General features: G+C 41.1%; 103 protein-coding genes, 3 tRNA genes, 3 rRNA genes and 2 pseudogenes (2 of these 111 only partly in view). 57 read left to right on the top strand and 54 right to left on the bottom strand.

Translation table 11 applies throughout. The features are described 5' to 3' along the window. From ptsP to QI031_RS05480, 4 genes are all read right to left on the bottom strand, one after another. Positions 1-477, bottom strand: the 5' end (the start) of a protein-coding gene (gene ptsP, locus QI031_RS05465) for a phosphoenolpyruvate--protein phosphotransferase (protein WP_281484193.1). 2,019 nt of this gene lie to the left of the window's left edge; the window shows 477 of its 2,496 coding nt (coding positions 1-477); its start codon is at positions 475-477; the stop codon falls past the left edge of the window. Positions 478-912: 435 nt separating this feature from the next. Next, positions 913-1,236: a Grx4 family monothiol glutaredoxin gene (grxD, locus tag QI031_RS05470; RefSeq protein ID WP_281484194.1), complete on the bottom strand. Its 324-nt coding sequence runs from the start codon at positions 1,234-1,236 to the stop codon at positions 913-915. An 88-nt stretch (positions 1,237-1,324) separates the two neighbouring features. Then, a complete protein-coding gene (locus QI031_RS05475; RefSeq protein ID WP_281484195.1) occupies positions 1,325-1,582 on the bottom strand; it encodes a BolA family protein in 258 nt (85 codons plus the stop codon). Between the two features lie 353 nt (positions 1,583-1,935). Continuing rightward, complete coding sequence (locus QI031_RS05480) at positions 1,936-2,553, bottom strand: hypothetical protein (protein ID WP_281484196.1); 618 nt, start codon at positions 2,551-2,553, stop codon at positions 1,936-1,938. A 174-nt stretch (positions 2,554-2,727) separates the two neighbouring features. Here QI031_RS05480 and QI031_RS05485 point away from each other — a divergent pair, with 174 nt between their 5' ends. Further along, positions 2,728-4,851, top strand: coding sequence for a S8 family serine peptidase (locus QI031_RS05485; RefSeq protein ID WP_281484197.1), 2,124 nt, complete (start codon positions 2,728-2,730; stop codon positions 4,849-4,851). Positions 4,852-4,978: 127 nt separating this feature from the next. On the opposite strand, the gene QI031_RS05490 is transcribed toward QI031_RS05485, so the two are convergent. The 4 genes from QI031_RS05490 to grxC form a co-directional block, all read right to left on the bottom strand. Then, positions 4,979-6,292 (bottom strand): NF041680 family putative transposase, encoded by a 1,314-nt coding sequence (locus tag QI031_RS05490; protein WP_281481499.1) that lies wholly within the window; start codon positions 6,290-6,292, stop codon positions 4,979-4,981. A gap of 158 nt (positions 6,293-6,450) precedes the next feature. Next, on the bottom strand, positions 6,451-7,221 hold the full coding sequence (locus tag QI031_RS05495) for a lysophospholipid acyltransferase family protein (RefSeq protein ID WP_281484198.1): 771 nt from the start codon (positions 7,219-7,221) through the stop codon (positions 6,451-6,453). A 97-nt stretch (positions 7,222-7,318) separates the two neighbouring features. Next, the gene (gene tadA / locus QI031_RS05500) at positions 7,319-7,819 is read right to left on the bottom strand and encodes a tRNA adenosine(34) deaminase TadA (RefSeq protein ID WP_281484199.1); all 501 of its coding nucleotides are present in this window, start codon (positions 7,817-7,819) and stop codon (positions 7,319-7,321) included. Between the two features lie 141 nt (positions 7,820-7,960). Further along, the gene (gene grxC, locus QI031_RS05505; protein WP_281484200.1) at positions 7,961-8,275 is read right to left on the bottom strand and encodes a glutaredoxin 3; all 315 of its coding nucleotides are present in this window, start codon (positions 8,273-8,275) and stop codon (positions 7,961-7,963) included. Between the two features lie 358 nt (positions 8,276-8,633). Between grxC and QI031_RS05510 the strand changes: the two genes are divergently transcribed. The 3 genes from QI031_RS05510 to QI031_RS05520 all read left to right on the top strand — a co-directional run bounded on the left by QI031_RS05510 (position 8,634) and on the right by QI031_RS05520 (position 11,093). After that, positions 8,634-9,653 (top strand): ABC transporter ATP-binding protein, encoded by a 1,020-nt coding sequence (locus QI031_RS05510; protein ID WP_281484201.1) that lies wholly within the window; start codon positions 8,634-8,636, stop codon positions 9,651-9,653. Between the two features lie 144 nt (positions 9,654-9,797). Then, positions 9,798-10,685: an ABC transporter permease gene (locus QI031_RS05515; RefSeq protein WP_281484202.1), complete on the top strand. Its 888-nt coding sequence runs from the start codon at positions 9,798-9,800 to the stop codon at positions 10,683-10,685. Positions 10,686-10,715: 30 nt separating this feature from the next. Continuing rightward, the gene (locus tag QI031_RS05520; protein WP_281484203.1) at positions 10,716-11,093 is read left to right on the top strand and encodes a hypothetical protein; all 378 of its coding nucleotides are present in this window, start codon (positions 10,716-10,718) and stop codon (positions 11,091-11,093) included. A 120-nt stretch (positions 11,094-11,213) separates the two neighbouring features. Here QI031_RS05520 and QI031_RS05525 read toward each other — a convergent pair whose 3' ends face one another. After that, positions 11,214-11,651 (bottom strand): peroxiredoxin, encoded by a 438-nt coding sequence (locus QI031_RS05525; RefSeq protein ID WP_281484204.1) that lies wholly within the window; start codon positions 11,649-11,651, stop codon positions 11,214-11,216. 181 nt (positions 11,652-11,832) lie between these two features. Here QI031_RS05525 and QI031_RS05530 point away from each other — a divergent pair, with 181 nt between their 5' ends. The 5 genes and pseudogenes from QI031_RS05530 to QI031_RS05545 all read left to right on the top strand — a co-directional run bounded on the left by QI031_RS05530 (position 11,833) and on the right by QI031_RS05545 (position 14,670). After that, positions 11,833-12,237 (top strand): Npun_F0494 family protein, encoded by a 405-nt coding sequence (locus tag QI031_RS05530; RefSeq protein WP_281484205.1) that lies wholly within the window; start codon positions 11,833-11,835, stop codon positions 12,235-12,237. 215 nt (positions 12,238-12,452) lie between these two features. Further along, positions 12,453-13,928, top strand: coding sequence for a cobyric acid synthase CobQ (gene cobQ / locus QI031_RS05535; RefSeq protein ID WP_281484206.1), 1,476 nt, complete (start codon positions 12,453-12,455; stop codon positions 13,926-13,928). A gap of 124 nt (positions 13,929-14,052) precedes the next feature. Continuing rightward, positions 14,053-14,289, top strand: coding sequence for a 2Fe-2S iron-sulfur cluster-binding protein (locus tag QI031_RS05540; protein WP_281484207.1), 237 nt, complete (start codon positions 14,053-14,055; stop codon positions 14,287-14,289). Positions 14,290-14,342: 53 nt separating this feature from the next. Next, positions 14,343-14,426: pseudogene (locus QI031_RS31695) on the top strand (type II toxin-antitoxin system HicA family toxin); the annotation flags it as partial. A 25-nt stretch (positions 14,427-14,451) separates the two neighbouring features. Beyond that, on the top strand, positions 14,452-14,670 hold the full coding sequence (locus tag QI031_RS05545; protein ID WP_281485940.1) for a type II toxin-antitoxin system HicB family antitoxin: 219 nt from the start codon (positions 14,452-14,454) through the stop codon (positions 14,668-14,670). Positions 14,671-14,716: 46 nt separating this feature from the next. On the opposite strand, the gene QI031_RS05550 is transcribed toward QI031_RS05545, so the two are convergent. The 4 genes from QI031_RS05550 to QI031_RS05565 all read right to left on the bottom strand — a co-directional run bounded on the left by QI031_RS05550 (position 14,717) and on the right by QI031_RS05565 (position 20,132). After that, the gene (locus tag QI031_RS05550; RefSeq protein ID WP_281484208.1) at positions 14,717-15,163 is read right to left on the bottom strand and encodes an SRPBCC family protein; all 447 of its coding nucleotides are present in this window, start codon (positions 15,161-15,163) and stop codon (positions 14,717-14,719) included. A gap of 45 nt (positions 15,164-15,208) precedes the next feature. Next, entirely contained in the window at positions 15,209-16,648 is a 1,440-nt protein-coding gene (gene zds / locus QI031_RS05555; RefSeq protein ID WP_281484209.1) for a 9,9'-di-cis-zeta-carotene desaturase, read from the bottom strand. A 291-nt stretch (positions 16,649-16,939) separates the two neighbouring features. Then, on the bottom strand, positions 16,940-17,116 hold the full coding sequence (locus QI031_RS05560) for a ribbon-helix-helix domain-containing protein (RefSeq protein ID WP_281484210.1): 177 nt from the start codon (positions 17,114-17,116) through the stop codon (positions 16,940-16,942). A gap of 1,381 nt (positions 17,117-18,497) precedes the next feature. Further along, complete coding sequence (locus QI031_RS05565) at positions 18,498-20,132, bottom strand: DUF6930 domain-containing protein (RefSeq protein WP_281484211.1); 1,635 nt, start codon at positions 20,130-20,132, stop codon at positions 18,498-18,500. 324 nt (positions 20,133-20,456) lie between these two features. Between QI031_RS05565 and QI031_RS05570 the strand changes: the two genes are divergently transcribed. The 3 genes from QI031_RS05570 to QI031_RS05580 all read left to right on the top strand — a co-directional run bounded on the left by QI031_RS05570 (position 20,457) and on the right by QI031_RS05580 (position 22,039). After that, entirely contained in the window at positions 20,457-20,813 is a 357-nt protein-coding gene (locus QI031_RS05570) for a HesB/IscA family protein (RefSeq protein WP_281484212.1), read from the top strand. A gap of 134 nt (positions 20,814-20,947) precedes the next feature. Continuing rightward, on the top strand, positions 20,948-21,370 hold the full coding sequence (locus QI031_RS05575) for a tetratricopeptide repeat protein (RefSeq protein ID WP_281484213.1): 423 nt from the start codon (positions 20,948-20,950) through the stop codon (positions 21,368-21,370). A 426-nt stretch (positions 21,371-21,796) separates the two neighbouring features. Continuing rightward, on the top strand, positions 21,797-22,039 hold the full coding sequence (locus tag QI031_RS05580; protein WP_281484214.1) for a hypothetical protein: 243 nt from the start codon (positions 21,797-21,799) through the stop codon (positions 22,037-22,039). A 64-nt stretch (positions 22,040-22,103) separates the two neighbouring features. Here the strand turns inward: QI031_RS05580 and thyD are convergent, their stop codons facing one another. Then, entirely contained in the window at positions 22,104-23,024 is a 921-nt protein-coding gene (gene thyD / locus QI031_RS05585; RefSeq protein WP_281484215.1) for a thylakoid membrane protein ThyD, read from the bottom strand. 185 nt (positions 23,025-23,209) lie between these two features. On the opposite strand from thyD, the gene QI031_RS05590 reads away from it, so the two are divergent. Further along, on the top strand, positions 23,210-23,557 hold the full coding sequence (locus QI031_RS05590; RefSeq protein WP_281484216.1) for a hypothetical protein: 348 nt from the start codon (positions 23,210-23,212) through the stop codon (positions 23,555-23,557). A gap of 260 nt (positions 23,558-23,817) precedes the next feature. Here the strand turns inward: QI031_RS05590 and QI031_RS05595 are convergent, their stop codons facing one another. The 4 genes from QI031_RS05595 to QI031_RS05610 form a co-directional block, all read right to left on the bottom strand. Then, positions 23,818-24,324, bottom strand: a complete 507-nt coding sequence (locus QI031_RS05595) for an FHA domain-containing protein (protein WP_281484217.1) — start codon at positions 24,322-24,324, stop codon at positions 23,818-23,820. Between the two features lie 215 nt (positions 24,325-24,539). Next, complete coding sequence (locus QI031_RS05600; RefSeq protein WP_281484218.1) at positions 24,540-26,957, bottom strand: heavy metal translocating P-type ATPase; 2,418 nt, start codon at positions 26,955-26,957, stop codon at positions 24,540-24,542. 392 nt (positions 26,958-27,349) lie between these two features. Then, positions 27,350-27,625, bottom strand: a complete 276-nt coding sequence (locus QI031_RS05605) for a TM2 domain-containing protein (protein ID WP_281484219.1) — start codon at positions 27,623-27,625, stop codon at positions 27,350-27,352. Positions 27,626-28,376: 751 nt separating this feature from the next. Next, entirely contained in the window at positions 28,377-29,999 is a 1,623-nt protein-coding gene (locus QI031_RS05610; protein WP_281484220.1) for a CPBP family intramembrane glutamic endopeptidase, read from the bottom strand. A gap of 537 nt (positions 30,000-30,536) precedes the next feature. On the opposite strand from QI031_RS05610, the gene QI031_RS05615 reads away from it, so the two are divergent. The 7 genes from QI031_RS05615 (at position 30,537) to cobJ (ending at position 37,894) form a co-directional block, all read left to right on the top strand. Next, positions 30,537-32,025: ribosomal RNA gene (locus QI031_RS05615) — 16S ribosomal RNA — on the top strand. A 128-nt stretch (positions 32,026-32,153) separates the two neighbouring features. Next, positions 32,154-32,227: transfer RNA gene (locus tag QI031_RS05620), tRNA-Ile, on the top strand. Positions 32,228-32,315: 88 nt separating this feature from the next. Beyond that, positions 32,316-32,388 (top strand) — tRNA-Ala (locus QI031_RS05625). A gap of 220 nt (positions 32,389-32,608) precedes the next feature. Beyond that, positions 32,609-35,441, top strand: a 23S ribosomal RNA gene (locus QI031_RS05630). A 115-nt stretch (positions 35,442-35,556) separates the two neighbouring features. Next, a 5S ribosomal RNA gene (gene rrf, locus QI031_RS05635) occupies positions 35,557-35,674 on the top strand. Together the 16S, 23S and 5S rRNA genes with 2 tRNA genes alongside form the textbook arrangement of a ribosomal RNA operon. A gap of 89 nt (positions 35,675-35,763) precedes the next feature. Beyond that, a complete protein-coding gene (locus tag QI031_RS05640; RefSeq protein WP_281484221.1) occupies positions 35,764-36,066 on the top strand; it encodes a hypothetical protein in 303 nt (100 codons plus the stop codon). An 88-nt stretch (positions 36,067-36,154) separates the two neighbouring features. Continuing rightward, positions 36,155-37,894 (top strand): precorrin-3B C(17)-methyltransferase, encoded by a 1,740-nt coding sequence (gene cobJ / locus QI031_RS05645; RefSeq protein ID WP_281484222.1) that lies wholly within the window; start codon positions 36,155-36,157, stop codon positions 37,892-37,894. Here cobJ and QI031_RS05650 read toward each other — a convergent pair. Then, a complete protein-coding gene (locus QI031_RS05650) occupies positions 37,889-38,914 on the bottom strand; it encodes a GGDEF domain-containing protein (protein WP_281484223.1) in 1,026 nt (341 codons plus the stop codon). The two genes, cobJ and QI031_RS05650, sit on opposite strands and share 6 nt — an antisense overlap. 776 nt (positions 38,915-39,690) lie before the next feature. Then, positions 39,691-39,894, bottom strand: coding sequence for a heavy-metal-associated domain-containing protein (locus QI031_RS05655; protein ID WP_281484224.1), 204 nt, complete (start codon positions 39,892-39,894; stop codon positions 39,691-39,693). A gap of 265 nt (positions 39,895-40,159) precedes the next feature. On the opposite strand from QI031_RS05655, the gene alaS reads away from it, so the two are divergent. Both alaS and QI031_RS05665 read left to right on the top strand, forming a co-directional pair. Then, positions 40,160-42,802: an alanine--tRNA ligase gene (alaS, locus tag QI031_RS05660; protein ID WP_281484225.1), complete on the top strand. Its 2,643-nt coding sequence runs from the start codon at positions 40,160-40,162 to the stop codon at positions 42,800-42,802. A 152-nt stretch (positions 42,803-42,954) separates the two neighbouring features. After that, positions 42,955-44,403 carry a pentapeptide repeat-containing protein gene (locus QI031_RS05665; RefSeq protein ID WP_281484226.1) on the top strand — a complete coding sequence of 483 codons (1,449 nt, stop codon included), beginning with the start codon at positions 42,955-42,957 and terminating at the stop codon, positions 44,401-44,403. Between the two features lie 327 nt (positions 44,404-44,730). Here QI031_RS05665 and QI031_RS05670 read toward each other — a convergent pair. The 5 genes and pseudogenes from QI031_RS05670 to QI031_RS05690 form a co-directional block, all read right to left on the bottom strand. Next, positions 44,731-44,886 (bottom strand): annotated as a pseudogene (locus QI031_RS05670) (Uma2 family endonuclease); the annotation flags it as partial. An 85-nt stretch (positions 44,887-44,971) separates the two neighbouring features. Further along, complete coding sequence (locus QI031_RS31700; RefSeq protein ID WP_425526009.1) at positions 44,972-45,187, bottom strand: putative toxin-antitoxin system toxin component, PIN family; 216 nt, start codon at positions 45,185-45,187, stop codon at positions 44,972-44,974. Between the two features lie 606 nt (positions 45,188-45,793). Then, the gene (locus tag QI031_RS05680; protein ID WP_281484227.1) at positions 45,794-46,735 is read right to left on the bottom strand and encodes an N-acetylmuramoyl-L-alanine amidase; all 942 of its coding nucleotides are present in this window, start codon (positions 46,733-46,735) and stop codon (positions 45,794-45,796) included. An 805-nt stretch (positions 46,736-47,540) separates the two neighbouring features. Next, the gene (locus QI031_RS05685) at positions 47,541-48,245 is read right to left on the bottom strand and encodes a glutathione S-transferase family protein (RefSeq protein WP_281484228.1); all 705 of its coding nucleotides are present in this window, start codon (positions 48,243-48,245) and stop codon (positions 47,541-47,543) included. 115 nt (positions 48,246-48,360) lie between these two features. Then, entirely contained in the window at positions 48,361-48,543 is a 183-nt protein-coding gene (locus tag QI031_RS05690) for a hypothetical protein (protein ID WP_281484229.1), read from the bottom strand. 129 nt (positions 48,544-48,672) lie between these two features. On the opposite strand from QI031_RS05690, the gene QI031_RS05695 reads away from it, so the two are divergent. Continuing rightward, the gene (locus QI031_RS05695; RefSeq protein ID WP_281484230.1) at positions 48,673-49,053 is read left to right on the top strand and encodes a hypothetical protein; all 381 of its coding nucleotides are present in this window, start codon (positions 48,673-48,675) and stop codon (positions 49,051-49,053) included. Between the two features lie 11 nt (positions 49,054-49,064). Here the strand turns inward: QI031_RS05695 and QI031_RS05700 are convergent. The 4 genes from QI031_RS05700 to QI031_RS05715 form a co-directional block, all read right to left on the bottom strand. Beyond that, positions 49,065-49,149, bottom strand: a tRNA-Ser gene (locus tag QI031_RS05700). 124 nt (positions 49,150-49,273) lie between these two features. Continuing rightward, positions 49,274-49,864, bottom strand: coding sequence for a Crp/Fnr family transcriptional regulator (locus QI031_RS05705; protein WP_281484231.1), 591 nt, complete (start codon positions 49,862-49,864; stop codon positions 49,274-49,276). Positions 49,865-49,976: 112 nt separating this feature from the next. After that, positions 49,977-50,702, bottom strand: a complete 726-nt coding sequence (gene cysE, locus QI031_RS05710; protein ID WP_425526010.1) for a serine O-acetyltransferase — start codon at positions 50,700-50,702, stop codon at positions 49,977-49,979. Between the two features lie 231 nt (positions 50,703-50,933). Then, the gene (locus QI031_RS05715) at positions 50,934-51,146 is read right to left on the bottom strand and encodes a hypothetical protein (RefSeq protein WP_281484232.1); all 213 of its coding nucleotides are present in this window, start codon (positions 51,144-51,146) and stop codon (positions 50,934-50,936) included. Between the two features lie 299 nt (positions 51,147-51,445). Between QI031_RS05715 and trmFO the strand changes: the two genes are divergently transcribed. Continuing rightward, positions 51,446-52,774: an FADH(2)-oxidizing methylenetetrahydrofolate--tRNA-(uracil(54)-C(5))-methyltransferase TrmFO gene (gene trmFO / locus QI031_RS05720; protein ID WP_281484233.1), complete on the top strand. Its 1,329-nt coding sequence runs from the start codon at positions 51,446-51,448 to the stop codon at positions 52,772-52,774. A 169-nt stretch (positions 52,775-52,943) separates the two neighbouring features. Here trmFO and QI031_RS05725 read toward each other — a convergent pair whose 3' ends face one another. Beyond that, positions 52,944-53,678, bottom strand: a complete 735-nt coding sequence (locus QI031_RS05725; protein WP_281484234.1) for a 2-phosphosulfolactate phosphatase family protein — start codon at positions 53,676-53,678, stop codon at positions 52,944-52,946. 116 nt (positions 53,679-53,794) lie between these two features. Here QI031_RS05725 and QI031_RS05730 point away from each other — a divergent pair, with 116 nt between their 5' ends. From QI031_RS05730 to QI031_RS05740, 3 genes are read left to right on the top strand one after another with little or no spacing between them, the layout of a single operon-like run. Next, positions 53,795-53,998, top strand: a complete 204-nt coding sequence (locus QI031_RS05730; RefSeq protein ID WP_281484235.1) for a hypothetical protein — start codon at positions 53,795-53,797, stop codon at positions 53,996-53,998. Between the two features lie 48 nt (positions 53,999-54,046). After that, positions 54,047-54,466: a BlaI/MecI/CopY family transcriptional regulator gene (locus QI031_RS05735; protein WP_281484236.1), complete on the top strand. Its 420-nt coding sequence runs from the start codon at positions 54,047-54,049 to the stop codon at positions 54,464-54,466. Continuing rightward, positions 54,466-55,314, top strand: a complete 849-nt coding sequence (locus QI031_RS05740; RefSeq protein WP_281484237.1) for a M56 family metallopeptidase — start codon at positions 54,466-54,468, stop codon at positions 55,312-55,314. The genes QI031_RS05735 and QI031_RS05740 overlap by 1 nt, the downstream gene beginning before the upstream one ends. A gap of 184 nt (positions 55,315-55,498) precedes the next feature. On the opposite strand, the gene QI031_RS05745 is transcribed toward QI031_RS05740, so the two are convergent. After that, positions 55,499-56,374, bottom strand: a complete 876-nt coding sequence (locus QI031_RS05745) for a hypothetical protein (protein ID WP_281484238.1) — start codon at positions 56,372-56,374, stop codon at positions 55,499-55,501. Positions 56,375-56,543: 169 nt separating this feature from the next. Between QI031_RS05745 and QI031_RS05750 the strand changes: the two genes are divergently transcribed. Next, positions 56,544-57,110: a hypothetical protein gene (locus QI031_RS05750; protein WP_281484239.1), complete on the top strand. Its 567-nt coding sequence runs from the start codon at positions 56,544-56,546 to the stop codon at positions 57,108-57,110. A gap of 343 nt (positions 57,111-57,453) precedes the next feature. Beyond that, entirely contained in the window at positions 57,454-60,063 is a 2,610-nt protein-coding gene (locus QI031_RS05755) for a CHAT domain-containing protein (protein ID WP_281484240.1), read from the top strand. Positions 60,064-60,134: 71 nt separating this feature from the next. Here the strand turns inward: QI031_RS05755 and QI031_RS05760 are convergent, their stop codons facing one another. Further along, on the bottom strand, positions 60,135-60,413 hold the full coding sequence (locus tag QI031_RS05760; protein ID WP_281484241.1) for a hypothetical protein: 279 nt from the start codon (positions 60,411-60,413) through the stop codon (positions 60,135-60,137). 713 nt (positions 60,414-61,126) lie between these two features. Between QI031_RS05760 and QI031_RS05765 the strand changes: the two genes are divergently transcribed. The 12 genes from QI031_RS05765 (at position 61,127) to QI031_RS05820 (ending at position 70,570) form a co-directional block, all read left to right on the top strand. Next, complete coding sequence (locus tag QI031_RS05765) at positions 61,127-61,522, top strand: hypothetical protein (RefSeq protein WP_281484242.1); 396 nt, start codon at positions 61,127-61,129, stop codon at positions 61,520-61,522. A gap of 183 nt (positions 61,523-61,705) precedes the next feature. Beyond that, positions 61,706-62,902: an AAA family ATPase gene (locus QI031_RS05770; protein ID WP_281484243.1), complete on the top strand. Its 1,197-nt coding sequence runs from the start codon at positions 61,706-61,708 to the stop codon at positions 62,900-62,902. After that, positions 62,896-63,540, top strand: a complete 645-nt coding sequence (locus tag QI031_RS05775) for a DUF4276 family protein (RefSeq protein WP_281484244.1) — start codon at positions 62,896-62,898, stop codon at positions 63,538-63,540. The genes QI031_RS05770 and QI031_RS05775 overlap by 7 nt, the downstream gene beginning before the upstream one ends. Positions 63,541-63,608: 68 nt before the next feature. After that, positions 63,609-63,854: a type II toxin-antitoxin system HicB family antitoxin gene (locus QI031_RS05780; protein ID WP_281484245.1), complete on the top strand. Its 246-nt coding sequence runs from the start codon at positions 63,609-63,611 to the stop codon at positions 63,852-63,854. Between the two features lie 2 nt (positions 63,855-63,856). Beyond that, on the top strand, positions 63,857-64,075 hold the full coding sequence (locus QI031_RS05785; protein WP_281484246.1) for a type II toxin-antitoxin system HicA family toxin: 219 nt from the start codon (positions 63,857-63,859) through the stop codon (positions 64,073-64,075). Next, entirely contained in the window at positions 64,072-64,227 is a 156-nt protein-coding gene (locus QI031_RS05790; RefSeq protein WP_281484247.1) for a hypothetical protein, read from the top strand. The genes QI031_RS05785 and QI031_RS05790 overlap by 4 nt, the downstream gene beginning before the upstream one ends. Before the next feature lie 12 nt (positions 64,228-64,239). Continuing rightward, positions 64,240-66,852 (top strand): DNA mismatch repair protein MutS, encoded by a 2,613-nt coding sequence (gene mutS, locus QI031_RS05795; RefSeq protein WP_281484248.1) that lies wholly within the window; start codon positions 64,240-64,242, stop codon positions 66,850-66,852. 660 nt (positions 66,853-67,512) lie between these two features. Further along, the gene (locus QI031_RS05800; RefSeq protein WP_281484249.1) at positions 67,513-68,025 is read left to right on the top strand and encodes an inorganic diphosphatase; all 513 of its coding nucleotides are present in this window, start codon (positions 67,513-67,515) and stop codon (positions 68,023-68,025) included. 227 nt (positions 68,026-68,252) lie between these two features. Then, positions 68,253-68,636, top strand: coding sequence for an aspartate 1-decarboxylase (panD, locus tag QI031_RS05805; RefSeq protein WP_281484250.1), 384 nt, complete (start codon positions 68,253-68,255; stop codon positions 68,634-68,636). Positions 68,637-68,647: 11 nt separating this feature from the next. Continuing rightward, a complete protein-coding gene (locus QI031_RS05810) occupies positions 68,648-69,547 on the top strand; it encodes an MBL fold metallo-hydrolase (protein ID WP_281484251.1) in 900 nt (299 codons plus the stop codon). Between the two features lie 256 nt (positions 69,548-69,803). Then, on the top strand, positions 69,804-70,178 hold the full coding sequence (locus QI031_RS05815) for a DUF433 domain-containing protein (protein ID WP_281484252.1): 375 nt from the start codon (positions 69,804-69,806) through the stop codon (positions 70,176-70,178). After that, positions 70,175-70,570: an ACP S-malonyltransferase gene (locus tag QI031_RS05820; RefSeq protein WP_281484253.1), complete on the top strand. Its 396-nt coding sequence runs from the start codon at positions 70,175-70,177 to the stop codon at positions 70,568-70,570. Before QI031_RS05815 ends, QI031_RS05820 begins: the two co-directional genes overlap by 4 nt. Before the next feature lie 148 nt (positions 70,571-70,718). On the opposite strand, the gene QI031_RS05825 is transcribed toward QI031_RS05820, so the two are convergent. The 3 genes from QI031_RS05825 to QI031_RS05835 all read right to left on the bottom strand — a co-directional run bounded on the left by QI031_RS05825 (position 70,719) and on the right by QI031_RS05835 (position 74,516). Continuing rightward, positions 70,719-71,789 (bottom strand): anthranilate phosphoribosyltransferase family protein, encoded by a 1,071-nt coding sequence (locus QI031_RS05825; protein ID WP_281484254.1) that lies wholly within the window; start codon positions 71,787-71,789, stop codon positions 70,719-70,721. Between the two features lie 226 nt (positions 71,790-72,015). Then, positions 72,016-72,948 carry a LysR family transcriptional regulator gene (locus QI031_RS05830; protein ID WP_281484255.1) on the bottom strand — a complete coding sequence of 311 codons (933 nt, stop codon included), beginning with the start codon at positions 72,946-72,948 and terminating at the stop codon, positions 72,016-72,018. 317 nt (positions 72,949-73,265) lie between these two features. Continuing rightward, positions 73,266-74,516: a RuBisCO small subunit-like domain-containing protein gene (locus QI031_RS05835; protein WP_281484256.1), complete on the bottom strand. Its 1,251-nt coding sequence runs from the start codon at positions 74,514-74,516 to the stop codon at positions 73,266-73,268. Positions 74,517-74,962: 446 nt separating this feature from the next. Here QI031_RS05835 and QI031_RS05840 point away from each other — a divergent pair, with 446 nt between their 5' ends. Together QI031_RS05840 and QI031_RS05845 are read left to right on the top strand one after the other, a co-directional pair. Beyond that, positions 74,963-75,739: an OB-fold nucleic acid binding domain-containing protein gene (locus QI031_RS05840; RefSeq protein WP_281484257.1), complete on the top strand. Its 777-nt coding sequence runs from the start codon at positions 74,963-74,965 to the stop codon at positions 75,737-75,739. Beyond that, the gene (locus QI031_RS05845; protein WP_281484258.1) at positions 75,736-76,209 is read left to right on the top strand and encodes a type II toxin-antitoxin system VapC family toxin; all 474 of its coding nucleotides are present in this window, start codon (positions 75,736-75,738) and stop codon (positions 76,207-76,209) included. Before QI031_RS05840 ends, QI031_RS05845 begins: the two co-directional genes overlap by 4 nt. Positions 76,210-76,572: 363 nt before the next feature. On the opposite strand, the gene QI031_RS05850 is transcribed toward QI031_RS05845, so the two are convergent. From QI031_RS05850 to QI031_RS05865, 4 genes are all read right to left on the bottom strand, one after another. Beyond that, the gene (locus QI031_RS05850) at positions 76,573-77,451 is read right to left on the bottom strand and encodes an NAD(P)-dependent oxidoreductase (protein ID WP_281484259.1); all 879 of its coding nucleotides are present in this window, start codon (positions 77,449-77,451) and stop codon (positions 76,573-76,575) included. Between the two features lie 347 nt (positions 77,452-77,798). Further along, positions 77,799-78,983 (bottom strand): class I SAM-dependent methyltransferase, encoded by a 1,185-nt coding sequence (locus QI031_RS05855; protein WP_281484260.1) that lies wholly within the window; start codon positions 78,981-78,983, stop codon positions 77,799-77,801. 230 nt (positions 78,984-79,213) lie between these two features. Beyond that, positions 79,214-79,978, bottom strand: a complete 765-nt coding sequence (locus QI031_RS05860; protein ID WP_281484261.1) for a DsbA family protein — start codon at positions 79,976-79,978, stop codon at positions 79,214-79,216. 258 nt (positions 79,979-80,236) lie between these two features. Further along, positions 80,237-82,165, bottom strand: a complete 1,929-nt coding sequence (locus QI031_RS05865) for an alpha-amylase family glycosyl hydrolase (protein ID WP_281484262.1) — start codon at positions 82,163-82,165, stop codon at positions 80,237-80,239. 356 nt (positions 82,166-82,521) lie between these two features. On the opposite strand from QI031_RS05865, the gene QI031_RS05870 reads away from it, so the two are divergent. Continuing rightward, positions 82,522-83,412 (top strand): hypothetical protein, encoded by an 891-nt coding sequence (locus tag QI031_RS05870; protein WP_281484263.1) that lies wholly within the window; start codon positions 82,522-82,524, stop codon positions 83,410-83,412. Here QI031_RS05870 and QI031_RS05875 read toward each other — a convergent pair. Further along, on the bottom strand, positions 83,401-83,625 hold the full coding sequence (locus tag QI031_RS05875; RefSeq protein WP_281484264.1) for a PH domain-containing protein: 225 nt from the start codon (positions 83,623-83,625) through the stop codon (positions 83,401-83,403). The two genes, QI031_RS05870 and QI031_RS05875, sit on opposite strands and share 12 nt — an antisense overlap. A 105-nt stretch (positions 83,626-83,730) precedes the next feature. Here QI031_RS05875 and QI031_RS05880 point away from each other — a divergent pair, with 105 nt between their 5' ends. Further along, complete coding sequence (locus tag QI031_RS05880) at positions 83,731-86,007, top strand: cation:proton antiporter domain-containing protein (protein ID WP_281484265.1); 2,277 nt, start codon at positions 83,731-83,733, stop codon at positions 86,005-86,007. A gap of 288 nt (positions 86,008-86,295) precedes the next feature. Here QI031_RS05880 and fcmC read toward each other — a convergent pair whose 3' ends face one another. From fcmC to QI031_RS05900, 4 genes are all read right to left on the bottom strand, one after another. After that, on the bottom strand, positions 86,296-86,790 hold the full coding sequence (gene fcmC, locus QI031_RS05885) for a filament morphology membrane protein FcmC (RefSeq protein WP_281484266.1): 495 nt from the start codon (positions 86,788-86,790) through the stop codon (positions 86,296-86,298). Positions 86,791-86,795: 5 nt separating this feature from the next. Continuing rightward, positions 86,796-87,944, bottom strand: coding sequence for a filament morphology actin-like protein FcmB (gene fcmB / locus QI031_RS05890; protein WP_281484267.1), 1,149 nt, complete (start codon positions 87,942-87,944; stop codon positions 86,796-86,798). A 231-nt stretch (positions 87,945-88,175) separates the two neighbouring features. Further along, positions 88,176-88,790: a DedA family protein gene (locus QI031_RS05895; protein ID WP_281484268.1), complete on the bottom strand. Its 615-nt coding sequence runs from the start codon at positions 88,788-88,790 to the stop codon at positions 88,176-88,178. Between the two features lie 144 nt (positions 88,791-88,934). Beyond that, entirely contained in the window at positions 88,935-90,014 is a 1,080-nt protein-coding gene (locus QI031_RS05900) for a Gfo/Idh/MocA family oxidoreductase (protein ID WP_281484269.1), read from the bottom strand. 604 nt (positions 90,015-90,618) lie between these two features. On the opposite strand from QI031_RS05900, the gene queC reads away from it, so the two are divergent. The 4 genes from queC (at position 90,619) to QI031_RS05920 (ending at position 94,305) form a co-directional block, all read left to right on the top strand. After that, complete coding sequence (gene queC / locus QI031_RS05905) at positions 90,619-91,311, top strand: 7-cyano-7-deazaguanine synthase QueC (protein ID WP_281484270.1); 693 nt, start codon at positions 90,619-90,621, stop codon at positions 91,309-91,311. Between the two features lie 459 nt (positions 91,312-91,770). Then, positions 91,771-92,613 (top strand): D-alanyl-D-alanine carboxypeptidase family protein, encoded by an 843-nt coding sequence (locus QI031_RS05910; RefSeq protein WP_281484271.1) that lies wholly within the window; start codon positions 91,771-91,773, stop codon positions 92,611-92,613. A gap of 242 nt (positions 92,614-92,855) precedes the next feature. Beyond that, positions 92,856-93,434 (top strand): TIGR04376 family protein, encoded by a 579-nt coding sequence (locus QI031_RS05915; RefSeq protein WP_281484272.1) that lies wholly within the window; start codon positions 92,856-92,858, stop codon positions 93,432-93,434. A gap of 298 nt (positions 93,435-93,732) precedes the next feature. Next, a complete protein-coding gene (locus QI031_RS05920; protein ID WP_281484273.1) occupies positions 93,733-94,305 on the top strand; it encodes an ABC transporter permease in 573 nt (190 codons plus the stop codon). A 23-nt stretch (positions 94,306-94,328) separates the two neighbouring features. On the opposite strand, the gene QI031_RS05925 is transcribed toward QI031_RS05920, so the two are convergent. The 7 genes from QI031_RS05925 to QI031_RS05955 all read right to left on the bottom strand — a co-directional run bounded on the left by QI031_RS05925 (position 94,329) and on the right by QI031_RS05955 (position 103,336). Next, a complete protein-coding gene (locus QI031_RS05925) occupies positions 94,329-95,885 on the bottom strand; it encodes a cobyrinic acid a,c-diamide synthase CobB (protein WP_281484274.1) in 1,557 nt (518 codons plus the stop codon). 120 nt (positions 95,886-96,005) lie between these two features. Continuing rightward, entirely contained in the window at positions 96,006-96,620 is a 615-nt protein-coding gene (locus tag QI031_RS05930) for a hypothetical protein (protein ID WP_281484275.1), read from the bottom strand. 272 nt (positions 96,621-96,892) lie between these two features. Then, on the bottom strand, positions 96,893-98,251 hold the full coding sequence (opcA, locus tag QI031_RS05935; protein WP_281484276.1) for a glucose-6-phosphate dehydrogenase assembly protein OpcA: 1,359 nt from the start codon (positions 98,249-98,251) through the stop codon (positions 96,893-96,895). A 110-nt stretch (positions 98,252-98,361) separates the two neighbouring features. After that, positions 98,362-99,891, bottom strand: a complete 1,530-nt coding sequence (zwf, locus tag QI031_RS05940) for a glucose-6-phosphate dehydrogenase (RefSeq protein WP_281484277.1) — start codon at positions 99,889-99,891, stop codon at positions 98,362-98,364. Between the two features lie 155 nt (positions 99,892-100,046). Then, positions 100,047-101,192, bottom strand: a complete 1,146-nt coding sequence (gene tal / locus QI031_RS05945) for a transaldolase (RefSeq protein WP_281484278.1) — start codon at positions 101,190-101,192, stop codon at positions 100,047-100,049. A gap of 420 nt (positions 101,193-101,612) precedes the next feature. Next, on the bottom strand, positions 101,613-102,662 hold the full coding sequence (fbp, locus tag QI031_RS05950; RefSeq protein WP_281484279.1) for a class 1 fructose-bisphosphatase: 1,050 nt from the start codon (positions 102,660-102,662) through the stop codon (positions 101,613-101,615). 389 nt (positions 102,663-103,051) lie between these two features. Then, the gene (locus QI031_RS05955) at positions 103,052-103,336 is read right to left on the bottom strand and encodes an RNA-binding regulator (RefSeq protein WP_281484280.1); all 285 of its coding nucleotides are present in this window, start codon (positions 103,334-103,336) and stop codon (positions 103,052-103,054) included. Positions 103,337-103,656: 320 nt separating this feature from the next. On the opposite strand from QI031_RS05955, the gene QI031_RS05960 reads away from it, so the two are divergent. The 4 genes from QI031_RS05960 to QI031_RS05975 all read left to right on the top strand — a co-directional run bounded on the left by QI031_RS05960 (position 103,657) and on the right by QI031_RS05975 (position 109,050). After that, the gene (locus QI031_RS05960; RefSeq protein WP_281484281.1) at positions 103,657-104,556 is read left to right on the top strand and encodes an ROK family protein; all 900 of its coding nucleotides are present in this window, start codon (positions 103,657-103,659) and stop codon (positions 104,554-104,556) included. A 433-nt stretch (positions 104,557-104,989) separates the two neighbouring features. After that, on the top strand, positions 104,990-106,342 hold the full coding sequence (gene mgtE / locus QI031_RS05965) for a magnesium transporter (RefSeq protein WP_281484282.1): 1,353 nt from the start codon (positions 104,990-104,992) through the stop codon (positions 106,340-106,342). Positions 106,343-106,578: 236 nt separating this feature from the next. After that, a complete protein-coding gene (locus QI031_RS05970; RefSeq protein ID WP_281484283.1) occupies positions 106,579-107,601 on the top strand; it encodes an aspartate carbamoyltransferase catalytic subunit in 1,023 nt (340 codons plus the stop codon). A 240-nt stretch (positions 107,602-107,841) separates the two neighbouring features. After that, positions 107,842-109,050: a glycosyltransferase family 4 protein gene (locus QI031_RS05975; protein WP_281484284.1), complete on the top strand. Its 1,209-nt coding sequence runs from the start codon at positions 107,842-107,844 to the stop codon at positions 109,048-109,050. Between the two features lie 555 nt (positions 109,051-109,605). Here the strand turns inward: QI031_RS05975 and QI031_RS05980 are convergent. Continuing rightward, positions 109,606-110,847 (bottom strand): nucleotidyltransferase domain-containing protein, encoded by a 1,242-nt coding sequence (locus QI031_RS05980; protein WP_281484285.1) that lies wholly within the window; start codon positions 110,845-110,847, stop codon positions 109,606-109,608. 129 nt (positions 110,848-110,976) lie between these two features. After that, entirely contained in the window at positions 110,977-112,104 is a 1,128-nt protein-coding gene (locus QI031_RS05985) for an acyltransferase family protein (RefSeq protein WP_281484286.1), read from the bottom strand. Between the two features lie 282 nt (positions 112,105-112,386). On the opposite strand from QI031_RS05985, the gene QI031_RS05990 reads away from it, so the two are divergent. The 3 genes from QI031_RS05990 (at position 112,387) to QI031_RS06000 (ending at position 113,723) form a co-directional block, all read left to right on the top strand. Beyond that, entirely contained in the window at positions 112,387-112,698 is a 312-nt protein-coding gene (locus tag QI031_RS05990; RefSeq protein WP_281484287.1) for a hypothetical protein, read from the top strand. Between the two features lie 56 nt (positions 112,699-112,754). Then, a complete protein-coding gene (locus QI031_RS05995; protein WP_281484288.1) occupies positions 112,755-113,198 on the top strand; it encodes a hypothetical protein in 444 nt (147 codons plus the stop codon). 66 nt (positions 113,199-113,264) lie between these two features. Continuing rightward, positions 113,265-113,723 (top strand): peroxiredoxin, encoded by a 459-nt coding sequence (locus QI031_RS06000; protein ID WP_281484289.1) that lies wholly within the window; start codon positions 113,265-113,267, stop codon positions 113,721-113,723. Positions 113,724-113,779: 56 nt separating this feature from the next. Here QI031_RS06000 and hpf read toward each other — a convergent pair whose 3' ends face one another. Further along, a complete protein-coding gene (gene hpf, locus QI031_RS06005; protein ID WP_281484290.1) occupies positions 113,780-114,433 on the bottom strand; it encodes a ribosome hibernation-promoting factor, HPF/YfiA family in 654 nt (217 codons plus the stop codon). 771 nt (positions 114,434-115,204) lie between these two features. Here hpf and lipB point away from each other — a divergent pair. Then, positions 115,205-115,343, top strand: the start of a protein-coding gene (gene lipB, locus QI031_RS06010; RefSeq protein ID WP_281484291.1) for a lipoyl(octanoyl) transferase LipB. 536 nt of this gene lie beyond the right edge of the window; 139 of the gene's 675 nt are visible here — the first part of the coding sequence; it begins with the start codon at positions 115,205-115,207; its stop codon lies beyond the right edge, outside the window.

Below are 115,343 nucleotides of genomic sequence, written 5' to 3' on the forward strand. Positions count from 1 at the left end.
AATTTCTACAGTTGGGTATTCTGCATGAGTTGGGGATTCACTATTAACAACTGACAACTGAGGATTATCAACACCTAATTGAGTAGCTTTCGCTGTCAATGCACCTCGTGCTTCCGCGATCACTTGCTGAATATTTTTACCTGCTGCGGCTGCAACTACAGCAGCAACTGCACCTTCTACTAAGGGTGCTTCACACAAATATACTTGCTCTCGCTGTGCTTGGGGGAGAAACTCTAGAGCCATTTCTGCACTCATTAAAGCACTTCCCAGATCCATTAAAACTAAAACTCCATCATCGCTCAAAACAGATGCGATCGCCTCGTAAACCCGGATAGGATCTGTTCCCAGTGGGTTATCTGAATCTTCAATACCTGCTGCAACAGCGATGGGAAAATCACCCTGAACCATTTGAGTTGCAAGTTCTCGCACCCCAAGCGCTAGTTGTTTACTGTGAGAGACAATTACAATTGTGACCACTGCAACACCATTAACCTTGTTGAGAGTCTTGTACTTAGATAGTTACCCTTTTTAGCCTTTCATACCGCCAAAATAGCACCTAATCTTGATTACAATTGCAACTGTCCAACAATTTTTTAGTTTTTCTAGCTAGAGATTCATCATAAGTTAAGGTATTTGAGGTTTCTCGCCGACCAGTCATAGTACTGAATGCTAAAAAATGTTTATTTTGCTACTAATACTAATTTACGTTCTATTGTAGTAGTTCAAGGTTGATGAGATTGCTTCCTTCCACTTTGTTCCAGTCGCAATGACGGAAAGAATACCATATTTGACTGCAACTTGGTATAAGTTATAAAAAATATATTTATTTTCATGAAAAACCCTTGAAAATAGGGATGCTGTCAGCATCTTTCTACATTTCAAGGGCAGTAAAAATTAGAAAAACGGTAGATACTACGAAGCTAGGGCTACTTCCACCATTTCCTGCAATTCACCTTTTTGGTAAAGTTCAATTAAGATGTCAGAACCGCCAATGAATTGACCATCAATATAAACTTGAGGAATTGTCGGCCAACTGGAATATTCTTTGATTCCCTGGCGAATTTCAGGATCTGCTAAAACATCAACTGTCTCAAAAGGAACTCCCAATGTGTTGAGGATCTGTACAACATTGTTGGAAAAGCCACATTGAGGCATTAACTTGTTTCCTTTCATGAAAACCATAATCTTGTTTTGTTGTAACAAGTTATCAATTTTCTCTTTAGTTTCTGGTGTCATGTTTTTTTGTTTCCTATTCTGAATTAAAGAGCGAGTAGGGATGAGTGAAGAGTTAAAAATTCATAACTCTTAACCTTAATTCTTAACTTTAGGAAGCGGCTGTTGCTTTCCAAGCTTCGGGAGTATATGTTTTTACAGCCAAGGCATGAATTGCTTCAGTTGACACAGCTTGCTGCAATGTACCATAAACTAGCTGGTGTTGTTGCACCAGTCCTTTGCCTGCAAACTGCGATGAAACTACTGTCACCTGATAGTGGTCACCGCCACCAGTCAAGTCCTGCACCTGAACTTGTGCGTCTGGCAGTCCCGCCTTGATCATTTCCTCAACCTGCTGCGGACTAATCATCGCAATTCCTGAAAAAACTTACTTTTCTATTATTAACAGATATAGAGCAGATACCTTTGCCAATTTCAGGTTTTAGCCAATCTAAGGATAAACCGCCTTTGAGGCGTATTTTGGCGATCGCCTAGCAAATCTGTGACCAATCATCCCAATTTTAGCACTGGTAGGCTAGTAGTTTGCCAAGATAACTCTGCGTAGTGGCAAGCAAGGGAGTTGGGGAATAACAGAAGCAGGAGGGGAGAGAAAAAGTACTGAAATAATAACCCTTTTTCCTTCTTTGCATACCCTGCATCTCCTGCTTTCGCTACTTGACCTACACGGCAACTTTTATTTGCTAAACCACCACAGAGAGTTGACTATTTTGGTTTTGCGGTTGGGATTGGGGTTGAAGAAGCACTACCTTGTCTAGGATAAGGTGTATCCACAAAACCCAGTTCAAATAGTTGTTGATAAGCTTTCTTACCTAAATCTCTAGTTGGGTTTTGACTCTTAATAATTTGAATTAACAATGGTACAGCTAATTCTGGCTGATTTTGCGCTCGATGTACCAGTGCTAGCTGATAAGTAGCTTCGTCTCGCTTTTGGGCGGTTTCTAACGCCTTTTTACGTTGAGAATCAGAAACTCTATTGTCAATTCCCGAAAAGCTGGCATTTAATTCTTGATAAAAATTAGATAATTGATTAAAAACTTGACGTGATTCCTGGAGTTTCTTGGCAGCTAAAGGATAATTTTGAGTAGAAACGGCTTGACTCGCCTCTTGCATCAGACGTTCCCCACTTTCAAGGCTCAATAGGCTATTATTTTGGGCTGTAGGACGTAAATTATTGGGGTTGTTGGGGTCAATTGGTTGTGATTGATTAGTAGTGCTTGGTAACTGAATCGTCTGAGCATTCACAGGTGATAGCAGGCTAAAAACTGCTATGACTGATAAGGAAGTAAAGCGAATTAAAGGAGCAGCAGCAGCAATGTTCATGAGGTAAATTAGTTCGACAAATATTATAGAAAAGCAATCGAAACTTCGGGTATCTTACCTCTGTTTTTGTCTTTAACAAAGCGAAGCTACACACTAAAGTTTCTCTGATTTAGACTAAAAATTGGTTTCACTGAGTTCCCATTGCCTCTGCATACTCAATTAAAATTGGCTCCTATGAACGATACCTACGGTGGACTGCCTCAACGCATTAATTCCTCTGATTTGCCAACCAGAGGTGTACCAGCAAGCAGCTTGGGAGTAGTTTTACAACGCGGTGGTGAGGAATTAATTTTAGAAAAAGCTTTAGACCGCTTCACCATCCGCCCCACTACTGACTTCCCTCGTCAACAATTATCTCAGGTTAGTTGGGGCATTTGGCAGCGAAGTATTCCCCAAGCCCAACTAGAATTATTTACGGTTGCACCTACCCAATTAGACTTAGCGATGTCTCAAGCGCGTGCAGACGAAAACGTGGCTTTTGCTAGTCATGTTTACACCCTCAAAAATCATCTAGGAACGTTCATTTACCTGAATGACCAAATCACTATTCAATTTATTTCTGAGGTAAATACTGCCGAAATTAACGCTATATCCAGCACATTCAGCTTAGTTCCCCAAAAACCAGTCTTGGGTATTCCTAACACTTTTGTGTTTTTAGTCAGCAAACAAGCAACAGAAAATCCCATCAAAATCACTAACCAGTTACAAGGACTCAAAGAGGTATTAGCGGCTGAACCTAATATCTTGGTGCAAAGTGAGACACATTATCAACCTCGTGATCCTCTTTATCCCCAGCAATGGTATCTCAACCACAACGGCGGTAATCAGTTAACAGTTGGTTCGCATATTTCTGTAGAGAAAGCTTGGGATATGACTCGTGGTGTGCGTTCTGTGGTTATTGCAGTAGTAGATGATTCTTTTGATTTGAACCATCCAGATTTTCAAGGTGCTGGAAAAATTGTTGCCCCCAGAGATTTAAAAGAAAATGACTTTTTACCGTTGCCTAGTGAAAAAGATCACAGTCATGGTACGGCTTGTGCAGGCATAGCTCTAGCAGAAGAAAATGGTACAGGAATTGTCGGGGTAGCTCCTGGTTGTGCTTTGATGCCAATTCGTAGCACTGGGTTTTTGGATGATGTCTCCATTGAGGAAATATTTAACTGGGCAATCAATAAGGGAGCAAGTGTGATCTCTTGCAGTTGGGGAGCTTCTGCGGTTTATTTTCCTTTGTCTTTGCGCCAAAAAGCTGCTATCAACCTCGCGGCAACAAAAGGACGCAATGGTAAAGGCTGTGTAATTATATTTGCTGCGGGTAATGCCAATCGTCCAGTTAACGGTACTATCTATGAACGCAATTGGCCAGAAAATATTTTAAAAGGTAATACAGATTGGTTAAGTGGTTTTGCAGTACATCCAGATGTAATGGCGATCGCTGCTTCTACTAGTTTAAATAAAAAAGCTGCTTACAGCAATTGGGGCGTTAATATCTCATTATGTGCGCCTAGTAACAATGCTTCTCCGGGGATGTCCTTTCAAGAAAAAGGTTTTATCTTTACTCAACCTGCGATCGCAACTTCTCTAAATGGATTAGGAATGTTCACTACCGATCAAGTAGGAACCGCAGGTTACGATCCTAGCAATTTTACCAGTAATTTCGGCGGCACTTCCAGTGCTACTCCTGTGGTCGCAGGGGTAGCAGCGCTAGTTTTATCGGCAAATCCAGATTTAACAGCACAACAAGTCAAACGGATTTTACAAGAAACGGCAGATAAAATTGTGGATTCTGATCCTGATCCTCAATTGGGTTTGCGCCAAGGTGCTTACGATGGCAATGGACATTCTCAATGGTTTGGTTATGGCAAAGTCAACGCTGCAAAGGCAGTGCAAACAGCACAGCAATTAAGGGGAGTGGAATTAGCAGCCAACCAACAAGTACAGATAAAAAATAACAGCCCAGTAGCAATTCCCGATAATAACAAACAGGGTATCAAAAGTGCGATCGCTGTTTCTCAAGCCAGTACTGTTAAGGATATTCAAGTCACAGTTAATATCACTCACGATTTTTTAGGTGATTTAGAAATTTATTTAATAGCTCCCAACAATCAGCAGATATTATTACAAAATCGTACCTTGGGACGGCGTATTGATTTGCAAACAACATATACCATGCGATCGCATCCAGTCCTCAAGCAGTTGTTATCTTTTTCAACTCAAGGACGCTGGCAATTGTGGATAATTGACTATGCACCACAAGATCTAGGGAAATTAAATAGTTGGGAATTAGTCATTAGTTTTTAACATCACTGGCAAAGTGACTTGAGTTTGGACTAATCTGCATTTAGCAGGAATGAAGAGAAGGCAAAAGAAAGTTACCCAGCTTTGTTAGAGGCTGAGTTAAGTGGAATCGTTAAAAAAGAAGCAGAAACTAAGCAGCAGTTAGATTAGCGTTCTTAAGTGATTCTTCGGTTTTAGGTTTTTTAGATGCGTGTTTTTTGACAGTGAGATAACGGGGACGTTGAGGTGGCTGATGCCCTTGGGCACGCCCAGGTGATAACCCTTGAGTTTTCGGGGGTTGAGCAGGAGTGCCAATAGTGGCTAAAATTAGAGGAAAGGCTTGTGCTACACGTCCTGGAGACAGTTTATCCTGAGTCGATTGCCAGGGCAAGGGGGAATCAATACAGGCAACTCTTGCGAACCAGAGTTGCCAAGTTAGCAGGGGCATCAAGTCACTCCATCGCTCTGCGGCCCGAGTAGAACTCAATTGAGGCTGTGTCCAATATAACCTCTGCTTGGCAAATCGATACCAATGCTCTAAAGCAAAGCGGCATAGGTATTTTTGCCAGAGATTCTCTAATGGAGGCATTGTCTGACCCAACCAAGCTAGCCATAAAGGTTGAAACTTCCGATTACGTCCTACTGGTTGGAGTACCTCGACGCGAATGATTTCCATTGCCCGGTTTGGGGACTGAAGGAAATGAAATCCACTCCAACGCATTACTTTCACTCGACCAACTTTCGGGTCTTCAACTTCCAGAGTTTCAGTTGCCTCTGGCCAAGTTTGGGGGTCATTGAGCTTAAACTTGTGACCATGTTTACATGGTGCGCCTCGTCCTTTATAAGTACCGGGTGTACCCCATACACATCGGTTAGATGCTAAACGCAATAATAGGTCTGCGTTAATCTCCTCCGTGGCTTGGACAAATTTGGCGTTGCCGTAGCCTCGGTCATAAGCTGCAAGTGGTCTAGTGCCTAACTCACGGGTGACAAGTTTTAGTTGGAATGCGGCTTTACTCGTTGGCGTTTCAAAGGTGGTTATCCGTTCATGTTTCAACGGTAATGCCCAACTCCCATCCGCCTCTGGTATCCACGCTAACGTACTGTAACTTTGTCCGATGCCTATGCTCCCCCCTCTATCCCCATGAAAAGTTCTTTCTTTTAGTGTCTTCGCTTCTGGTCTTGCCCAAAAGCTATGATCTCCTGCTAGAAATGGCTGTTCATCCGTCTCTACCTCCTGTACCAGTAGCTTCATCAGCAACATTTTCGGTGGACGACTATCATGTAGTGCTGCATAAATGCTCGACCATTGCCGTCGAAATACTGGGCTTTGTGACAAGCTTACAAATGATGGGATACTCGGACTTGTCAATACTGCATCCATCAATTCAAATACTGCATCTTTGGCCTTCCCCAAACTATCGTAGATACCTTGGCGGAATTTTTCTAGTTGTGTCAGGATCATCACGTCAATGATTTATTGATTACTTTCATTGACTTTACGGCAGTCAGTGTTACTGCTGACTGCTTTTCTCTAGCTTTTTAGTCCAAACTCCAGAAAGTGATGAGGTATCAAATTAGATCAAAAACAACTGACTACTGACCCGCGTAACGTGAATAAAATTAAGAATTAGTAACTTCTGCAAAGGCATGATGACTAATTTCTGATTCTTGATAACTTAATTGTTGCAACACTTTTGCTAAATCTTCTGTCAAGCGTTTGGCATTTTGTTTGACTTTACCATTCGTATAATCTGCGACATTGATTGCAGAACCAACTTGAATGTTCACATCTGTACCACAGTGAGCATAAGGATGACTGTAATTAATGCCAATAGGAAGAATTTTAACCCCTAATCCCGGATGACTCAATTCAGCACTCAAAGATAGGCGAGCAATTCCTGACTTCAAAGGATGAATTTTACCATCACGGAAAATATTACCTTCAGGAAAAATTACCAAGGCTTTTCCTTGCTGAAGTAATTCTACTCCATGTCGAAGAGTCCGAATAGATGGATGTTTAGAATCTACAGGAAACCCTCCCAAACGCCTGACAAACCAGCCTTGTAGACCTTGACACTCATCAATCGTTACCATAAACCGCAGGTCTTTTCTTGCTATGTAATCAACAGTAGTGTAGGGTACAAGTAATCCATCCCAACGCGCTCGATGAGTGGGAGCAAGAATTATCGGACTACCTACAGGAATATTTTTTTGTCCGGTAATTTTAATTTGTCGAAAGAAGAATGGTAAAAGAAGGTGACGACCTAATAGATATGCTAGAGGACTTAACCAAGGAGAGACCCGCGAGGTAGTATCAGCAACTTGATAATTTGCTTGAGTATAAGCTGGTTTTTCTTGGGAATTAGGAACAGAAGAGTAAAACTCTATCATGACGGTAGCTGCTGATTGTCCGGTAGAATACAACGAAACTCTAATACTTACACCGTAGATTTTCTTTTATGAGTTGTGTCTGTGCTACTGGACAGTTTTATCTTTGTCCGTTAGTTTTCTGATGTCGCTTAGTAGCAAACCAAGTTTGTAACTGTTGACGACAAGCTGATTCTAGAACGCCTCCGACAACACGGAGGCGGTGATTAGAAGCAGAACTATCAGGAATGTTGATAACAGTACGAATGGCTCCAGTTTTTGTATCGTCTACTCCATAGACAAGCATACCTAAACGTGCTTGGACAATAGCACCTGCACACATTGGACACGGTTCTAGAGTTACGTATAACGTATATTCATGCAACCGCCAACTGTCTAAAGTTTTAGTAGCTGACCTAATGGCAATAATTTCTGCGTGAGCTGTGGGGTCTTTGTCGCGTTCTTTTCTGTTTTCACCTTCTGCGATCAAATTCCCTCTCGAATCAGCGATCGCAGCGCCTACAGGTACTTCTCCTGCATCACCTGCGGCTTTTGCTAACTCTAGAGCATGGCTCATCCACTGTCGATGTATAAGATATTCTGGGTATTCAATCAATACCATTTGGGATTTGAGACTGTGAAAAATTAGCGCTGATTTGTAAACTTTCTTTTTCTCTCAGCGCTCTTTGCGTCTCTGTGGTTAAATAAATTGCTTTTAAACCACAAAGGCACAAAGACACAGAGATAAAGAGTAATGTATTGACTAAACACTTGGCTGAGATAAAAGAGAATCGAGTTGAGCTTTGGTATCTAGTTGATAAAGGTCATCACAACCGCCAATGTGTTGATTATTAATAAAAATTTGAGGTACTGTGCGTCTTCCATTAGCACGTTCTGCCATTGCGGCTCTAGCAGCCGTATCACCATCGATTTTATACTCTGTGAAATTTACACCCTTCCACCACAGCAATAGTTTGGCTCGGATGCAGTAAGGGCAAATTTGCCATGTGTAGATTTCAACATTAGCGTTGACGCGTTCTGGATGGCGACCAAAAAGGGGGTTGAGAAAGTCAAACATATTTTATTATCAGTTTTTGTGGATTATCTCTAGCCTAGATCATGAATCGAAAACGATGTTAAGACTACCAAAAACTAATCTTGATTGCTTATAGGAGTCGGTAGTTAGAAACTTACATAAATTAAATTACTCAATTTTTACATTCATTACGACTATCGGTTTTCTTCTTCCCGTGCTTCCCCTGCTCACTAAAGCGATTGATTATTTTTTTATTTGCAAGTCCCTTAGGAGCCACCGCAAAATGGTATTAGAGGTAACTTTTGTCAATTAATTCAGTTTAAATTCATCACTCTTAGCTCTTAACTCTTACAATAAGAATAGAATTTGTTGAGATTTGTATAGTTAGGGATTAGCTGTGATGGCTCCCGCCGTTTTAATTCAAAATCTGCAAAAGCATTATGGCACGGTGGTCGCCGTGAAGGATGTTTCCTTTCAAGTTGAACCAGGAGAAATCTTTGGTTTACTCGGCCCTAACGGTGCGGGAAAAACTACTACTCTGCGTGCTTTATGTACTCTCACCACACCGGATGCTGGCAAAATTGAAGTGTCTGGCATTTCTGTATTGGATAATCCTAAACTAGCCAGACAACGCTTAGGCTATGTAGCTCAGGAAGTGGCGATAGATAAGGTACTAACAGGACGAGAACTACTGCAATTGCAAGCAGCACTTTATCATCTGCCAAAAGCGATCGCCAAACAACGTGTTGACACGGTACTAAATTTACTCGGTTTGCAAGAATACGCCAATAAAAAGACTGGTAATTACTCTGGCGGTTTACGCAAACGCCTAGATTTAGCTGCGGGTTTACTCCATGCCCCAGATGTGCTGGTATTGGATGAGCCAACTGTAGGACTTGATATAGAAAGCCGTTTTGTAGTCTGGGATTTCCTGCGAAAACTACGAGAGTCCGGCACAACGGTAGTAATTACCAGCCATTATTTAGAAGAGATTGATGCCTTAGCCAACCGCGTGGCAATTATTGATCGCGGCGTTGTGATTGCAGTTGGCACACCTTCGCAATTAAAAGATCAAGTAGGAGGCGATCGCATCACTTTGCGAATCCGCGAGTTTTCTCCTAGTGAAGAAGCCGAAAAAGCCAAAGATCTCTTGCAAGCTTTACCGTTTGTGCAAGAAGTAATCATCAACAACGCTCAAGGTAACTCCCTCAACTTGGTGGTGACACCTCAAAATGATGCCTTGAGTACCATCCAGCAAGCGTTGAACGCTGCCAACTTACCCATTTTTGGCATCGCTCAATCCCGCCCTAGCCTGGATGATGTTTACCTCGCCGCTACAGGACGCACCTTAATGGATGCCGAATTGGCAGCAGTCGCCACCCGCGATTCCAAAGCCGAAAAGAAGCAAAATATGAGATGAAAAAGGAGCTAGAGGCTAGGGGCTAGGGACTAGACAATAAATTAGGGATAGAGAATAAAGTTTAAAAATCAACTTAATCTCTAGCCCCTAGCCCCTAATCCCTAGCCCATAGCCCCTAATCCCTAGTTTCTAATCCCAATCATTATGAGCGTTACTCCTAAATCTGATTTAAATTGGCAGCAATTAGCATCACCCCAAGTAGATGCTAATGTTGCACCCAATTTTTTTGGTGAATTAGTCCAAGAGACACTGGCTTTAACTCGGCGTTTGTTTATTCAATTGCAACGCCGTCCCTCGACATTAGTTGCGGGAATTATTCAGCCTGTGATGTGGTTGGTATTATTTGGGGCTTTATTCCAAAATGCGCCCAAAGGTTTATTTGGTAGTACAACAAACTACGGTCAGTTTTTAGCTGCTGGTGTAATTGTGTTTACAGCTTTTGCTGGGGCGCTAAATGCTGGTTTGCCAGTGATGTTTGACCGCGAATTTGGCTTTTTAAATCGTTTGCTAGTAGCTCCTTTAGCATCGAGGTTTTCAATTGTCTTTGCCTCGGCAATCTTTATTATTAGTCAAAGTTTGTTGCAAGCAGCTGTGATTGTCGCCGCCGCCGCATTTTTAGGGGCTGGGCTGCCGGATGTAACCGGGTTAGGTGCGATCGCTTTAATTGTCTTTCTCTTAGCTTTGGGTGTAACTGCTATCTCTTTGGGCTTGGCTTTTGCCCTACCTGGACATATTGAGCTAATTGCAGTAATTTTTGTCACTAATTTGCCGCTATTGTTTGCTAGTACTGCTTTGGCTCCTTTATCCTTCATGCCCCAGTGGTTACAAGTTGTGGCTACTCTCAATCCCCTTAGCTATGCAATTGAACCAATTCGCTATCTTTATCTTCATAGCAATTGGGGATTAAATAGTGTGGTGATGCAGGCTTTTTGGGGTGATGTTACCTTTGGCGGAGCATTGCTGGTATTATTGGGCTTTGCTGTTGTCGCCTTGCTAAGTATTCAACCCCAATTGCGACGCACTCTTGCTTAAAATAAAACAGAATAATTGTAGGTATAAAAAATGAAAAAACCATTTTTCGCATTTTCTAGGCTTGTTGTTGCAGGAATTGGCTTTGGTTCACTACTTATTGCTCAACCTAGCTTGGCTCAACTCAACCAAGTGGACACTTTTCCCGGTAGTAGTACAACAGACCAAAATACTGATCCCTTCTACAGCCCTTCAGGTAATTTAAATATGTTCGATGTGATTCATCGGGCTAACTTTGGCAATTTTAACTGGAATCCTGAACAACAAAATCAACAACTTAATTCAGCCGCAGAACAGTTTAAAGCCGAGCAAAACAGACGACTTCAAAACCAACAGCAGCAAGAAGGTCAGGTAGTTCCGAGTTTACCAGCAGTTACGCTTCCACAAGCTACACCTCAACCACAAAACTAAGTGAATATTAAATTAGTGAACAGTGAACAGTGAAAACTGATAACTGTTCACTGTTAAAAGCCTCACTCCAAAATCAAGTGAAGTGAGGCGGATATGAAACAATTCCTGAAGTTATACCAACTACATACCCAGTGCGGCTAATATATCGCTGGCGTGGGTGGTTGTGTTGACATTGGCATCAACATGAGTGATTTTGCCATTAGGGTCAATTACGTAAGTGACACGCTTGGCATAACCACCGCCATCGACATCGTAAGCTTTAATCATGGTTTTATCTTGATCAGCCAGTAGAGGAAAATTCAGATTATATTTTTGGGTGAATGCTTGATGGGAAACTTCATCATCGGCGCTGACTCCCAACACCACAACATCTTTACCTTGATAATTAGATTGGGCATCCCGGAAGCTACAAGCTTGTTTGGTGCAGCCTGGAGTGTCATCTTTGGGGTAAAAATACAAAACAACTGTCTTCCCAGCAAAATCAGATAAAGAGACGGTATTGCCGTTAGTATCTTTGACGGTAAATGCAGGTGCATCCGTACCAACTGCTAGAGGCATAATGAACCTTTCCTGTTTCAGATTATTGATGACTTTGAAATCTTACAATAATTCATAATCATTAAATGATTTAGCAAAAAAAACAGCATAAATACATATTAGAAAATATACAAAAACTTAAGTAGCTAGTTCTAAAATATACTCTTTAAAAATAATCTTTATTAAAAAACGTCTCAAGTACATGCCTAATATCGATTCCCCAAACCAGAAAATATTTTTCTATTCCCCTAGCACAGTCAAAAGAGCCGAACGATCGCTGTTTTGTTCTCCCTTTAATTTAAGATTGTTTCAAGCAATGCGTCATCAGAGTGTGTCATTGGGTGCGATCGCCTCAGAAAATGGTGTCAAGCATGGCTATACTAACCGCCCCTTGTCAGAATTAGCAGCTGATAACGATTTAAACTGGTTAATTCAAGTAGGTGTTCTCCGCCGAGAAGTTGATGGCCAAGGAATTACAGATAGTTTTCGCCTCACTCCTTTAGGTCATCAGTTAGTGGAACAACACCAAGAAAAAAATTGGTCTACTCCCTCATGGAGCGATCGCCTATATAATGCGATGATTCGTTGGTTTAGACTACCTTTTTAGAATCAAGCACCAAAGAGTTAGGATTGGGGAACCAAAGGGAACAATATTACTACGGAAGCATCAAACTCCTTGATGAAATCTTTACCAGAGGCGGCAGTCAGCCCACTTCTTCGAGAGTGGCAGGAATAGCCGTCCGTTGTCAGTAATCAGTAGTAAAAACAACTGACCACTGGCTACTGACACAAAATCCCAATTTTGAAAACCTGATACTGACTATGAAATCAATTATGGTAGTGGGAACAACATCCCACGCAGGGAAATCACTGATAACTACAGCTATTTGTCGAATCTTGTCACGGCGTGGTTGGCGGGTGGCTCCCTTTAAAGGTCAAAATATGGCTTTAAATGCTTATGTTACTGCTAATGGGGGAGAAATGGGCTATGCTCAGGCAGTACAAGCTTGGGCCGCAGGAGTCGTTCCTTGGGTAGAAATGAATCCAATTTTACTCAAACCCCAAGGAGACATGACCTCTCAAGTAATTATCAAAGGTAGGCCTGTAGGCAAAGTTAATGCCGCAGATTACTACGAGCAATATTTTGAGATGGGTTGGCGGACAATTGAAGAATCGCTACAGCATTTAAGTACAGAATTTGACTTGCTGGTTTGTGAAGGCGCTGGTAGTCCAGCAGAGATTAACCTCAAGCACCGCGACTTGACAAACATGCGAGTGGCAAAGTATTTAAATGCACCAACTATATTAGTAGTTGATATTGACAGGGGTGGCGCTTTTGCCCATGTAGTTGGCACTTTGGAGTTACTAGAACCAGACGAACGTCAACTGATTAAAGGCATTGTAATTAATAAGTTTCGAGGACAGCGATCGCTCTTGGAACCAGGCATAAAATGGCTAGAAGACCGTATTGGTATTCCTGTTGTAGGTGTAATCCCTTATTTCCAAGAAACATTCTCCGCAGAAGACTCCCTTGATTTATTGGAACGTAACTCACTCAAAACTCAAGCTGACCTGAATATCGCCGTCATCCGCTTACCGAGAATTGCTAACTTTACCGACTTTGATCCACTAGAATCAGAACCTACAGTTTCTGTGAAATATCTAAGTCCCAAGCAAGATTTAGGACACCCCGATGCAGTAATTATTCCAGGTACAAAAACCACAGTTGCTGATTTGTTATTACTACAAAGAAGTGGTATGGCCGAAGCAATACAAAATTATGCCGCCTCTGGTGGCACGGTTTTAGGTATTTGTGGCGGCTACCAAATGCTGGGACAAATGATCGCTGATCCAGAGGGAGTCGAGGGACAAGCAGGTAGATTTCAAGGATTGAATCTTTTACCAATTAGAACTGTGATTACAGGACAAAAAATTGCTCGTCAGCGCCAAGTTACCTCAAATTATCCACAGATGGGTTTGCCAGTCAATGGTTTTGAAATTCATCAAGGGCGATCGCGCGTAGAACAGCAAGGTGATAGCAAAGCTTTTCAATCCTTATTTGATGATGTTAACTTAGGCTTGGTGGATAGCTGTCAATCAGTTTGGGGTAGTTATTTGCACGGACTGTTTGATAATGGCCCTTGGCGACGCGCTTGGTTAAATCGCTTGCGTCAACAGCGGGGTTTAAAATCTTTGCCGACTGGTGTTGCTAACTATCGGGAACAGCGAGAGCAAATTTTAGACTCCCTCGCCACCGAAGTTGAAAACTATTTAGATTTAACACCCTTTTTGCCTTAGTAAAACATTTCATTAACTTCTAGCAAATTAAAGTTTGCATAAATCTGTATGCCTTTGCGCTGACTATGCATTTAACAACGCTACAATTTTACGCAAAGCTGTACTTAGCTAGGCAAATTATTTCATGAATGTTCGCGTCCGCTTTTTGCCAGATGATGTCACCGTTGATGCCAAAGTGGGAGAAGCCCTGTTAGAAGTAGCAGATCGAGCTGGAGTGTTTATTCCTACAGGCTGTCTCATGGGATCTTGTCATGCTTGTACTGTGGAACTTGAAGACGGTGATGTCATCCGCGCTTGCATAACAGCAGTACCACCCCAAAAAGAATTGACAATAAATCTTTTTAGTGATCCAACTTGGTAATTTTTCAATAGACACACTTTTGAGAATGGCGATCGCACCTTTGAGAAAAATCAATGCCCAAGAAAATCCGGGAGTTGAAGCAAATGCTTCGCCAAAGTGGTTTTACAGAACTCCCAGGCAAAGGAAGTCATACTAACGAGGAAGTCGAAGGGAAAAAACAGGATAAGTAATCTTAAATACCAGATGGTTATTCAATGGTCAGAAGAAGACAATTGCTTCTTGGTAGGCTTCCCAGATTTTCCCGGACAACGCTGGCGAACTCATGGGGATACTTACGAATTGGCAGTAACTAACGGCATTGAAGCTTTAGAATCTTTAATTATTGCTTATGAAGCTGCGGGCGATGCACTTCCAGAGCCAACAGTGTGTAACGCCGCATAGTTTCAGTTTTTTTATGTCTAATAGCTAAGATAGTTAAACAACTGCCTTAGCTATTAGATTTAACATTCAAAGCGTATTCTTTAAACCTTTCCAAATCAGCCATCAAAGTCGATTCCACCACCCGTCCTAAAAACAAGTTATCCATGAGTTTGCCCAGAAACCCAGGGATAGCATAAGAAATAGTCATTTTGACAATACTACTACCGTGGCGATCATAAAAGCGAATCGCTCCTTGATTCGGCAACCCATCAATCGATTCCCATTGAATAATTTGATTAGGAATAACTTTGAGGATGCGAGATTTCCAAGTAAAATCCCAACCGCCAGTACTAAGTTTCCAAAGAGAAATTTCTGGATTATCTGGTGGAATCTTCACTGAATCAATCCACTTCATCCAGCGGGGCATTTGCTCCAAGTCAGACCAGAGGCTCCATACTAACTCTATAGGAGCTTCTACTTCTACCTGCACACTATGCTCTAACCAGTCTGCCATTTTATTTTAGATTTGAGATTGTATGGATCAAAGATCGCATAAATACTACTGTTTAACATTCTCTAAGATGACTTTTGCTGCACGCCGTCCTGAAATTGTTGCTCCTTCCATGCTATCAATGTAGTCTTGCTGAGTATAACTACCTGCTAGAAAGAAATTAGGCAGTGGCGTTTTTTGGTTAGGACGGTATATATCCATTCCCGGTGCTTCCCGGTAGAGAGACTGAGCTAATTTCACCACGTTGTACCAAGTCATATTCAGTTCCCGCGACGAGGGAAACAGTTCATGCACTTGCTTAAGGACATGCTGGGCGATCGCTTCATTGCTTTGTTTAATAAATGGATCTCCTGGTGTCAATACCAGTTGCAACAAAGATCCTTGTCCTTGGCGATAAAAATCACTAGGGCTAGTCAAAGCCAGATCGGCAAAACAAGAGAAGTCCGCATCAGCTGTATATAGCAAATTATCTATTCCTACAGCCTGATTTAATTGTTTGCGTTTCTCTGCATCTTGCAGTTCTGTCACCCAACCATCAAATCTCAGCTGTACTGTGGCCACTGGAACTGCATCCAGCTTGTAAATATTGTCAAATTCTGACCACTTGCGCCATTCTTGCGGTAAAATGCGCTGTATTCCTGGGACATCACAGGCACAGACGTAAGCATCAGCAGTGATAATTTCTGTTGCATCACCTTTGGCCACTGCTAAACCAGTCACGCGCGTTTGCTCATCTGAATCTGTAAACTGAATTTCTCGCACTTGCCGACGGGTGTAAATTTTAGTGTCCCGTGCTTCCAAATATTCCAAGATGGGCTGATGTAAATATTCATTGGGGGAGCCTTCCAGCATCCGCAGTATGGAAGCTTCAGTTCTAACTGCAAATAACTGGAAGATTGTTAGCATACAACGGGCAGACATATTGTTGCAATCAATAAACCCTAAGGCATAAGCAATGGGGTTCCACATCCGTTTGATGCTACCTTCACTACCACCATGACTGCGGAACCAATCGGCAAAGCTAATTTTATCTAAATCGCGGATGGTTCTCATTGCGCCATTGAAGTCTACCAACCCTCGAACTATGGGGCTAGTACCCAAGGCGATCGCATTTTGGATTTTATCTTGTAAAGAAAGTTGAGAAGTAGTAAAAAATGCCTTTAAGCCGTTAAAAGGCGCTCCTGTGAAGAAGCGGAAATCTAAAGCACCAGTGCGCCCCCCTTTGTTGATAAAGGTGTGGGTATGTTCCTTAAGGCGTAAATTTGACAATGCCCCCACTTTATCCATCAAGTCAAACAGTTGGTAGTAGCACCCAAAAAATACGTGCAACCCCATTTCAACGTGGTTGCCATCTCCATCAATCCAACTGCCGACTTTACCACCTACAAATGGACGGGATTCAAAGATCTGAACTTCACAGCCAGCATCAGCTAAATCTACAGCGGTTGCTAGTCCAGCTAATCCCGCCCCCATAATTGCAACACGCATTCCGTCTTTCCTTTTCAGTTTCTTTACAGATTGTAACTGGGTTAGTGTCGGAATTTGCTACTGATTATCAAGTATACCAATATTGTAGGCAAATGTTCAAAAGTGGTATGTTTTATGGTAATAAATTTGCTTTTATATCTCCTTGCAATTCTGATGACTGAATAGGCTAATGACTAACAAATTTGTACTTTGATATACAAAGTTTAGTCAGTAAAGGTAGACTAAAAAAACATATTTTTAGTATTTCTTAGTTGCAAAAGCCATAATCTGAAATGCTGTACAAACACCTTCTTATCTATCTCCTTCTTTATTGTCATCTGATACAGGTAATCCTCTAATTAGTTCGCGAATTACATCAGTTGCAGGTCTACCTGTTTGCTGGCAGTATTTATCCAGTTTTTCTGCTTCCTGTGTTGCTAAATTCACAGTTATACGTTTTACGGCCCATTTTTTGTTAGTCATTATCATGCTATCTGCTGTATATCAACACCATCAAAAAACAATTAACTCAACATTAAGACGATAAGATTATCAGAGTTCGTGTCAAAAACACAAGTAATGAGACTGATACTAAAGATGCCTAATTTGTCAAATTGTTCATCATTTTTCCAGGAAATACAAGAAAGGGATTGCTGTTGTAATAGGAAAAATATTTAACTTTTGGTAATTAAAGATATCGACCTCCATATTGTGACTATATAAAGTCTGTTAATAAAATTCTCTAGAAATACAAAAATAGTCTTATCTTGTTCATCTTGTTCATCTAGCTAATATATGCAACTGAAAATTTTAGAAGATCATAAGTTGACAGTATGAGGTTAAAGTTTAGTGATTTGTTTTTGCATCTGTAATATTTACCGAGTGCATAAATGAGTAACAGCTTGTTTATGTAGATTGCAACAGGTATTTGTTTAATTTAGATCACTTTCATCTACTAGCATTGTGATCAAATGTGCTGCTACTAATCTTAGTAATCAAATTTCTATATTGATTGTTTTTGACATATTGTTATGAAAGATAAGATTGTTTTCTTTGAGAAACGCTATAAAATTTAAAATTCAAAGTAAATTTGTTGTTTTTTCAAGGTGATTCACTAAGAATTTTTCTAAGTAGTGTTTCTCTCATTTCTGAACAAAGATCTTACTTTGTCTAGAATTAGTAGACTAAAAATTAGCCAAAAATGATTTTCATAAGTCTCCTGTTATAGTTTTTTTAAGGAATCTTCGGTCTAAATTTTCCTGCGTAAAGCCATTATAGCCACGATTTACAGGCTTTAATTAATCTTTATCTAAAGACTAATTTTATGTAATATTTTTCTTTATAAGAAAAACATGAAGAATCAAGTTGTTTATCTAAAGTTTTTGTTAATATTGTTGAAAGACAAAAAGATAAATACTGAAAAAAGGTAATATATTACAGTTAGTTAAACAGCAATAAAGATCAATAGTTATTTGCCAGTTTTTTATGAGGTATTTTATTATTTTTAATTGGTTTAGTTTAACCAAAAATTATAAGTCAATTCTAGAAATATACTTACTTCATGAATTTTCAGTAAATTAATTGTGTTACAAAAGCAATGCATAGACATGAACAAAATTGTCTATGCAGATGGTGATAAGTAGGTCGATGTCAACACTGATCGGTTGGGATAGAGCAGGGTGCAGCACTTCAGCTTACTTCAACTATGGTTCCTGAACAAAGTCGAAGGACGCTCAGTACAAGTCGCTCAGTGACTAAGAGCAGGGGAAAAAGAGTTTGAGCCTTATTTACTTTTATTCACATAGTTTGATTTTATTTCACCGACTTACGTACTGAAAGACTACTTGGTTTGAGTAAAGTTTTATGCTAATTAAATTTGAGGCATGAGTTGGAGAGTACCAATACCTAAGTCTTTGGGTGAAAGCGATCGCGTTTCAAACAGAGCCATCATATCTCGTGGTTGGGGATTTCCCCGGGAAGCTCCCGTTAGTCCTTTAGCTATAATCAAGCCACAATATCCTTTGGTATTTTTACACCGCCGATTCCATTTTTTGCGGGCTTCTATATGAATTGGATCGTCATCTAAAAATTCGCCGAACAGAAACAACTCGTCATTTTGAGTTTGCAATAAACCGAGATCGTAGCGATCGCCGTCAAAAGGGTTAGCACCTGGATTAAAGCAAATTGCTTTGAGTCCGCCAGCTGCTTGAATATTTTCAATTACAGTTTTAGCCTTAGGACGAGAAGTTTGAATTAAAATTACCGGTAGTCCGTCACCTGCTTGTTTGATTTCACAAACTTGATGAGATGAAATTCCTTTACGCAAGGACTCCAGCATTTCCCAAGTGACTACTCCCAAACTAAGAAAAGAGTCTTCTGGTATCAAATCATCGCGCAAGGAACGGAATGTCAAAGAGACATCCTCCCCAAATTCTGGCTCTTGAATCCCAAAACCTGCCATTTCTTCTAATTCTGCTGCCAGTTGTGGCATTGTCGAGACAGTTACAGACACTGATTTAGTGACTTCATGTAATTCAGGAGAAGAAATGCGATAGCGGCGGCTCAGACTAGGGAATGCTTCTTTGTAAAGCTGGCGACGATGATCGCGGATAAAACGGCAAAGACTTTCTAAAGCGACAAAGACAACCAGCGCCTCTTCATCATACAAAACAGACCTTAGTCCCTCTAAAGGATGGATATTGCCAAAGGTTGGCTCAATTTCTGCTAAAGGTAAATCTGCTAAATCATTGGTTTCATCTTCATCCTCATCGGCATCATCCGCATGTTCAAAAGTCAAAAATAGGCAATCTTGTTTGAGAAAAGCTTCTTCTAAACGTTCTTGAGATTCGTCATCTTGTAAAACTGCTGCTCGAAACCGCTTGAGAGAATCTTCTGAGCGATAAAACAAAATTCCATGCTCCATCCCCAGCATTCCCATCACCGAAGCATAAAGTGTACTAACATCCCACTTATTGATCTCTATTGACAAGATTTGATGTTCTTCCAAAAATTCCCAAGGAGCAGCTTGCCAAATAGCGAATGCTTTATCTTGCAAGACTTGCGCGTATTGTGGAGGTAAATCGGGAATTTGGCTATCGAGAATTTCGGCAAATCCGCGAAACAGTTCATCAATTAAAGGTAGTTCTGGTGCGTAGTCAATAACGATGTCCAAATCTTGCAGCACGCCACGCAGATAAAATTGAATCTCCCGATCTTTGACTACAATTTTTTGGGGTCTAGCGGGTTTGGCTGGACTGTGGGGATGTTCCATTGCTCGCATTAAGGTACGAACAATTGCTTCTGGGCCTGTTTCTGGAGCTACCACGTCCATTCCCCGAACAATACCCTGCGAACCATCCACCCAAAGAATACATTCGCCCTTTGCCTCTAAATCTGAATGCAACGTTTGTGACGACGACATTGGACGGCGATCGCCCTCCCATACAGAAGGAATTTGAGTTAGTTTTTTCAACCGACGACTGGTAGAGCGATTAAAACTTGTCATAGAGTAAGTTAATCAAAAGAAGCTATTTGGAAATAGAGTTTTGGAAATGACTAGCCTTGGATGTAATCTTCTTGGCTGCATCTGAAGAGTAGTTGCGACTCAGGCTTCTACAAGGCCGGAACTCTAAGAATACCGAATCTCTAAATACACCGAGTTTCTCAATTCTAGAATAAAAACCTTGGCCTGCTTTGAAGCAAGTGTTTACAATTTGGCAATTAGCAACATCAATTATCGCTAGAATGGATGTAAAAACCCCAAGAATACTTATTAGCATTCAGCCTAGATCCGGTAATCGTTAGACAACTTAAGGAGTTTAAAAAGCAAATGACACAAGTAACTCAGTCTCAACAACGCGGCATTCAGTTGAGCGAAGCAGCTTTAGGTCAAGTAAAATTCCTCCGGGACAAGCAAGGTACAGACTTATGTTTACGGGTAGGAGTTAGACAAGGTGGCTGTTCGGGGATGTCTTACATGATGGACTTTGAAGATGCCAGCAAGATCACCCCTGAAGATGAAGTTTTTGACTATGATGGCTTCAAAATTGTGAGCGATCGCAAAAGCTTACTCTATCTCTATGGCTTAATGCTTGATTATAACGATGCTATGATTGGCGGCGGCTTCCAGTTCACTAATCCCAATGCGTCTCAAACCTGCGGTTGTGGTAAGTCATTTGGAGTGTAATATTGTCAGTTGTTGGTTGTCAGTTGTCAGTTGCTATTGACTCTTCGGGTACTTTTCTTTTGTCAAAGATGCTACACGAACATAGCGCTGTCTCAGCACTGATTACCGACTAGTGACTACATAATGTATTTTTTATGACTCAAACAATTGAATCCCTGTTTGATACAGGTTTAGAACGCTATAAAGCTGGTGAATCAGCGGATTCTCTAATCCCTGTATTTAAGGAAGTTTGCGATCGCGCTCCTAAAACTAGTTCAGCTTGGATTTGTTTAGCTTGGTTGTATTTGCTTGATGACAAATCCAACTTGGCTTATAAAGCTGCACAGAAAGCAGTCAAGTTAAGTCCTCAAGATCCACAAGCCAGAATTAATTTAGCTGTAGCTATGTTGGAAACAGGACAGAAAGGGTTGCGGCAACACATTGATTTTGTCAAACAGTTAATTTTTGTTAACCCAGAATGGCGAGATGAAATCGTCAATAGTATTGAAGACGGTTTAAGTAGAAAACCAGATTGGCAGAGTTTGGCAAAAGTCAAAAGCTGGCTATTTGAAGAGTAAGAATTAAATCAGTTACCAGTTATCACTGTTCACTGATTCAGTCGAGGACTTCAATCCAAAATAAATACATCAATGTTTACTGCGATGCACTGAGTTTCGACACTTCGACTTACTTCGACTGCGCCCTTCTCCTGTCAAAGACGCTGCGCGTTAAGCCTAGCTATGCCGCAGGCTTTACGGCTACTTCGACTATGGTTCCTGAGCGACTTGCCTTGAGCGCAGTCGAAAGGAGTCGAAGGACGCTCAGCACAAGAAGTCAGTGCATCGCTTGCCGCGAAGCCGAGATTCCACTACCGCTTGTTGAAGTGTTCACTGTTAAACGCTAGGGTCTAGATACCAACAATTTATCTAATCAAAAAAGTCCCTAGCCCTTTTAACTCCCTAAACCCTAATTCCTAGTCTCTAGTCTCTAGTTCCTAATCCCTTATGAAAGATAAATTATTAAATTGGCTGAACTTAATTTTAGTCGCTGATGTATTCTTGGTTTTGTTAGGATTTGGCTGGTTAGTAGTTGCTGCGATCGGAGATGCTGCGGGAGTTAACTTGGGTCTAGATTTATGGCATCAACTGTGGCAACCTCTATTTAACCCTGCCATTGGCATTTTGATGGGGGGTGCTATTCTCAGTGGTCTTGTAAGTTGGGTTTCAAAAAAATTCCTGACTGATTAGATTAGTTATTCTTCGTCAGTAGTCAGCCTAAAAGTAGTAAAAACTGACTACTGTTAAAAAAATATTATTGAAGAATTTGTCTTAACGCTGGTTGTAAATTAGGATATTGATATTCAAAGCCACTTTCTAAGGTGCGTTTGGGAAGTACTTGCTGACCTTCTAAAACTACCATCGCTCCATCTCCCAACAAAGCTTCAAGGGCAAAAGCAGGTACGGGCAACCACGAGGGGCGATGTATCACTTGTCCTAGTGTTTGGCAAAAATCTGTCATGTGGACAGGGTTAGGTGCAGTGGCATTATATACACCTTCAGTTTCTGGTTTTGTTAAAGCTTGCAAAATCAAGCTTACTAAATCGTCAACGTGAATCCAAGAAAACCACTGCCTACCACTGCCAATTGGGCCACCGGCAAAGAGTTTAAAAGGCATAATCATTTTACCCAAAGCACCACCCTGTCCCAAAACAATACCGAAGCGCAGAATTACTAAGCGTACACCAGCATCTTTGACTTTTCTAGCTTCTGCTTCCCAAACTTGACAAACTTGAGCGAGAAAGTCGCTACCAGAGGAACTGCTTTCATCAAAAGTCGCAGTTTCACTAGTACCGTAGTAGCCAATGGCTGAAGCGTTAACCAACACAGTCGGCTGAGGATTGGCATTAGCTATTGCTTCAACTATTTTCTGCGTACCTAATTGACGGCTATTAAGGATTTTTTGTTTATGTTCTGGTGTCCACCGTTCCTCTGCGATCGGTTCTCCTGCTAAATTTACTACACTATCACAACCAGCGATGGCATCTTGCCAAGAACCAGATACAGTTGGTGTATAGGCAACTATTTCTACATTAGAGAAAGCTTCAGATGGAAAAACCTTTTGAGCATAAGTGGTGTTACGCGTTAACACTAGTACTCTATTACCCTCTTTGTGGAGCCGTGCTACCAAACGACTACCTACAAATCCTGTTGCTCCAGTAACTGCTATTTTCATAATGCACCTCCACCAATCCCTTATTTTAAGGTTTTTTATCAATTTTTTAACCAGCGTTGCTTCTTTATTTGGTATCGGTTATTGAGAAACTCTGGCCAATCTCTTTAATAAATCTGCCAATGACTTGCCGTTTAGATGCTTCGGTATTATAGGATGGACGGAGTGTTTTAAGGGGTGGGGCTATTATGGCTCGCTATACCTGTTCGTTTATTGTTTCTATTACTATTGACGATCTTCATCCATTACTTGTAGATCTTTTACAAGAATGTGATTTGGAGATTCAATACTACACAACCGATTACATTATGGCTCGTGAGATTCCTGGTAATGTTTCTTTCTCTAAGCTGGTTAAAGCGGAAGTACTGATTGATAAATCAACAGCTACTGAAACAGAAACCAGAATGAGTATTGTAATTAAAAACGAGGAACTACCACTCCAAGTTGATAATCACTGTCGGCAAATGTTTGAATTTATCAAGCAGACGATTGAAGAAAGTCGTCATTGGCATTTGATTGAAAGTCTGGCTGGGTAATAGTGATTTATGCCTGTAGTCACAGTATTGACTGTGGCTAGCTAAATTTACGGAAAACTCTATTACTCCCACGAATTACGCAAAATTATGAAAAAACTAACTACAAAAGACACGTAGACGCGCCAGCAGCTATTCTTACGATTTCTCCATAAGGAGTACCCGCACGGTAAGACACGAAGTAAAAAGGGTTTCACAGAGTTATTGTGTGACTACTAATTCCTTGTCCTAGCCGTAATTGATAATTAAATTTGGTATTTTTTTCAATCTTCTATATCCTCATCTTCGGTCATACCGGGGTTGATGAGGGTAATATCGTATTCGCTAGAATCCGTCTGTCCTGATCGCTGAGTATTTTTTAATAGATAATAAATGGCACGTACCTGAGGACCAAAAACAATTTCGTCTTCATTTTTCAAATCGTGGGCTGATATCTTGCGCCCATTAATCATCATACCGTTAGCACTAGGCTTGTTTTTAGCGTCACCATCTACAATTCGGTAATAATAGCTTTGATTATTATGTTTGTGTGGCAATCTGACTAATGTAGCATGGCGACGGGAGACAAATTGAGATACCAAACGGATGTTACACTCACGGTCTCTACCGATAGAGTAGACGGGGTTTTCCAAAGGAAATTCTTTACGACCTTGATCGTCTTCAAGAATTAATAGATGGCTTTCATTGCTTTCTAATACCATTGATACGTCTTTGCTAGAATCGGTAAAAGTTTGATTAACTAGGATTTTTTTAGTATGGTTTCCTGCCATTCTCACGTACTACAGTCTTTGGTATTGATTTTGGTGAATTAAATATTGCATTATTTACTGACAAGAGTAGAACATTATTGTTCTACTCTGTAATGCTGTTGCTCTAGAACGAGTCTCAACAGGCTTTATGAGATGCATAACACCTAACTCTCGATTTAGTTTAACCTGAGATGGGAAAAACCAACATTTGATTTGTAATATTCTCTCAAAGGTTCTTACAGACGATGAGCTAGCCGCCTTAATAAAACTGAATTGGTGACTACACTAACTGAGCTAAAAGCCATTAATGCAGCAGCACCAGATGGACTAAGAACAAAACCCAAGTTTGGTAATAAAACACCTGCTGCTAGAGGAATACCGATTGTGTTGTACCCAAAAGCCCAAAATAAATTCTGACGGATTTTATTGAAAGTAGCACGACTTAGTTCAATTGATTCTACAACGTCATTTAAGCGATCGCGCATGAGGACAATTTCAGCGGTTTCCATCGCTACATCTGTTCCCGAATGTAAAGCAATTCCTACATCTGCTTGCGATAAAGCTGGAGCATCATTGATTCCATCTCCAACCATTGCGACTTTAGCAACAGATTTCATTTGTAATTCTTGAATCACAGCAGCTTTTTTACTGGGGGGAATACCTGCTAAGACATCAGTGTTACTTAATCCTAATTGTTTGGCTACAGCATTAGCCGCTTCTAATTGATCACCACTAAGCAGCATTACCCGTAAACCCATCTGGCGTAACTTCTCTATTGTGGCTTGAGCATCTGCTCTGAGGGTATCTTGAACAGCAATTAGTCCGGCTAAAGTTCTCGCAACAGCTACATAAACAACGGTTTTCCCATCTGCTGCTAATTTCTGAGCCATCTGTTGAGCATTTTCATTGATATCAATCCCGTGCCAACTTAACCAGTTCCAGTTACCTAATAACACAGTTGTACCCTCTATTACCGCAGATACACCCAGTCCGGGTTCTGTGTGAAAATCTACAGCATCAGGGATAGATAACTGTTGTCGCTGCGCTTCTTGCTGAATTGCTTTTGCCAGAGGATGGTAAGTACCACTTTCTACTGCTGCTGCTAGTTGAATGAGAAATTGGGGATTTTGATCATTCAGTTCCCCAATCGATAGACAATCTGTAACCGTGGGATTGCCTGTGGTTAAAGTACCAGTTTTATCAAATACTATGGTGTCCAGTTGATGTACTCTTTCGAGAACATCACCACCTTTAATTAACAGACCTTTTTCTGCACCTATGCCAGTTCCGACAATAATGGCTGTCGGTGTGGCGAGTCCTAAAGCACAAGGACAAGCGACAACCATAACTGCGATCGCTAGTTTTAAACTAATTAAAAGTGGGGAGGAAGAAGTAGATAATGAGGAATAATGGGTATTATGTGCAGTATGGCTGAGCATTTCCATTCCGCCTGAAGCTGTGACATCAGACCAAATATGAGTACCGAAAAAATACCAAAAAATAAATGTCAATACAGCAGCACTCAATACACCGTAGGTAAAGTAACCAGCTACTGTGTCCGCTAATTTCTGCACTGGGGCTTTACGGGTTTGGGCATCTTCTACTAAGGCGACAATTTGAGCTAAGGTGGTATCACTACCAATACGTGTTGCCTGGATAGCGATCGCTCCTGATTGATTGATGGTTCCTGCTGCGACTAAATCTCCTGGTTGCTTAACTACTGGTACTGCTTCCCCAGTCAGCATTGATTCATTCACAGCTGTACGTCCGAAGCGAACTTCACCATCAACAGGAATTTTATCTCCTGGTAGTACCTGTAACCATTCCCCTGTGCGTACTTGTTCAGCTGGAATCTCAATAATATTTGATCCCAATCCTCCTGTCTCTGGATTTGGGTCGGGAATCAACCTTGCTGTCTGTGGCTGGAGTGCTAACAATTTTCTAAATGCAGACGCAGCCTTGCCTCTAGCTTGTTTTTCTAATGTTCTACCCAGCAGAATAAAACCCAGCATCATTACTGGTTCGTCAAAGAAGCATTCCCAACCCATTTGGGGAAACAATAGCGCGATCAAACTTGCCGTGTAAGCTGTTAATGTCCCTAACCCCACAAGAGTATTCATGTTAGGTGCATTGCGCCGCCAGCCTAGCCAGCCATCTATTAAAATTGGACGGCCGGGAATTAGTAGTGTTACTGTTGCCAGTCCACAATGAAACCAGATGTTATTTAATACGGGTAATGTTGTACCAAAGATATTGCTAAGATGTCCGGTTCCCGACAATATTAATAGTATTCCAGCGATCGCTAACTGCTTAAATGCAGAGCGCATTTCTTGGCGCTGTCTTTCTGCTCGGTCTTCTAAGGTAACTGTCTTACCAGCTATCTTGTCCTTAGCGCTGCGGAGTTGAGTTGGAAATCCTGCTGCTGTCAATTGCTTTGCCAGTGCATCTGAATCTATCGCACCGATTTCTGACTCTACGACTGCTACTTCTGTTGCCAGATTGACACAGGCATTCTTGACTCCCGGATGTTGAGTTAGCTGTCGCTCTACAGCGCTCACACATCCAGCACATTTCATTCCTCCAACATCAAAAATGATTTTCTCTGAGGTAGGAAGTGGTTCTGGGGTCAGCTTAGTTTTTGGAACAAGTTGCATGGCAAGTGTTTGGATTCGCTACTGAAGATTTTACGCCTGATTCAAAGCGTCTCTACTTCGAGCGTAGACGAAATTCGCAACTACGACAGAACGTAAATAATATTAATTTTATTAAGTTATGGCATTAATCCAAGTTTCAACTTTGGTTCCAGCGTAGATAAGTTATGTAGATAATAGCTCCTATCTGTATAGGCATCAGGGCAATCAAGCTTTTCCAAAAATAGTTGATGTCTAAATTAGACATAGCGCTGAAATATCCTATACCCACAAGCAAAAATATCACCCAGGTAAGTTGTTTACGTTTAATGGCTAGCATATCAGTAAGAATAAATTGGCAGTAGTCCTACAGACTTATCGCTGAAAATAGTAATTAAATTGTGATACGGGAATTTCTAAAACCAGCCCTGTTTGTTCGCAAAATATGTATTAACGAAGTCTTCGGGAGATTTATTCAAGTAGATCATGGCTTCAACTAAACCTACAAGTTGCATAATTAAAAAGGTAATGCCGTAAGTGAAAGAACCACCCACAACGGATATCACTAGCATAATGAAGCCTTCTGGAGCATATCCTAGAATAAACTTATGCACTCCAAAACCTCCAAAAATGATCCCACAGTAACCAGCTAAAAGTTGTTTGGTTGGGTGGCTAGGGTTAAGATTTGCCATAAATTATGCATTGCTCCTAGATGAATATGTATAAAAAATAAACTTTTAACGCAAGTAAATACACTTGTCTTTTCTGAATATTTAATGAAGTAATGTGCCACTACTCCACAGAAAATATCAGCAAAAATACAAGATCATGCAATCATGCAGGTTGTCCTATTCTGTGGTCAGCTATCAAACTCACGTTGCTTTTAATTGTGATTATTTCAGCAGGACGGTAGTTTTTGTAGGTTCTTAAGTCAAACAAAGCTTTTGAGTAAAAATAATACCCGTAATTGTTAACAACGTTAGTACCACAACACTTTTTACAAGTGCATCAGTATTATTTCCGGACTTTTTTGAGATGGCTGCAACAAGGGCGAGGATACACTTACTTTAATTGATAATATCTGTATCTATCACACAGAGCATATTTCATTGACTAGGAAACAATCTAGTCATCACCTAAATTTAACTATTGCTTACAACTCCCGCATCTAAAAACAGGAGTTGTGATATCTTCTACAAACCGCTTAAAAGAACAATCAAAATCTTGACAGTCAACTTAAAGTTATTCAGATAATACTCAATATTTACTTAAAAAATTGTCATCAATTTGACAGTGTTGCCGAAATTAGCTTTACCATTGGCATACTTGCATTTACTCTGAATACGTTTACGCTGAATTAGTACAAGAACTAGTCGATTACCTTTATATATGCAGATGAAAGCAAATATTTATATTGTTTTCAACTGTATTCATGCCGTTCTATTAATTACCACTACCTAATAAAAATAGGCTTAATAGTGTGCCACTATTCCATAGACTATGGAGAAGCATAGGAGCTAAAAGGTTGCGCGATCGCGTGTAAACTACTCCTAAGACAATCCCTAGAGCCGTTAATGGCAAAATTTCCGACAAACTCAAGTGAGCGATCGCAAATAACAAACCACTGGTAATAATTGCTCCCCACACAGGAAGATAACGAGTTAGGGAAGGCAATAAGAAGCCACGAAATAAAAGTTCTTCAAAAAATGGAGCTGCGATCGCAGCTGTAGAGAAAAATATACCTAGTGCTACACCATCTTGACTTTCCAGTGCTAGTTGCAACAAAGGATTGCTACCACCTTGCCCTTGCCATAGTTGTTGATTAATTAATGACACTAATACAACAATGGGTAAAGCAGCACAATAGCCACCTAGTCCCCATAAAAACCATTTATCCTGCAAACGGAAGCGGAACCAGAACTCTGGAAGTGGGAAAAAGCGTTTAATAGAAAAATATAGCACTAAAAGCGCACCTGAAGCTACCAGTAGGTAACTAACCAAAACATAAACAGCCTGAAGTCTGACATTACCAGCAGGACGTGGAATGGGAATAATTGATAAGAACAGAGGAACAAAAATCTGTCCCATGAAGAAAAAACCTAGGATAAAAACCTGCAAAATTGTTTCACCATTCCAAGGCGTTGACCAAGGTACATCAGCATTTTGAGCTAACAAGGCAACTTTTCCCTTTAACAAGCGCTGAACACATAAGGAAATTAGCAAGATCATACCTACTAATGCTGCTAAAGTTGGGATAGTGCCAATCAATGCTAATTTCAATACAGCTTGGTTAGCAGCCTCTTGTTGTGCAGTTTGAATTGCTGATAAAGCTTCCTGTCGTTGCTGAAGTTTGTACAACCGAACCAAAGCAGTAGAGCGAAACCAACCTTCTAAGTTCTTTTGAATCAACTGCTGGGCGTTGGGTAAAATCCGAGGAGGATCACTCCAAAGTCCACTTAATACAGCAGCCGTTCCTGCAAATTCATTGCTATCAGCATAAGGAGGGGTATTGGGTACTAAATTTATATCTGGCTTGTCTGTTTCTACTCGTTTTTGTAATTCGCTCCAAATTTTAAGTGCTGTATCTGTCTGCCCTTGTTGTGCTTGTAAAATACCCAAACGCAAGTCTAGTTCGTTCAGTAACTTTTGCAGTTGCTTTAAGGACTGCTGCAACTTCTGCTGTTGCCCACCGGAGGCATTATTAGTAGGAGTTTCTGGTAACGGTTTAGGAGGTACGGGAGTGATTTTAGATTGAGAGCGTAGTTGTGTAAGTTTGTTTTTGGCTTTATCTAAATTAGCCTGAACTGAGTTACGCGCTTCTTGATACTGATTTGTAGCGCTTTCCAGGGGTTGCTCACCAAGTATTGCTGTCCGAATTGCTGTTAAATTATCATCGTTGCTATTTTGAGGTTGCCAAGCTTGGGCTTGCAGAGCAATATTGGTTTGATAAAGTTCTAGACGACTTTGAAATTGAGGTTCTTGCCAACTACTAAATAAAGATGTAACCGACAACAGGATTGCTATCGGTGTCAGCACAAATATTAAAACCAGCCGCTTGATAGTCATCTATTCCCCTTTCACTAGCCAATGGAGAACGTAGCCCCCTAGGGAATTATCGCAATAAAAAGCATGAGGTGGATAAATATCGTTAATATTATCAAGCTTGCGATCGCATCTATATCTATATAGACTTGTAATTTACAACCTGCTCAATCTCTATTCCTTGACCTTAGCTGAGGATTTATAAGACTCAGAAATATATACAATTAACGGCTTCTTGCTGCCATTGATGCATCACAGCCTTTTATTACTTACCTAAAGCCCCTGTTTTATATAGGTTTGAAGGTGGGCAAAAAATCTTTTTTCAAATTACTCACAAAAAGGAGTTGACAAAGGTGTGTGGGGTAGATATATTAGATAAGTGCCTAGAGGAGAGCGCCGCAAAGCGCGGTCCGAAAGGCAACCGAACCTTGAAAATATTATAGTTTGAAAGCGATTATACAGCAAGTGGTCAGCGTCAAGTAAATTGAAACACTAGGCTGGAGTGTATAAACAACAGTCTTTCATATATTATATGTGAGCTAAAAAGCAAACACTTCCATCAAAACGGAGAGTTTGATCCTGGCTCAGGATGAACGCTGGCGGTATGCTTAACACATGCAAGTCGAACGGGCTTTTCGGAGCTAGTGGCGGACGGGTGAGTAACGCGTAAGAATCTGGCTTTGGGTCGGGGACAACCACTGGAAACGGTGGCTAATACCGGATATGCCGCAAGGTAAAAGGCTTGCCGCCTGAAGATGAGCTCGCGTCTGATTAGCTAGTAGGTGTGGTAAGAGCGCACCTAGGCGACGATCAGTAGCTGGTCTGAGAGGATGATCAGCCACACTGGGACTGAGACACGGCCCAGACTCCTACGGGAGGCAGCAGTGGGGAATTTTCCGCAATGGGCGAAAGCCTGACGGAGCAATACCGCGTGAGGGAGGAAGGCTCTTGGGTTGTAAACCTCTTTTCTCAGGGAAGAAGTTCTGACGGTACCTGAGGAATAAGCATCGGCTAACTCCGTGCCAGCAGCCGCGGTAATACGGAGGATGCAAGCGTTATCCGGAATGATTGGGCGTAAAGCGTCCGCAGGTGGCCTTGTAAGTCTGCTGTTAAAGAGTGAGGCTCAACCTCATACAAGCAGTGGAAACTACACGGCTAGAGTGCGTTCGGGGTAGAGGGAATTCCTGGTGTAGCGGTGAAATGCGTAGATATCAGGAAGAACACCGGTGGCGAAAGCGCTCTGCTAGGCCGCAACTGACACTGAGGGACGAAAGCTAGGGGAGCGAATGGGATTAGATACCCCAGTAGTCCTAGCCGTAAACGATGGATACTAGGCGTGGCTTGTATCGACCCGAGCCGTGCCGTAGCTAACGCGTTAAGTATCCCGCCTGGGGAGTACGCAGGCAACTGTGAAACTCAAAGGAATTGACGGGGGCCCGCACAAGCGGTGGAGTATGTGGTTTAATTCGATGCAACGCGAAGAACCTTACCAAGACTTGACATGTCGCGAACTTTCCTGAAAGGGAGAGGTGCCTTCGGGAGCGCGAACACAGGTGGTGCATGGCTGTCGTCAGCTCGTGTCGTGAGATGTTGGGTTAAGTCCCGCAACGAGCGCAACCCTCGTTTTTAGTTGCCAGCACTTCGGGTGGGCACTCTAGAGAGACTGCCGGTGACAAACCGGAGGAAGGTGGGGATGACGTCAAGTCAGCATGCCCCTTACGTCTTGGGCTACACACGTACTACAATGCTACGGACAAAGGGCAGCTACACAGCAATGTGATGCAAATCCAAAAAACCGTAGCTCAGTTCAGATCGCAGGCTGCAACTCGCCTGCGTGAAGGAGGAATCGCTAGTAATTGCAGGTCAGCATACTGCAGTGAATTCGTTCCCGGGCCTTGTACACACCGCCCGTCACACCATGGAAGCTGGTAGTGCCCGAAGTCATTACTCCAACCATTCGTGGGGGAGGATGCCTAAGGCAGGACTGGTGACTGGGGTGAAGTCGTAACAAGGTAGCCGTACCGGAAGGTGTGGCTGGATCACCTCCTTTTAAGGGAGACCTACACCCCTCAAATCTTGAAAGCAAAATGCAAATAAAGATTGAGTTGGTCAAACCGAGGTCGGTCGCTTCTACTTGAATTATTGAGTGCTTTCAAACTATGATGAAGGTTCGGATTGGGGCTATTAGCTCAGGTGGTTAGAGCGCACCCCTGATAAGGGTGAGGTCCCTGGTTCGAGTCCAGGATGGCCCACCTGAATCAATTAAAAATGTCAAATGCAAAATTAAAAATTGAATTATATTCATTTTTAATTTTTAATTATCAATTTTTAATTGTATCTGGGGGTTTAGCTCAGTTGGTAGAGCGCCTGCTTTGCAAGCAGGATGTCAGCGGTTCGAGTCCGCTAATCTCCACCTGTAAATTTGACGAGAAATCAGCAACATGGCATGTAGGTATATAATGTCAGACTGCTGAGAGATTCTCAGCCAGAACCTTGAAAACTGCATAGTAACGCGAAATTAGCAGGCAGACACAGACATTTATTTTTTGATGAGATGAATTGTGTTTGCATTTTGTACACCAACGTAAAAATCTAATTACGAATTACGAATTAGAAATTACGAATTAGAAAGTGGTCAAGCTAATAAGGGCTAACGGTGGATACCTAGGCACACAGAGGCGACGAAGGACGTGGTTACCGACGATATGCTCCGGGGAGTTGGAAGCAGACATTGAGCCGGAGATTTCCGAATGGGGCAACCTTTTATACTAGCTGCTGAATATATAGGCAGCAAAGAGCCAACCCAGCGAACTGAAACATCTTAGTAGCTGGAGGAAAAAAAATCAATCTAGAGATTCCCTAAGTAGTGGTGAGCGAACGGGGAAAAGCCTAAACCAGTTGGTTTACTGACTGGGGTAGTGGGACAGCAAATTGCGAATCTGGCGGTTAAACGAAACAGCTAAATACTGTACCACAGAAGGTGAAAGTCCTGTAGTTGAAAACTTAAAGATAGTAGCTGAATCCCGAGTAGCATGGGGCACGAGGAATCCCATGTGAATCAGCGAGGACCACCTCGTAAGGCTAAATACTACTGTGTGACCGATAGTGAACCAGTACCGCGAGGGAAAGGTGAAAAGAACCCCGCAAGGGGAGTGAAATAGAACATGAAACCGTTAGCTTACAAGCAGTGGGAGTCCGATTCAACGGATGACCGCGTGCCTGTTGAAGAATGAGCCGGCGACTTATAGGCACTGGTAGGTTAAGGCGAAAATGCCGGAGCCAAAGGGAAACCGAGTCTGAAAAGGGCGATAATCAGTGTTTATAGACCCGAACCCTGGTGATCTAACCATGGCCAGGATGAAGCTTGGGTAACACCAAGTGGAGGTCCGAACCGACCGATGTTGAAAAATCGGCGGATGAGCTGTGGTTAGGGGTGAAATGCCAATCGAACCAGGAGCTAGCTGGTTCTCCCCGAAATGTGTTGAGGCGCAGCGGTAATGATTATATCTGGGGGGTAAAGCACTGTTTCGGTGCGGGCTGTGAGAACGGTACCAAATCGAGACAAACTCTGAATACCCAGAGAACACATTGCCAGACAGACAGTGGGGGATAAGCTTCATTGTCAAGAGGGAAACAGCCCAGACCACCAGCTAAGGTCCCCAAATCATCGCTAAGTGATAAAGGAGGTGAGAGTGCAAAGACAACTAGGAGGTTTGCCTAGAAGCAGCCACCCTTGAAAGAGTGCGTAATAGCTCACTAGTCAAGCGCTCTTGCGCCGAAAATGAACGGGGCTAAGCGATGTACCGAAGCTGTGGGATTAATCGTAACGATTAATCGGTAGGGGAGCGTTCCGTGTTAGGAAGAAGCAGTAGCGGCAAGCAGCTGTGGACGAAACGGAAGTGAGAATGTCGGCTTGAGTAGCGCAAACTAGGGTGAGAATCCCTAGCCCCGAAACCCTAAGGGTTCCTCCGCCAGGTTCGTCCTCGGAGGGTTAGTCGGGTCCTAAGGCGAGGTCGAAAGGCGTAGTCGATGGACACAGGGTCAACAATCCCTGACTATTATGTGGGAGCATTGATTGGGACGCATGAAAGATAGCCATACCCTGATTGGTTTGGGAGGAGTTTACGAACTCCGGATGGTGAAGGATAGTGCCAAGAAAAGCAATGAATGTGATGAAAGCATGATACCCGTACCCGAAACCGACACAGGTAGGGAGGTTGAGAATACCAAGGGGCGCGAGATAACTCTCTCTAAGGAACTCGGCAAAATGGCCCCGTAACTTCGGAAGAAGGGGTGCCCACTCATGGTGGGTCGCAGTGAAGAGATCCAGGCGACTGTTTACCAAAAACACAGGTCTCCGCAAACTCGCAAGAGGACGTATGGGGGCTGACGCCTGCCCAGTGCCGGAAGGTTAAGGAAGTTGGTCAGGGTGAAAGCTTGAAGCTGACGACTGAAGCCCCGGTGAACGGCGGCCGTAACTATAACGGTCCTAAGGTAGCGAAATTCCTTGTCGGGTAAGTTCCGACCCGCACGAAAGGCGTAACGATCTGGATGGTGTCTCAGAGAGAGACTCGGCGAAATAGGAATGTCTGTGAAGATACGGACTGCCTGCACCTGGACAGAAAGACCCTATGAAGCTTTACTGTAGCCTGGAATTGTGTTCGGGCTTCGCTTGCGCAGGATAGGTGGGAGGCGTTGAGATATTCCTTGTGGGGGATATGGAGCCAATGGTGAGATACCACTCTGGCGAAGCTAGAATTCTAACCTAGCACCCTGACCGGGTGTGGGAACAGTTTCAGGTGGGCAGTTTGACTGGGGCGGTCGCCTCCTAAAAGGTAACGGAGGCGCGCAAAGGTTCTCTCAGCACGCTTGGAAACCGTGCGGCGAGTGTAAAGGCAATAAGAGAGCTTGACTGCAAGAGTGACATCTCGAGCAGGTACGAAAGTAGGCCTTAGTGATCCGACGGTACAGAGTGGAATGGCCGTCGCTCAACGGATAAAAGTTACTCTAGGGATAACAGGCTGATCTCCCCCAAGAGTCCACATCGACGGGGAGGTTTGGCACCTCGATGTCGGCTCATCGCAACCTGGGGCGGAAGTACGTCCCAAGGGTTGGGCTGTTCGCCCATTAAAGCGGTACGTGAGCTGGGTTCAGAACGTCGTGAGACAGTTCGGTCCATATCCGGTGCAGGCGTAAGAGCATTGAGAGGAGCCTTCCTTAGTACGAGAGGACCGGGAAGGACGCACCGCTGGTGTACCAGTTATCGTACCAACGGTAGACGCTGGGTAGCCAAGTGCGGAGCGGATAACCGCTGAAAGCATCTAAGTGGGAAGCCCACCTCAAGATGAGTGCTCTCACTACTAATAGTAGGTAAGGTCACGGGCAGAACACCCGTTGATAGGCGGTAGGTGGAAGTGCAGTAATGTATGCAGCCGAGCCGTGCTAATAGACCGAGGGCTTGACCTCTCAAACATTTGGTTACTAATTCATTCGCGTTACTTGCAGTCTTCAGGGTTTTGTGAAGTATTAGAAATGTAAAATTTCAAAAGTCATTTTTAATTTTACATTCCCATCAGCTTTTCCTGGTGTCTATTGCGCGGTGGAACCACGCTGAATCCTTCCCGAACTCAGAGGTGAAACGCTGTTGCGGCCACGATAGTTTAGGGGTAGCCCTACGCAAAAATAGCTCGATGCCAGGTCTATTAATCTAATGAAATACCAAGGTTATTCTATAAGTCTGACCTTGGTATTTTTTATTAGGGAGATTTGCTAATAGTGAGTTGAAAATATGAGCATTTGGAAATATGTTACCCTTGCCTTGCTATTGATACTCACAAACACAGTTGTATTATCGGTTTTTCCATTTATATGTCGTAATTACGATGGTCATATTGTTTGTATTCTTAGTATTAATCGTAGTGCCAAAAATTATTGGGAATACAGAGCATCTGTTAGCGTGGATGGAGTGAAAAATCCCAAAGAAGTGTATAACTGCCGTGAACGTGTCAAAGTTAAACAAGACAAAACTGTTGTGTCATTTAGACAAAATGACCCTAGTGAGTTGGTATGTAGTCTTTTTAATAAATCATAAGGATTAATTCACCATTTGGGTATCCCCTTTGACTAAAGGGAATTAGCTATTTGGCTGTTATGGATTTTATTAAGGTTTAAGAATTATTATGACCATGAAAGTTGCACCCGTTATTGTAGTGCTGGGTCAAAACAGTGTAGCAATAGCCCGCAAAATGATGAGTGTTTTGCCAGGGGCGACACTATACGGCTTAGCGGGTCGCACCTGTGAAGTTGATATCAGTTTCACAAATTTCGGGGATACATTGCGGGAGTTTTTCATGGAGGGAAGACCGCTGATTGGAATTTGTGCAGCGGGCATTTTGATCAGGACACTAGCACCTATGCTCTCGGATAAACGACAGGAACCGCCAGTGGTAGCTGTTGCTGAGGATGGTAGTGCTGTGGTTCCTTTATTGGGTGGACTTAATGGGGTAAATGATTTAGCACGTCTGATTGCTGAAGTACTTGATGTTAAAGCTGCAATCACGACTACAGGTGATCTGCGTTTTTGCACTTCGTTGTTATCTCCTCCTCGTGGATACCATTTAGCTAACCCTGATGATGCTAAGACGTTTATCTCAGATTTGCTAGCTGGAGCGCAAGTGAAGTTAGAGGGAACTGCACCTTGGTTGAGTAATAGTCAACTACCTATAGACACCAAGGGAAATTTAACCATCCGGGTTACGGAACATTTGGTGACACTTACACCCAACTGCCTTGTTTATCACCCAGCAACTATAGCGATCGCCATTAATGATACTGTTGATGTAGACACAATACAACAGTTACTTATTGATGCTGAACTAGCACCTCAATCTGTCGCAGCGATATTTGCACCCCTAGCAATCGCAGCTAACCCAGCAGTTCATGGCATTGCTAGCGCCCTAGGAGTGCCTACCCGCTTTTTTACCTCAAATCAGTTAGAAACTTTGTTATCACAAGGTTATAGCACAGCCCAAGCAGCAGCGATCGCCGCAACAGGTACATCCTCTCATCTTCTCACCTCTTCGTTTTCCCACCTAGCGATCGCCATTGCTCCCCAAGTAATTGACCCCAGCACCATAGGTCAACCACGGGGGCGGCTAGCAATTGTGGGTACAGGCCCTGGTTGGTCACAGTGGATGTCTCCAGAAGTAAGGGAAATACTCAAGTCTGCAACTGACTTAGTAGGGTATAAAACATACTTAGATTTAGTCGGTTCTCTTGCTGATGATAAACAGCGGCATGAGTCAGATAACCGCGAAGAAATTGCACGAGCAAAGATGGCGCTGGATTTAGCGGTAGAAGGGCGATATGTTGCAGTGGTTTCCTCTGGCGATCCTGGGATCTATGCAATGGCAGCAGCAATTTTTGAGGTATTGGATCACCACGCCCAACCGGAATGGAACAGTATTGATATTTATGTTGCACCAGGTATATCAGCAATGCAAGCGGCGGCAGCGGCAATTGGCGCTCCTTTGGGACATGACTTTTGTGCGATTTCTCTATCGGACATCTTGAAGCCTTGGTCAATTATTGAACAACGAATTGCGGCGGCGGCTTGTGCTGATTTTGCGATCGCATTTTACAATCCTGTTTCCAAACAACGCACTTGGCAACTGACAGCTGCTAGAAATATTTTGTTGCAATATAGAACACCTGATACCCCAGTAGTATTAGGGAGAAATATTGGCAGACTAGGACATACAGTAAAAGTAATTACTCTTGACCAGTTAGCGCCAGATGTTGCTGATATGCAGACTATTATTCTTATTGGTTCAACACAGACTAAGATTATTCAGCGCGGCGATGAGAATATTTCTGTTTATACGCCTCGTCGTTATACTGAAAGCAAAAATGTATTATGAAGATACAGCTTGCAAATGCGAAAAACGAGATAAATGTTCCCAACTAATAGCTTGGTTACGTCCAGTAGCTTTTGCATGAAACAAACATTGATCAGCGCGATGTAGTAGACTAAGCCCTTTCTCATCGTCACCGACTTCTAAACTAGCAGTACCTAAACTAATAGTAACATCAATTGTTACTTTACTATTGATGGCGAAAGGTTGCTCACTAACTACACGATTGAGGCGATCCGCTACTAATAGCGCTTCTTCACCTGTAGTATTAGCCAGAACAATTACAAATTCCTCGCCACCATAACGAAATGCAGTATCTTGAGACCGTAGATTATGCCGCAGTCGGCTACATAGTAACTGCAAGAGGCGATCGCCCACTAAATGACCATAGGTATCGTTGACTTTCTTAAAATAGTCTACGTCTAAAATAATTAAACTCAAGGGTGTATTTTGATTTTGAGCTTTTTGAATTTGCCTGGGTAAATCCCATTCCAACGCCCGACGATTATTGAGTTCTGTTAACGAATCAGCTAAAGCGATCGCTGATAATAAATCATTTTTTTGAATCAAATCACGGTACTTTTGGACTTTACGCAAACCAACCGTCAAATGAGCGAGTATTAGGCGATCATTTGCTGTTAAACCTGTTAAGCTATAGTCTTTTTTATCTTCAGGAAGTTGCCAAACATAAGCATCAGCTCCTTGGTTGAGAATAGCGGCGGTCATCTGCAATTCCCATTCCCAGCCATATCTATTTCTGTTAGCCAGTTCTTCAGGACGATCCTCTAGAAAAATAGAGTATATCCAGGATAGCTGGGTTTGTTCTTTTAACCAACCGCACAGTTGTATGCTGCTATCCAGACTGGCTTGCAAAAATATTATATCGGGCGGCGTGATTTGAATGTGTGCTACTGCCTGAGAGACATCGGTAATAACTTCTAAAATATAAGCGGTTTGATCGCGGATCTGATCGGGAAGTTTGGCAAGAAAGTTATTACTTCCAAAGACCAGAATGGAAATCTTCATTGCTGTGCTTTCTGCCCTATTTTAAGCTAGGTGTTACTAGTATTTATTCCGAATAATAGAATATATTCGGTGTTTATCTTACAGAGTTATTACCCTATATCTGAATAGTCTTAGCCCTAAATTTATAATTGCCTAGTAATTTTAATCTCCTCTTAATATGTTGCTTTTATGACAAGTTTTAAAACTTTACCCTCTGATAATTAATTTCTGCTTTTCTATATTTCTTTTGAAACAGTATAAATACTGAATCTTATTTTTAAGCCTCAAATTAATACTGTGATTTCCAAGTATTCCTTATTTAAAAGTATTGTCAAAATCGACAATTTATGTTGCACTTAATATGCAGAGACAGAATGTTTAGGTAGCTATAAACATTAAAAAAAAATAAAAAATTTATTTTATCAGTGAAAACCGAGATGCATCAAAAATATAGTTAATGTTATATACCATAAAAGTACAAAGCAGCTTTCCTTGTAGAAAGCTGCTTTTGAGCAAAATCTCAGCGTATATACTGCTTTATATTATGTACTTAGTAATAGCTCTTATTTGTAGTTACCACATTTGTTTAAAATGATGCAGTGACATATATATTGACTTTCAATTATCCCATGTCTAGTAAATATATGAGAAAAAGTAATCAAATAACTACTTAATAATATCCTCGATAAAACACGTTTAAGTGTTATTGTTTCGCCTATTTAACTGGAGAAACTATCGAGGATAAATTATCTGATGCTAGCTAGCTCATCTAAACTTCATACAAAATTTAGAAAACACTATTGATAGCCTTCTATTTTGTAGCCAGCAGCAACAATTACCTGTTTTATAGACTCTTCGGAAGCTTTAGAATCTACAGTAACAGTTTTAGAGTTCACGTCTACATCTACTTTGGCATCAGGTTCCATCGTATGAATAGAATCTGTGATCTTTTTTGCACAATCGTCACAGGTAATATCTGGAACTTTCATTTTGAGTGACATTAACTTACCTCATGACTACAATTTGAATTTTCATTTATATATCAACAATATTATTTCGGATGGCGATCGCACATCTTACTAGAGTTAGAACAGGACGTACCAGCAAGATATAACTACCCGCTAGCAAAATTTACTGGCAGCAAAACGAAACAAAATGCAAAAATATATAAAGCTAGCCAAAAAGTGAAAGATGAAGTACGAAAAAATAACCAGTTGCTTCATACTCCACACTTCATACTTAAATACTTAATACTTCAGTCCACCCATGCCTTCTAATCCCCAAAAACTTAGCGGTAGCGAAATTCGCAATTTATTCCTTGACTTCTTTGCTGGGCGCGGACACCAGATTCTCCCAAGTGCTTCCGTCGTGTCAGAAGATCCGACCTTGCTGCTGACGGTTGCGGGGATGGTACCATTTAAACCAATATTCTTAGGACAGCGCACACCTGAATTTAAGCGGGCTACTACTTCCCAAAAGTGCATCCGCACCAACGATATAGAAAATGTCGGACGCACGAAACGACATCACACGTTTTTTGAGATGTTGGGTAACTTCAGCTTTGGTGATTATTTTAAAGAACAAGCGATCGCCTGGGGTTGGGAAATCTCCACAGAAGTTTTTGGTTTTTCTCCCAACAACTTAGTTGTCAGCGTTTTTGAAGACGATGATGAAGCCTTTAATATTTGGCGCGATCAAATTGGTGTCCCAGCAGCCAGAATTAAACGCATGGGTGCAGATGATAACTTTTGGGCGATGGGTGCTACTGGCCCTTGTGGCCCTTGTTCGGAAATATATTACGACTTTCACCCCGAACGCGGCGATGACAACATTGATTTAGAAGATGATTCTCGATTTATCGAGTTTTATAACCTCGTCTTCATGCAATATAACCGGGATGCATCTGGCAATTTAACACCGCTGCAAAATAAAAACATTGATACTGGGATGGGTTTAGAGAGAATGGCACAAATTCTCCAACAAGTCCCAAATAACTACGAAACGGATTTAATTTTTCCGATTATTCAAACAGCAGCGCAAATTGCAGAGATTGACTACCACAGCAGCGACGAGAAAACCAAAGTCTCTTTAAAAGTGATTGGTGATCATGTTCGTGCTGTCGTCCACATGATTGCTGATGAAATCCGCGCCTCCAACGTGGGACGAGGTTACGTGTTGCGGCGATTAATTCGGCGGGTAGTGCGTCATGGACGATTGATTGGGATTAGTAGCGAATTTATCACCCAAGTTGCCGAAACTGCGATCGCTCTTTCAGAATCAGTTTATCCCAATGTGCGTCAACGCGAAGCCGCAATTAAAGCTGAATTGCAACGGGAAGAGTCTAATTTCTTGAGAACTTTGGATAGAGGCGAAAAACTTCTAGAAGAAATTATTCAAGAGGTGAAACAGCAAGGAAAAACTTCTATTAGCGGTGAAAGTGCCTTTACTTTGTATGACACCTACGGTTTCCCCCTGGAACTGACTCAAGAAATTGCCGAGGAAAACAACCTCACCATTGATGAAGCAGGCTTTAATGTAGAAATGCAAAAGCAGGTAGAACGTGCTAAAGCAGCCCACGAAACTATCGATTTAACTGTCCAAGGTTCTCTCGATAAGCTAGCAGAACACGTCCACGCTACCGAGTTTTTAGGTTATACCCAACCTGCGGCGACAGCGAAAGTCGAAGCCATATTAGTAGATGGAGTTTCTCAAGAAGCAGCAGAAGCCGGAACTCAAGTGCAAATTGTCCTCAATCAAACACCATTTTATGCTGAATCTGGGGGACAAATCGGCGATCGCGGTTATATCTCCGGTGATGGTATTTTAGTTCGCGTTGAAGACATGAAGAAAGAATCTGATTTCTTCATTCACTTGGGACACATTGAACGCGGTACACTGCGCGTAGGTGATAGCATCACCGCCCAAATTGATCGTGCTTGTCGTCGTCGCGCCCAAGCTAACCATACCGCAACTCATCTACTACAAGCCGCGTTGAAAAAAATAGTTGATGAAGGCATATCACAAGCTGGTTCTTTGGTTTCCTTTGACAGGTTGCGCTTTGACTTCAACTGTCCTCGTGCTTTGACATCTGAAGAAATTCAACAAGTAGAAGAACAGGTAAACACTTGGATTGCTGAAGCCCATGCCGCTAATGTGGAAATACTACCTTTAGCAGAAGCGAAAGCTAAAGGCGCTGTAGCTATGTTTGGGGAAAAATACGGTGATGAAGTCCGCGTCATCGATTTTCCTGGCGTATCAATGGAACTGTGCGGTGGAACCCATGTTAGTAATACTGCGGAAATTGGAGTTTTCAAGATTATTTCTGAAGCTGGCGTGGCTTCTGGGGTGCGGCGAATAGAAGCTGTTTCTGGCCCAGCGATATTAGATTATCTCAATGTAAGAGATAAAGTAGTCAAAGATTTGAGCGATCGCTTTAAAGTTAAACCCGAAGAACTACCAGAGAGAATTACCACTCTGCAAACCGAACTGAGAAATAATGAGAAAGAATTAGCAAGTTTGAAATCACAACTGGCGATCGCTAAATCTGATAGCTTGCTGGAAACAACACAAACAGCAGGCGATTATAAACTTATTATTGCCCAGATGGAAGATGTTGATCCCGAATCCTTAAAAACCGCCGCCGAACGCTTACTGCAAAAAATCGGTAACGGTGCAGTGGTACTGGGTTCTGTTCCGGAAGCTGGGAAAGTAAGTATAGTTGCAGCCTTTAGCCCAGAAGTAAATAAAAAAGGCTTACAAGCTGGTAAATTTGTCGGTGCTATTGCCAAGATTTGCGGCGGTGGCGGTGGTGGTAGACCGAACTTAGCCCAAGCCGGCGGACGCGATGCGAGTAAGTTACCGGAGGCATTGGCGAAGGCGCAGAGTGATTTGAAGTCCGCATTGGTTTAGTTGTATTTTCGTGTGGTGCAGGCATATTGCCTGTCTTGAAAATCTTAATACAGTGGTAGATTAAGTGTATAAGTAATCTACCATTGTTTTTTTATAAATTAGTAATTGTCCTGTTTATCATGAATTAATTTACTCAGTCTAATTTTACTAGCATGGCAAATAAAATTCATCTTAATAAACTTGCAGAAGGAGTTACAGCTTGGAATGATTGGCGAACAGCAAATCCAAATATAGATGTCGATCTTAGTGGAGTTTATCTGGTTCATGAAGTATCTATAAGAAATCAAAAAAAGGCTTGGAGGCTTCTTTCCTCTCTTATATCTTTGCTGATTACTTTATTTTTACTACATACTAACCTGACAGATTATTTAATAGTTTTTTTTGAAAACAACCCATTCTTTAAAGTTAATTTCTCTGCAATTGCAGAGATGGCATTGTATATAACAATTCGTTTTTCTTTGTTTTTGATGATTATGCTTACTGTATTTCCAGGATTGGAATTAATGCTGAATTATTCAAAAGGAAAATTAAATTTAATAAATATTAATATGAATAAAGTAAATTTATATGGAACGGATTTAAAAGGAGTTGATTTAAGGTACGCTGATTTAAACTGGGCAGATTTAAGAAATTCCAATTTGAGTTATTTGGAAGCAGTTGGTGCAAATTTAAGTTATGCTAATTTTACCGGGGCTTGTATAGCAAATTGGAATATTGATTCTTCTACTAATCTAAATAATATAAAATGTGATTATATTTATTACCAGTTTAATTATGAACTAAATAAGTTTGATCAGCGTCGTCCTATAGACATAAATAGTATTTTCGCGCCGAATGAGTTTACAGAACGTATCAAAATTACTGAAAAAGCATTAGAAACCATCGATTTAACTTTTACAGACGGTATCGACTGGAAAGCATTTTTCAAGTCATTTAATGAATTACGTCAACAATATCCTGAACACAAGATTGATATTCAAGGAATCGAACGTAAAAGTAACACTTTAATTGTTCGACTAGATGTGAATATTGAATCAGATATTAACACTTTTGTAATTAAAGGATCTCTTGAAACTGGTTTTAAAGAAGTTTATGAAAATCAATTGAAGTTATTAGAAGCTCAATATCGCAGAGAACTTCAAGCGAAAGATGATGATATTATATTCTATCGCCATCAAAGTACAAATTTATTAGAAATTATTAGACAACAAACAACAAGACCCATTACTGTGGAGCATATTATGTCAGAAATTTACAATAATGATTTCAAGGAAGTAAATATTGGCAATTTTGCTAATAAAAATTCAGATTATGCACAGCAACAAGCAAATCAATACATTCACATATCTGAACAAAAACAAACTCTTGCTGAAGCTGCTGCTAAAATCCAAAGGCTTCTCAAAGAGTTAGAGCAAAATAAACCCGCTGCTAATGAAAATGAGAAAATTTGTTATGTAAATGATGAAACTACTCCTAACTTTAAGCGTCGTGTTATTGGCGCATTACAAGGTGGTAGTGAAGCAGCAATTGAAGAGTTTTTAGATAATTCGTATATCAATATTGGCAAAGCTATCATCAAAGGATGGATCAAACCAAACTAAATAAATATTTTATAAATTGTATTAAATCTTGATAAGTGACAGATTCAATCTGCCCGTTTCTTGCAAGTTCTAAAGCCTACGCAAACAAGCTTTCAGCTCGATGATATACCAAAATGAATTGCGTGAATTACTCAAATGAGAAAGCAAACTGGGGTTTGAGAAAGCAAAAGCTTATTTGACTTGCGGAAAACACTAAAATGAGAAAGCAAACTGGGGTTTGAGAAAGTAAAAGCTTATTTTGAGTAAGTCAAATGCCATTTCGAGTAAGTAATCAGGCATTTTTACTTAGTTCGATATGAATTTTAGTCCAGGCGATCGCAACTCAAATTATCGAGGAAGAATATCATCTAGGCGAAGTTGAAGACGAGGCAAAAGCGGTGAATTAATCAATTGATTTAATCGATATTGTTGTTGAGTATAAGTATCTTCAGCTAGTTGACAAATAGTAAAAGTTGGTTGTTTTGGTTTACCAATAAAAGCGATCTAGACTAAAGTCCAGCTCTAAGCAGCGCAAAGTAGGGGTGGGAAACTAGAAAATAGGAAAGAAATTCTGACTCTAACCTAAGTACTACTCACTCCCTACATCACAAACTAACTTGTTAAATAGAAACACAGAAATAACAAAAATAATCGTGATATTTACCAAATTTTGTGCTTGATTAAAATCAGAATCACCTGTAATCAAAAAATCTGCATCTCCTGCCATCGCACACGCTAAAAACTTAGCATCTTTTCTGTCTCTAGGGAAATCAATGTCTACATTAACATCGATTAGTGTGATCAATGTATCGATAATTTTAAACTATTCAAGTAGAACTTCGTCTGTCAATTTAAACTTACTGCGACTTCATACATTCTTATATTCTACGATAATTTCTTCAGAAACTATCCATTCCCAGGCAGGGTTCTCAACAATAAACTGAATAACTTTTCTTGGTATTCTCCCCTTCAGTACAGCAGAAACCAAAACATTTGTGTCAATAAAAACTTTCATTCGCCGCTTCGGTAAGCTTCAATTTCTGCTGCTATTTCTGCTTCTGTAATATCTTGAACTCCAGGCAGTAAATGTGTTTTATCAAATAAATCTCTGAGCTTTTTACTGATTTCGGATTTCGGGTTATCCGGCTAAAATAATTATTTCTACTCGCTGTCCTGTTTGAAAAGGTAAATCAGACAATATAACTTGCTTTGGATCTGTAATGGTGATGTATTTCTTGTAAGCGTTCATAATTTCTCTTGATTCATTTGTAAATATTTTCTTGAATATGGAGAGGAATTTTAGTGGAACAGTGAACTTACCACTAAATTCCTAGCTCCACAGTAATTATTCATCAAAGTTACTAATCAATGTGGCGATCACAGTAGCAGCAAATTTTATGGTTAGCTTAAGTTAGCCAATCAATTTTTGCCAAGTCACTCCTCCTACAATCCCATCAGCAAGCAAACCATTCTGCCTTTGATATGTTTTAATTGCCCCTTCTGTTTGAGGGCCATAAACACCATCAACCTCAACACCCACGCGATATTGTAAGTACCTAACCACAGGGCCACCAGCATGATTAGGCCTGACAATTCTTTTCGCTACAATCAAATTAATGGCATTCCATGTTGTTTCGCCGGCAATGCCATCGACAGAAATCCCACAAACATTTTGAATTTTTTCTGTTGCAGATTTTGTAGCCCCGCCCATAAGGTTATCTTCTACTAGAGGCTTGCCATATTTATCAGTTATTTTGAGTCGATTTAAAGCTTTTTGTAGTCTGAGTACGGAGGTATCTGTATTCTGCTCATCATCAGGGACGGGATTAACAGGAGTACTAGGCACTTGACCAGTTAAGCCTTTGACGATCGCATTCGCAAGTGCTTCACCGTTATATAGTTTCATATCTTTTGACGAATCGATGAAGCAACCTTCTACTAAAATTGCAGGCATATTTGTATTTCTCAGAACAAATAGGTGAGAGCCACTCTTAACTCCACGATTAAAAAATCCTAACTTGACGATTTCATCTAATACAGGCTTTGCTATTTTTCTGCCGTTTTCACTAGTTGCAAATACTTCTGTGCCATTAGCTTGTCCGTTAAAAGCATTAAAATGAATGGAAACATAAATATCCACTCTTGAGGCGTTAGCTGTATCACATCTTTTTGCTAATGAATCGCGTACTGATCCAGCCCTATCTGGCTTGCATGGTATTACTTGATGTCCTAAATCTTTTAACTTAGATATAACTTTATTACCTACTTCTTCAGTTAAATTATCTTCAAATCTTAATCCTCTAGCTCCAGTATCTGGAGGAGCATTATGACCAATATCAATTCCAAATTTCATTTGCTAATCCTCAACTTATTTTCGTAATACTTCAAGGTTCTTCAAATTCTATATATCAAGTTTGATTAATATTTTGGTTAGCAAACCTGATAAACATAATTATCTGCGATGATTACAACCATTATTCAAATAGTAACTTTTTATGAAACCAGATAGCCATGATAATTTTACCTATTAGAGGCTAAACCCAAGAATACGCTTCATGTCCAACTGTGTAACGTGACTTGCCAATTTATTAACGCTGCGTGTGTCAGTTATCAGCGATGCACTGAGTTTCGACACTTCGACAGGCTCAGTGCGGTGCTGCGCGGTAATCGAGTTTCGACTACGCTCAACTGCCGCGAAGTCGAGATTCAACTACCGCGCAGTCGAAGTGTTGTCAGTTGTTTTTTGTAATTTTGTCTAATATCCCATCCCTCTATGAGTGGTTTTCACAAATCTTTTTGAAAAGTTGAGCGTCGGTAAACACTTTTCGCTGTCTTGAAAAGTTGCTCCTCTTGGGTAGAACCCAAGACCGCACTTTTCGCTGTCTTGAAAAGTTCTGCGCCCCGAAGTTTGCCGGAAAGAACATCTCCCCGGCAACTTCTCTTCGGAAACCGGGACGCACAGACTTTTCGCTTTGCCACTAACTATTAATAAAACTCTACCCATAAAGGGATGGAGTTTTTATTCTTTTGGCTTGGGTTTGCAACATACTGAATTGGTGCAATAACCTATAAGTTAATTAAATGCAGACACATACAAAAACGTCCTCCAAAAATGATTTGGAGGAACAATTAACTTGAGTACATTGTTGAGCAATATCTCAACAGGAATAGGCGATCGCTTGCCGTGCTTCTCCATCAAAAGTATCAAGCATCTGTTCACGCCAGCTAAACACTGGGTCATTTTCTACAAGTAAAGAAAATGGACTAATGCAGCGCGCCCACTGTAAAGAACTGAACACTACATAATCTGCCCAAGCTGGTGTTTGTCCGGCCAGAAACGACTGATGCTGGAGAGTTCGACGCAGTGGTTCAAGGCGATCGCGAAAGGTTATAACTCGCTCGTCGCGATCAGCAGATAAAGCCTCCAAGGTTGTACCAAATAACTTTTCTCGTGTAGTGCGAAAGTAGTCTTTATCTTTTGGGTGCAGGTGTGAATAAATATCTGTGATTATCAACCGAATAATTTCAGGATTGAGTACTGCTTCTACCCAATCAGTCACAAATCTAGACAAAGCTTTGCCCATTAATCCATCAAACAGTGTGGGATTATCAGGGTAACTGTTTTCAAGATACTCTGCGATCGCCCAAGAATCAGAAACAAATCGTTCACCATCAACTATCACTGGTACTTTACCCTGTCCAGAGAAAGCAATAGTTTCCTTTTCAGTAAATCGCCAAGGTATAGTTTCAAACGGTAATTGCTTATGAAGTAAAGCCAGACGCACCCGCCAGCAGTTAGGGCTAAAACGGCGATCGTCCTCAGCTCCAGCCAAATCATACAGCCTGATCTTTGCCAGTTTCATGACTGTCTTCCTTTTGAGGTAGATGCAAAACAACCTCACAATAGCATGTCAATGGAAAAGAAAGGGGGCATGGGGCATGGGGTTTTTGTTGCCTATTGCTCATAAACAAGTATCTTTACTTTTCTTCATCTAAAGCTTTTTGTATAGCCCTCCTACAAAATTCTGGAGGGTCTTCTTTGGCTTTAACAGCCTCCTTCATTTCTTTGCTAACCCTAAAACTTAACTGTTCTGTTAGCGGTTCATCACCTCTTCTTTTTCCCGGTTCTAAATTTTCTGGATTCCCTTTAGGGTTAGGCATTTATGTAGAAACGTAAATATAGCTTTAACTGAATGAAACCAATCGAATAAAGTCTTAATCGGTGGTGATATTTGTCTGGAAAACTGGTATACCACCGATACCACTTTTATCAAGAGGTAATTCTATTTTATGTTTACTCGTACCGAACTTGAACTGCTGACAATCCAGCAATTGCGAATTTTATGTAACCGCTATGGGCTAAGACCAACCGGAAACTCAGGTTACAAGGATTCATACATTACTACCCTGATGGCATTCTCGATATTAGCCCTTAAGCAGCTAGAAGATGGGAGAGGACTAAAAGCACCATCATTCAGTAGCTTACAGGTTATGGGTACGGCTTTAGATGAGATGAGTACACCTACTAATGAACAGATAGCATTAATTAGAATTTCGATGGAGGGTAGAAGGATGAACTACCCAGATAGATATAACCAAGAGAAACTGTTAGCCATCTACAAAGCTAAGTTAAATCTTGAACAAGTGATTGACTTTTTAGCAGCGCAATAACTGCTATTAAACGGAGAGGGGGGGATTCGAACCCCCGTTGAGTTGCCCCAAAACGCATTTCGAGTGCGTCGCATTCAACCACTCTGCCACCTCTCCAGTTATTTATGGATTTGATCTAGATTCGTGAATATGAAGCGCGATCGCATCCTGACGAGATTATAACACTCGACTATATATTACCTTGTTTATCAGCTTTGGGATGATTACTAATAAACTCAGATTAAATCTCATAGTACCAAATGTCTTCTTCTCGTAGCACAATCCGATTTAAAGACAGCCGATCTATTAAACCTTCCTGCTCAAATTGCCCTAAAATACGAGTAACTGTCACGCGAGTAGAACCAATCATTTCAGCCAAATCTTCATGAGTCAGGCGCATATCTATCAAACGCCCCTGGTGGATTTCGTGACCGAATTTTTTGGACAACCATGCCAATAACTTAATCAGCATGGTGTCAACTTTTTTATAACTGCGAATGATCATCAATTCTTCAGCTTGCTGAATGTGAGCAAGCAAGGTTTCTGTTGGTTGACACCATTCTTCTATGGGTAAAACTGTTGCAGCTACTTTCGTCAGACATGCTATTTGATAAGGTTCTACTTTTGACAAGGTTTTGCCGATGATATCTCCTCTTCCCCACAATCCTAATGCAACGGTTGTGCCGTCTTCTAAATAAGTAAAAGTCCGAACGAAACCCGCTTCAATCTTCCAAAGTCTATTTTGTTGCGTTGGTAGAAATGAGCGACGCGTAAAAACCTGCTGAGAATTTTGCCTCGGTGGATTAGAAATACTTGAGTATGAAGATACCATATTTTATATTACACTTAATCGATTAAATAACCGTAGTATATACATATCACAATACTGTTCAGTAGAGACGCGATAAATCGCGTCTGATAAGACTAATAACCCTTAACTGAGGCTAAATCCCAGCACCATCAAGAAATTCTGCAATCATCAAATCTGTATTGTTCTTACCGTCATCCGTTGTTTGGTCGTTTTCTAGAGTTGGTAAGTAACTTGGCTGAGTTTCTAAATGCTCCAATTGTTTTTCTAGAGCCTTAACTCGTTCAAATAAAGCACGAATTACTTCTGCTTCTACGTCCCGCATTTGATCATGATCCAGAACATTAATACTCAAGTTATTTTGACGAGTCACACGCCCTGGAATCCCAACTACTGTGGTGTTACTGGGTACATTCCTTAATACCACTGAACCTGCTCCAATGCGGACGCGATCGCCAATATAAATATTGCCCAAAACCTTTGCACCTGCTCCTACAACTACATGACTACCTATAGTGGGATGGCGCTTACCGCTTTCTTTGCCAGTCCCGCCAAGAGTAACACCTTGGTAAATTAAAGCATAATCACCTACGACTGCTGTCTCACCAATTACCACACCCATCCCGTGGTCAATAAATACTCCTTTGCCAATTACTGCCCCAGGATGAATTTCAATTCCCGTCAAGAACCGACTCAGATGGGACATAAACCTTGGTATAAAAGGAATTTTGGTTTTATGGAGTCGATGGGCTAGACGATGGAACAGCAGAGCTTGGAATCCAGGATAGCAGAACAATACCTCTAGCCAGTTACGGGCTGCTGGGTCACGTTCATAAATTGTTCGCAAATCAGTTAGTAGCATACTTAGTAAAGCTGATTGTTGGTAGATAAGGCTCTCAATGCAAGATAATTCCAGCAAAAATAAACTTTTTTTGAGAAATTACGACAGACAAACTCCGGTAATTTGATAGATTTATAGTATTTAATATTAAGTTGGATGCTATCACATCTGCACTGAAAAAAACTAGTTTTGCAGAAACTGCAATAAACAAGAGTAAAGGGACTAGTAGTCTGCCAAGAGAACTTTGCGGAGTTAATGTGAAAAAGTCCAGTTCTTTTCTCCCCCTGCTTCCCCTGCTTCCCCTGCTTCCCCTGCTTCCCCTGCTTCCCCTGCCTGCCTCCACCTATCATTTTTGGGTTGACAGACCACTAGGGGCTGAAGTGGTGTACATCCATATAAAACCGCCACACTCTGCTGGTTCAGTCTTTTATCGAAGGCATGGTTTGTACCCCATGCAGATAGCACAAGACATTACAGAGTTGGTGAGTTCAACAAAATTCCCCAAGCTGCGACAGTGGTTGCTCAGATTTCCATGAAGCTAGAAAGCATAAACACAGTCGGTTTTATCAAGAAAGACTGGATTCATGCGATCGCGGTGGCAACTGTCAAGGACTTACTATCTTATTCTAACGATGCCTGAGACGATGAGCCAGAAATAACAAACTATCCTCGCAGCAAACACCAAATAACAATTAATCGATAGGCTATTAATATACAAGCACTCCTAGCCAGCTGGATTTAATTTAGAAATTAAAAATTGAACTATGGATAAACAACCGATACAAGTCATTGGAGGTGGATTAGCTGGGACAGAGGCAGCGTGGCAAATAGCCCAAGCTGGAGTGCCTGTAATTCTCCATGAAATGCGGCCAAAACGCTTTAGTCCTGCTCATCATACAGAACATTTAGCAGAATTGGTTTGTAGTAATTCCTTTGGGGCAATGGCAAGCGATCGCGCTACTGGATTATTGCATGAAGAATTGCGTCAGCTCAACTCGATTGTGATTGCGAAAGCTGATCAACATGCTGTTCCTGCGGGTGGGGCGCTAGCGGTAGACAGAGGGCAATTTGGCCAAGATTTAACAGCAGCTTTATCTAGCCATCCTTTAATTGAATTTAGGCGAGGCGAAGTCCAAGCGATTCCTGAAGGAATTGTGGTTTTGGCAACTGGCCCCTTAACCAGCCCCGACTTAGCAGAAGATTTGCGCCGCCTCACAGGGATGGAATATCTCAGCTTTTTTGATGCGGCTAGCCCAATTATTGTAGGGGAATCCATTAATCAAGATATTGCCTTTATGGCTTCTCGCTATGACAAAGGTGAAGCTGCTTATCTCAACTGCCCAATGAATAAAGAGCAGTATCTACGGTTTTGGGAAGAACTCCGTCAAGCCGAACAAACAGAACTCAAAGATTTTGAACGAGAAACGGCAAAATTTTTTGAAGCTTGTCTACCCATTGAAGAACAAGCATTGCGGGGAGAAGACACAATGCGTTACGGCCCTTTAAAACCCGTCGGTTTATCAGACAATCGTACTGGAGAACGCCCTTACGCTGTAGTACAGTTGCGCCAAGAAGACAAAGCCGGACAACTTTGGAATATGGTAGGGTTTCAAACTAACTTACGTTGGGGTGAACAAAAGCGAGTATTCCAGCTAATTCCCGGTTTGGAAAATGCAGAATTTGTACGGCTGGGAGTGATGCACCGCAACACCTTTATCAATGCGCCTCAGTTAATGCATCCGACTTTGCAATTTAAACAGCGTCCGACATTGTTAGCGGCTGGACAATTGACTGGTACTGAAGGTTATACCGCAGCAGCTGCGGGTGGCTGTTTGGCAGGAATTAATGCTGCACGGTTAGCTTTAGGAAAAGAAGCATTAACTTTACCACCAACAACCATGATGGGGGCATTGTTTGAGTTTATCAGTTCTGCTTCACCGAAGCATTTTCAACCAATGCCGCCTAACTTTGGGATTTTCCCTGATTTAGGAGTAAAAATCAAAAGTAAACCAGAGCGTTATGGACGTTATCGCGATCGCTCTTTGGCTGATTTGGCAAATTGGAAAGCGGCTAGTACCGCAAGGCGGAATTAAAAATTAAAAATTAAAAATTAAAAATGAACACAGCATAAGCTTTTCATTGATTAGGAATGGGTGGTTTATTTCCGCTGTGCTGTACTAGTGAAAGCAGGGAGCAGGGGGATAAGAAGTAACCTATGCCCCATGCCCTATGCCCTATGCCCTATGCCCTATACTGCACATTTCATTTACTTTTTAATACCCCCGGTTCTTGCTGCATAGGCAAGACATCTAAAATATCGGTTTGGGCACAATATTTTAAATCTTCATCACATTCAAGACGCAACAATCTCTTGCCATGACTAGCTTGGTGAAATAATCCCAATAAGTCATTTTGCCACTGTGAGTAAAGAGCGATCGCACTAATTACTTCATCATTGCCAGCTAATTCCTCTAATGACAACTGAGATTGTTCAACGATACTATGAGCGATCGCACCTGCACAGGCTGTATCCTCTAAAGAAAAACTGCCTTCCCAACCAGAACCAACAATCCACACAGTTTCTGGCTGCTTTTCTAGGATATATTGCACCACAGCTGCCCGATTAATTAAGGCTGCTGCTAGTACAGTTGGAGAATCTTGTATCCTTTGTAAGGCACGAGTGCCATTAGTGGTACTGATAAACAAGCGACGACCTTGGACTAATTCTGGTGTACAGTCGAGAGGAGAATTACCCAACTCAAAACCAGCTACTTTTGCGCCGCCGCGTTCACCTGCTCGCAGACGTTTTTCTGCTGGCCATTTTTCGCTAACCTCGATAAGTTGGTCTAAATCGCTGAAGGCTTGCACAGCTTCGCCTCCAGATGCTAAGACAGTCGCTATAGTGCTAGTAGCTCGTAAGACATCGACCGCGATCGCGCAGTCTGGAGTTTTACCAGTTGGAGTCAATTCAGGGGTGTCGTATACAAATAGCTTCACGCGCTGGATACACCTGTTTCAAATACTGTTGCCGAGATTACATTCTAATTGGTGTCACGAACCATAACCACAGTTGCGTCTAGAGTATTTCTTATCTTTATACAAGAGTATTTTTTATGGAAAGGGGCATTGGGCATGGGGCATTGGGCATGGGGCATTGGGCATGGGGCATGGGGCATGGGGCACTTGTACTGAGCGAAGTCGAAGTATTGGGCATGGTTTTTGATTTTGAGATTGTCAAGTTCATGCCAACGAAGGCAAACAGCGATAATCTAAAAACAGAATCGATATTTTCCAGCTGTCTTTATTCTCAAAAATAGAAAGGGGAATTTTGCATCTAGTTTCGCTTATCTAATCTCTAAACCAAAATGGCACCTTTACCCGATTATCGTCCTAAACAACTATCTTTAGGCCCTTTAGAAGCAGAAATTTTGCATATTATCTGGGAACTGAGTTCAGCCACAGTTAAGGATGTACACGATCGCATTTTGTCTGACCCTAATCGAGAATTAGCTTATACTTCTGTAACTACAGTTCTGCGCCGCCTCACCGATAAAGGTTGGCTAGCTTGCGATAAACAAGGCCGCGCCTTTTATTGGCGGCCATTACTCACACAACAACAAGCACAAGTCATTAAAGCCCACGAACAATTGCAACGGTTTTTAGCAGTGGGCAATCCTGATGTAATTGCGGCCTTTGCAGATAGTCTCGATGAAGCTAGCAGCCAGCAAATAGAAGCGATCGCTAAACGCATTCAAGCGGCACGTCAAGCCAGGGAGGAACAATAATGCATCTAATGATGATTTTGAGCGCTTTGACAGTTTCTTGGCTATTGAGATGCTCTAAAAACAACTCCCAAGGACGTTGGCAGGTAAGATGGCGGCGATCGCTATTTTTATTTCTCTTCCCACCTTTATTAATTTTTATGACTGCGATCGCTGTGCTATTCATGGGGCCTCAAGGACAAATGGGCGGCATGTACACAGGCTGGTTAAGCTATGAACTGGTATTTATGGCTTTGACATTTTTTGCTATTTTGTGTGTCAAACTTGCTTTTCAAGGGTGGCAATCGGTAGAGTCTGCCCGTAAATCTCCACGAGTTAATCTTGAGGGTAAACAAGTTAGATTACTAAATACAAAGGCGCTGTTTGCTGGTCAGATTGGATTTTGGCAACCAGAACTAGTAGTTAGTCAAGGATTACTGCAAACTCTTTCACCAGATCATCTTGATAGTGTTTTAGCCCACGAGCAAGGACATTATTATTATCGAGATACTTTTTGGTTTTTTTGGTTGGGTTGGGTGCGTTCTTGCACGGCTTGGTTGCCTAATACAGAACCTTTATGGCAAGAACTATTAGTTTTGCGGGAATTACGTGCTGACAGTTACGCTGCATCACGGGTAGATCCTTTACTGCTGGCGGAATCATTGTTATTAGTAGTTAGCAATAAATCTGTTGTTGTAGAATCAGGAGTTTGCTGTGCTGCGTTGGGTACTTCTAGTGTAGGCGATCGCTTAGAACAAAGAATAGAAGCTTTATTAGCGCCGCTAGAACCTATCCCATCAGAGCAATTGCAATCTTGGCATAGCTTTCTTTTAGCATTTTTGCCCTTAGCAACTGTGGTATTTCATTCTTAAGATTAATCATTTTGAACATGCGATCGCTTGTTTCGCACACTAACAGTAAAAATTAGTGTGTCATACCAATTCACAATTCGCAATTCGCAATTCGCAATTGAAAAACCTAGAGTTAGCAAAGCTTTCAGAGTTTGGATCTGTATCAGATTTTTCGTGAAATGGTATCAATTATTCATTTTTAAAATTAAGGAGAACTAGTTTTAGAAACTTCGGGACTGCGAATTATGATGTGTCCCTTATCACTTGTTTGAATAGCTAACATCGATGGTATTTCGTTAGGCTTTACATTTGGGGGCAATGCTTGAAACAAATAAATCCAGCCGCCACGTTCTAGGAGTAAGCGCCAGACTCTCGGCTGTTTGGGATTGCTAATATCATTATCTTCTCTGCCTCGTAAATCCTCGAATAAACCTCTGTCTCCAATAATACGGTAGCCTTGCAAAGAAGGATCGGCAAATATATCATCGAGTTTGCGTCCAATAGCAAACTTATCTTCAGGTGTGATTAGCGCCACAACAGGTAAAGTAGAGTTTTGACCAGCATCCCGCCTGGCATCTGCAATGCCTTGCCAACGAGCTAACCAAAATATCACAATTAATACCCAGGATACTATTACTATCTCATTGACTAGCGATCTCAGAAAATCTACTGAACGCAGTTGTCCAACACCAAATTCAGCCAGAGATTTTAGGCGTTTAGCTGTCCATGAGCGTTTGTGTTGGGTTGCAGAGATAATGCGATTTAGTAGTAATTGGCTAGCAGAGACTACCGCATCACTGATGATTTTAATTAACCATAACGTTACCTGAATGGCGATCGCAGTTACAAAAAAAGCGATCGCTGTTTTAAATATTGCCCAACTATTTCCGAGAAATATTTGCAGAGGAACTATCAAAAAAGACTGTGCAGGTAAATCGAGGGTATTGAGTTCTAGCTGAAAAAAGTAAAAGTATGACCACCGATAAATCCAACCTGCAAAGAAAAGCGCCGCACCCAGCAAGCCAACTACACTAGTAAATTTACCTAAAATATTTGTTTCCTGGTTGGGGGCTTGAGTCATACGGAAAATGGGGAAAATGAGTACTCAGATCCTCGACCGCTTAAAGAAGTCGGGGATCTTGTTAGTAATTTTACGGAAATTTTGTATATGCCTTTGAAGTTTAATGAGAAAGTTAAATATAGTCAAATATACTGTTTAAGCCATGAAAGCTTTTTTCCAAAGATGGGCTGTGGTAATTCTAATAATGGCAGCAGCACAAGCAGGAAACATTCAAGCTGTAATTAGCAAAGATGTCAAAACGGGAAATATCTTGTTGGCACAGACACAAATCAATGTCGATGAATTAGAACTTGCAGTAGCGTTACCAGAGTTAGCAGAGGTCATCCTTAAAGGGGGTGAGTCAAAGAGTGGACGAATCATAGGAATCGATGTGCAAGGGCAAGCACTATCAATTCAGCGTAGTGATAAAACTGCCACGATAGACCTCAGCCAAATTCAAAAAGTAGTTTTCAAGGATGGGGCGTTAGTTTACAGAAGCAATGGACGGCAAATCATCAGGGGTGAACGCGATCGCCCCACAGGTAAGCTAGTAACTTGGAGTGGTATACCCCTAAATACTTTTACCGTCAAAAATTCTACTCCGGGTCAAGCTGTGGTGAAGCTCAAACCACCTGTAGTTTCCAAAGCACAGTTGCGGGGTATTCAGTCAGTGGCTAAAAATCGGCAATATGTGGTAGATGAAATTCAGTTCAATTCGCAACAACGAACAATCAATATTGTCGCAACACCTTATTAATCTTCTGTTGTCAGTTGTTAGTTGTCAGTGGTCAGTTGTCAGCAATAGGCAACAGACAAAATAGGTGATTATAAACCGCGCCTACACAAACAAAACCTACGGAGGTAGGTTTCAAAACCTTAATTTTCCATTAGTCCGCGCAGGCGGTGAGGGGGTCGCAGTCTACAGCCCTTCGGGCATCCTTCGGCGGGCGGTTCCCGTCGATTGCGTTAGCGTAGCGTTAGCGACGAAGGAGCGTCACCCCCGAACCCGTTCGCTCTTAGCGTTCCCGCAGGGTAGGGACTTTGCTTGTGTAGCCGCAAATTCTATGAGCTGGAGCTGAAGTTGACTTTGGTAATATTCTATGAAGAAAATTCTTACTAGTTTTTTGGCTTTGGGTGTTTGTCTAACGCCTTTAACAGTAATGTTAATTGCTCAACCCACTTGGGGACAGACTCAAAACCCGCAAGCGCAAACAGCTGAAAAACTACTAGAACAGGCAATACAAAAGGTACAGCAACAGGAATATAAACAAGCAATACCCATATTCCAGCAAGTTTTGGTCATGGCACGAGAACTTAAAGACCAAAAAAATGAAGCACTAGTACTGGTATGGCTTGGGTTTTGCAACGACGCATTAGGACAAAAGCAGCAAGCACTCTCCTTCTACAACCAAGCTCTGCCCCTAAGACGGGCTGTGGGCGATCGCTCTGGTGAAGCGGTTACACTCAATAACATCGGTAAAGTCTACGACGATTTAGGACAAAAGCAAAAAGCACTGGAATTTTACAACTCTTCTTTGCCCCTAACACGGGCTGTGGGCGATCGCTCTGGTGAAGCTCGTACACTCAATAACATCGGTAAAGTCTACGACGATTTAGGACAAAAGCAAAAAGCACTGGAATTTTACAACTCTTCTTTGCCCCTAAGACGGGCTGTGGGCGATCGCTCTGGTGAAGCGGTTACACTCAATAACATCGGTGCAGTCTACTCCGCTTTAGGACAAAAGCAAAAAGCACTGGAATTTTACAACTCTTCTTTGCCCCTAACACGGGCTGTGGGCGATCGCTCTGGTGAAGCGGTTACACTCAATAACATCGGTGCAGTCTACTCCGCTTTAGGACAAAAGCAAAAAGCACTGGAATTTTACAACTCTTCTTTGCCCCTAACACGGGCTGTGGGCGATCGCGCTGGTGAAGCCGTTACACTCAATAACATCGGTTTAGTCTACTCCGATTTAGGACAAAAGCAAAAAGCACTGGAATTTTACAACTCTTCTTTGCCCTTAACACGGGCTGTGGGCGATCGCTCTGGGGAAGCGGTTACTCTCAGTAACATCGGTAAAGTCTACTCCGATTTAGGACAAAAGCAAAAAGCACTCGAATTTTACAACTCTTCTTTGCCCCTAACACGGGCTGTGGGCGATCGCTCTGGTGAAGCGGTTACTCTCAGTAATATTGGTGGACTCTTCCAAAGTACAAATCGACCAACCCAAGCCATTACTAATTTGCAGCAATCTGTCCAAATTAGCTTAGAAATGCGCCAGGGTTTGCAACGAGAAAATCGCCAAAAGTTTTTACAAGAAAATGGTGGAAGTGCTACTGCTTTAGTCGATGTCTTGATTAATCAAAAAAAATACGATCAAGCCTTTGAATGGGTTAACGTATTTACTACAGCCGACCTTGCTGATTATACTCGCCTGATTAATGCCAAAGTTGCCAACCCAGAAGCACAGCAAGCTCTTGATAATTGGAGTCAACAAAATCAACAATTAGAATCTCTGCGACAACAACTGCAAGACAATCGCTCCGAAAGTCTACCCCAACAAATTCGGCAATTAGAAGCACAAGTTTACTCACAAGCCGAAACTATCTCTCGCAGTTTCCCAGAAGTGGCAGAACTATTTGAAACTACCCCAGCAGATATTAAAAACCTGACATCTTCCATCCCCGCAGGAACGGTTGTGATTCAACCAGTCTTGCTGACTAATGTTAGAGATATACCTAATAACGTCGCCTTTTTCATCTTCAACAAAGATAAATTGAGCGTTATTAAAAAATCTATTGAACCCGCTGAATTTAATCAACTTCTTACTCAATATCTCAAACAGGTACAAAATGACGGTGATGCTAGCTACATTGAAACTGGTGGTAAACTCTATGATATTCTTATTCGTCCTATAGAAGACAAAATTCAGGCTTTATCTCCCAAACAACTGAGTATTATTGCGACTGGTAAACTGCGTCATTTACCTTTTGAAACCCTTTACGACAGTAAAACAGACAAATTTCTGATCCAAAAATATCCTGTCAACTATCTCACTCGTATTTCCAATAATTCCTTAAATTCTCTAGATTTGCAAAATGCTGATACCCGCAAAACACAAGCTGTTTTAGCATTTGGTAATCCAGTACCCAGTAAATCGCAAAATCTTCCAGGTGCAGAAGAAGAAGTCAAAAAAATTAAGGAAATACTGCCAGATAGTGAAGTTTATATCCACAATGAAGCTAGCTTAGAAAAATTTAAATCCCAAGCATTGCGCTTTTCATTTTTGCATTTAGCAACTCACGGCTGTTTTCAAACTGAAGATTGTAAAAAAGTCAAGTTACAAAATAATACTTTATTATTTGCTGATGGATCTTTAGACATTGCCAATGCTGCTCTTTTAGGTTTACAAGGCACACAACTAATTACTCTGAGTGCTTGTCAAACTGCTGTAGACACAAATTTGAATGACATAGGAATTGCAGGTGTTGCTTATATATTTGAGCGTGCTGGTGCTAAAGGTGTGATGGCAAGTTTGTGGGCGGTTGAGGATAAAGCAACTCAAGAATTAATGGTTGATTTTTATCAAAATGTCAAGCAAGGTATGACGAAAGGTGAAGCTTTGCAACAAGCTAAGTTGAAGTTAATTGCAGATCATCGCCATCCTTTTTATTGGTCGCCATTTGTCTTAATTGGTGATGCGCGTTGAAGTAGTTCACATTCACAGATCCCCGACTTCTTAAAGAAGTCGGGGATCTAATTTTTAATTTTAGATGTAGGTTATTGTGTCAAAATTTGACGGATTAAAATACTCATCACCTCATCTGCGTTACCAGTTGGTAACAGTGGACTCCAGTCGCCGACGCTGGCGTAGCCAATTACCTGCAAATGGTGAATTGTGCTGATAACGACTTTGGCTGAACCCATCAATATATGTTTAAGAGGTTCTCTCTTGGGAGATGGACGTTCAGTTGATTGATTGAAAGTAGGCGGATTTAAATTTTTGCTACCCAAGTACTGTTCTAACTGTGAATGGGCGGAATTTTCTGATTGTGCCATGATTATATTTATACTCCGATATTTGGGGTTAGATAAAGGCGATCGCACTTTTCTTGGCGGAACAGGGGGTCGCCTTTATCATGTCTTAATATTAAAGTATAATTTTATACTAGTCAAGCATTAGATTTAAAATTTATTGTGAATAATTCTCAAATTTGCTTGAGAAGAAATAGACATTCTGAAAAACTCACAAGACTTAAATTTCTTCACCGCAGAGGGTCTAAACTTGTTGTAATCGCATTAAAGGGGTTCTAAAAATAAATCGCTTTACGTCTACGCACTCCTCAGTGAAGCAGTCTTCCTCGTGACGAAAGCGGTCTGATTTGCGCTTGCAGCAATTTCCCTTGTGACGAAAGCGGTCTCATTCGCGCTTGTAGCGGTTTCCCTCGTGACAAAAGCGGTCTAATTTGCGCTTGCAGCGGTTTCCCTCGTGACGAAAGCGGTCTGATTCGCGCTTGCAGCGGCTTACCTTGTGACGAAAGCAGTCTGATTTGCGCTTGCAGCGGTTTCCCTCGTGATGAAAGCGGTCTTTTTGATGACGATTGATTTAAGACATCAAATTTAAAATTATTAATTATTAATATTACGATTAAATACCGAGAAATTACTGGTAGTAGCTGAAAAATTTATGAAAGAAATTGTGATTTACTCTGAAGCACAATGCTATTTAACTAGGACAAGCTATTTTTAGAAGTATCTAAACAAATAAATTTATGGCTCGCCAAAAAAGAACATCTCGCGTTTTGGAAAAAGCTGAGTTAAGATTGTCTGGGCTAAAATCGATTGTTCCAGATATCAAATTTGATGAGGATTATAATCTGGAAAAAATGATAGTGTCAATTGAACATTTACGTACAAAAATTGAAGTTTACAATACTGCTTTGTCTGTAGTTGATTCTTCTAAAACTGAAATTGAAGAAATGGAACAAAACTTGCGTCAGTTTTGTGAAAAGATGTTAATGATAGTTGCTATTAAATACGGCAAAGACAGCCGCGAATATGAAATGGCAGGTGGCATTCGTAATAGCGATCGCATCCGCAAAATCAGAGCCAGTCGCTTAAAATCTATTGCCGAAAAAGCCTCAGATGAGAATACTAAAGCTGTTTAGTTATTCGTGTTGGTGGCAGCATCCTGTTTTGGCGAATCGCCCAAGAAGATGAAAAATTTTCTTGAGCGATCGCTTTCAACTGTAACATCGAGTTAATCTGGAATATTATAGACTTTACATGCATACTTACTAGTAAGTATGAAATTAATAAGATATAGATGATTAACTAAATAGGAAAATTGCATGGAAGGTAAAAGATTTATCCGCACTCTGCGATTAGAGAACTTTCTTTCTTATGGAAGTGACAGTGAAGAAATTGAACTGCAACCGCTAAATGTTTTAATAGGGGCAAATACTTCTGGTAAATCAAATTTAATTGAAGCAATTGGAATTTTAAAAGCAACACCAACAGATTTACCTGCCCCATTTCGGCAAGGTGGAGGAGTTAGTGAGTTTTTGTGGAAGGGTGAACAGGAAACTCCAGTAGCCAAAATAGAAGCTACTGTTAATTATCCAGAAGGACTCCAACCCTTACATTATCAGTTGATGTTCACGTCTACTAGAGGCAGATTAGATTTAATAGATGAAGTAATAGAAGAAAATCAATATCAAAATTCGGTTAATAATATCCTTAGTTCTTACTATCGCTATAACAGTGGATATCCAGATTTAATGGTACAAAAAGGTAATTACTTACAACCACATGGAAACTATATTCATCCAGATAACTTAATGCCAGACCAGTCCATTTTGTCTCAAAGAAAAGACCCTGAACTTTATCCTGAGCTTTCTTATTTAGGAAGTCAGTTTTCTACGATAGGATTATACCGAGAATGGCATTTAGGGAGAAATTCTGAAATCAAAAAAAATCAAAAGCCTGATTTACCTGCAATGTATCTTCTAGAAGATGGAAGTAATCTAGGAATATTTTTAAATAACTTAAAAATTAAAATAAATAGAGAAATAGTTGAAAAACTAAAAAAATTTTATGATAAATTTGAAGACTTTAATGTAAATATCTATGGCGGTACAGTACAAATATTTATTCGTGAAGAAGGTGTTATTCAACCAATTCCTGCAAATCGTTTATCCGATGGGACACTGCGTTATTTATTTTTAATGGCTTTACTGCTCGATCCAACTCCACCACCACTGATATGTATTGAAGAACCAGAAATAGGGTTACACCCAGATATTCTACCGACTATTGTAGAAATGCTAATCGATGCATCACAGAGAACTCAAATCATAATCACTACTCATTCTGATGCTTTAGTTTCTGCTTTGAATGAATATCCAGAATCAGTGTTGATATGCGAACGTAATGAAAAAGGCTCTCACCTCCGTCGCCTTGAACCTGATAGACTGAAAAACTGGCTAGAAAAGTATACACTTGGCGACCTCTGGCGGATGGGTGAAATTGGGGGAAATCGATGGTAAAAGAGGTGAGAATTTATATAGAAGGTGGTGGAGATGGAAAGAATACGAAAGCTTTAATAAGACAAGTATTTAGTAAATTTTTTAACTCGCTTGTAGAAATAGCTAAAAGTCAAAAAATTAAATGGAATATTACTATATGTGGTTCTCGTAATAATACTTTTCGTGATTTTAAAAATGCTTTAAAATCTCATCCAGAAGCTTTTAATGTATTGCTTGTTGATGCAGAAGCACCTGTCACCAAACAGTCTACTTGGGAACATCTAAAATTTAGAGATAACTGGAATGCACCGCTAGGAGTTGATGATAGTCATTGCCATTTAATGGTACAAGCAATGGAAGCTTGGTTTATTGCTGATGTATCAACTTTAAAGCAATTTTACGGACAGGGATTTAAAGAAAATGCTATTCCCAGGAATGCTAATGTAGAAACTCTTGACAAAGACAGTTTAGAACCAAGCCTAAAAACTGCGACTCGTAGCACTACAAAAGGTGAGTACCAAAAAATCAAACACGCCTCGAAGCTTTTAGAGTTGTTGGATAGTGCTAGGGTTCGCCAAGCTTCGCTATACTGCGATCGCTTCTTTACCACACTAACAGCAAAAATGGGTGTATCAAGCAACAACCCCAGCGAAGAGTAAAAAAACCTTGAGCGATCGCCACTGGTAAGAGCTAAATTTAGATAGAGTACTGGATTGTTTAATTAGTTATGCTGGCAAGCTACATTGACCAAGCAATGGAACTAGCAGTTTATGAGATCATTGAAGAGGATCAAACTTATTGGGGTGAAATTCCAGGTATACAAGGAGTTTGGGCGTGTCATCAAATACTAGAAGGATGTCGGCGTGAATTAAGAGAAGCTTTGAGTGACTGGCTGGCGTTGCGGTTACATTTGGGATTAACGATTCCGATAATAGCTGGTATTAATCTCAATGAAATGACCAAACCTATATAAAAATGTCTAGATTAACCCCAGTTTCTTGGCGTGATTTAGTAAAACGTCTGCAAGAGTTGGGCTTTGAAGGGCTATACGCAGGAGGAAAGCACCCACAAATGCGACGAGGTGATGTGACTGTAATTATTCCTAACTCTCATGAAGGTGATATTAGTGTGGGTTTATTATCACGGCTATTGCGACAAGCTGGGGTTTCTCGTGAAGAATGGTTGAGTAAGTGAAATCTAGTAATGTTAGAGGCTATTTATCCAGTAAATTTAATGTGATTATAGCGCCGCAGCGATCGCATCAAAATGGTAAAAAATCCTTGAGCGATCGCGTCTTAAATTTCACATCACGTTATCATCAAGTATTGTGGCTTTCCTGTGCGTAACTCCTAGCATCTATGACCGCTTCTGAATCTGCAACCGAACCCACTAAACCCAATAATACTAATACATTTATCACAGACCATCGACAGGTAGACCGCAGCAAACTCAGTCAAATGTACCTGCACTATGTCGAGACGAAAGATAAATATCTTCACGCTGTGTTGTTGTATCGGGTAGGAGACTTCTTTGAATGCTATTTTCAAGATGCTGTCATCCTAGCGCAAGAATTAGAATTAGTCCTCACCAGCAAACAAGCTGGAGAACAAGGACGAGTAGCAATGTCTGGTGTGCCGCATCACTCCTGGGAACGCTACACAACGCTGCTAGTAGAAAAAGGCTTTGCAGTGGTCATTTGTGACCAAGTAGAAGACGCATCAGAAGCGGCTGGGAGGTTGGTGCGGCGTGAGGTAACACGCATTCTTACCCCTGGGACTTTGCTAGAAGAGGGAATGCTCAAATCTAGTCGTAATAATTACTTGGCGGCTGTGGTAATTGCAGCGAATCATTGGGGTTTAGCTTATGCAGATATTTCCACAGGTGAATTTCTCACTACCCAAGGCAGTGATTTAGAACACCTCACCCAAGAATTAATGCGCTTGCAGCCTTCGGAAGTGTTGGTTCCTAGTAATGCTCCCGATTTGGGTAGTTTGCTACGTCCAGGAGAAACTTCGCCCCATCTTCCCCAGTGTCTACCACCATCATTTTGCTATAGTTTGCGATCGCAAGTTCCCTTTTCTCAAGGTGAAGCCAGACCTAAATTATTGCAGAAATTTAAAGTGCGATCGCTTGAAGGACTCGGTTGTGATCATCTGCCTCTAGCCGTCCGTGCTGCCGGCGGTCTTTTAGAATATGTGGAAGATACCCAAAAAGAAAATCCTGTCTGTCTTCAGAGACTACGCACCTATACCACCACCGATTATCTCATTGTTGACCATCAAACCCGCCGTAACCTTGAAATTACTCAAACAGTTCGTGATGGCACTTTTCACGGTTCCCTGCTGTGGGCATTAGATAGAACTAGCACTGCAATGGGAAGTCGGGCGTTACGGCGCTGGTTACTGCAACCCCTACTTGATATTAAAGGTATTCGCTCACGGCAAGATACCATCCAAGAACTGATAGGAAATACACCTCTGCGTCAAGATTTACGGCAGTTATTGCGTCAAATTTATGACTTGGAACGCCTGACAGGACGTGCAGGTTCGGGTACTGCTAACGCTAAAGATTTAGCGGCTTTGGCAGATTCCCTCTCACGTTTACCAGAGTTAGCCCACTTAGTAGCTGATGCTGATTCTCCGTTCCTCAAAGCTTTGCAGAAAGTACCGCCTATTTTGTCAGAATTGGCCCAAAAATTACACGTCCATCTTGTAGAATCGCCACCCATACACATTAAAGAAGGCGGATTAATTCGTTCAGGAATTAATCTTCAGTTAGACGAAAGAAAAGCAACTGTAGAAGCAGACCAACAATGGATTGCCAATTTAGAAGTTGACGAAAGGGCAAAGACGGCAATTCCTAACTTGAAGGTGGGATTTAACAAAACATTTGGTTATTACATTAGTATTTCCCGCGCCAAAGCTGACCAAGTTCCCAGCAACTATATCCGCAGACAAACCCTCACAAATGAGGAACGTTACATTACCCCAGAGTTGAAAGAACGAGAAGCCAGGATTCTGACAGCGCGGGATGATCTAAACCGTTTGGAATATGAAATTTTTACGGCTTTGCGTGAAGAAGTCGCACAACAAGCTGATGTGATTCGCAATCTTTCTCGTGCAGTAGCCGCGGCAGATGTTTTGTGTGGTTTGGCTGAATTGGGCGTGCAGCAAGGTTACTGTCGTCCAGAAATGCTGCCAGGACGGACAATAGAAATAGTTGATGGTCGTCATCCGGTGGTGGAACAGTCTTTACCTGCGGGGTTTTTTGTACCAAATTCGACTCAGTTGGGAGAGGAGGAAACGAACCACAGAGGCACAGAGTACACAGAGAAGAATGAGAAGAAATCTGTTTGTGCTGATTTAATTATCCTCACTGGGCCAAATGCTAGTGGTAAAAGTTGTTATTTACGTCAGGTGGGGTTGATTCAGTTAATGGCACAAACTGGAAGTTTTGTACCAGCTAGGTTTGCTAAATTGGCAGTATGCGATCGCATTTTTACTCGTGTTGGTGCTGTTGATGATTTGGCAACTGGTCAATCTACCTTCATGGTGGAAATGAATGAAACAGCAAATATTCTCAATCATGCCACTTCTAGGTCGTTGGTATTGTTAGATGAAATTGGCCGCGGCACAGCAACATTTGACGGACTTTCCATAGCTTGGGCTGTAGCAGAATATCTCGCAGTAGATTTGAGGGCGCGGACAATTTTTGCGACTCACTACCATGAATTGAATGAACTAGCTGGAATGTTGCCGAATGTGGCTAACTATCAAGTAACGGTAAAAGAATTACCCGACCGAATTATCTTTTTGCACCAAGTCCAACCGGGAGGCGCTGATAAATCCTACGGCATTGAAGCGGGAAGATTAGCGGGTTTACCTGGGGTAGTGATTCAACGGGCAAAACAAGTCATGGGACAAATTGAGAAACACAGTAAAATTGCAGTTGGTTTGCAAAATCTGGACTAAGCAACTGTTTTATTGTTGAGAAAGTGCGATCGCATCTTTGCTTGTCGAACAGAGAACAGTTAAGAAGCGCGTAGCTGAAATCATGGCAGAGATTCAAGCAATTTTGGAGCAGTGATTATGCTAGGTTTACTAGAAAAGTTTAGCCGCTTAGAAGAGACCTCTTGCATAAATATCTTTTTGTCTCACGCAAAGACGCAAAGACGCAAAGAAGAAGCCAATAATAAGGACTTTTGCAAGAAGTCTAAGAATTAATGAGTCAGTCAGTCTTAAAAAGTATTGATTCTGACCAAATTTTACTGATGAATGGGATCAGTTGGGATATATATGAAACACTATTACAAGGTTTCAAAAACAATTCTCATTATCGCTGGAAATATTTATAAGGTACTTTAGAAATAATGTCACCTAGCCGTCGTCATGAGTTTAATAAAAAGATTATTGCTTTATTGCTAGAAGCCTATTTTTTAGAAGCAGGGATTGATTTTTATCCTTTAGGCTCAACTACTTTGAGAAAATAAACAGCCGCTAGAGGAATAGAGCCAGCCAAAATACAGGTAGTTCCTACAAATACTTTGGGAAGAAGTCCACCTTGCCCTAAAATTCTACACGGGGAGCCAAACTGATTGCGCCCACTATTCACCGTTAGCTGAGGATTTTTTTGTGGACTTATCCCGTATTCCTGCCCAACCTAAGCCAGGTGTCATCAACGTTTTGATTGAAATTCCCGGCGGGAGTAAAAACAAATACGAGTATGACAAGGATCTGCAAGCTTTCGCCGTAGATCGTGTACTTTATTCTTCGGTACAATATCCGTATGATTATGGTTTTGTGCCTAACACGTTAGCTGAGGATGGCGATCCTTTAGATGGTATGGTCATTATTGACGAGCCAACCTTTCCAGGCTGTGTAATTGCTGCACGACCAATCGGTTTTTTGGAAATGATTGACGGTGGCGATCGCGACGAAAAAATTCTTTGTGTTCCTGACAAAGATCCGCGTTACGCTCAAGTAAAATCTCTCAAAGACCTAGCGCCACACCGTTTAGAAGAAATTGCTGAATTTTTCCGTAGTTATAAAAATTTGGAAAAAAAAGTGACTGAAATTCGTGGTTGGCAAGAAGTTGAGCAGGTTAAAGTCTTAGTAGAAAAGTCTATCAAAGCCTATAAAGCATAATGAGAGAGTGAGGAGTTAGAAGTTATGAGTTACAGATGTTTATTTCTAGCTCTTAACTTCCAACTTCTAAGGTGATTTCTAGCGAATAAAATACCAATGTTGACGAGTTTCGACTTTGCTCAACTCTCGGCTCTTTCGTTGGTTGAGCTAAGTCGAAACCAACGGTTGCGGTAAATTTATTAATGGACTTCACCTAACTACATAACTGTTGATTACCCCAAAACCAAATGCAGCGCACTCTTCTTTTGGCAAAGATTCACAACTGCACCCTCACCGGGGCGAATATTAACTACGTGGGTAGTATCAGTATCGATCAAGTCTTATTAGATAAAGCTGGCATCTTACCTTATGAGCAGGTGCAAGTAGTGAATAATGCTAATGGTGAACGCTTTATTACTTATGCCATCCCGGCTCCAGCTGATTCGGGAGTAATTGAGCTAAATGGAGCTGCGGCACGTCTAGGCATTATGGGCGATCGCTTGATTATAATGGCTTACGGGCAGTTCACTCCGGAAGAGTTAAAAAGTTACTCTCCCACAGTAGTCATTGTGGACGAAAACAACCGACCTTTGGAAGTGCGACACTACGATGACCTGCTCAGTAAGGTCTAATTTCAAAGAAAATGTCAAATTTAGAGCTGTCGGGTTCCCAGAGCTACGTAACAGAAAAGCCGGCTACTCCCTCAAGTAGCTCAGTAGATCATTTTCGAGTGCAATTTTGGGGTGTAAGGGGCTTGATTCCTACACCAAGTAGCATTGCCAACCGCTATGGTGGCAATACTGCTTGTGTAGAAATGCATATAGGCAACAAACACTTGATTTTCGACGGGGGTACTGGTTTACGTATACTAGGTAAAACTTGGCAGCAATTGAAACAACCACTAGAAGCTCATCTATTCTTTACCAATTCCCAATCAAATCGGATTCAAGGTTTTCCCTTTTTTGCACCTGCATTTGTGGCCGAAAATTGTTTTCACATTTATGGAAGCGCCGCCTCTAATAGTGCTTCGATTAAACAATGCTTGTATGACCAGATGCTTCAACCGCACTTTCCTTATCCGTTGCAGGTAATGCAGTCAAAATTGCACTTCTATAATCTCATTCCAGGTCATGAAGTGAAGTTAGATGAGATCACGATTACAACAGCATTGATCAATCAAACTCAGCGCTCAGTTGGCTACCGTGTCACTTGGCAGGATTATAGCGTTGCCTACGTCACAGATTTGCAAAAAAATATTGATGAGATAGATAAAGAGCGCATCTTAGAAATAATTCAAGGTGTGGATTTATTGATTGCTAATGCGACTTACATTCCCCCAACATCTCATAAACATGAATCTGGAGATTTGCACTGGCAAACAGCTGTGAACTTAGCTCAAAGTGCGGGTGTGCAGCGGTTAGTGATCTCTCATCATCACCCAGACGACGAAGATGATTTTCTTGATAAAGTTCAAACTGAAGTGCAATCTGTCTTTCCTAAAGCCTTGCTAGCAAGTGAAGGTTTGATATTGTCCGTTGGGTAGCCAAGCAAATTTGGTAAAAATTTGCGTGACTCGGCGTTGAACAGCAAAATGGGTACTGTTAGAGTATAATTTGGTGAAAAATTGTGACTATGATCGGTAGATGAGGTCTGCATCTAATGAACTCTGATATCCTTCAAGCTATCGATTAAGGTTTGCTGTTGGACTGATCGCTTAAGATCGAGAGGTTGACTGTGGCGGGTGAAGCGGAGTTTTTTATGTAAGGTACTATAGAGATGGATTCTAGAAAGCAATTGGTATGACTCCAATATCTAATGGTCAGTCAGCTATTGTTCGTACTGAGCGTGGGCTAACAATCTCCGGAACACGCATTACTTTGTACGACGTGATGGATCATCTCGCAATGGGAAGACCACCACAACTCATCTTGAACTGGCTCCCATTGACGGAAGAGCAACTTGATTCAGCGTTAATCTACATCGAGAGAAATCGCGCTGAAGTGGAATCTGAGTATCAAGAAATTTTAAAAACAGCGGAGGAAGTCCAACAATATTGGGAAGAAAGGAATCGAGAACGCTTTGCTCGTATTGCTGCTACTTTGCCTAAAGTTGGTCGAGAAACTCTATGGGAAAAGCTCCAGGCGCAGAAAGCTAGACACGCAGCGGAGTTATGAATTTTCTGATTGACTATAACCTTCAGAAGTATGCCGCTATTCTTTTGGGGAGGATTGCAAATGATGGTTGGCTTGATCTAATTCCGATTCGTTTTACATTTTTTAATGATATTGATTTGCCAACAGATAGCGATGATCGAGTTGTATGGAGGCTATCTCAGGAGAACCGAATGATTCTCCTGACTGCGAACCGGAACATGAAAGGGGAAAACTCATTGGAGCAAGTTCTTCGTGAAAATAACACGATTGATTCCTTGCCAGTCATCACTATCGGAAACCTTGACCGCTTTAGTAAAGAAGGCAGCTACCGTAGCCGATGTGCTGATCGCATTATTGATATTGTGCTTAACATTGAGGATTACATAGGAGCCGGACGTATTTTCATCCCATAATTAATCAAATTGGGTATTAGTCAATCACCGCCATATTTGTGGAAGATGCGGATAAGTTCTATCAGAAATTAGGATTCAAGATTCACCCCAACCAAGAGCATACGACCCATCATCTATAATTGGGTGAGATAGAATATCTCCCTTGAGCTTACACTTGCTGAAACAATGTATTGTCAGCAGAATTTATTATTTGTCTAAGTTCTTGGAGTTTTTTATCTACCGCACCACTAGTTAATAATTCTGCTGCTTTAGCTATACCCGATCGCATATCCAAACAAATACCACTACGCCAAAGATAAAAACCACCATTCCACAAGGCGGTTTGCAGTAATTCACTGGGTTTACCACTTAAAACTTCCTGGATTTGCGTTAGTAATTCTTCAGTAGTTCCTAAAGGTACATTTTTAGTAATAAAGCCGTAATCATGGGGTGAGAGCAGCAACCGTTCTATTCCTTGGGGTGCTTGAGATAAAGCAATAATTGCAGTGCGATCGCGGGGTAAATCGCAACTACCTTCTAATCCCTTCACGAAGGTAAATTTTGTCACTCCCCGCAACCCCAAAGCGACTTGGAACATACTTTCTGTAGGAGGATGGACAAATCCAGAAATAATATGAGCTTCCCCAGCATAAGGACACCAAATTAATTCCATCGTTGCAAAAGGCGGACGCTTGCCAAGTTGATCGCGGTATTCCCAAATTGCTTGAGTTAAGGGAAAATGCTGAGGTGTATAAACAAAGCCAATTCCTGTTTGCTCAAATACTTGTTGAGTTTTTGTCAGTGGTAAATTAGTCCAATCAACGCCTAATTTCTGCCAAATATCTATCAAGGGTAAACCGTACTTTGTTGGTAGGCGATCGCCGCCATGCATAACTACTGGTTGTCCAGCTGCGGCTAGAAGTAAAGCCGTGACTGGAGCAATTGGTGCAGTACGCGTTCTGCCATCGTAGGGTATACCTAAAATTATCACTGGACGCGCAGAAGAAACTGGTTGCAGTTTTGGCCCTAATTCATCGTAGGCATCCAGCATTCCGGCTAACTCTTCCCCCGTGGGACGCTTAATGCGGTGGGCAATTAAAAATGCCCCAATTTGGGCTGGAGTTGCTTCACCCAACAGCATCATTTGAGTAGCTGTGGCAGCTTCAGCACGAGTTAAATTTTCTCCTGTGTGGTTTCCACTGCCTACCTTTTTTAGTAACTCCCTGAATACATTGCTCATAAAAATTAATAACCAACAGTCCCAAAATTGACTGTGGAATTTTGATTAATCATAAGCTAATCGTCATTTAAATTGCATCATGTTAATGGTAATGAAAGCTGCAAACCCTCTCCCTTGCCCCCTGCTCCCGGTCACTGAGCGTACTTGTGCTGAGCGTAGTCGAAGTAGCCGAAGTGCTGCCCCCCTGCGGCCTCAATGTACAAATTAAATGCTTAACAGCTTATCTTTAGGAAACCGATCGCTGCTGCTGAAATTGCGGTGGAATATTTTCCTTTACAAGTTGCCAAAAGTGTTGAATAGGAGGAATCTGAAGCCGATCTTGAGTTGTCACCATAACCACCCGACGAGTCAAGCTAGAATTATCAGGTGTAGCAGCTAGAGGACGAACCGCCAAAGTGGGATCATGACGTGCTTCGATTAATGCTGAATGAGGTAGTAAGGCTACTAATTCACCTTGGCGTACCACTCCCCGAAAAGCATCTAGAGTATTTACTTCTAAAGCTGCTTGGAGTGTAGCTTCCAGCCGCTCAAACTTGTCTTGTACTAAGCGTTGCATTCCATAACCATCTTTAAAAACCACTTGCGAATAACGAACTAATTCTGACCAAGGAATATGATCATATTGGGCTAGGGGATGGTTAGCTGCGGTTAGAACTTCTATCGGTTCATCATAAAGGACTTCTACCACCATTTCTCTGCTAGTGGTTAAAAAGCGATTATTCATCACAATTGCTAAATCCACCAATCCATCCTTGAGGACTTTTAAGGCGCGATCGCTACCTAAAGATGTAATTCGTAATTGTACATCTGGATAATCATGACAAAATTTTTGCAACACTGGCGGTAAGTGAGAAGCACACAAAGAGTGAATCGCGGCAATACACAATTCTGGTTGCTTGCCAGCAATTAAATCTGTTAATTCTTGTGTAGCAGTTTCCCACTCTTGGCAAATTTTGTGGACACGAGGTAGCAAACATTCTCCTGCCAGTGTCAATTTAGCATGACTGGTTCGGTGAAAGAGTTCTACCCCCACATCGGCTTCTAATGATTGGATTTGGCGACTGATAGTCGATTGGGTAACGTGACATTTTTGGGCTGCTTTTTGGAAGCTGCCAGTGTCCGCGATCGCTAGAAAGGCTTGCAACTGCTCTAGTCGCATGTTTATGTAGCCTGAATTACATTTATGGCTTTTATTAAGTTAACGGTTGTGTAAATACAATTTGGTAGGATTTGATACAAGTTTTTTAGAAATTGGGCATTAGGCATAAGAGGCAGTGTTTCGACTACGCTCAACAACCGGGGCAGGGTGCGGGGTGCAAGGGGGATGAAGAAAAATTACCTCTTTCTCCCTCCTGCTCCCTGCCCCCTGCTCCTTTTCCTCTGCTTTAATCACTGAGCGTAGTCGAAGTGCTGCTCCCCTGCTTCTTTCCTAGCCTCTAGTCCCTAGCCCCTAGCCCCTAGTCCCTTTGTCAATATCTAATTTTTCCCATTTGGTCGTTGAATAATTGTCTCTACGACCCGTCGCTTGGCTTTGGGATCAATCCCGACTAAGCGGACGTATTCGCCGCTATATTCAGCTAGATGTGATTCTAAAGTAGAAACAGCATCAGATTCGGCATCGATATGAATAGTACCGCAACTAGCCCACGAGCCTGTGCGGAAGCGGCGTTCATCTATGTGTTCAAAGGTAATTTTATAGCCTTGAGCTAAGATTTGCCGGATTTGTTCTTGTGTTTCTAGAGTAACGTGGGTACTAGAAGTTTTTTGTTGATGCGATCCATTAGTTGACGGTTTACTAACTGGTGTGGCAATAGGAGTAGGTGGTACTGGCTGATAATTTTTGCCGCGATTCAGACGATTATATTCATCAACTAATTGGGAAGTTTCCACCCGTTGTTGTTCACCAACCATTAATTTACCAGCTTCGATTAGGTGAGATAGGCTGAAATCTGGCTTTTTAAATGCTGGTGGCCCTTCTTGGCTATTCACTACACGCAAGGATACGCGCTCAAAGCCTGTTTGATGAATAAAATCGCGGATTTGTTCATCATAAATGCGCGATCGCAAAGCGCTAAAAAAGTCAACTGACTGATTGACAAAAGTATCAACTAGCTGTTCTATTTCCCGTTGTGAAAGTCCATCTGATTCAAAAATTCCCTTCACAATCCCCACCTTGTCATCTCGGTCGGGTTGCCAATAAAATTTCTCCATCCGACCATCACGAATTAACGGGGCATAGAGGGTGGAAAAATCATTACCTGTAACAATAATTGGTACACGATGTAAAGGGGTTGAGTCGTAGCTTCCAGGTAGCTGTACATCTGTAGGATTATCAGCAATATTCATCAGTGTGGCATTCACCAACTGCGTGTTTACAGTATATTGAGTACCTTCATCAAAGCGTCCTGCACCTGCATCTAAATCGTTAATCATCAACACACACATTTTGCCGCGCACTTTGATAAGTTCCGCTGTTTCGCGATAGCGCAGACGAATTAAACGTGCTGGATCTCCTGCATCTGGACTTTCTAATTCACCACCAGATATGTGAGTAACTTCAATACCCATCCTCTCGAAGACTAATTCACATTGAAAAGATTTTCCCTCGCCTTTACGCCCATGAATCCCCAAAATCAAGGGAACTCGCACACCAGGAAGATTTAAAAAATTTTTGGTGATATGAACAGCAAGTTTGTCTAAAAAGCGAGGAGCAATATAGTAACCCATGAAATTATTATTTAGCTAGCACTGCTTAAGACAATGTTAAGTTTTTTTTGGTTACTAGTGTTTATTTATCTTTTAGTAGAAAATACCTGCCATGACTTGACTATGCATACAGGTAGTCAATATCCTCTACTCTTATATCTAATAGTGATGCTGTCATGCTTTTAAAATGCAGCATTTATGATCGCACTTGCAGAATGTGGGATTAAAGTATATTTTTCTAGTTCCCAATTCCTAGGACGATTACCTTGAGTTGATTGATCCTAATTCTCCTTATTCACCTGAACATTGTGTATTGAGAGGAGTGTTGAAGATTGCAGTATTGCGCTATCGCTATTTAGCAAAGCCTAATTTAGGGTACACTTGTACTATAAAGAGACTGAAAAATTAGGCTGGATAAATTTGTCCTAACAAATTAGACCAGAGTGGTAGAATCAGGAATTAATGCAATGTGGCATCAAGACTTGACATACTCTAGGGATGAATTTAGTAACAAGTTGACCATTGACATTGATGGCCCATATTTTCCACTTGAGAAATTTCAGAAAGTTATAGAAAACTTTCAAGGTATATTGTCCGAGTTGGATCGAACAATATCTGGAACAGGTAAGCCAGGTATTGAATGGTCTATTTCATCTATTAGCAGCGCAAGTATTCATTTAACAGCAGAGGCTAACCTAATAAGTGATGAGATTGAACATAATAGAGCATCACAAATTATAACCACATTTGTAAGAGGGTTAGAAATTCTTCAAGAAAAACCTGAGCGTCCCACATTGTTTAACAACAGAGCGTTGTCAAATGCTAGAGCATTTAGTGAAATGCTAGACCCCGAAAATTTTGCTGAAATTGAATTTAGGTCTGACTTTGGAAGAATTCAGGTTACTAGTAGCATCTCTTCTCATGTCGATGAAATTATTCAAGATTATCACACCTCTTATGGCTCAATAGAAGGGCAATTGGTTTCTATTAGTCTGGCTAATCAACAATCTTTAGGTATTCGCGACTTTCTAGATAATAAAATTATTAGATGCTATTTCCCAGACCACATTTTTGAAATAGCCAAAGATGCTTTAGGTAAGAGGGTGTACGTTTTTGGAAAAATTCGACAACGAACACATGGCCCAAAAGTCAATATTACAGTTGAAGAGCTAAAGGTTTTACCAGACTCTAGCGAATTGCCTAGCCTGATGGATATTTTCCACAACATAAGGGGTGAAAGTTGACGAAGCAACGACACTACTGTGATTCATGTGTTTTCTTGGGCTTTCTTAATAACGAGTCCGATAAAATTTATGAATGCAAAACAATACTTCAGGCGGCAGAAGAAGGAGTAATAGAGCTTGTTACGTCAGCTTTTACGATGGCTGAGGTGATAAAGATTAAGGGAGAAGCCGAATTAGACGAAAGCAAGGAACACATAATAGACCAATTATTTAAACAAACATGGATTAAGGTTGCTAACTTTGAGCGTGAAATGGCTCAAATATGTAGACATCTTGTCTGGACTTATAATTTAAAACCATTCGACGCATTACACCTTGCTACTGCCATAAGGTTAAAAGCAGATTTTTTTAATACAACAGACCAATCTCTCATCAAAAAGCTGCCTAGTCAGGTTGGGTATCTTGCTGATTATCCTGGAGCAATAATTCAAAGACCTCATGTTCAAGGTTACACTCCACGGTTATTTTGAGAGTAGTGATCCTATGGAGGGTCATAGGAATATTTCAAGCCAAATAGACTAAAATTATTGAGAATGGTGTTAAGAAGCTTGATTCGGACGCTCAATTCAGTTGCAATTACAGAATGCAGAATAGAGGTTAAATACCTGAAAGTATTGCTATATCCGGGTTATGGAAAATACCAAGATTCTTTAAATTACCTGCGGAATGTAGGAAACAAGGCTCCAATTCTTTCTCCCCCTGCTCCCTGCTCCCTGCCTTGTCTCAACGATAATTACTTACGCCGACCTACTTATTTCAGACAAAACAATACTTACAACACTTAAAAAATAAGGTAGAGCCAAAAAGCTAGAAATCCTTTTTCTCCCTACTTCCTACTCCCCACTCCAATCTCCCCAATCGTTAATTACAGAAAATAGTGATGAATAGTCATCATTTCCAAATGACATTTTCATCGCTGTATGCAGAATTTGCCGTATGGCTTCAATACTACTAAGATCTAAACCAAGAGATTTCGCTTCCGTGATAAACAAGTCTGTATCTTTGAGCAAATGTTTTGTCGGGAAATTAGGGTTGGTGTAATTACCACCCATCATACGTTGTAGTTTTTTGTCAAATGTAGGTGCATACAGTGAACTATCACGCAGGACTTGCATAAATAAATCTATATCAACTCCCTGACGCTGAATGAAAGCCAAACTCAGAGCAAAGCTAGTTGTTAAAGAAGCAATGAGTTGATTAAGAGCTAATTTTAATGCAGCAGCAGTTCCTACTGACCCTACAAGTAAAGGTTCAGAACCAAAATTTTGGAGTAATTCTAAGTGGCGTTGGTATTGTTCTGGTTTTGCACCCACCATCACAATTAATTTGCCAGTTTTCGCTTCTGGAATGCTGCCCAATACAGGCGCTTCTATATACTCACCACCACCGCCAACTACTGCATCTCTAATGTCTTGGCTTTCTGTGGGAGTAATAGTTCCCATTTGAATAATTGTCCGTCCTTCTAAAGTTCGCCAAGAAGTATCTGAAAGCAAAACATGATAAATTGCAGCGGCATTAGTGAGCATCATAATAATGCACTCAGCAGCACGAATTGCATGGCGGGGATGTGTGACAACTTCTGCGCCAGCTGCTTGCAGTGGTGCTAATTTTTCTGGGGTGCGGTTATAAGCAACTACCTCGATGTTTGCTGCTAACAACCTTTGAGCCATTGGTAATCCCATGAGTCCAGTTCCCAGAAATGCCACCTTCATTGTTCACGTTCCTTTGGTACAGCGTAGGCGAAGTCTATCTTAGATATCGCGTTTCTATTGTTCGATTGTCAGTTGCTAAATGAAGTCGAGATTTTTCAAGTTAAAATCTCAACTTCTCTATTCCCTGCTATAACTCTAGCGATTAACCACCTGCGGCGAAAGTCACCATAATCACAACTGAAAGTAAAATACCGGGGGTAAGTAGTGTAAGTAGTAATAAAAGTTCGTGAGCTGTCATCGTGATTATTTTCCTAATGTCTTTAACTGCACAGTAATCAATGTCATGCTAATCCATATCAGATAGATACAGCATTGTTAAATAGAGTTTTAACTTTTTACACTTACTTTTACTCTGGCAAAATTAATCCTTTGAGCAATTGAGAATTTTCTTTTTCATCAAGTCCTTTGCTTTGAACTAAAACTCCAAAACCACCTATTCCCATAGGGTCTAGCAGCTGGTGTAGTGATTCCCGCCGCCGCAGCAACTCGGAGATAGGTAGTTTTTGGTGCGAGATGGCAGCAATTCGTTCGCCTAAACCCAAAGCCATCAAAAATAAACCCTGCTGCGTAAACCCGACTTTTTTCAAACCGTATTCCTTACCCGATCGCTCTAAAGCTGTAAAGTCAACATGGGCGGTGATGTCTTGCTGACCGATGTTGATATAAGGGTTATTGTGGTAACGATGGCGATAGTAGCATTGTAGCGTTCCTTGCGATCGCCTGGGATTATAATAACGGCTGGCAGGATAGCCATAATCTATTGTTAGCACATACCCTCTATGCAAGCGGTCTGCTACTATACCCAACCAATCAAGAGCAGCTAAATTAATTTCACTACGATAGCCATCTGCATAAACACTTTGAGACAAATCAATGCCTACTACATCCAAATATTGTGTTAGTTGCGGTGTAGATGATTCCCCTGTCACTTCCACAAACCTGGGAACAGAAGCAGAAGCAGAAAATACTTCTTGTGTTGTCACATAAATTTCTTGCAGTTTCCCCGCTTCTAAAATAAATTGATGCACTGGCAACGCATCCACTAATTCATTAGAAAAAAAGCAGCCAGTAATTGAATTAGTTGGTATCTCCTCTAAATTGCACCAACGTACAGGAAAATCTGGCAAGCGTTGCTGTTGTTCTTGCCTTAATGCCGGGGATTTTTCTACAATCAGATACTCCAGCGCAGCTAAAAAATCTGGGTAGTGCAGTTTCAGGCATTCTAGGATATGTAACGCCAGTAGTCCTTGCCCTGCTCCCATTTCTACCAGAGAAAAAGGTACAGGTTGCCCTAAAATCTCCCACATTTGGACAAATTGTACTGCGAGTAATTCGCCAAAGTCACCGCCAAGGCTAGAAGAGGTGAAAAAATCACCGTCCTTAAACCCGATATTGACTGCATTACTGGAATAGTAGCCGTGTTCAGGGTGATATAGCGCCATGTCCATGTATTCAGCAAAAGTAATTCGCCTTTGAGGACTGGCTGCAATGCGATTAGTTATGGCTGCACACAGCGCGGGATTAGAATCCATTTAAAAATTTTAAAGCTTAACTTTTTAGGATATTAGAATTTGTTGCCAAAGTTTGTGCTGCTGTTTGCATCAGTTCTATAAAGTGACAATATTCACACAAATATTTTGCCCTTTTACGGACATTTAAACTAACAAAATTATTGTAACCACAATTAAGCAGCAAGTTTAGCGTTGATAAAACTGAAGATTTTTAAGGCAATTTTTAGCGCGATCGCTACTTAAACTAGGGGCTAAGGAATATTATTTCCTTGTTTACTGGTATCAGTCAATTTACCTTCGATGTCTGATAGTTGCACTGCACCAGAGAAGTTTGGACTATTCATTACAAAAAAAGGTGTGCCAGCGATTCCCAATTTTTGAGCTAGTTGGATATCTTGATCAATAGCAGCATTGGCAATTAGGCGATCGCTCTTAAATTTTTCTAAATCTAAATTGAGTTTTTTAGCAATATCTAAATACAAAACTTCACCAAGTTGCTTTTGATTTGTAAACAACGCATCTTGATATTCCCAGAACTTACTTTGTTGATTGGCAGCCCAAGCAGCCTGGGCTGCTGGCATTGCTTCAGCATGAATTGGTAAGGGAAAATGTTTATAAACCAATTTCAAATCATTTTGATGTGTTGCTAGCAACTGCTTGAGTGTTTTATGTGCCTCAGCGCAATAGGGACATTGAAAATCAGAAAATTCTACCAGTACAGTTTTTGCTTGAGGCGAACCAGCAACAGGAGAATTACCAATTACTGCTTGCGAATTAGTTTTGAAATTTTGTAAAAATGCTTGTCGTGCTTGCTTTAATTTATCTTGCTGTTGCTGCTGATATGTTTGAACAGATTCGATTAATACCTCTGGGTGTTCGCGGATAATTTGTAAGACTTGCTGTTCTAATTTGGGATTAATTTGGTTAGCGGCTTGTGCAGGAAGCGACCAAGTTAATAGCAAACAAACTAAACTTAGTATGATCCAGGTACGTAGGTATTGCAATAATTGACGCATAGCAAAATACTTGATCAATTCAGTATTTTCTTAGTATTGCCTGATTATGTGTAAAAGCGATCGCACTTGAAAAATAAATTCCATGAAAAGGGGCTAGCAAAGAAGCAAGGGAGTAGGGAGCAGAGGAAGCAGAGGAAGACAGGGAAACAAGGAGACATTTGTTTCCCCAATTCTTCTTTATCCCCCTTGCACCCTGCACCCTGCCCCGGTTGTTGAGCGTAGTCGAAACACTGCCTCTTATGCCCCATGCCTAAATTTCTAAGATTCTCGTCCCGATGCCCAGGTATCACGCCACTTGACTGTACCTTCTTTAGCGATTACCCAGCGGCGGTTGACAAGATTTTCCCGCAGGGGCGATCGCCCTTCTCGCCACATGGCATACTTGTAACTAATCAGTTTGCCAGTACTCTCGTTAAAGGGAATCTCGGCAAACCAAGTATTGGTGTTAATGTACTCTAAAGGATAAGCCTTGCTGATATCCCAGTTACCTAGTTCTGGACAATCTCCAGTTACAACAATAGTTTCCCCTGGTTGAGTTTGTACACCGTTGAGTTGTGCGCGCACAATTGTCTCTGCTTTAATTCTTTCGCCAACGTGACTAAAAACAATTACCCCACGTTCTTCGAGTAAGAAATCATAAATCTTGCCGTCTTTGACTTCGTATTTATTCCGAGTCACTACACAAGTATGTTCGCCATCAGGTAATTCTGTTTCTACTTCTGGTAAAGTGACTTCTCCTCCCCGGTTAAGGGCTACAAAACATAGAGATTCACGATAACGGCGTACGTAACAGTAAATGTCGGGGGTGAGATATTTTAACCAATGGCTACCCATTGATACAGCAGGATTCAATCGTCGTAACCCAGACAGTAGCCTAACATAACGATAAATTTCAGTATCGGTATCCCAATTTTCCATCATCGGGCGGTTATATGGATCGTTACCGCCATCGGTATCGTCATGCAGATATTGTTCTGTACCATAATAGATGCAGGGAATACCACGAGATGTCATAATCAAGGCGATCGCTACCCTCAGCATGGCTGGGTCAGGATTTAGCGATTGAAAGCGGGGCATATCGTGGTTATCGATGAAGGTAACTAACTCCGTCGCCCCACTGTAGCGATAATCGTGATCAAAGATATATTGAATTGTTTGAAATCCGTTTTCTGAACCTTGGCCTAGTGCTGCCCTAATGGCCACGCATAGTCCAAAGTCTAACATAGTCATGCCCGAATGATTGGCAAATTCAATCGAGCGATCGTCACTAGGATTACTGTAAATCCATTCACCAAAAATAAACACATCTGGCTTGTGATTACTCATATCGCCAGTAAATTCTTGCCAAAACCAGATAGGCATGTGCTTGACAGTATCTACCCGCAATGCATCAACGCCCCGGTCTAGCCATTGTTTGATTGCTGATTTGATATATTCACGATATTCAGTATTATTTTCATTAAAAGTTGCTAGACCTGCTAATTCACAGTTCTGCACTTGCCATTCATCCTCCCAATTTTGCACTTCCCCATAATGGTGATACCAATTATTCACATCATTATTGAAGTCAGCAATTTTGACACCATCATCATACAATTCACCTTTACTACCGCTAGTGTCAGGGGTGCTGTGGTTACAGACAATATCCAACACCAGCTTCATATTCCGCTTGTGTAGTTCTGCAACTAAGCGATCAAAGGTTGTATTTTTTGCTTCTTGAGTGTTATTTAAAGAAGGATCTTCGCCCTCTGCAATATAGCGAGGATTTATCCGTTTAAAATCTTTTGTCCAATAACCGTGGATGGCTGCATTACCGACAAATAATTCTTCAACTTGCTCAAATAATGGAGTTAACCAAACAGCGGTTACTCCCATATTTTTGAGATAATCTAATTTATCGATCACACCTTGCAAATCACCTCCCCAGTACTTACCCCAATCTTGTCCAGTGGGATCGTATAGTTCTGAGTTAGAACCTTCACTATTATCTGGATCACCATCATAAAAACGGTCAACCACTAAAAAATAGAGTGTTTCTTGACGAAATTCAATATCTCTGGTGTAAAGAAACTCTAGGTCTATTTCAGCATCAGATGGCGGCGTTTGTATTAAAGCTTCTACTTCTGTTTTGGCAGAATCTACTTTGTATTGATCTGGCGAAAACTGGGATGGAGGCGTGTTAACCATAAAAAATGTACAGTTTCATGCAGTTTATGTTTGCAGAGGCGTAAACATAGCGTTTTGAAATGTTATGTGCATTAGCAAACTAAGGTATTATGCCATCCTTCTTTTGGTATAAGTATCTATCGTTGGCTAGTTTATTGTTACACCTCAAGACCTTAACGGGTGACAACATAGCTATATAGCTTGTTGAATAAGGAATAGAGTATGAAAACCACGTTGAAAATAAAGGCGTTTATAAGGTTTGAGATCCATTAACCTCAAATTATTGCCACATCTCATCTTGAGCCACCTTATCAACCGTTAAGATTAGTGTCTGGCGATCGCTTATACTCAATTGTGGTGTTCGTCTTGTAAAAGTGATGACAAAACCAATTCGTATTCTTTTGCAGACTACGATTCCTACGACTGAAGATGACTGGAACATTTCTCGTTTTTCGATGTTACAAGATTACCTAGCATCTATCAAAGACGAAGCGGGAAATTCGTTATTTGAAGTGACAGGACGCGATTACGCAACAAATGCCCAGGGTAGTGATCCAGTTTTAAGTACCCTTGACAAATCAGATTTTGATCAACTTTGGCTATTTGCTTTAGATGTCGGTGATGGTTTAACGCCTAAGGATATCGCTGGCATTAATGCATTTCGGCAGCGTGGTGGCGGTATTTTAACAGCCCGTGACCACCAGGATATGGGCTGTTCTATGTGCGATTTAGTTGATATTGGTAATGTCCACTATTTCAACACTAAAAATCCCGATCCTGATGACTCTCGCTGCTGTCGAGATGATCCTTATACAACTTATATTTCCTGGCCTAACTATCATTCTGGAGCCAACGGCGACTATCAAAAAATTACCATTATTGAACCCGTTCATGAACTTTTGAAAAAGCCCAATTCATCTACTGGAGTGATCAATTTTTTTCCATCACATCCTCATGAAGGCGGTATTGGAGTGACTTTGGGTAATCCAAACGCGAAAGTAATTGCAATGGGTAAAAGCTTAGTTACAGGTCGTGATTTTAATCTTGTAGTAGCAATAGAACATTATCAAGATGCACAAGGCAACATGCTAGGACGTGCAATAGCAAACTCCAGTTTCCATCATTTAGTAGACTACAACTGGGATATTGAAAAAGGCTGTCCTACTTTTGTAGATGAAGCTCCAGGAGACGGCATGAGAAAAGAGCCACAAGCTTTAAAAGATATCCAAACTTATGTCAGGAATACTGCCTTTTGGTTAGCGAATTGAAATTAGTATTAATGTGAGTTCGACGATTGGAAAAAACTCCGCTTCCATTGTTTTCAACGCCAGTTGCCTGGGTCGCAAACCCTTCCCAAAGTTGCTCCACTTGGTGAGGCAGCCCGCAGAAAGTTGTTCCAACAAAGAGGAGTTGGGGTGAGGTTCATCGAACTCACGTTCAATAAAAGGGAAAAAGGCGATCGCCCATAATAATCTTGTCATTAATCATGAAAGTTTAACCTTCTAGACCGATGTGGAAGTAAAGACTTTCAAGATTAACTTAGAGCAGCCTTTGAAAAATTTGTAATCCAACCTTTGAACGCTTCTATGCAAAACCTGTCCTTGGTATTAGTACCTGTACTCGCTGCACAGAAAGCAGCAGGTGACGGTTTAATTAAACCTCTCGGTCATCATGAACTACTATTGGTACTGGTACAACTGTCGTTATTGCTGCTTGTAGCGCGGGGATTAGGTGAGGTGATGCGCCGAATTAACCTACCGCCTGTTGTTGGAGAATTACTGGCAGGTGTGGTGCTTGGCCCTTCTCTATTTGGTTTGCTCTTTCCAGATTTACAAACGCAGATCTTTCCCAAAAACCAAGAACAGTCTGATTTACTTTCAGTAATTTCTTGGTTGGGTGTGTTATTTTTACTGATTGTGACTGGGTTGGAGACGGATTTAAAGCTGATTTTGCGTAAGGGTAAAACGGCTCTGCTAATTTCACTGGGCGGAATTATTATCCCGTTTATCACCGGATTTGGACTAGGCTGGTTATTGCCAAATAGTTTTTTAGCAGATCCGGCAAAAAGATTGGTTTTTAGCTTATTTATAGCTACAGCAATGAGCATTTCAGCAGTACCAGTAATTGCTAAGGTGCTGATGGATTTGAACCTGATTCGCCGTGATATTGGTCAAGTCACCTTGGCGGCTGGCATGACCGACGATACCATTGGATGGATTTTACTCTCTGTGGTTTCAGGTCTAGCTAGTAGCGGCAAATTTGACTTTGGTACAGTTTTCCATTCTGTGAGCGCAGCTATATTATTTCTAGCGATCGCATTCACAATTGGGCGTACCATCGTAGACCAGATTTTGCGCTGGGTCGATGACTACGTTGGTGGAATCACCGCTAGTATGTCGGTTGTACTGATTCTTTCGCTTTCAGCAGCAGCCCTTACCCACGAATTAGGTCTGGAAGCAGCGTTAGGTGCTTTTGTGCTGGGGATTCTGGCAGGTCAATCCCGCCGTTTTAGCAATGAAGCTGGACATTTGCTAGAAGTATTCACAGCAAGCTTTCTAGCGCCAATTTTTTTTGCTACTGCGGGCTTGAAAGTTAACTTGCTAACTTTGTTAGTTCCTCAAACGTTGATATTTGGCTTAATTGTTCTTGCTGTTGCCTGTTTTGGCAAGTTTACAGGTGCTTACCTTGGTTCTCGCGTGGGTGGCTTGAGTCATTGGGAAGGTTTGGCAATGGGTTCGGGGATGAATGCGCGCGGGGCAATGGAAATTGTCGTGGCCACGATTGGTTTATCTTTGGGAGTGCTAAATCCCCAGATGTACTCGATTATTGTCATGGTAGCGATCGTCACTTCCTTACTAGCTCCACCCCTTCTGCGCTGGTCTTTGTCGAAGGTAGTTATGGGTGAAGAGGAAGCTCGACGTTTGGAACAAGAACAGCAGGATAGCCGTAGCTTTATCAAGCAGATTCAGCGTGTCTTAATACCAACTAGTGGTGGCCCCAACATCCAACTTGCGGCGCAGCTAGTCGGCCACATGGCTCATCAAAACTCCATAGAAGTCACAGCTCTATATGCTCTTAGTGATAAGCAACCTCAAAGCAAAGTACGGCGGACGGCAACCCAAGTCAAAGATACAGCTGCTGAGCAAGCTCTGACTTCTGTAACTGAGGAAATGCAGCTACCTACTGATACTACCCTGCAAACAAAAACGGAGTCTGGACGTAGTAAAGTGGAGGTAATTGTGAATGAAGCGAACAAAAACTACGACTTGATTGTACTGGGAGCTTCCGAGCAGACACGCGGCCAGAAAGCATTATTCAATTTGCTTGTTGACCGAGTAGTACAAGAAGCGCCTTGTGCAACGATGGTGGTAAAGTCACACCTACCCCAAGCCAAAGGCGAGACAAGTAAAATCCCTCAACAACAGTTGAACAAGATTCTCGTGCCAACAGTCGGGACAGAATATAGCAAAAATGCTGTAGAGATGGCAAGTACGATCGCTGCTCAAACAGGGGCATTAGTGATGCTCGTTAACGTGATTAATTTACCACAAGTTGAATATATTCTTTACGAACAGCGATCGCTAGCTCCTGTGAAGGAAATTGCTCATGATCTGCTTGAACAGCAAGCAGCAATTGGCCGCAATCTCAATGCTGATGTTAAAACCTACGTTCTTCAAGGAACCAGCCCAGAAAGGGAAATCCTCAAGTTTGCCCAAACCCAGGAAGTTAACCTAATTATTTTAGGAAGTAATATCCGAATGGTTACGGGTCGCGTTTTCTTCGGTCATAGAGTAGATGCAATTTTGAGTAAAGCACATTGCCCAGTGGCAGTTATTACTACAGCGGCGCAGTCATTATATTAGGGACAATTGATATGATTAACTAAAGTCCCTGAATCATAATTCAAGCTAGTTTATGTAATCAAAAGCATGTACTAGGCAAAAATCCTAATTTCAAGTGAGTTAGTGTTATTGCAGCAGGTTAGTCAGCACTGTGCTTTTTCTTGTGACTTGTTTGTTAAAAGACATTACTTTTTTTCATAACTTTATCCCCCAAAAATGCATCATCATCAAAATTAAGAATCCTTAATAGGATACCCTATTAAGGATTTATTGCAGCTAGCAAAAAGTGTTCACAACCCTAACTATTCCTTAAAAATCATCAAGGAACTGACTTAAGCGGCTGATAACGGGGTCAACCTCTTCTTGTGGTGAAGCTGAATAAGTAGTATTCAACACTTCTACAGCTGGTGCTGATGTCGTTGGAGGCTGATTGATGGAACGTTCACTAACCATAAGTGCTAAATGCGCCATTTGTTGCGTCAGTTGCAAAATATGGCGTTCCATCGCCTCCAAACGATTCGGATTAGATCCCTTCGCAAAAAAACGTTCCTCTAGGTCAGCCATTTGACGTTGCAGTTCATCGATTTTTTGCTCAACCGATTCTGGTGCTGCTGTCGGTCTTGGACTAGGTTTTACAGATTCCGGTACACATAAAGATTGCCATAATGCTTCTTTACAGAGGTCGCTAAAAGTTTTGTCAGGTTGTTGCTCCAAATGGCTTTCTACAACCGCTAACAAACTTTCATCAGCAACCCCAGGATTGAATGTGACCGATTTAACTACCTTTTTTGACCATTGGAACATCAGTTTTAAGCCCTAGAGGAGCGACTGGAAGACAATTGTGCCTCTCCATAAATATACTGCCCCAAAGCATTTGCTTGCCGGGAAGGTGCGGATAAATGGGCATTAATTTGAGCTTCTTTAAGTAAACGTTGAACGTCTTCCCAGAAGAACTCACCACCGCCTCCAGTGATGATCACATCAGTAACCCGTTCTGGCAACCAAGCTAGAACGCGACTACAGATTTCTCTAGAAAACATTTCTATCAGATTAGGGAGAAAATCATCAAGATTGGCGGGCTTGCTAGCACCTTTAGGACGGTAGAAGCGTTCGCCCTTGGGTTTGTTGACAGCAGAAATCAATGCTAAAGATTGACTATCTGCTCCATCTATTTCGGCGGATACTAGTTCATAAAACTTGTTCATACCGAAGTCTTCACTCTTAGAAGCACCTCGTGCAAAGCGGAAGTTATCCACCATTAACAAATCGATGGTTTGATGGCCGATATCCACAATTGCCACCGATATTTTTGTAAAATCGGGAACTGTGCCTCCTTTTTTGGGTTGAGCTTCAGACCACAGAAGACTACCATAGCCTTCTGGCATTACCCAAACCTTATTCACATTCAAAGATACAGATTCGCCTCTGAAGTTCAACATGTGAGGGCCAGTCACTTGGCTAATTAGTTGTGCTTTTTCCTTTTCAAATTGCTCTAAAGAAAGGAAAGGTAAACCCAGTACGACCGAAATCTCATCTTTAAGTTTAAAGTAGCCTGCACTTGCCAACACTTTAACTAGTGCATCTTCTACCTTCGATTGACCGACTCCTAGATTTGCGCCAAAGTCTGCTGCTAGTTGACCAACAGCATAACCATTGCCTTGATACTCTAACCACAAATCCATTAAAGGATCAGTCGCGCGGGCTTCAAAAACACCCCCGCGTACCTGTTCGATGGACATTTTCTTGACGTTGGCAGGTACGAACACCACATTGTTTGGTTCGCGAGTGACACAAGTTTTTGTGGAAGTTCTGCCTAAATCAACACTGAGAATGGCTTTGCTTGAACCGCTACTTGGCTGCTTAATACCAGTAGCATTGATTGGGGTAGACGCTGATACTCTATTTAGGGGTATTGCAGCGGCATTCATTGGGGTAGCGGCGGAAGGTTGGTCTGTCATGAAAACTCCTAGTCCTTGCTTAAACTGTAAAAAATTATCCTACTCATCTTCCAAACATGCGAGATACCAGAAATTCTAGGTTCCGTCAAGTGTAACTACAAATACGCCAAATTAAATTTAGGCGATACCTTTCGGTAAGCTTTGCCAACGCAAACTGAGCATTATTTGGCATAGTGTAGGCGAATTTTAACCAGATGTAACCCCCACTTTCACATAAAAAGCGGTTGCTTTTTAGCTTCTGGTGTTTTTCCGCTGACGCTTGAGTACCCAGCCAAAACATGCCAGAACCAGAATCCCAAGCATGATTTTAGATACAGGAGCAAGGTACTTGTCCACAAGTTCATACTGACTACCCAATACGTATCCTGAGTATGTTAGCAAACCTACCCAAACAGCGCTACCCAAGGCTGTATAAAATAGGAACGACAGCAAGTTCATATTGCTGAGTCCTGCGGGTACAGAAATCAAAGTGCGGACTCCCGGTACAAGGCGACCAATTAAAACTGCTTTTTTGCCTTGTTTGTAAAACCAGCGCTTTGCCTTGGTAATATCTTCACTGGATATAGCTAGCCAATTACCGTACTTGTCAACTAAAGTTTTCAAGCGTTTTTCGCTCAAAAACTTACCTGGATAGTACCATATTAGTGCGCCTACTACAGAACCTAAAAGTCCAGCAAAAAATACACCAAAGATATTGAGCTTGTCTGGGGTTGTTCTAGCTGTGAATCCTGCCAGTGGCATAATCAACTCTGAAGGAATGGGCGGAAAAACGTTCTCTAAGAACATTAACAGCGCAATTCCCCAATAACCTAGAGAGTTAATAGTATTAATTATCCATTCGAGCATCAACTTAAAAGTTAATTATCTTTACTCGCTATAAGTCAAAATAGGGGGCATGGGGCATTGGGCATGGGGCATGGGGCATAGGTTATTTTCTCCCTCTGCTTCCCCTGCCTCCCCTGCTCCCCTGCTCCCTGCTCCCCTGCTTTCTTAAACGGTCGGAGTTAATGATTGCACTCTCGGCTCAGATTGCCATTCTAATGGGTTCCAAACCCGATCTTCCAAAGCCATCTGCTCAATTAAACTTGCTAATCTGAGAGCTTTAAGAGCTTGTTCACCACCTACGGAAGGTTGGTTGCCACCATGTACACAATTGACAAAATGCTCTAATTCTGCACTTAGGGGTTGAATGTTAGTTGTGTAGACTTTCTCAATCAAACCATCCTGCCTGTAAAGTACTTGTCGGTGGTCAGTTGAGTTAGCATTTATTTGTCTATGAATCAAAATTTCATTCTTGAGAAAATCTGCTTCGGTAAATGAGTTTTTGCAATGGGCAACAATGCGACGAATTTTTTGGTGAGTGACTTTGCTAGCAGTCAGAGTAGCAACAATGCCGTTGGCAAATCCTAAAGTAGCAGTCACATAATCCAAATAACCAGAGTCCAAGGTGCGAGTACCGCTAGCTGTCAACTTCACTACTGGAGAAGCAGCCAATTCTAGCAGCAAGTCAATGTCGTGGATCATTAAATCCAGCACAACCGAAACATCATTTGCTCTATCTGAATAAGGACTCATCCGGTGAGCCTCTAAGGCCAGTAATTCTTCAGTTTTTAGAACTTTACTCAGTTCCCTAAATGCGGGATTGAAGCGTTCAATGTGACCTACTTGCAGGATGCACTGAGATTCGGCTGCGGCATTTACGAGCGATTCTGCCTCAGAAATACTTGCAGCAATCGGCTTTTCAATCAAAACATGAATCCCTGCTAATAGACAGTTGATACCCACTGCATAATGCAAACGGGTAGGAACAGCTACGCAAACTGCTTCCACATGAGGTAGCAGGTCACAGTAATCTTCAAAAAAACGTACTTTGTATTTGCTGGCTGTTTCCAAGCCACGTTCGACATTGATATCTGCTACGCCGACTAGTTCAACATCTTTCATTGAACTCAGTACGCGGGTATGATGTTGCCCCATGTTTCCCACTCCGATTACGCCTATGCGAATCGGTCGTGGTTGATTGCGCTGTGTATATGAATTTGGTTCTGCCACTGACATGCTATTTTGCACTATTGTTCTCTCCTCAACCACCAAATTTAGAGACGCTACGGCCGTTGGCGTTTATACTGAACAGCCAGTTACGATCCGTCTAAAACCATCCAGATGGTAACATAGAGGCTCTCTTTATGAAGAATTTCAAAGTTTGCGATCAGTTCCCGTAATCTGGCTATTTTTTGTATATTCAATTCTCTGATTGATCAGTTGTTTGCTATTTACATAAAATCACATGTGTCTTTTTATTAACTTTTTTAACTAAGTAAAACCTAAGTGAAAACTCTCACAAGACATGTGGGCAATTAATTACCGGGATCAATATTCAATTAATGCCGTTGAAAACTAACATTTTTTTTGTCAGTAAAATTACAAAAAAACTAAAAGGTGTTACTGAGAGAGTTGTATGAAAAAAAGATATATTGGAAATTGCCACCGCTGAAATACTCAAATAATTTTTGCATAATTATCTGCAATACTGAACAACTTGCCCTATTTTTATTCTCTAAGATCTTGCTATAGAATGTTTCATTTAATCATAAAGGCACAGTAAAACCACCATAACCAACAAAGATTGAGTAAGTGTAGTTGAGTAATCGGAAGTCCAAAGTTTGAAATTGAGATGAAAGCTGTAATTCTGTTGTCTGGTGGATTAGACTCTTCCACGGTTTTGTACCAAGCTAAAGCTGATGGTTGTGAGTGTCACTCTATTTGCTTTGATTATCAGCAACGACACCGACGAGAGTTACAGTCAGCGGTGTTAGTCGCTAACAAAGCTGGGGTAATCCAACATCAGGTAGTTAATTTTGACTTACGGCAATGGGGTGGTTCAGCACTGACAGATGACAAAATTGCCTTACCCCAAGAGCGCTCTTTAGATGAGATGTCTCAAAATATTCCCATAACTTATGTACCTGCACGCAATACTATATTTTTAAGCTTTGCTTTGGGCTATGCTGAGGCGATCGCTGCTGAACGGGTTTATATCGGTGTTAATGCCTTAGATTACTCAGGATATCCTGATTGTCGTCCTGATTATATCCAAGCAATGCAAGAAGTTTTCCGCCTGGGATCTAAACAAGGACGCGAAGGGAAACCAATTAGCATTGTTACACCCTTAATTAATCTCAAAAAAACCGAAATTATCCAACTTGGCAACCAATTGGGAGTTCCTTGGCAGTTAACTTGGTCTTGCTATGCTGGTGGTGATACTGCTTGCGGTGTATGTGATTCTTGCCAATTGCGGCTAGCTGCTTTTGCCGAATTGGGATTAAAAGATCCACTACCTTATGCAAAAAATAGTCCCTCAGACTGAAGTCTGGGGCTATACAAATAAAATAGCCAAGCTAGTGCATTGGTTAAAAGAATCAGGGGAGCAGGGAGCAGGGAGTAATACCATTTCACTTTAAAGTTGATACATTTGGGCAAGCAGGGGAAGCAGCACTTCGGCTACGCTCAGTGACCGGAGGCAGGGGGAGAGAGTGGGACGGAGCTTGTACTTTCCTCCAGTCAAGCGCCCTAAAAGAGCGTGGCTTCTCCCATGAGCGTCTGCCGAAAGGCAATACCTGACTTGTTCGCGTAGTGTCTCCCTTTGGAATAAGCAACTGGCGCGTGATTTCTAATCGCCCGGTGTTTCTACATAATTACCTTTTGACGATAATTTTAGGCGTTTGAAATGGGTACTCTATTGAAGCCTACCTGTACTAGTAAAGATGCTAAAGCGAAAAGTTTGCGCGTCCAGGTTTTTGGGCGCAAAGCTTGATCAGATAAACAAATGAAAGTAATTATCAAAAAAACAAAATTTATTGCTATTGCGATCTTTATTATTTTTACGGTAGTTGCTAGCAACGGCATAGAACACCATAAACTAGTTACAAATGCTCAACCAGCGAACGAATGTTTATTTCCTGATTCATTATCTTGTATTGATTCCTCACAAAAACCGAAATCATCTATATTTATTCCTAACCCAAAACTGAGTGATCAGGAGCGCTTTTTATCGGCGATCGCTAGTAAATTAAAATCAATTCCTCAACCAGATACTTATGAATATACTTTGTTGCGTGTGTATGGTGCAGCATTTGTCAATCCGGAATCAGAGGTAAAATTACCATCTACAGTTATTTTTACTAACGAACAAGAAACTAACGAGTTCCAAGCCACTTTAACAATGCAGAAAGTTGATGGTACTAACGATTGTTATTTACAAAAATCGGCAGCTGTAGCTTTAAATCAAGCTAGAAGTTTAGAAAATATTCCGCTAAAATCTGGTTATGGTACGGGTGATTGTACTCGCAGTTTTGCTACTAATTTAAAATTCTGGCAAAAATACACTGATAATCAAACCTTAGAAAAAGTACAACAGGGTAAAGAAACAGCAATTCTCGGTGTAGTCGCACCTCCTGGAACCTCGCAACATCTTTGGGGATTAGCGATTGATTTACGCGTGTCTAGCGATCGCCAAAGACATGCTTTAAATCAAAATGGCTGGTTTCAGACTGTAGAAAACGATATCCCACATTGGACTTATATCGGTTTGTCAGAAGAATATTTATCGCAGTTTGGTTTTAAAAATAAGGTGTTGAGGAAAATCAGCTATTGGGTGACACCTCTATGAAAAGCAGGGGAGGCAGGGGAAGCAAGGGAGCAGGGAGCAGGGAGACAAGGAGAAAGAGGTAATTCCTCTTCATCTCCTCTGCACCCCGCCCCCTGCCCCGGTTACTGAGCGTAGTCGAAGTGCTGCTTCTTTCCTATGCCCAATGCCCCAATTTAAAGAGCAACTATCTTTACTATGAGAGGACGAAGTTTACAGCTGACTTTGATAAAATAGTTACGCACCTGACCTCTGGAGTTCTAGCAGTGGGCTTATTTGATGATTTGAGTCGGTTTCTAGAAAACCGTTTAGAAGAGTTCTTGCGTAATAATCCACATTTGGAGTTAGAGGCGCTGTTAGAACAGCTGCGGCAGCAAGAGGAAGATACTTTAAAGTTAATTGCAGATTTACAGCTACAAGAAAAGCGATCGCAAGAAGAAATTTTGTCCACCGCCCAAGAAATCCAGCGTTGGCACATTCGCGTTCAAAAAGCACAAAATGCCAATAGACAAGATTTAGCAGCTGCGGCGCAAGCAAGAGAAGCAGCCTTACTGCGTGAAGGAAACCAGCGCTGGGGACAGATGCAAGGCTTGAAAGAACGCATAGAACAATCTAAAGAATTATTGCGAAAAATCCAAATACGGCGACAGGAGGTGCAAGCAAAAGCCACTGAAGCACAAACAGCACGCGCTCAACAAACTCAAACCCAACAACGCTTAGAAACTAATGGCTGGTGGAATCCAACGAGTAGTTATTCTAGTGGATTTGACGATTTAGAAGAAAAGTTTCGCAATTGGGAAACTCAAGACGAGTTAGAGCAAATGAAACGCAATTTGGGAAAATAATTAGTTATCAGTAAACAGTAATCAATTCTCAGTCTATAAAATGTTTGCCGATTACTGTTTGCTAATGCACCATGACAAAAGAATATTTAAACTATTTTTTAATTTTATTTTTATCCTTTTTAGAATAAAAGCCTTAATCAGGGAAATTATTGAAATTTTATTTAATTTTTTAATTAGGCTTTCAATATCTGATAGATTTGATATAACTAAATTTCCATACTGTGTTCTTGTTTGTTTATTTAGCTACTTTTTGTTATTGCCGCAGCATTCCCTAAACGTTCCAAATAAGAACTGAGGCATGGAACCTAATATATTTTTAGATGTTTTAGCTAGCCTACAGAAATTATTTGTAGGTTACATACCAGCCGCTGTTTTAGGTAGTTTTACTGGATATTTAATAGGCATAAATAGCACTGTTTATCAGGTATTAAGACGGATATTTGAAATCCCCCATAGTGTCCCGCCTATAGCTCTGCTACCTTTTATGTTGATAGTGTTTAGAGAAAGGGAAACAGCAACTATTGTCATAATTTTTATTGGCACTCTCTGGTCGGTAATCATTAATATGGCAATCGGTATGCAACATTTCCGCAGACAGGATAATAATTTTCGAGTAGCTATATTTCATCTATTTCATGCACTGAAAATTGGCATTTGGGTAGCTTGGTTTACAGTGATTGCTACAGAAATGTTGATAGGTCAAAGAGGACTTGGTTCTCTACTTTGGGATGCTTATAAAGCTGGCAATATTAATAACATAATCCAGGCAATACTGTACATAGGTATTATTGGTAGTATGTTTGGTCAGTTGCTAGACTTTACGTCATCTCTTCTTTCGCAGATTGTTTCAGATGGCAAAAAACCATCTTAAAATTTGAGTAGAAAAATAGATTACTAACTATTAACTTGTGTAAGACAATACTTCAAAAACCGTTGGGGAATCTCGATACTTTCTCCCCAATGGAGATGTACATAAGAAGCATAAATATTCTCAAGGCAACCCCATCCTTCATTACCCATGTTTTCTTCACAATCGTAGCGAGAAGTTTCAAATAGGGGCTGATTAGGAGTTGAGGTTAAATGGGAACGATGAAACTCATGTCCGTAAACAGTTGTGCCTGCATTTACCAATAAACTATTTTGCAAAGCTACGGCGCGACGATATCCTAAAGTTAAGCGTTTACCCATGACAGCAGATGTAGGCAGAACTCCTACCATCGGCCAAGCTTTACCCTCAAAATCAATAATTTGTTCACATAAATACATTAATCCGCCACATTCAGCGATCGCAGGCATTCCCCCAATAATAGCCGTTTTTACTGCCTCACGAGCGCTAGTATTTGTTGCTAGTTGCTGGGCAAAAACTTCTGGAAAACCACCCCCAAAATACATTCCCTGCACACCCGGCGGTAGTTCTGCATCTGTTAGTGGACTCCAGAAAATTAGTTCTGCACCCAACTGTTGCAGCAAGTCAAGATTATCTTGATAGTAAAAATTAAAAGCGCGATCGCGGGCAACTGCAATTTTTACAGGAGAGGGACAGCACTTCGACAAACTCAGTGACCTAGTGCTGGTAACTTCAGACTTTAATAGGGGTAACAACCGTTGCCAATCAAAACAACTATCACCTAAATCAGCCAGGCGCTCAATTACAGCATTGAGTTCGGGAAGTTCTGCTGTAGGTACTAAACCCAAATGGCGATCGGGAATTGTAATGTTATCCTGACGGCGCAATACACCCAAAATGGGTAACTGTAATAATTCTAGGGAATCTTTGAGTAATGATAAATGGCGATCGCTGCCGACTCGATTTAATATCACCCCAGCCATTTTAACTCTTGGATCAAAAGATCGATAGCCGTGGGCGATCGCAGCTACTGAACCAGATAAGCGGCTGCAATCAATCACCAACATCACAGGTAAATCTAAAAGTCGTGCAATATGTGCTGTACTAGCAAAGTCAATAGGGTATGGGGCATGGGGCATGGGGCATGGGGCATTGGGCATGGGGCATGGGGCATTGGGCATGGGGCATAGGTTATTTTCTCCCTCTGCTTCCCCTGCCTCCCCTGCCTCCCCTGCTCCCCTGCTCCCCTGCTCCCCTGCTCCTCTGCTCCTCTGCTCCTCTGCTTCTCTTCTAGTCCCTAATCCCCAGTCCCTAGTCCCTTTTACTCCATCAAACAATCCCATCACTCCTTCTACCAGAGCACATTCACACTGCTGGCTATGACGAGCAAAACATTGTTGAACGTAAGTTTCAGAGGTTAACACTGGATCTAAATTCCGACAAGCACGATTAGTAACGTGTTGATGAAACATCGGGTCAATATAGTCTGGGCCTACCTTAAAAGATTGCACCGCCATACCTCGACGGCATAAAGATGCTAAAAGGGTGAGCGTGACTGTTGTCTTACCCACCCCACTACGTTCTCCTGCAATGATTAAAGCCATCAAAAGTTAGCAATAAAGAATCAGAAGTTATGAATTATAACTCCTAACTAAACATCTTTTGGAAATTAGTTACAGTAAATTCGCTTATTTCAAATATTTGGGAAATTGGTGACATTACTTTTAATTACTCAATATGCCAACTAAAATCTTAATTAATTCTGTTAGTTCTTCAGGAACTCGATATAATTTAAAGTCTTCAGTTATCTGTTTTTCTTGACGTTTATATGTCACAAATCGCCAATCTTCACCAGTTGTTACTGCTCCGTAAAGAATAAGATTATCTGAATTTATCCATTGATCAAGTGCAATCAGTTCTACAGCTAATTGGATAAATCCTCTGCTCAAATCTGCTTGTTTTGCTTCAATTACTAATAAGCCTTTGCCTTTATCAATGTAGTAATCTAAGTTACCTTTTAATTGGTCGCTAACGTTAATAGGATATTCAATATTTAATTGGGTTTGGGCAATTTCGCAAACTTCTAAGAGTATAGGTGCGATAATTGCTTGCTTACGCGCATCTTCACTTAGTAGCTTGACCCGTCGAAGATTGCGTTCAATCACTCGCTGTAATTGTTGAGTTGTCTCAGTTACAAGTTCTACTTTTGGTAATTGCAGCTGTTTGCGCTCATAAGTACGACCTAGTTCAGCTAAAATGTCTTCTGGAGAAAAGGGAAGCTCAAAATACTTACTAAATGTATAGCTTTGTCCGGGTTGAATAATTCGAGGGCGACTCATAATTTTTAATTCCCCAAACTCAACTTATCTTTTCACATTTATACCAATTTGAAGAATGAGCGCTACAGATGTAGTAGCGCGGCAAGCTTAATTTGCTGGATTGAGGGACAAAATCCAACGCCTCAAAGCCTTATAGATGTTGGGTTTCACTTCGTTATACCCAACCGTAGCATCTGTCGCATTCTTTTTTGAAATTGGTATTACCTCCTAAACCAAAATCCTAGAGACGTAGCAGTGCTACGTCTCCATATCTTTTCCAAAAATTTATACTATTAACTTTCACCTCCGGATTTGAGAATCTTGGCTATAACTCCCAGGCTTTCTTCAAATAGTGATTCCCGCCCCCAACGTTGCACTTGCTGACTCAACAATGCTTCTGCCTTTTGCTCAGAAAGGGAACTTACTTGTTGAAACAATCCTGAAGATTGAGCGCCACCATGTGTTTCCATTCGCATACAACCGCCAGTTTCTGAGCAAATTACCGTACCACAGTCGGCTTGCGGATTTGTCGAACTCAGGCGCAGAGCAATCAAATCACCAGCAATATTACCCACATCAGCGACCGGAACCCCAGCTAATTCGGCTTCTATTTGCCGCTGTTCTTGACCCAAAAAATGAATGCGGGTGATATCGTAATCTCCGGTTTCGTGTTGATAAGAAACTGGTAGCCACTCTAACCGACTGGCCAGCCATCCCAAAAATAGCAGTGCTTGGGTAGGATTACCTTTTTCGTAATCAATGGTAACGCGGTCAACTTCTTTTAAGGCAGCCCGACGATGGGGTGAGTCGTAGGCTTCAGCTGTTAATTCTTGCCATGCTGATAAGCGTCGCCAGTTTAAATCGGCAAGGGGTACACCAGTTTCTAGTAACTGTTGTAAGCTGAGTAAATCACTTTCTGGTTCGTTAAAGTTACAAGAATCTACAATCACATTATTGCAAACTGCCGCCAAGCGCTTAAACAAAGCGTTATTCGGGTCTGGTGTAGCTTTCCACCACAGAAACTTTGGCAAACCCCCAATCAAAAGTGCGGGAATCATGCCTCCTACCCGTTCTAAGGCAGCAGCAGTACCGCTAAGAGTAATGTATTCGCAGCAAATGAGTGTGCTAGAAGATTGCTTTTGGATGGGGCAGTAAGCAGAAACTTGAGCCTTAACTCCTTCATCTTCGCCAGCAATGGGAAACAATGCAATAATTCGGCAGGGATTGCGGAGAGCAATTTCATCGGCAATTTTGGGGCTAGCGGTACTTAAGGTAGAAACACTGTCTCCTGTGCCTCCTTGACGTTTAGAAAATTCTTCCCGCAATACAGCTAGAGTTTCTGGTGTTGCTGTGCCAGTTTCCGGTAGTTTATATTGTTTTTGTGCTTGCCGCAGGGCTACCTCCATTTGAGGCCCTAAAATTCCATCAATTGGACCGTTGTAAAATCCCAAAGCAGCTAATAGATATTGGGTTTCTTCTGGTTCGTAAACCACTAAAGTAAATGTGGTAGCCCGTGTAGCAGCAGGAAGTCCACCATCTTCGCCAGTAATGCCGTAACTTTGCCAAATTTGATTTAATTCCGCTTCGAGTTCGTTAAGCGAAATATCTTTGGGTGCTTGCAGGGAAAAAATTGTTGGAGCTTGGGGAGTCATAACAGTTGTCAGGTGTCAGGTGTCAGTTGTCAGGTGTCAGGTGTCAGGTGTCAGTTGTCAGGTGTTTTCTATTTTTACTAACTACTGACCACTGACTAATGACTATTTTCTTAAAGTCTGCGCCAGCGGCGACCGTCTTGGTTAATCAACAATTCTGCTTCTGCTGGTTCCCAAGTACCAGCCTCGTAGTGAGGAATGGTGGTAGGATCTGCGGGTGCATCCCAAACAGAAAGGGCTGGAGTTACTATCTGCCAAGCTGCTTCCACTTCATCTGCCCGTGTGAACAATGTTTGATCACCCATCATACAATCAAGGAAAAGGCGATCGTAGGCATCAGAGGTTGCTTGGATACCGAAGGAACCGTAGCTAAAATCCATGTCAACGGAACGAGTACGAAATTCTGCCCCAGGCATTTTGACATCAAAACGTAGGGAAATACCTTCATTGGGCTGAATCCGCATGGCCAAAATATTGGCGTTTGCTTGTTTTGCTGCCGATTGAAACATCCGTGAAGGAACTTCGCGGAAGTGAATTGAAATCTCGCTGACTTTTTTCGGCATCCGCTTACCTGTACGTAGATAGAAAGGAACACCTTGCCAACGCCAGTTATCAACTAGAAATTTCATGGCCACATAAGTTGGCGTTGTGGAATTTGTGTTAACTCCAGGTTCTTGATGATAACCGGGTACTGATTGACCTTTCATCCAACCGCCACTATACTGACCACGTACTGCTGAACGCGATAAATTATGCACATCAGCCAAACGTGTTGCTTGGAGTACCTTAACTTTTTCTGTACGAATACTGTCGGCATCCATTGAGTTGGGTGCTTCCATTGCTGTCAAGCAGTACAGTTGCATGAGGTGGTTTTGCAACATATCTCGGAGTGCGCCGGCTGATTCATAATATCCAGCTCGATCTTCTACGCCTACGGTTTCTGCTACGGTGATTTGTACATGGTCAACAAAGCGACGATTCCACAATGGTTCAAAAATTGCGTTGGCAAAGCGAAATACCAGCAAGTTTTGGACTGTTTCTTTACCCAAGTAATGATCGATGCGATATACTTGGTTTTCTTTACAAAATTTTTGCACCACTTGGTTAAGACTCTGGGCAGAAGCCAAATCACGACCAAAGGGTTTTTCAATTACTAAACGATGTTTGTAGGGATCGTCTAGCATCCCGGCGCTTCCTAGCTGTTTAATTGCTTCAGGGAAGAACGAGGGGGCAACGGAGAGGTAGAACATCCGGTTTCCCCGTGTACCCCGTTTTTCGTCTAATTCACTCAGCAAATCTTTCAGTTTTTGGTAGCTATCGGGCTTGTCTATGTCTCCAGGACAGTAGAACAGACCTTGAGAGAAGTCTTGCCAAAGTTCCCCCAAATCGACGTTAGAATGGGCTTCTTCCATGCCCTTTTGCATTTGCTCGCGGAAGTATTCGTGGCTCCATTCTCGACGTGCTACACCAACAATTGTGGTTTCTGGTGGAATGCGTCTTTCTCGGCGCAATTTGTAAAGTGCTGGCACTAGTTTGCGCCAGGTAAGGTCACCAGAAGCGCCAAAGATGACTATGATCTGGGGTTCGGGCATCCCTTGTTGTTGTAGACCAACGCGTAAGGGATTTTCTAACAAACTAACCATAACAATTTTGGATTTTGGATTTGGGGTTTGGGATTGGGTACTGGGTACTGGGGATGAGTCAGTAGTTAGTGGTCAGTGGTCAGTAGTCAGTGGTATTTGGAATTTTCTTGATCTTCCTCAACTTTCTCTGCTGTCTTATCCCTAGTTCCCAGTCCCTATACTGGCGACAATAGCTTGACTTTGTTTTCCAAAGAGTTCATCAAGGACTCGAAAGGCTTGATGAATTTGTCAATACCTTCAATTAGTAATTCTTCCATTACGGCATCAATATCGATGTTGATGTCAGGATCTTTTAGACTTTCTATCAGTTGGTAAGCTTCCTCGACATTTGTATCTACACGATTAGCGACATCGCAGTGGTCGGCACAAGCTTTAATGGTCGCAGGTGGTAAGGTGTTAACGGTATCGCGGCCAATCAACTCATCGACATACATGACATCGCTGTAGTTGGGGTCTTTGGTGCTGGTACTTGCCCAAAGTAACCTTTGGACTTTGGCTCCTTTTGCTGCTAAAGCTTGCCAGCGGTCGCTTGCTATAATTTTCTCGTATTCTTGGTAGGCTATTTTAGCGTTAGCGATCGCCACTTTTCCTTTAACAGCTCTCAGCTTTGCTTCTAAGTTAATATCATCAACACCCTTTTCCAACTTAGCATCAATTTTGCCATCAACATTGCTATCAATCCGGCTGAGGAAGAAGCTAGCAACAGAAGCAATTTTGCTAATATCTTGATTCTCTGCAACTCGTTTTTCTAAGCCACGAATATAAGCCCAAGCTGTGTTGATGTAGCTTTCAACAGAAAACAACAGCGTAATATTAACATTCATGCCTTCGGCTATTACCTGTTCGACTGCTGGCAAACCAGCTTCTGTACCGGGAATTTTAATCATCAGATTTTCCCGACCAATTTCTTGGAAATAGCGACGAGCTTCGTTGATTGTGGCTTCAGTATCGTGGGCGATGGTTGGTGGCACTTCCATACTCACATAACCATCAAGTCTATTCGAGGCTTCATATACGGGGCGCAGGATGTCGCAGGCATTGCGGATATCTGCAAAAACTAAGGATTCATAAATTTTGTATGTTGGTAATCCAGCTTTGATGCCAGCTTCGATATCAGCATCGTAAATCACATTATCTGCGATCGCTTTTTCAAAGATAGCTGGATTGGAAGTAATTCCAGAGATACCTTGATTTTCAACCAAGTCTTTCAATTCGCCTGATTGAATGATGTCACGGCTCAAATTATCCATCCAGATACTTTGACCGTATTGCTTAATTTCTAGTAGATGATTGGTTGTCATAGCTTGATTTATTTCACTCCGGTTGATGATGTTTCTAAGTAAAGTTGGCAAAACTGATCAAAGTTTTGATAGTTACTCTTGAATTTTGGTATTTGCCCATCACTTATTGCATCGGCCAGCTGAGGTAATCTTTGATTCACTTGCAAAAGTGCTATTCTGTATCCCCAATCCTAAATCACCCTGATTAACTTTTAATTAATGCCAGATGTTAGTAACAGTGTGCGTAATTCGTAATACTTCGACTCCTTTCGAGTGCGCTACTTCGGCTAAACTCAGTACAAGTTTCCAACGGTTTACTTTTTTGCCATGATGTATTGATGCAGAGTGACAAAAGTAACTATCAATGAAAAACAGTTAAAAAGCTTATACAAACCTTCTGTCTTCTGGTTGCTGAACGCAGCCGAAGTGCTGTCTTTTCTTCTAATGACCATTTTGAATAAAAGACTCCACCTTTACTACATCCTCTTTGCTACCAATAATCAAAGGCGTACGTTGATGCAATTTTTTAGGCACTACATCTAAGATGTTTACTAGTCCTGTAGTGGCGCGACCCCCTGCTTGTTCAATTAACATCGCTAGAGGTGCAGTTTCATAAAGCAAACGCAACTTACCTTCTGGTTTTTGAATTGTGCCTGGGTAGAGAAACACACCACCTTGAATCAAAATTCTATGGATATCGCTGACCATTGCCCCGCTGTAACGAGCCGTATAGCCTTCTGTACGATGGACGTAACGAATATATTCCCTAATTGATTCTTCCCACTGCCAAAAGTTACCTTCATTAACGCTATAAATGGCTCCGTGGTTTGGAATCTGAATATTCTCTTCTGTGAGAATAAATTCTCCTAAGCTGGGATCAAGGACAAATGAGTGGACTCCCTTACCTATAGTATAAACCAGCATTGTGCTTGGCCCATAGAGGATATAGCCGGCGGCAATTTGCTTGCGTCCGTTAGTTAAGAGGTCAGTGGCTTTGCGATCGCTATCATTTCCTTCTTGTTGACGAATGGCAAAAATTGAACCTAAACTGAGATTAGTATCAGTGTTAGAAGAGCCATCAATTGGGTCATATAACAATGTATAGCGACCAATGGGGCAGTTTTCTGGTATGTAATAAGGTTCTTCCATTTCCTCAGAAGCTAGGCGACAAACTAAGCCACTTTGCTTAAATACTGAGATAAATACATCATTCGCATAGACATCCATCTTTTTGACAGATTCTCCTTGCACATTCACTTCCCCAGTGAATCCGAGAACGCCTTCCATTAAACCAGCGCGGCTCATGCGACGAGCAACTAATTTGCCTGCAAGGGCAATCCGATTCATCAGCGCACTTAAATCTTGTGCATCTGGTGAAAAACTCTGAAGTTGCTGTAAGACATGACGTGATAAGGTTGTACAATCACGGTCTAGGGCTTTGTCTGTAGGTTCGTTGATGGGAAATTCTAACGATTCTGGCGCTTGAGCCATTTTGATGTTCTCCCTAGGAATTGACTGGTAGTTGGGTAAGACAGTTGTCAGTTGTCAGTTACCTGTTCACTGTTCACTGTTGAGTTGGACGTGGCAATTTTATAATTGCTCTCTCTATCTTAGAAAGGTAATTTGATAACTTAGATGTGATTTTAGATAAACTAAAGAAATCAATGTCTTGTAACCTCCATATTCAGGGTATGGAGTATACTTTTAGTTCATAACACTGATATAGCAAAAAAGACTAGTTGTGAAGCTTACCAGTGACTCACAACTAGTTAATGTCAGAATTATCAGTTACATCTGACTGCTTGATTCTTTTTTGGAAATTGCTACAATTTTTGATTGCAAACTAGAAAACAATTTGCTACTGTTGTGTTTCGCTTCAGTTAAAAATCTTGTTTTTTCCCCCAACTACCTCGTCGGTTATCCTCTCGTGGTTTGGCTTTATTAACCCTTAGTTGACGACCCATCCATTCTGCGCCATCTAATTCTGTAATTGCAGCGTCTTCTTGGGCATCTTCATTCATTTCAACAAAAGCAAAGCCACGCATCCGGCCTGTTTCACGGTCAGTAGGTAGTACAACTCTTTTGACCTCGCCATAGTCTGCAAACACGGCTGTTAAGTCTGCTTCAGTAGCGCTGTAAGAGAGGTTTCCAACGTAAATAGTCATCTGGAGTCACGTAATTTTCAACTAAAAAGCGATTGGTTCAGCTACAAACCAGATCTAAACAAATTGCAAATGTTGCATAGTCTGTTCTGATTTACCAATGGCGAATGTTGTAAGACCGCAACCATAATGTTGGCATGAACTTCAACTAAACTGACCATCTGGCTGAACTGACGCATACGCTCATATAATAACTGATTGTGACATTTTTCAAAGTACTAGATTTGACAATCTCTAATAACATAAAATTAGTCACTCTTATATGTTTTATAAATTACAATTTTTGAGATTATTGCGATCGCTAGTTTGATTTTGGGTGTGAGATGGTGCAGAAAGCTGAAGTCATAGGCATTGATGTGGGAGGAACGGCGATTAAGCTGGGACGATTCAATCAAGATGGTATTTGCCTGCAATCTTTGATGGTGGCAACTCCCCAACCGTCAACACCAGAAGCAGTTTTGGCTGTAATGGTAGATGCGATCGCAGTAGTTGACCCAGATAATCAAACTATTGCTATTGGTGTGGGTACTCCTGGCCCCGCTGATGCAACTGGACGTATTGCCAAAATCGCTATTAATTTACCAAAATGGCACGATGTCCCTTTGGCAGACTGGTTAGAAGCTAAAATTGGTAAACCGACTGTAATTGCTAACGATGCGAACTGTGCAGGATTAGGAGAAGCTTGGTTGGGAGCAGGTCGCGGCTGGCAAAATTTTATTTTATTGACTTTGGGGACTGGGGTTGGCGGTGCAATTATAATGAATGGCCAACTGTTTACGGGACATCAAGCTGCTGCTGGAGAACTGGGTTTAATTTCTTTTAACCCCAACGGACCAATGTGTAAAAGTGGCAATCAAGGTTCTTTAGAACAGTATGCTTCGGCGACGGCAATTTACCGCCGTACTGGCAAGGAACCAGCAGAATTGGGCGCTCTTGCTCAAGCAGGAGATGCCGATAGCTTGAAATTTTGGCAAGAATATGGTAGAGAATTAGGCATTGGTTTAACTAGTTTGATTTACATTTTGACACCACAGGCGATCATAATTGGTGGTGGTGTTAGTGCTAGTTTTCAATTTTTTTCACCAGATCTGAAGGCAGAAATTGATAAGCGAGTCATGCCTACATCTCGTATGGGGTTACAAATTTTGCCAGCAGAACTGGGCAACTCGGCGGGAATAGTGGGTGCAGCAAAGTTGGCGTGGCAACATTATGATAATTCGTAATTCGTAATTCGTAATTCGTAATTACTAAAGATAAGAAAAAATTGATAAAGATTGTTTTTAACTGTTTATTTTATACCTAAAACAATACATTTTTGTACTGTTCAAGATTATAGATTATAGTTCAAATAATTCCAGCTAGAGAAATTAGTCTTTATGAGTTGGAAGAAAAATTTGGTTTATAAACGACCCGCGTAGCATAAATAAATATCATACTTGTGGATAGCACCACAAATTATGCATACTAGTAGTCAACATCTATTCGGATAATAATATTCCGGGTTAAGGTGTAGCTTAGAAACGCTTTGATTGCATACCAATATTAAACTATTGCGTTGAGATTTATGGACAAAAGTCCACAAGATGGCAGTATCAACCTCCTCTAAGCTGGTGAGGCAATCTCCCAGCGCGGGGGAGATATTAGGTAGGAGTTATCATGCTTACACAGGATATTCGCAACTCACTCATTGAGACTACTGATTTAAGTCAACTCAAATGGGATTTAAATCATCTACAACCCGTGGATGTAGGCGAATATATTGCCCAATTGCCTCAACAACAACGAGCGATCGCCTTTCGTCTACTCAATAAAGCTGAAGCTATTGATGTCTTTGAATATTTGCCCACAGAAGTACAACAAGAACTAATTAACTCTTTACATGATGCCCAAGTGGTGCAACTTGTAGAAGCAATGAGTCCTGATGAACGGGCAGAATTGTTTGATGAATTACCTGCTGGGGTAATTAAAAGATTATTACAAGAACTGAGTCCAGAACAAAGACAAGCCACCGCAACAATTTTGGGCTACCCAGAAGGTACTGCGGGGCGGGTGATGACAACAGAATATGTGCGATTACAAGAAGGATTAACCGTAGGAGAAGCCCTCAGTAAAATTCGTCGTCAGGACGAAGATAAGGAGACAATTTATTACGCATACGTTACTGATAACAACCGCAAGCTAGGAAGAGTCGTTTCATTGCGCCAATTGTTATTTACCTTTCCTGATGTTTTAATTCGAGATATTGCTAGCGATCGCGTCATCAAAGTGCGAACTGAAACTTCCCAAGAAGAAGTCGCCCAAATCATGCAACGTTATGATTTAATCGCTATCCCTGTTGTTGATCGTGAAGATCGATTGGTTGGCATTATCACAATTGATGATGTCATGGATATTTTGCAAGAAGAAGCCACAGAAGACTTTCAAAAACTAGCAGGTGTCGGTGGTGATGAGGCCGCTTTGTCACCTCCTTTATTTACCATCCGTAACCGCTTACCTTGGTTATTAGGAATCATGGCATTATATATTGGTGCAGCCAGTGCGATCGCTCCTTTCCAATCTGTAATCGCTGCTGTGCCAGTTTTGGCAGTAATCATGCCAATTTTTTCTAATACTGGTGGTACGGTGGGTATTCAAGCATTAACGGTAACAATTCGAGGACTAGGTGTAGGTGAGGTGACACCTAGAGATACTCTCAAAATTCTCCGTAAGGAAATTTTCGCTGGTTTAGGTACAGCGTTAGCTTTATCATTGACAATGATTATGCTTTCCTTAATTTGGGCGCACCCTCAAGAGCGTTGGGTGGCTGTTATTGCGGGAGTAGTTATGGCAACTAATACAATTGTGGCTGTGACTCTTGGGACTTTACTACCAATGGCTTTAAAGCGACTCAAGTTAGATCCTGCCTTAGTCAGTGGGCCGTTAGTGACAACAATGCTAGATACAATCGGATTTTTAACATTTTTAACTTTGATTTCTGTGGGTTTGAATGTGTTACACCTACCAAGTTAAGTAGATTAATGTCAATAATTATCGTTGAAATAAAGCAGGGGGCAGCACTTCGGCTTCGCTCAGTAGACTTCTTGCAAAAGTCCTTATTCTTAGCTTCTTCTTTGCGTCTTTGCGTCTTTGCGTGAGACAAAAAGATATTTATGCAAGAGGTCTAATGACCAAGAGCAGGGAAAGAAAGAGTTTGAGCCTTATTTACTTTTATTCACATAGTTTGATTTTATTTCACCGACTTATTTATGCCTACTACCACCTGGAATCGTCATCATGTTCTCTCCTTAGCTGACTTTACTGCCGCTGAATACAATACTGTTTTACAAACTGCTGCCAGTTTTGAGGAAGTGTTATCACGGCGGACGAAGAAAGTCCCAACCTTGCAAGGACAGGTGGTGGCAAATTTATTTTTTGAAGCATCTACCCGCACTCGGAGTAGTTTTGAACTTGCGGCTAAACGCCTCAGCGCAGATACGCTAAATTTTGCCGCTTCAACTTCTTCTATGACCAAAGGAGAAACAATTCTTGACACGGCGAAAACCTATTTGGCTATGGGAACTGATATTATGGTGATTCGCCATCGAGAAGCAGGAGTACCTGATGCGATCGCTCAAGAAATGGATCGTTTAGGTGTACGAGTTAGTGTCCTCAATGCTGGTGATGGTCAACATGAGCATCCTTCCCAAGGACTACTAGATTTATTCACTATCTGTACTTTAATCGACCCAAGTAATCCCCAGCTAGAACTTTTAAAAGGTAAAAAAATTGCCATTGTTGGGGATATTCTGCATTCTCGCGTAGCACGCTCAAATATCTGGAGTTTAACAGCAAGCGGCGCGCAAGTGCATTTGGCAGCACCGCCGACCCTTTTACCTAAGTTATTTGCTGAGTATGTTTTGGAAGAAGCTGGAGACTTATCTTCTATATCCCTAATTTCCAACCGTCAACTGTTCATACACTGGCAGCTAGAACCCGCCTTACAAGATGCTGATTTTGTCATGACTTTGCGTTTACAGAAAGAACGCATGACTGCTCATTTACTGCCAAGTTTGCGAGAATATCATCAATTGTTTGGGATCACACGTCCAAAATTGCAACTATGCAGACCCAACGTTAAAGTTTTGCATCCAGGCCCAGTCAACCGTGGTGTTGAAATAAGCTCTGAATTAATGGATGATCCAGAATTTAGTCTGATTCAATCGCAAGTTACTAGTGGTGTGGCTGTGCGGATGGCACTACTGTATTTGTTAGGTAGCAGCAAGGTTTAACAAACTAAATTTGACTTACTGAAATGATGTTAATAACTGCCTGTATATTAATTTTACAGTAGCGATCGCCTGGAAATTATTATTAATTATAGTTTGCTCTATTCATGACTGAGGTTACTTGGTTACGATGGATTTATAGCCTTCGTGATACTGTCGATAAATAAACATTATTTTTACTACCGACATTATATCTTTACGTGAGCTTTTTAATTTTTTATATTTCAATTTTAAAAAACAAGCATGAAGCTACTAATTTTACATAATCGCTACAGATTTGCAGGTGGCGAAGATAGGGTAGTTCAGGCAGAAAAAAGTCTATTAGAGGCAAATGGTCACGAAGTTATTTTGTTAGAAGAAAATAATCGCAGCATAGTTAGTATTTGGGATACATTTGTAGCTGCTGGAGGTGCTATATATTCTTTTGCGGCTAAAAATCGGGTGGAAGCAGAAATTAATCGTTTTCGTCCGGAAATAGTTCATGTTCATAACTTTTTTCCACTCCTTTCTCCTGCTGTATATGATGCTTGTTCTAGTACTGGAGTCCCTGTTGTCCAAACTCTTCACAACTATCGGCTAGCTTGTCCCAAAGCAATGCCATTTCGAGATGGTAAAACTTGCGAAGATTGCATTGGTAAACTTATGCCTGTGTCTAGTGTTGTACACGCTTGCTACCGCAAGTCTTATCTGCAAAGTTCAGTTGTAGCAACAATGGCCACTTGGCATTGGCTACGAGGCACTTGGCAAAAGCGAGTAGATGCTTATATTGTCTTTACTAAATTTCAAAAAGCAAAAATGGTTCAAGCTGGATTACCAGCAAAAAAAATCTACATCAAACCAAACTTCATTTTTCATACTGATTTTTCCCCCAAAGATACTAAACTTGGTAACTACTTACTTTTTGTTGGTAGATTATCAGAAGAAAAGGGCGTTTCTGTGCTAATCGATGCCTATCTTCAAAATAATTTATCTATACCATTAAAGATTGTTGGTGATGGGCCTTTACGTCAAACTTTGCAAGCAAAAGTCCAGAATGCAGGTTATAGCAGTTTGATTGAATTTTTAGGATTTCAAGAGCAATCAGTAATTTTAAGATTAATGCATGATGCCAAATTTTTGGTAGTACCTTCAATTTGGTATGAAGGCTTTCCCTTAGCTATTATAGAAGCTTTTGCTTGCAGTCTTCCTGTACTAGCGCCAAAATTAGGCAGTATGGCAGAAATAGTCGATGACAAAATCAATGGTCTGCATTTTGAAGCCGGAAATTCTCATGATTTAGCTGATAAAATAAATTGGGCAATCAAACATCCAAAATTTTTAGCTGTTACTAGTCAAAATGCTCGTTTTACCTACGAATCTAACTACACATCTGAAGCTAATTACGAGCAACTAATGAAAATTTATCAAGAAATAATCAACAATTATAAGTTGAAGTTTGACAAGAGACTATAATAATAAATTTATATAGTCAGTACCTTAGACAATTTACGAGGGTTCAACGCCTATCGCACCCGTATAATAAATAGTTAGCTGCGATGATGAGAGGTCTATGCGAAAATTCTTCATAGGACTAAGTCTATTAGCTCTGTTTCCGGCTCTGGGTTGGGTGTTGATTACCCTGCTAACGCGTAACTGTGAGGTGTCTTTAGATGAAAGTCCTATGGGCGCGCGCCACTGCTCGTCAGGATTGGTGATTATTCATTATTTAACACAATGAATAGAACGCCAAGAGCGCCAAGGAAGAAAAAGATAATCATTAAGTGTTTCAATTCCTCAACCAAGAGCTGACTTTTCCCGTTATCTTTCTATCACAGCGATCGCGATCAGGAGTGCTGTCCTAAAAGTCCTATTTTCCCGTTGTTATATTCTCATTAAACATTTTTTATTGATAATAAAACTGTGGACTGAAACCCTTGCTATATTCATGTTTCGAGACTTAACGGGAAAAGTCAGAACCAAGAGGTATTAATAGTAGTCCTATATTTTTCGTATTTGTATACTTATTGTTCAGTTGGTTGTATTATTATGGTGCTTGATTAAATATATTTTAATTAAGCGTAGAGGACGTATAAAATAGTATAAAAATGATAAAAATTGGGGTAACTGGATAAAATTTTTATCTCCAACTGTGGGAACGATGAGATGTTCATAACAATACCAAAATTTATCTTGAGGATGTTCTATTAATTTTAAATGAAACAATGCAGATTTCAGTTGACTACTTTGGAAAGAATCTGTTGTTGGAAAATAAAATTGTCTACAAATCTGGAATGCAAGAGATTGAACTACAGAGTTAGCTGCTATTTTATCTATGATTGTTTCTGGAAGTTCTGCATTCAAAAGCTCATGAGCTAATGCAAGACCCAGCAATAACATTCGTCTCATGCGTAACTTGGTTGTACGTTCCCAAATTTTGTCCCAATTTACTTCAGGATAGACACGGATAGCTTCAGCTAAATCACAAATTCTATTTAACCATAGCCAACAGTCTTTGCCTCCTTGTGAGCAGAGAATTATAATTAAATTCTCCGCAGAAAAACTGAGTATATTTCTATCTACAAAAGAGATATATTTGGTATCTTCCCATATCCAATCTTCTGTATTATGTGTAAATGAGAATTGCTTTGATAATATTCCTTGATGAACGTCTAAAGTGATCTTTTCTTGTGGATTATTTAAATGTAGTTCCCAATGAGAACGTAGATAGGCTTCCTCTTCTTCATTGGTTAGGGATTTTAGATAGTTTGCTTCTTGTTCATTACTGTCAACGTATGGCTCAAATCCATGAAGAATCAGTATTTCTTTAGTTTTAATAAAATCTTGTCTGCGAACCAAAATATCTAAATCACTAAAAGCTCGACAGGCAATATCTCCATAAATTGTCGCAGCTAATACTAGTCCTTTGAAAGTAATTACGGGAATTTTATTTTCTGCAAAAATATTTAAAACTTTGACTAGTTTACTTGCTTTGAAAAGGTTGCGTTGAGTGTTGTTATAATAAGATTGTCGCAAGTAATTTAGAACATCTGTTGGTACAAGTTGCGAACAAGTTTTATTGAGATTTAAAAATAATAGTGGTAATACTCGATGCCAATCAGCAATTTCAATTAGATATTTCCAGTTAATATTTTCTTGGATGAGTCTTTTGATATTCTCACTATCTTTATCATTGATGTGAGTGCGCGCGCAACAAAGTAATAACTCGATTTCCGGGGAAATATTTGTTTTTTCTGATAACAATTTGCTCATCGTTATAAATAAGAATTGACTCACGCAGAGGCAAGGCAGCGCGTTGGGGAGACAGCGCTGTGGGCGGCTTTGCCGACTTGAAGCGACTGTCGTTGGGTTTCCCGACTTGTAGCGACTGCCGCGCAGAGTTTAAACTTTGATAAACCAGTGTTGTCGATACATCACAATGCCTACTGCTAACCATAATAAGACGGTAAGGATAGCAAATATGAGGGAACCGTTAAGCGCACCCGCCCAAGATGCAAAAATGTTTTGGTAAATCCAATTGTAGGTGCTGGGAGCGTTTTCTCCTGAGCCGATACTGGTTCTGACTAAAATTTTAATTAGTAAAACAGAGGCAACGAAAAGTGCGATCGCATTTAAGCCTAGAATTTCAAAAGGTTTACTCCAGCGACGTATCAGCCGTACTTCGATTAGTTCATAGCAAGTTGCCAGCAATAGTAATGCCCAACCTGTTGTAAAAATAACATAGGAACTTGTCCACAGCTTTTTGTTGATGGGAAATGTCCAACCCCACGCCCAACCAACTATTAAGCAACCAATACCAAATAATGCTAATCCTATACTTGTGCGTGATTGTACTGATTGAGAGCGTATCCATTTTCCTGTAAAGTAGCCAGCCAAAACGTTAACAATAGCCGGAATTGTGCTGAAAAGTCCTTCTGGATCTCCCATAAAATTGAAGCGATCGCCTTTATAAAGATGTACTTTAGGAATAATTAGGCGGTCAATGTAAGCACCAAAGTTACCTTCTCGTGTCAATACACCAGCGCCATAATCGGGAACTGATACATACATCAAAGCTAGCCAGTAACCGATAAGTATGACAGCTGCGAGTATCCATTGCCCACGACGCGGCAAGTTGAGAACTATTAAGGAGGCGAACAGGTAAGTCAAACTGATGCGTTGTAACACCCCCATAATCCGGATGCTATTTAAGTCAAAAGTCCAAATGCCCTGATTCCAAAAGCCATTTAGCAGCAATCCCAAACCAAAAAGAATAGCAGCACGGCGTAATATCCGCCAGTAAACAGCCTTGGTAGGTTTGTTGTTTTCGGTGTACTTTGACAGAGAAAAACTCATTGCCACACCAATAATAAACAGAAAGAAGGGAAACACCAAATCAGTTGGTGTGCATCCGTTCCAGTCTGCATGGGCTAAGGGAGGATACACATCATCCGCCACTCCCACCATATTGACGAGAATCATGCCCGCGATGGTAATGCCACGAAAAACATCTAATGAAGTCAGGCGCATAGATGGAATTTTGTCCTTGATGACTATCTAAGCTACCCTGGTTGATGCAGGTAAGCAAGCAAAATTTATATAGATACAAGGTAAAATTTCATTGAGTATTTATGTTACAAATACTTAATGAAATTTTTTATTGATTAGTTATTATGATGTTTATTACACGTTGCTTGTTTTCATACACATGTATTATACGCAATATAATTATGATGCCAGTTAAAATATATATAGCTCTATGATCATAAATTTTGATAATCTTGATTCAGAATAAATTAGGGAAATATTCCTGTGTTTTTAAAATCTAAACAATTGACAAAATTATCAAATTCTTCACCAAGCAAAGAGGTAGGATTGAATGATGTTGATTTTTCATCTTCTAATATGATCAGACTTAAGGGTATTTTATCTTACTTTTCATATTTAAATATAAATGGTGAAATTAGTGATGAAGCATTTGAGGCTTTAGTTCGGTATGCCTGTTCTGTTTTTATAGAAAATGAATTAGAAGAAAGAGTACAATTTGCTCTTGAGCAGAAGGTAATGAGTTTCTGGGAATCAAAGTTTATTTATGCGCTAGAAAAATATATGGCTAGAAAATAAAATTAGTTTCATCTTCAAATTTTAGCTAAAACTCTCTTCTTAAAATATAAAATATTATGTCTAATCTAGAAGATGAATCAAATCAAGAATTGGAGCAAAAAAAGGATAGTCAAGATAGCGAAATAGAAAAGTTTCCTGAAGAATTAGAAAATCTTCCACCACAAATCAAGAGGGAAATAAAAACAGTTCTTTCTATGGGACGTTTCTCTGCATCTTCTATTTCCCCAATTCTAGATAAAATTAATCAACAACATATTACAAAAATACTTGAGAGCGTAGAAAAAGATAGTGAAAGAGCATTCATAGATGCTCAAGATGCAAGAAAGTATAATTTTCTCGCTATTTGTATTTTTGTGGCTGTTTTCGTGTTTTTAACTGTTTTTCTGGTAAACAAAGATATAGTTGTTTATCAAGATATTTTAAGAATACTGATAATATTTGGTGGCGGATTTGGTAGTGGTTTGGGTTTTAAAATATACTTAGACCGTAAAAATAAATAAATCAGAGAAATAAATACAAGTATATTTATTATAATTTTACAAAAGTTATAAAATTTACTTGTAATTATGTCAGTCAAAGTTGGAGATACTGCTCCTGATTTCACTCTAACTTCCCAAAATGGCTCTACGGTGAGTCTGCAAGATTTCCGTGGTCAAAAAGCTGTGGTGCTGTACTTTTATCCCAAGGACGATACACCTGGATGCACGGCAGAATCTTGTGCTTTCCGCGATCAGTATGAAGTGTTCAAAACTGCTGGTGCTGAAGTGATTGGTGTTAGTGGTGATTCTCATGAATCTCATCAGCGATTTGCTGCTAAATACAATCTTCCTTTTATACTCTTAAGCGATAAAGGCGACCAAGTACGAAAGCTATACGGTGCAACTACCGCTTTTGGCTTGATTCCTAGTCGCGTTACTTATGTTATTGATCAACAAGGCGTTGTGCAGTACGTATTTGATTCGATGTTGAATTTTAAGGGTCACGTTGAAGAAGCGCTGAAAACGTTGCAACAACTTACAGCTTAAAAGCTGTTTAAACGCAGAGTATCGCAAAGGATATTCTGCGTTTGTTTGCATTTTAATTAAACTTTATGTGAGGGTGATTTTTCTTGCATTACGACATCACCGTGGGTTGCCTTGCCATTTTTACCGTTGGTATGACCATTCCCGTTACGGGGTTGAATCACACCATAACCACCGTGGTTGCGTTCGTAAATGACATTAATCTCATCGGTTTCACTATTACGGAACATGTAAAAGTCATGTCCCACCATTTGCAGATGTTCTAAAGCTTCTGCAACGGTCATTGGTGGCATGGAAAAATATTTTGTCCGGACGACTTCATTAGGCAGTTCTGGGGTGCGATCGCCTATTAAATCTGTAACTACTGGTTCTGTAACTAATACTTCGCTGGTTGCTGGAGCGTGAATTTTCTTATCTTGACGTTTTTCTTTGTATTTACGCAGCTGACGAGCAATTTTGTCTGCAACTAAGTCAATGCTGGCATATAAATCTTCGCTGCTTTCCTCGGCACGAATGACGCTACCGTTTGCATAAATAGTGACTTCAGCCGCTTGTCTGGTAGTGATTCGGGGATTGCGAGCTACGCTTAAATGCACATCCACTTCGTTTGTGATGCTCTGAAAGTGGTTAACAGCTTTTTCAATTTTTTGATGTACATATTCCCGAATCGCATCGGTGATTTCAATATTTTTGCCGTGGATGACAAGCTTCATGTAAACTCTCCCGCTGAATATTAGATTTGTTGTGAATTTGTTTTGATAAGAGAAGAAATTGCGGTAATATTTATCACTGCCGCCAAAACAAATCATGAACTGTTTTGATGTACTGCTGGTATAGTTTCTCTAATTTTGCTGCATCTGAGTTTCTACTGCACATACTTGATAATTAATCTCCTGCTGATCTCTGCGTAGGTCTCCAATTAACTACTAGTAAATTGGATGCCCAAAAGCATAACCCTTGAGTGATACAGTCTAAGCAATAGCTTTAACAGCTATCAGTTATCTGTAAAGAATGAGGTGTTCATCTTTGAGGAAACACCACACTAATTAGTGGTACGCTTTGCTGGCGGGTTAAACCTGCGCCGATACGTCTTGATAACTGTTTACTGTTCACTGTTCACTGATTTAATGACTGCTGTATTTAAGCAACTTTTACAGAACTGTCTGTGTTTACTCCTTCTATAATTCCAGGAGATTCGCTTACTGTTGGTAGATAATACAAGTCTTTGTGGAAGTTTCATCCGGTTTTATGATGCAAACAATGTTATTAGAGACATCAGCCAGTGCATTCGTTTCTATTGTGTTTGGCGTGATGCTTATTGCAGAGAGTTCCTCCCAACACCATTGAGGTTATATATTCAAACTAACACTTTGTATTTTCTAATGCAGGTTCCGTTGATGTTCCTTTAGAATCCTTTACATTCTTTGACTTTAATCTTAAGAGTTGCCATATATTTTTAGTCAATAACTCTGTTGATTTTTGGCATGATCCGTAGTACAAAACCAAACCAAAATCGTTGTTTGTTATATAACCGAGGATTAATGCCTTATTTAGATGCTCATCAATGGCAAAAATCGCTTGTTGGCGATCGCATTCACGATCCAAGTCTCGATGATGTGTTAA

Origin of the sequence: Halotia branconii CENA392 (assembly GCF_029953635.1) — a bacterium.
Classification (GTDB): domain Bacteria; phylum Cyanobacteriota; class Cyanobacteriia; order Cyanobacteriales; family Nostocaceae; genus Halotia; species Halotia branconii.

Coding starts and splice junctions, on each gene's coding strand:
- QI031_RS05830 (WP_281484255.1), bottom strand. CDS start 72,948: ATGCGACTAGAGCAGTTGCAAGCCTTTCTAGCGATCGCGGACACTGGC.
- QI031_RS05925 (WP_281484274.1), bottom strand. CDS start 95,885: ATGGCTTTAATCATTGCAGGAGAACGTAGTGGGGTGGGTAAGACAACA.
- QI031_RS05480 (WP_281484196.1), bottom strand. CDS start 2,553: ATGAACATTGCTGCTGCTGCTCCTTTAATTCGCTTTACTTCCTTATCA.
- QI031_RS05705 (WP_281484231.1), bottom strand. CDS start 49,864: ATGGTATCTTCATACTCAAGTATTTCTAATCCACCGAGGCAAAATTCT.
- zwf (WP_281484277.1), bottom strand. CDS start 99,891: ATGGTTAGTTTGTTAGAAAATCCCTTACGCGTTGGTCTACAACAACAA.
- QI031_RS05910 (WP_281484271.1), top strand. CDS start 91,771: ATGAAAGTAATTATCAAAAAAACAAAATTTATTGCTATTGCGATCTTT.
- QI031_RS05995 (WP_281484288.1), top strand. CDS start 112,755: ATGTCTAATCTAGAAGATGAATCAAATCAAGAATTGGAGCAAAAAAAG.
- QI031_RS05825 (WP_281484254.1), bottom strand. CDS start 71,789: ATGAGCAATGTATTCAGGGAGTTACTAAAAAAGGTAGGCAGTGGAAAC.
- QI031_RS05980 (WP_281484285.1), bottom strand. CDS start 110,847: ATGAGCAAATTGTTATCAGAAAAAACAAATATTTCCCCGGAAATCGAG.
- QI031_RS05730 (WP_281484235.1), top strand. CDS start 53,795: ATGGAAAGGGGCATTGGGCATGGGGCATTGGGCATGGGGCATTGGGCA.
- zds (WP_281484209.1), bottom strand. CDS start 16,648: ATGCGTGTTGCAATTATGGGGGCGGGATTAGCTGGACTAGCAACCGCT.
- QI031_RS05860 (WP_281484261.1), bottom strand. CDS start 79,978: ATGCGTCAATTATTGCAATACCTACGTACCTGGATCATACTAAGTTTA.
- QI031_RS05575 (WP_281484213.1), top strand. CDS start 20,948: ATGACTCAAACAATTGAATCCCTGTTTGATACAGGTTTAGAACGCTAT.
- QI031_RS05855 (WP_281484260.1), bottom strand. CDS start 78,983: ATGGATTCTAATCCCGCGCTGTGTGCAGCCATAACTAATCGCATTGCA.
- QI031_RS05605 (WP_281484219.1), bottom strand. CDS start 27,625: ATGGCAAATCTTAACCCTAGCCACCCAACCAAACAACTTTTAGCTGGT.
- QI031_RS05530 (WP_281484205.1), top strand. CDS start 11,833: ATGCCTAATATCGATTCCCCAAACCAGAAAATATTTTTCTATTCCCCT.
- QI031_RS05770 (WP_281484243.1), top strand. CDS start 61,706: ATGGAAGGTAAAAGATTTATCCGCACTCTGCGATTAGAGAACTTTCTT.
- QI031_RS05955 (WP_281484280.1), bottom strand. CDS start 103,336: ATGACTATTTACGTTGGAAACCTCTCTTACAGCGCTACTGAAGCAGAC.
- QI031_RS05525 (WP_281484204.1), bottom strand. CDS start 11,651: ATGCCTCTAGCAGTTGGTACGGATGCACCTGCATTTACCGTCAAAGAT.
- QI031_RS05815 (WP_281484252.1), top strand. CDS start 69,804: ATGACTCCAATATCTAATGGTCAGTCAGCTATTGTTCGTACTGAGCGT.
- QI031_RS05960 (WP_281484281.1), top strand. CDS start 103,657: ATGGTGCAGAAAGCTGAAGTCATAGGCATTGATGTGGGAGGAACGGCG.
- QI031_RS05755 (WP_281484240.1), top strand. CDS start 57,454: ATGAAGAAAATTCTTACTAGTTTTTTGGCTTTGGGTGTTTGTCTAACG.
- QI031_RS05765 (WP_281484242.1), top strand. CDS start 61,127: ATGGCTCGCCAAAAAAGAACATCTCGCGTTTTGGAAAAAGCTGAGTTA.
- QI031_RS05475 (WP_281484195.1), bottom strand. CDS start 1,582: ATGATTAGTCCGCAGCAGGTTGAGGAAATGATCAAGGCGGGACTGCCA.
- QI031_RS05695 (WP_281484230.1), top strand. CDS start 48,673: ATGTTTACTCGTACCGAACTTGAACTGCTGACAATCCAGCAATTGCGA.
- alaS (WP_281484225.1), top strand. CDS start 40,160: ATGCCTTCTAATCCCCAAAAACTTAGCGGTAGCGAAATTCGCAATTTA.
- thyD (WP_281484215.1), bottom strand. CDS start 23,024: ATGAAAATAGCAGTTACTGGAGCAACAGGATTTGTAGGTAGTCGTTTG.
- QI031_RS05865 (WP_281484262.1), bottom strand. CDS start 82,165: ATGGTTAACACGCCTCCATCCCAGTTTTCGCCAGATCAATACAAAGTA.
- QI031_RS05875 (WP_281484264.1), bottom strand. CDS start 83,625: ATGACAAGATTATTATGGGCGATCGCCTTTTTCCCTTTTATTGAACGT.
- QI031_RS05650 (WP_281484223.1), bottom strand. CDS start 38,914: ATGAAGATTTCCATTCTGGTCTTTGGAAGTAATAACTTTCTTGCCAAA.
- QI031_RS05570 (WP_281484212.1), top strand. CDS start 20,457: ATGACACAAGTAACTCAGTCTCAACAACGCGGCATTCAGTTGAGCGAA.
- tadA (WP_281484199.1), bottom strand. CDS start 7,819: ATGGTATTGATTGAATACCCAGAATATCTTATACATCGACAGTGGATG.
- QI031_RS05930 (WP_281484275.1), bottom strand. CDS start 96,620: ATGAGTCGCCCTCGAATTATTCAACCCGGACAAAGCTATACATTTAGT.
- fbp (WP_281484279.1), bottom strand. CDS start 102,662: ATGGCTCAAGCGCCAGAATCGTTAGAATTTCCCATCAACGAACCTACA.
- QI031_RS05870 (WP_281484263.1), top strand. CDS start 82,522: ATGACAAAACCAATTCGTATTCTTTTGCAGACTACGATTCCTACGACT.
- cobQ (WP_281484206.1), top strand. CDS start 12,453: ATGAAATCAATTATGGTAGTGGGAACAACATCCCACGCAGGGAAATCA.
- QI031_RS05600 (WP_281484218.1), bottom strand. CDS start 26,957: ATGCAACTTGTTCCAAAAACTAAGCTGACCCCAGAACCACTTCCTACC.
- QI031_RS05840 (WP_281484257.1), top strand. CDS start 74,963: ATGTGGCATCAAGACTTGACATACTCTAGGGATGAATTTAGTAACAAG.
- QI031_RS05665 (WP_281484226.1), top strand. CDS start 42,955: ATGGCAAATAAAATTCATCTTAATAAACTTGCAGAAGGAGTTACAGCT.
- QI031_RS05835 (WP_281484256.1), bottom strand. CDS start 74,516: ATGGGTTACTATATTGCTCCTCGCTTTTTAGACAAACTTGCTGTTCAT.
- QI031_RS05640 (WP_281484221.1), top strand. CDS start 35,764: ATGAGCATTTGGAAATATGTTACCCTTGCCTTGCTATTGATACTCACA.
- QI031_RS05520 (WP_281484203.1), top strand. CDS start 10,716: ATGAAAAAACCATTTTTCGCATTTTCTAGGCTTGTTGTTGCAGGAATT.
- QI031_RS05590 (WP_281484216.1), top strand. CDS start 23,210: ATGGCTCGCTATACCTGTTCGTTTATTGTTTCTATTACTATTGACGAT.
- QI031_RS05510 (WP_281484201.1), top strand. CDS start 8,634: ATGGCTCCCGCCGTTTTAATTCAAAATCTGCAAAAGCATTATGGCACG.
- QI031_RS05735 (WP_281484236.1), top strand. CDS start 54,047: ATGGCACCTTTACCCGATTATCGTCCTAAACAACTATCTTTAGGCCCT.
- QI031_RS05970 (WP_281484283.1), top strand. CDS start 106,579: ATGCCTACTACCACCTGGAATCGTCATCATGTTCTCTCCTTAGCTGAC.
- opcA (WP_281484276.1), bottom strand. CDS start 98,251: ATGACTCCCCAAGCTCCAACAATTTTTTCCCTGCAAGCACCCAAAGAT.
- QI031_RS05810 (WP_281484251.1), top strand. CDS start 68,648: ATGTCAAATTTAGAGCTGTCGGGTTCCCAGAGCTACGTAACAGAAAAG.
- QI031_RS05880 (WP_281484265.1), top strand. CDS start 83,731: ATGCAAAACCTGTCCTTGGTATTAGTACCTGTACTCGCTGCACAGAAA.
- QI031_RS05595 (WP_281484217.1), bottom strand. CDS start 24,324: ATGGCAGGAAACCATACTAAAAAAATCCTAGTTAATCAAACTTTTACC.
- QI031_RS05785 (WP_281484246.1), top strand. CDS start 63,857: ATGTCTAGATTAACCCCAGTTTCTTGGCGTGATTTAGTAAAACGTCTG.
- QI031_RS05565 (WP_281484211.1), bottom strand. CDS start 20,132: ATGACAAGTTTTAATCGCTCTACCAGTCGTCGGTTGAAAAAACTAACT.
- QI031_RS05745 (WP_281484238.1), bottom strand. CDS start 56,374: ATGACTCAAGCCCCCAACCAGGAAACAAATATTTTAGGTAAATTTACT.
- QI031_RS05685 (WP_281484228.1), bottom strand. CDS start 48,245: ATGAAACTGGCAAAGATCAGGCTGTATGATTTGGCTGGAGCTGAGGAC.
- tal (WP_281484278.1), bottom strand. CDS start 101,192: ATGACAACCAATCATCTACTAGAAATTAAGCAATACGGTCAAAGTATC.
- fcmB (WP_281484267.1), bottom strand. CDS start 87,944: ATGACAGACCAACCTTCCGCCGCTACCCCAATGAATGCCGCTGCAATA.
- QI031_RS05895 (WP_281484268.1), bottom strand. CDS start 88,790: ATGCTCGAATGGATAATTAATACTATTAACTCTCTAGGTTATTGGGGA.
- mutS (WP_281484248.1), top strand. CDS start 64,240: ATGACCGCTTCTGAATCTGCAACCGAACCCACTAAACCCAATAATACT.
- QI031_RS05540 (WP_281484207.1), top strand. CDS start 14,053: ATGAATGTTCGCGTCCGCTTTTTGCCAGATGATGTCACCGTTGATGCC.
- grxC (WP_281484200.1), bottom strand. CDS start 8,275: ATGTTTGACTTTCTCAACCCCCTTTTTGGTCGCCATCCAGAACGCGTC.
- QI031_RS05850 (WP_281484259.1), bottom strand. CDS start 77,451: ATGAAGGTGGCATTTCTGGGAACTGGACTCATGGGATTACCAATGGCT.
- QI031_RS05680 (WP_281484227.1), bottom strand. CDS start 46,735: ATGAAATTTGGAATTGATATTGGTCATAATGCTCCTCCAGATACTGGA.
- QI031_RS05985 (WP_281484286.1), bottom strand. CDS start 112,104: ATGCGCCTGACTTCATTAGATGTTTTTCGTGGCATTACCATCGCGGGC.
- QI031_RS05550 (WP_281484208.1), bottom strand. CDS start 15,163: ATGGCAGACTGGTTAGAGCATAGTGTGCAGGTAGAAGTAGAAGCTCCT.
- fcmC (WP_281484266.1), bottom strand. CDS start 86,790: ATGTTCCAATGGTCAAAAAAGGTAGTTAAATCGGTCACATTCAATCCT.
- panD (WP_281484250.1), top strand. CDS start 68,253: ATGCAGCGCACTCTTCTTTTGGCAAAGATTCACAACTGCACCCTCACC.
- QI031_RS05740 (WP_281484237.1), top strand. CDS start 54,466: ATGCATCTAATGATGATTTTGAGCGCTTTGACAGTTTCTTGGCTATTG.
- QI031_RS05495 (WP_281484198.1), bottom strand. CDS start 7,221: ATGATAGAGTTTTACTCTTCTGTTCCTAATTCCCAAGAAAAACCAGCT.
- QI031_RS05760 (WP_281484241.1), bottom strand. CDS start 60,413: ATGGCACAATCAGAAAATTCCGCCCATTCACAGTTAGAACAGTACTTG.
- hpf (WP_281484290.1), bottom strand. CDS start 114,433: ATGAAGCTTGTCATCCACGGCAAAAATATTGAAATCACCGATGCGATT.
- QI031_RS05820 (WP_281484253.1), top strand. CDS start 70,175: ATGAATTTTCTGATTGACTATAACCTTCAGAAGTATGCCGCTATTCTT.
- QI031_RS05690 (WP_281484229.1), bottom strand. CDS start 48,543: ATGCCTAACCCTAAAGGGAATCCAGAAAATTTAGAACCGGGAAAAAGA.
- QI031_RS05655 (WP_281484224.1), bottom strand. CDS start 39,894: ATGTCACTCAAAATGAAAGTTCCAGATATTACCTGTGACGATTGTGCA.
- trmFO (WP_281484233.1), top strand. CDS start 51,446: ATGGATAAACAACCGATACAAGTCATTGGAGGTGGATTAGCTGGGACA.
- QI031_RS05975 (WP_281484284.1), top strand. CDS start 107,842: ATGAAGCTACTAATTTTACATAATCGCTACAGATTTGCAGGTGGCGAA.
- grxD (WP_281484194.1), bottom strand. CDS start 1,236: ATGACACCAGAAACTAAAGAGAAAATTGATAACTTGTTACAACAAAAC.
- QI031_RS05775 (WP_281484244.1), top strand. CDS start 62,896: ATGGTAAAAGAGGTGAGAATTTATATAGAAGGTGGTGGAGATGGAAAG.
- cobJ (WP_281484222.1), top strand. CDS start 36,155: ATGACCATGAAAGTTGCACCCGTTATTGTAGTGCTGGGTCAAAACAGT.
- QI031_RS05485 (WP_281484197.1), top strand. CDS start 2,728: ATGAACGATACCTACGGTGGACTGCCTCAACGCATTAATTCCTCTGAT.
- cysE (WP_425526010.1), bottom strand. CDS start 50,702: ATGCTACTAACTGATTTGCGAACAATTTATGAACGTGACCCAGCAGCC.
- QI031_RS06000 (WP_281484289.1), top strand. CDS start 113,265: ATGTCAGTCAAAGTTGGAGATACTGCTCCTGATTTCACTCTAACTTCC.
- QI031_RS05920 (WP_281484273.1), top strand. CDS start 93,733: ATGGAACCTAATATATTTTTAGATGTTTTAGCTAGCCTACAGAAATTA.
- QI031_RS05515 (WP_281484202.1), top strand. CDS start 9,798: ATGAGCGTTACTCCTAAATCTGATTTAAATTGGCAGCAATTAGCATCA.
- mgtE (WP_281484282.1), top strand. CDS start 104,990: ATGCTTACACAGGATATTCGCAACTCACTCATTGAGACTACTGATTTA.
- QI031_RS05610 (WP_281484220.1), bottom strand. CDS start 29,999: ATGACTATCAAGCGGCTGGTTTTAATATTTGTGCTGACACCGATAGCA.
- QI031_RS05780 (WP_281484245.1), top strand. CDS start 63,609: ATGCTGGCAAGCTACATTGACCAAGCAATGGAACTAGCAGTTTATGAG.
- QI031_RS05560 (WP_281484210.1), bottom strand. CDS start 17,116: ATGATAATGACTAACAAAAAATGGGCCGTAAAACGTATAACTGTGAAT.
- QI031_RS05490 (WP_281481499.1), bottom strand. CDS start 6,292: ATGATCCTGACACAACTAGAAAAATTCCGCCAAGGTATCTACGATAGT.
- QI031_RS05580 (WP_281484214.1), top strand. CDS start 21,797: ATGAAAGATAAATTATTAAATTGGCTGAACTTAATTTTAGTCGCTGAT.
- queC (WP_281484270.1), top strand. CDS start 90,619: ATGAAAGCTGTAATTCTGTTGTCTGGTGGATTAGACTCTTCCACGGTT.